Raw genomic sequence first — 87471 nt, 5'->3', positions numbered from 1 at the left:
CATCCCGGCTTCGAAGGCGGCCGGGGCCGCGGTGGCGGTGGCGGCCGCCGGCGGATGTTCGACGGGAGCGAGCTGCGGCTGCTGCTGCTCAAGCTGATCGCCGACAGCCCGCGCCACGGATACGACCTGATCCGCGAGATCGAGGCGCTGAGCGGCGGCGCCTATGCGCCCAGCCCGGGCGTGGTCTATCCGACGCTCACCATGCTGGTGGATATGGGCCTGATCGAGGAGCAGAAGGCGGAAGGCGCGAAGAAGCAGTTTGCGGTCACCGAAGCCGGCACTGCGAACCTCGCCGAGCAGGATGAACTCGTGAAGGCGCTGATCGCGCGGCTGGCCGAACTGGGTTCGGTGAGCGAGCGCACCAGCGGCGGCCCGGTGCGGCGCGCGATGGGCAATCTGCGCAGCGCGCTGCAGGACCGGCTGACCCGCGACGATATCGATCCCGATACGCTGCACCGCGTCGCCGAGATCATCGACGAGGCCGTCCAGAAGATCGAACGGCTTTAAACCGCATGCCGTCTCTCCATATCCTGCGCAAGCGGCTGGGTCTCGATCCCGTAGCCCCGCCGATCCCGCCCGTGACAATTTCGGAAGCCACCATCATGATCAACGCCACTCTCAGCAGCACCGCCCGCGTCCCGACCGCGAGCGGGAGCAAATATCTCCAGCAACTGTGCAAGCACTGGCAGCACAATCTACAGGTCGAGTTCACGCCCGAACATGGCACGGTGGTGTTCCCGAAGGACGCGCGCGGCGCGGATCATCCGGGTGACGCGCTGGTGACCTTCGACGCGGTCGAGGGCGGACTGGACGTACGGATCGACGCGACCAGCGATGCGCAGCTCGACGGGCTGAAGGGCGCGGTGGCGCGCCATCTCGACCGGTTCGCGTTCCGCGAGGCGCCACTGGCGTTCGATTGGAAGTAGTGCCTGGGGGTTACAGCCCCCGGCGTTCCATCGCTTCGAGATAGGTGTCCAGCGCGGCCTGGTTGATGCGGTCCCACTCGTAGCGCTGGCCGATTGCGTGGCCTGCGGCACCGGCGGCCTTGCGGAACGCGTGATCGGTGGCGAAGCGGGCGATCGCGTCGGTATAGGCTTCCATGTCCTTGGGATCGCACAGGATCCCGTTGACGCCGTCCTCGACCAGCCCGACCGGGCCGGTTGCGTAGGCCGCGACCACCGCGACCCCCGCGGCCATCGCCTCGAGCGTGACGTTGCCGAAGCTCTCGGTCACCGAAGGGTTGAAGAAGATATCCATCGAGGCGACGGCGCGGCCAAGATCGTCGCCCGACTGGAAGCCGGCGAACGCCGCCTGCGGCACGCGTTCGGCGAACCAGTCGCGCGCGGGACCCTGGCCGATCACCAGCACGCGATGCTTCACGCCGCGCGCTTCGAGCCGCTTGATGACCTCGGCGAAGACGTCGAGGCCCTTTTCCAGCACCAGACGGCCGAGAAAGCCGATCGCGACCTCGTCATCGGCGATGCCCAGCGAGCGGCGCCATTCGAGGCTGCGCATGTCCGGATTGAACCGGTCATGGTTCACGCCGCGCGACCAGATGCTGATCGGCGAGGTGACGCCCCAGCTCTGGATCAGTTCGGTCATCATCGGGCCGGTAGTGAGCACCGCGTCGAAGCGATTGTAGAAACGCGTCAGCGCGCGGATCATCATCGGGGTGAGGAAGCCGATCCCGTAATATTGGGGATAGGTCTCGAACCGCGTGTGGACCGAGGCCACCGAAGTGATGCCCTTCTTGCGCGCCCAGGTGACTGCGCGATGGCCGAGGATTTCGGGTGCCGAGACATGGACGAGGTTCGGGTTGAACGCCTCCAGATCGGGCAGCACCTTCTTGATGCCCGTAGCGAAGCGATATTCGTCGCGGCCGCCTGGCATGGGCAGGGCAGGCACGCTGACGAGATCGCCGGTCGGCTCGAACGCCGGGGTATCGGTGGTTGGCGAATAGACGCGGACCTTCACGCCCTTGTTGAGCAGGTGGCCGACAAGGAAGTTCAGCGCCTGATTGGCGCCGTCCCGGACATAGTTGTAGTTGCCGCTGAACAGCGCAACGCGGAGATCTTCGGTCTTCATTTGCGCCGGGCGAATAGCCCCGCGCGCGAGCGGTGTCGAGTTTCGGACGAATGCGGAAGGGCCGGCGGCGCGAGAACGGATACGCGTTCGCGCCGCCGGCCCGCCGTCACCCCTCAGTTCGACAGGCGCGTGCGCGAGTCGGTGAAGGGATTCTGTACGGGCACGCCGCCCTGCTTGGTGCAGGCATATTTGAAGAAGGTCTCGTCGATGCTGCCCGGCGTCACGGTGCGAGTCTCGTTGATCGTGAACGAGGCTTCGGTGCCGAGCGAGTTCCCGGCCTTGTCGTAATAGGTATATTCGAGCGTGCGGAACTGGTTCGCCTTGCAATTATATTCGATCTTCACCGCGGTGAACCAGATCGGGGTGTCGCCCAGCGCCTTGGCATAGCCCGAAAAGGTCGTGGCGACAGTCTTGCCGTTGCTAGGGAAGATCGAGGTTGCATCGACATAGGCCGAGAGCTGGTCGTTTCCGCCGACGCGGATCCATTCCTGCGCGGCAGCGGTGGCGGGAAACATCGGCAGCGCAAGCGCGGCGGCAGCGAGAAGCAAACGCATAACATCCTCCTGTGTCTCTGGGGCAGCAGACCGGTCCCCCCGATCCAGCGCCTCACGCGAGAGCAATGCGGCGCGGCGAGCACGCGGTCATCCCCCATTTGGGGGATGAGTCGTGCGATGCGATCATTCCGGATTGAGTCTCAAATATAAAACTATATTTATTTTGTGGAACGAGTCGTCGCCATGGCGATCGCGGGGAGAGGTTGCATGGGGTCTGTCGCAGGCAAGATACGCGGGTTGTTGGCGGGATTGCTGATGCTCGCTGCAATGGAGGCAGCGGCGCAGACGGTCGATGCCGATGGCACGGTGCACGCACCCGCGACGGCCTTTCCGGAATCCGCATTGCTCAGCCCGGATACGCGCGCGGTGCTGCGCGGCCAGCGCAACCCGTCGCCCGTGCCCCCGCCACCACCCGGTACGCCGCTGTCGTGCCCGTCGATGGCCGGCGCGGCGAAGGCGGACATTCCGGCGATCCGCACTTGCGAGGCCGAGGCTTTCTACGGCTCACCCGGCTATGCGAAGCTGCGCCAGCAGTTCGACGTGACGATCACCGAACGGACGATCGGCGGGGTACGCGTCGAGGATGTGGTGCCGAACAGCGGCATCGCACCCGCCAATCGCCGCCGCGTCCTGATCAACGTCCATGGCGGGGCATTCATGGGCGGTGCGCGGACGCTGAGCCGGATCGAGTCCTTTCCCATCGCAGCGACCGGACGGATCCGGGTGATCAGCATCGACTATCGGCAGGGCCCGGACTTTACCTTTCCTGCCGCCAGCGAGGATGTGACGGCGGTCTATCGCGAACTGCTGAAGAGCTACGACCCGCGCAACATCGGCATCTATGGCTGCTCGGCGGGCGGACTGCTGACCGCGCAGAGCGTCGCCTGGTTCCTGAAGGAGAAGCTGCCGCTGCCCGGCGCGATCGGGATGCTGTGCGAAGGCGGGGTCTATTGGACCGAAGGCGATTCCTCGCGCTTCGTCTACGATACCTCGCAGCACACCATGGCAGTGAACCCCTATTTCACCGGTGTCTCGGCCGACGATCCGCTGGCCTTTCCGGCGCGGTCGCTGGCGGTGCTGGCGAAGTTTCCGCCGACCCTGCTGGTCACCAGCACGCGCGATTTCGCGCTGAGTTCGACCGTGTATACCCATTCGCGGCTGGTGGCGCAGGGCGTGGATGCCGATCTGCATGTGTGGGAAGGGCTGCCGCACGCCTTCCACATGAACCCCGATCTGCCGGAATCGCGGGAGGTGTATGACGTGGTGGTGCGGTTCTTCGACCGTCGGCTGGGGAAATAGCGCTCAGGCCTGTCCGCCGGGGCCGATGGCGAGGTTCGCGAGCAACGCGGCGACTTCGGCCTGACGGGTGCAACCGGTCTTTTCCAGTACGCGGCGAAGCTGGGAGCGGACGGTGGACAGGGCGACATCGCCCGCCTCGGCGATCTCCTCCAGCGTCTTGCCGACCACCAGCCCGTCGGCGATGCGCGCTTCGGACGGAGTGAGATCGAACAGCGACTTGACCAGATCGGTCGAGGGGCGGCGTTCGGCCGCGACTGGGGTGAGCATCAGCAACGCATAGCTCGTGCCGAGAATGTCGTGCGCGGATCGCTTGATCGGGATCATGTGCGCGACCAGCACCGCCTTGCCGTGCTTGTCGCGGACCGGGAAGGAATTGGTGGCGATCTCCGGCGCATCGTCGATTGCGGCGAGCGCGCCGTGCAGCATGTCGTTGGCGCGCTTGTCGGCCAGCAAAAGCCGTCCGTTGGCGCCATGGATGAGCAGATCGCGCAGATCGTCGATCATCGGATTGGCCTCGATCACCGTGCCTGCGCTATCGAGCAGCAGGGCGGGAAGCTGAAGCGCGGTGAGCGCCTCGCTGGCGCCCTGGGCGCGTTGCAGGCGCAGGCGCGCGGTGACGAAAGCGCTGCGGGCGAGATGCGGGCGCAGCGAATTGAGCCAGGCGACCTGTTCGGGCTGGATCGGGCCCCCGCCATATTCGCGCTCGACGCTGAACACGATATTGTCGCCGGTGGGAACCGACAGGCCGGTGCCGGCCGACCAGCCAAGCCCGCGCGGGCGGAAGAAATCGCGATAGATCGGATTGGCCGCCAGTTCCTCCTCGGTCCAGAAATCCTGTTCGACGAAGAAGGACGGCTCGCTGCGGCTGTAGAGGCAGACCCGGCGGCTGCAACGAGTGAACCAGCCGTCGCTGACATATTCGGCGAAGACGTCGCGCACGGTTTCCGATGCTGTCCAGTAGAGCGACTTGCGCGCGGAGAAGAGCAGGCCGCCGCGGCTGTCGGTCATCTTCGCGACATCGTCGAGCACCTGCGGCCACAGTTCGGGGACGACGGCGCATTCGTAGATGCGATCGATCAGTTCGGCTTCCTGTGCGGCGGTGTGCATCGTGGCCAGATCCTGCGCTGCGCTGAAGGCTGGGTGACATAGTTTTGGGGGGAGGCCAAGGGAGGACTTGTTCCCTGATTGTTCCATCGTTACGGTGCGCGCATGGCAAAGCCCCGGAAACGTTATGTCTGTCAGGCCTGCGGGTCGGTCACCTCGCAATGGGCGGGGCAGTGCGCCGATTGCGGGGACTGGAACTCGCTGGTCGAGGATGCGGGCGGGAACGTCACGCCCTTCTCGGCCAAGCATAACCTGCAATCGGGCGGGCGGGCGATCCTGCTTTCCGGGCTGGATGCCGATGTGGCGCTGCCCGAGCGGATGTCGACGGGCATTGCCGAGCTGGACCGGGCGCTGGGGGGCGGGTTCGTGGAAGGCTCGGCGACGCTGATCGGCGGCGATCCGGGAATCGGGAAATCGACCCTGCTGCTTCAGGCGGCGGCGAAGGTGGCGATGCGCGGGCTGAAAGTCGCCTATGTCTCAGGCGAGGAAGCGGCGGATCAGGTGCGGCTGCGCGCGCGGCGGCTGGGCCTCGGGCAGGCGCCGGTGCTGCTGGCGGCGGCGACGTCGGTGCGCGATATCCTGACCACGATGGGTCAGGGCGAACCGCCCGCGCTGCTGATCATCGACTCGATCCAGACGATGCATTCCGACCTGATCGAAGGTGCTGCGGGCACGGTCAGCCAGGTGCGGGCTGCGGCGGGCGAACTGATCCGCTTTGCCAAGGAACGCGGGACGGCGGTGGTGCTGGTGGGCCATGTCACCAAGGACGGCAGCATCGCCGGGCCGCGGGTGATGGAGCATATGGTCGATACGGTGCTGGCGTTCGAGGGCGAGCGCAGCCACCTGTATCGCATCCTGCGCGCGGTGAAGAACCGCTTCGGCGGGACCGACGAGATCGGCGTGTTTGCGATGGAGAGCGAGGGGCTTTCGGAAGTCTCCAACCCTTCGTCGCTGTTCCTGACCAGTCGCGACGAGAGCGTGACGGGCACGATCGTGTTCCCCGCGCTTGAGGGGACGCGGCCGGTGCTGGTCGAGGTGCAGGCGCTGACGGTGCGGCTGGCTTCGGGTGCGACGCCGCGGCGTGCGGTGGTGGGCTGGGACAGCGCGCGCCTGTCGATGATCCTGGCGGTGCTGGAGGCGCGGTGCGGGCTCAGCTTCTCGGCCTGCGAAGTGTATCTGAACATCGCGGGCGGCTATCGCGTGCAGGACCCGGCGGCCGATCTGGCGGTGGCGGCCGCTCTGGTGTCGGCGCTGAGCGAGCGGCCACTGGCGAGCGACGCGGTGGCCTTTGGCGAGATCGCGCTGTCGGGCGAGATCCGCCCGGTGGCGCATGGATCGCTGCGGTGCCGGGAAGCGGCAAAGCTGGGCTTTGGGCGTGCGCTGGCGCCGGCGGCGATGACCAAGGAGAAGGGATCGCTGGCGCTGTCGGGGTTCAAGGATCTGGGGAGCTTCGTGGATCACCTGCTGGGGCGATGATGCCCGTAGAGGCTGCCGCAGGGGCTACCAATTCCCGCCGCGCCATCGCAAAGTAGCGCCATGAAGCAACGTACAGCCCTCAGCATCGCCGCCGGTGTCGCGGCAGCCGCAATCGGCGGCGCGCTGATCTATTCGCGCGCGACGCGGCCGCCGGTGATCAATCCCAAGGTGCCCGAGCCGGCCAAGCCGGTCGAGCTGGAACGCTATCTCGGCAAATGGTTCGAATTGGCACGGCATGAGAACCGCTACGAAAAGGGCCTCGACGCGGTTACCGCCGAATATGAGCTGCGCGAGGACGGGCGGATCGCGATCACCAATGGCGGTCGGCAGGGCGGACCGAAGGGCGAGCATAGTTTCGTCGAGGGCCGCGCGATCGTCGCCGACGAGGAGACCAACGCGAAGCTAAAGGTCTCGTTCTTCGGGCCTTTGTACACCGGCGATTACTGGATCCTCGACCATGGCGACGAGTATGAATGGTCGATCGTGGGCGAGCCGAGCGGGCGCTATCTGTGGGTGCTGGCGCGCGATGCCAAGCCCGAGCCGGCGGCGATGGAAGCGATCCTGAAGCGGGTCGAGGCGCTTGGATATGACCGCTGGGCGCTGCGGCTGACCCGCCACATCTGAGTTTCGCGAGGGCGCGTTAACCTATATCGTCGCCGTGGGGCGGAGGGATTCGACAATGGCATTCAGCGGACTCGACATCATCGTGCTGATCGCGATCGGTGCGGCAGCCATATTGGGCTTCATTCGCGGTTTCGTGACCGAGATACTGGCGCTGGCCGTGTGGCTGGTGATCGTGCTGGCGCTGAAGTTCCTGCACACGCCGCTGGCCGAGGCGCTGTCCGGCCCGGTCGGCACGGCGCAGGGTGCGGCGGTGCTGTCGTTCGCGATCCTTGCGGGCGTGACCTATTTCGGCGGGCGGATGGTCGCCAATGCGGTCGGCGGGCGGACGCGGCAGAGCTTCCTTGGGCCGGTCGACCGTGCACTCGGGCTGGGCTTCGGCGCGCTGAAGGGGCTGGTGCTGGTGAGCATCGCCTTCCTGCTACTGGTACTGGTGGTCGATACCGTGCGCGGCGGCCCGGCCAAGCGGCCGGAGTGGATCACCCAGTCCACCACCTATCCGCTGCTCGACGCGACCAGCGCGTTCGTCGCGGACTTTGTCGACAAGCGCCGCAAGGGCGAGCCGGTGTTCGGCGGCGAGCCGGAGAATGGCGTGGGCGACGTGGAGAATGTGCACGAAGGCGACTAGGCCGCCGGCACGATCTCCACGCCTTCCATAGGGTGAACCGCGCCTATCTCGGCGCGGTGCCGGGTACGAAACAGCCTTCGCGTTGGGGCATTGGCGCCGGAGGCTGGCCGTTACCGGGGCCGGGGCCACGGCGGCCGGGCCCTTCGGGACCGCGCAGTTCCTCCATCGACAGCGCGCCGTCCTTGTCGGCATCCGCTTCATCGAAATGCCTGCGCTCATAGGCGAGCAGTTCCTCGAGCGAGACCCCGATATCGAAATCGGTGTTGGCATTGGCGATCATCGTCACGCTCAGCGGTTCGACCAGCCGCGCGAGGATGAGGTCCTCCCGGTCGTCATCAAAGCGGGGCTGGATGCAGTCGGGCAGTGGCTTGTCGATGCCGGATGCCCGCGCTTCGGACAGGACACCCGAACCGAACCCGCGTTGCCAGGCGAAGAACTCGTCGGCTTCGATGCTGCCGCTTTTGTTGACATCGATCCGGTCGAACCGGGCGCGGATCAGCGTGTCGCGCCGGGCATCGAGGATCGTGCGCACTTCCTCGATCGTGACGAAGCCGTCGCGATTGGTGTCGGCGGAGCGGAACATGGCAGTCACGGCCCGGTCGAACCGGTCGCGCGCGATCGGCTTCATCGGACGCGGTGCATTCGGCCCGGCGCCCATGCCCGGTGCGCCGCCGGGCGGTCCGCCGCGGCCACCGGATCCACCGCCCCCGGGCGGTCCGCTCTGTGCCATTGCCGAGGTTGAGAGAAGCAGTCCGGCCATTGCCAGGATCGTGCCGCGCATATTCTTCCTTTCGCGTCGGGCCTTGCAAGCCGATCGGGTTCCTGAGCCGCATTCGTGTCCGGAACATGGTGCGCGAGCGATGATTCGGGCTGATTTCGGGCGCGAAACGGCCTCCTCGGCAAATCCGCGGCATCAAGCCCTCTCGCCCTTCGCGCATCGCTCGCCTACATCGGGGACAATGAGCGCGCCCCTCTACAACGCCGAAATCCTGCGCCTTGCCGCGTCGATCCCGTTTCAGGCGCGGATCGAGGGGGCCATGGCCACGGTCGAGAAGCGATCGCCGGTGTGCGGGAGCCGGGTCACCGTCGACGTGGACCTCGACGCCGAGGGTCGGGTGACGGAGATCGGGATGTTGGTGCGGGCCTGCGCATTGGGGCAGGCGTCCGCGGCGCTGATGGCGGCTGAGGCGTGCGGCAAGAATGCGGTGGATCTGGCCGAGGCGCGGGATCAATTGACCGCGTGGCTGGCGGGCGAGCGAGATACACCGCCGGACTGGCCGGGATTGCAGCTGTTCGAGCCGGCATTGCCGCATCGGGCGCGGCATCCTTCGATCCGGCTGGCGTTCGAGGCGATCAGCGAAGCAGTGGAACTGGCAGTGCGGGGGAAAGCGGCCTGATGGAAGACCATGGGGGGATCTCGCTGCTGAGGGACGGCGTGCCGCTGCTCGGCTTTGCGCTGGTGTTCGTGCTGATTTTCCGCCGGCTGGGGCTGGGCGCCACGCTGGGCTTCCTGGTCGCGGGCGCGCTGGTGGGGCCGCATGTGCTCGGGCTGGTCAGCGATGCCGAGGGCAAGATGGGCATCGCCGAACTGGGCATCGCGCTGCTGCTGTTCCTGGTCGGCCTTGAGCTGAGCCCGAGCCGCTTGTGGCGGCTGCGCAAGGATATCTTCGGCCTCGGCCTGTTGCAGGTCGTGCTGTGCGGGCTGGCGATTTCCGGCATCGTGCTGCTGGGGACAAGCTTCTCGGTCGAGGCGGCTTTCGCGCTGGGCCTGCCGCTGGCGCTGTCGTCCACCGCTCAGGTGCTGCCGATGCTGCAATCGGCAGGGCGCATGCGGACGCCGTTCGGCGAGCGCGCGTTCGCGATCCTGCTGTTCCAGGATCTGTCGCTGATCCCGCTGATCACGATCATCGCGGCGATGAGCCGCAATCCGGCAGACGCGGGCGGGACGCCGGGCTGGCTGCTGGGGCTGTACACGCTGGCGGCGGTGTTGGGACTGATCCTTGCCGGCCGATATCTGCTGCGCCCGCTGTTCCGGCTGATCGGCAATCTCGGCGAACGCGAGATGTTCGTGTTCGCGGGCCTGTTCACCGTGATCGCCGCCTCGGCGCTGATGGAGTGGCTGGGTGTATCCGCGGCTTTGGGGGCGTTCGTCGCGGGCGTGATGCTTGCCGACAGCCCCTACCGGCACGAACTGGAGGCCGATGTCGAGCCGTTCCGCTCGATCCTGCTCGGGCTGTTCTTCCTGGCAGTGGGCATGACGCTGAACCTGCAGGCGATCGCGGACCGGCCCTTTTTCGTGGCGGGCATGGCGGTCGCGCTGATCGCGGCGAAGACGGCGATCATCATGGGCATCGGCATGTTGTTCCGCATGCCGTGGCGACAGGCGTTCGCGCTGGGCCTGTTGCTGAGCCAGGGCGGCGAGTTCGGCTTCGTCCTCTTCGCTCAGGCGCAGGCGGCCTATCTCGTGACGGGCGAAGCGGCGAGCCTGTTCGGTGCCATCGTCACCCTGTCGATGGCGACCACGCCGTTCCTGATGATGCTGACCCAGAATCTGCGCGTCGATGCCGAGCCGGATGGCGGCGAGCGCGAGGGGCCGCAGCATGACGGCAGTAACGCCATCGTGGTCGGCTATGGCCGCTTCGGGCAGACGGTGGCGCAGATGCTGCTGGGTCAGGGCATTCCCGTCACGCTGATCGATACCGATGTCGAGATGATCGACGTAGCCGGCGATTTCGGATCGAAGGTCTATTATGGCGATGGCACGCGGATCGACCTGTTGCGGCAGGCGGGTGCGGGCGATGCCGAACTGATCCTGTTCTGTCAGGACGGCGACAAGCTGGATACCGATGCGATCGAGGCGATCCACCATGCCTTCCCCAAGGCCAGCATCTTCGTGCGCGCCTATGACCGGCGCAGCGTGATCAAGCTGAAGGGTGCGCCGGTGGCGGGCATCGTGCGCGAGATGCTGGAAAGCGCGATCGCGATGGCGCGCAAGGCGATGGAAGCGGTGGGCGTCGATCATATGGAGATCGAGAAGACCGAGGCGGAGTATCGCCGCCGGGATTCGGCACGGCTGAAGATCCAGCGCGATACCGGCGATCTGCGCGCCGCGCGCGAAACGATGTTCAGCCAGGAAGCGCTGGCCGCGGCGCTGATCGACGATATCGAGAAGACGGGGTGAAGAACCGCTCCTTTACCGCGCGTGTCGGCTTTGCGCTGGCGGGGTGGCGCGCGGCATGGGCGGGCGAGCGCAGTTTCCGGGCACAGGTGGCGATGGCGGGGCTGGCTTTCGCGGCATTGCTGATGCTGCAGCCTGCGCCGGTCTGGTGGGCATTGATCGCCCTTTGCTGCGCGCTGGTGCTGGCGCTGGAACTGGTCAATTCGGCAGTCGAGGCGGCGGTGGACCTGCTGCATCCGGGTATCCATCCCGCGATCGGCATCGCCAAGGACATGCTGGCGGGTGCGGTGCTGGTGATGAGCATCGCGTCGCTGGTAGTGGGGCTGGCGATGGTGGTGGATGCGGGGCCGGCATTTCTGCGGGAGATGGGCTGGTGGTGAAGCGTGCAGTGTTGGTGATGCTCGCGGCGCTGACGGGTTGCGCGGCGCCGGGGGATACGCATGGGGTCACATCGGTCTCGATGCGCTATATCCGACCGAACATGATCGAGCCCGGATCGCTGGTACCCGGTGCAACAGGGGTAACTGTTGTCGAGACGCCGGTTTGCAGGCCGGGCAAGCGGGATCGCGGCGCGCTGGTGACGGCGCTGCGGCGGGCCGTGCCACTGCCCGATCCTGCCGAAGGTGAGAGCGGACCCTTTGTCGGGTCTTCCTACGAAGACCGGCCGGTTCGGGTCGATTTGCTGATCTCGCTGAACGCGCGCGATGGCGGGTTCAGTGCCGGTATTCCGATGCGGGCGCCGGGGCGCGAGCCGGTACGGATCCAGTTCAACGGCAAGGTGTCGTGGATCGCCCCCGCTGACCTGACGATCGTGCAGGACATTGTCCGGCGCAGCGGTTGCGTGGGCAGCATAAGAAGGGTGGAGGGCACGTGATGCGCGGGCCGGCGATCCTGGCTTGCCTGACGGGCCTTATGGTCGCGCCGGGCGTCGCCGCGCAAACTGCGCCGCGCGCTTCGGTGTTCGACTATATCAAGGCCGCGGATGTGGTTTCCGGGCGGATCGAACTGGACGAGCTCATCGACGAAGATCCGGTCGAGAGCGAACCCGGCGTTTTCAAGCAACGCGAAGGCGAGGACGTCACGCTGCGCGAGGCGAAGATGTGCGATCTGAACCGCAGCCAGATCGAACGGCTGATCGCCGTGCTGAAGCGCGCGCGGGCATCCAAGGAAATGCGCGACGGGCTGGGTGCGGACATGGTGATCCGCTTCGTACGCCCTGGCCGGACCGATCTGGTGGCGGTGATCTCGTCGCCCGAGGAAGAAGGCAGGGATACCGAGATCTTTTTCGGCGGGCGGCTGGCGCTGCTCGATCCGGTGAGTTTGGCAGCGGTACATGCCGTGGCCGAGGAGGCCGGGTGCAGCACTGGCTTGGAAGGTGAGTAGCATGCGGATCGTGACGATATTGGCCTGTTTGTCTGGCGCGCTGGCGGTGATTGCGGGGGCGTTCGGCGCGCATGGCGCGAGCGGCGTCGCGCAGGAATGGCTGAAGACCGGTGCGCAGTATCAGATGGTGCATGCGGTTGCGGCGCTGGTGGCGTTGCGGATGGGCGCGCGCTGGTCGCCGGTGATGTTCGTCAGCGGCGGGCTGATCTTCGCTGGCACCTTGTACCTGATGGCGCTGGGACTGCCGCGCTGGCTGGGCGCGGTGACGCCGATCGGAGGCGTGCTGCTGATCGCGGGCTGGGTGTGCCTGGCGTTTACCGCCGCGAAATCGGCGCGCGCGGACTGATCAGCGGGGGCAGAGGTCCGACGCGACCGAGATGCGTGGCGCCTCGATCCCAGATGGCACGACATCGTGGAACAGGTGCGAGGGGAAGAGGGTAAGCCAGCCCTCGACCGGGCGGATATGGCGCGTGCCCCAGCAGGCCTGATGCCCTGCGGCCGGCTCGTCGCACACCCCCAGAACCAGCGCGCCGCGATTGCCGTCCAGGCCCGGCGGCACCCGCACATGATAGACGCTGGAGACCAGCCCGCGCGGATGGATATGCTGGCGGTTGCGGCCGTCGCGGCGCAGCACGGTGGTGGCGGTCTGCAGGATGGCGCGATCGCCGGGCAGGGGCATGACCCCGGCCAGCCCCATCTCGTCGAGCCGGGCGAGATAGGCCTGCATCGATGTCTGGGTGAAGGCGACCAGCGCTGCCATTGCGGGGCCGTCGAGCCGCGGGCGATAGTTGATCGCGGTATCCGCACCATCGAGGCCTGCGGGTGGATCGCCGAGTATCTCTTTCGCTAGAGCTTCGTTGAACGCTGCGATCCCGCCGAATGCTGCCGGCGGATCGAACGCCACGCGCATCACATGGCGATCCAGATCGACCAGCACTGCAGCTTCCTCGTGCCGCCCGAGCTTGCTGAGCGCGATGGCGCGATAAGCGCGGGTCACCGCCGTATCGCGCATGGCGGGTGGCAGGCCGTCGCAATAGGCAAGCAGGCGCGCGCCGTCCGGATCGGTCGCGAGGATGCGCATCGCCGATCGCAGCGGCATCAACGGCCAATCGCCCAGCGTCACCGCGCGGCGATATTCGCCCAGCGCCTGCTCGCGCATTCCCAAAGCCTGAAACGCGCGCCCACGGGCATGATGCAACGCTGCGCTCGGCGCGTCGCGAAGCCCGCGCTCGCAAAGTTCGATCGCTTCGCGAATCCGGCCCGATTCGATGTGCCGTTCGGCTTGCCATGCCAGTGATTCGGGCGGCTCACCGTCCAGTTCCGCCGCCGCCAGCCACTCCATCACACGTCCCTCCACGGTTCAGCATAAGCTGGCGCAAGGCGACCCGCAAACGGCGCGGGCTTGCATGGCAACGGTGACAGCGTCCATATATCCGGCAAAGCAGGCGCGCTTGCGTACTGCCCGGGAGCGATGATGACCAGCCGTCCGACGATCAAGGAAGTCTCGAAGATCGCCGGGGTCTCGTTCAAGACCGTCTCGCGCGTCCTCAACAACGAAAAGCATGTCAGCGAAGCCACCCGCCGCAAGGTGGAGGAGGCCGTCGCCACCCTCAACTTCCGGCCAAGCCACGCCGCGCGCACGCTGGCGGGGCGGCGATCGTTTCAGGTCGCGCTGATCTACGACAATCCCAGCCCCTATTATGTCTATCATGTGCAGACCGGCGCGCAGGAGCGGTGCGTGGAGCTGGGCTTCCGTCTGCTCCACCAGCCCTGCGACAGCCAGGCGAGCGACCTCACCTCGAGCGTGACCGCGCTGATCGACGAGGCGCATCTGGACGGGGTGATCATCTCGCCCCCGGTCAGCGATGCCATGGGGCTGATCGAGGAACTTGAGCGGCGCAATATCTCGCATGTCCGCATCGCGCCGGGCGTGCGCCGCGGCACCGGCCTGTCGGTGTCGATCGATGACGTGGCGGCGGGGCGTGAGATGACCGAGCATTTGCTCAGTCTGGGTCATCGCGCCATCGCCTTCATCAAGGGGCCGCCCAACCATATCTCGTCCGACGAGCGGCTGGAGGGCTATCGCGCTGCGCTGGACGCCGCGGGTGTGGCGTTTGTGCCTGAACTGGTGGTGCAGGGCGACTACAGCTTCGTGTCTGGCCGGAAGGCGGCACAAGCGCTGCTCGATCTGCCCAAGCCGCCGACAGCGATCTTCGCGGGCAATGACGACATGGCGGCGGGTGCGCTGGCGGTGGCGCATGAGCGTGACATCTCGGTGCCGGCGCAGCTTTCTATCGCCGGGTTCGACGATACCGATCTGGCGCGCGCGGTGTGGCCGCCGCTGACCACGATCCACCAGCCGGTTCGCGACCTGGCTTATGCCGCAGCGAACCTGTTGCTGGGCGGGGAGAACAAAAGCGACCAGCTGGTGCTGGAGCATACGCTGCAGAAGCGTGGCTCGACCGGACCCGCACCGGGGAAGTGAGGCCGGACGGGCGCGTTAAGCCTGTCCCGTCCCAAAGGTGAACATCGCTTAACCACAAGCAATGCTGGCGAAATTCGTAAACGAGTCGTTAACTGCTGGGCATGAAACGCCAGCAACTGCTCGCCGCCGCCTATCGCGGCCACCCGATCCGCCAGACGGTCATGCAGGCCCGCGCACTGGAGCGGAAACGGCGTGACGACAGCGACGTGAAGCTGTTCTTCCTCAGCTTCGCCGCCTTCTTCGTCTGCTTCACGACGTTCCTGCTGTAAGGCCTCGGGACCTGCCGGCTGCCGCCATCGGCGACAGCCGGTCAATCAGTCCAGGCTGACCTTGCTGTCCATCTCATGGGCCTTTTCGGCCTGATAAAGCGTCCAGCCGCACCAGGCCGAGATCACGCAGAGCAGCAGCACCACCAGGATCGCGTCCGAGACGCCGACTCCGATCTCGGTCACGCCGAGGATGCCGACCGATCCGAACACCATGAAGGCCGAGTTGACGATGTTGTTCGCCGCCACCGTGCGCGAGGTCTGGGACTTGTCGACCGTGGTGGTGAGGAACGCGTAGAGCGGCACCACGAACATGCCGCCGGTGATGGCGATCATGATCAGATCGAACAGCACGCGCCACGTACCCGGCATCGCCAGGAATTCGCGCGTGGTGGCAAGATCCTGCGGATTGCCCGACCAGCCGCTGGCGCTCAGGTAGAAATCGAACACGAAGATCGCCATCGCCAGCACCGAGACCGGGGCATAGCGCGCCGAGACATTGCCCTTGAGCAGCCGGTTGATGATCACCGATCCGATCGCGATGCCGACCGAGAAGATGCCGAGGAACACGCTGGCCACGTCCTTCTGGGCATGGAACACGTTCTTCACCAGCGGCGGGAACAGTACCGCGAGCACTGCCGCGATGGTCCAGAACACGCTGATCGCGATGATCGCCAAATACAGCCGCTTGATGTGCAGCGTGGCCGCGATCAGGCGGTAGGACGAGCGGAAGATATTCCAGTCGATCTTCAGCTTCGTCACCGGCGGTGCTGCGGGGATATGGGTGGACGAGAACCAGCCGATCACCGCGACGATGATCACCGCGGCTGCCGCCGCCTGATAATGCAGCAGGCCGCCCGCGATCGTGCCGCACAGGATGGCGATATAGGTGCCCGCCTCGACCAGACCGGTGCCGCCCAGCACCTCGTCCTCTGCCATATGCTGCGGGATGATCGCGTATTTGATCGGGCCGAAAAAGGTCGAATGGACGCCCATGCCGACCAGCGCCACCAGCATCAGCGGCAGGTTGCCCATCAGGATGCCGGCGGAACCCACCAGCATGATCAGCACCTCGGCCATCTTGATGATCCGCATGATGCGGGCCTTGTCGTAGCTGTCGGCCAGCTGGCCGGCGAGCGCCGAGAACAGGAAGAAGGGCAGGATGAAGATGCCGGTGGCGATGGCGCTGAACTGGGTCTCCGCCTCGACGCTCTTGTAGATTTCGTAGGTGGCGAAGAACACCATCGCGTTCTTGAACAGATTGTCGTTGAACGCGCCCAGGAACTGAGTGACGAACAAGGGCAGGAAGCGCCGCTGCTTGAGCAGTCCGACCGAAGTGATCATGCGGGAAATATGCCCTGTGCCGTGGCGAAGTGGGCACGGCATAGCCGAGGCGGGTGACGGGCTTCAACGAGTTAAATTCCCCTCCCGCTTGCGGGAGGGGTTAGGGGAGGGCACATTCGGCAACGTATCGAGTGAGGGATATACAGGCCCTCCCCCGACCCCTCCCGCAAGCGGGAGGGGAGTGCTAAGGCGATTCCATGCTCACCCTTCCCAATATCCTCACATTGTCGCGGATCGTGACCGTGCCGCTGCTCGTGGCGTTCCTGTGGTGGCCCCTCTGGGACGTGGGCTACGCCATCGCCTTCGCCATCTATGCGCTGATGGGCGTGACCGATTATTTCGACGGCTACCTCGCCCGCGCGCAGGGCACCGTGTCGAAACTGGGCGTGTTCCTCGATCCCATCGCGGACAAGATCATGATCGCTGCAGTGATCCTGATGTTGTGCGCAAAGGGGGTAATTCCCGAGTATCACGTCATCGCGGCGCTGATCATCCTGCTGCGCGAGATTGCGGTTTCGGGGTTGCGGGAATTCCTGGGTGGTCTTCAGGTCTCCATGCCCGTCTCCCAGCTTGCAAAGTGGAAGACGGCGTTCCAGCTCGGGTCGCTCGGTTTCCTGATCTTTGCGCAGGCAATGCCGGGCTGGGGATGGGTTCACAGCACGGGACTGGTGTTCCTGTGGGTTGCCGCGGCGCTGACCGCGATCACCGGCTGGGACTATCTGCGCGTCGGCCTGAAGCACATGGATACATGATGGATGTGCTCTACTTCGCCTGGGTGCGCGAGCGGATCGGCACCGGCCATGAGCAGGTCGATCCGCCCGAGGCAGTGGTGAACGTCGCCGATCTGGTCTGCTGGCTGGCGGATCGCAGCCCGGGTCATGCCGAGGCCTTTGCCGAGCCGGCGCGGCTGCGCGCGGCGATCGACCAGCGTTTCGTACCGCTCGACGCCGAACTGGGCGGCGCGAAGGAAGTCGCGATCTTTCCTCCGGTAACCGGCGGATGATCCGCGTCTCGGTCCAGCCTGCGCCGATCGATCTGGCGACCGAAATCGCGGGGGCCGAGGGCAGGGGGGCTGGCGGCGTCGCCAGCTTCACCGGATCGGTCCGCGGCGACGATGGCGTGACCGAACTGACGCTCGAACATTATCCCGGCATGACCGAGGCTGCGCTGATCGGCATGGCCGAGGAAGCCTGGGATCGCTGGAAGCTGCTGTCGGTGACGATCGTCCACCGCGTCGGGCCAATGGTGCCGGGCGACCATATCGTGTTCATCGCCACCGCCGCCGCGCATCGCCGCGAGGCACTGGAAAGCTGCGCCTATCTGATCGACCGGCTGAAGACCGATGCGCCCTTCTGGAAGCAGGAGAAGCGTGGCGAAGCGGCGGCGTGGATCGAGCCGCGGGCGAGCGACGAGGCGGCCGCGCAGCGCTGGACCTAGCGCGAGGCCGCCAGCACGCCCGCCAGCAGGCGGAAATCCTCCACCCGCGGACTGGCCTTGCGCCAGACAAGCGCGATCTTGCGCGAGGCGTTCTCGGCTTCGAGCGGACGCGCCGCGACGTTGGTGTGATCGAGGATTCCCGCATCGATCGCCATCGCCGGCAGCATCGTCACGCCAAGACCATTGTCGACCATCTGGACCATGGTGTGCAGCGACGTGCCCATCATCGTCGCCTCGGCACGCAGTTCGGGGCGGTTGCACGCGGCCAGCGCATGATCCTTCAGGCAATGGCCATCCTCGAGCATCAGCAGGCGGGTGGCGTCGATATCCTCGGGCCGGATCGTAGGCGGTGGCATGTCCGGCTCGCCTTTGGGGAAGGCGACGAACAGCGCATCGTCGAACAGCGGCGCGACTTCGACGTCGCCACAGGCATAGGGCATCGCGAGCAGCACACAGTCGGCGCGGCCATGGCTGAGCGCTTCGCACGCCTGACTGCTGGTTTCCTCGCGCAGGAACAGCTTGAGATCGGGATATTCCTTGCGCAGCCGCGGCAGGATGCGCGGGAGCAGAAAGGGCGCGATAGTGGGGATGACGCTCATCCGCATCTCGCCCGACAGCGGCCGTCCGGCAGCGCGCGCCATGTCGCCCAGTTCATCCGCCTCGCGCAGTACCAGCCGCGCCTTGTCGACGATCCGTTCACCCAACGGCGTGAAGCGCACGACGCGGCGGGTACGCTCGACCAGCACGACGCCGATCAGCGTCTCCAACTCGCGAATGCCCGCAGACAGGGTCGACTGGGTAACGAAACACGCCTCCGCCGCCCGGCCGAAATGGCCGGAGTCATGCAGCGCCACGAGATATTGGAGCTGCTTGAGCGTGGGGAGATAGGTCTGCGCCACTGATCGGTCCCGTCGATTGATTGGGCGCTATATAGTGGTTCGGGCGATTATTCCAAACCTCACCGTCACCCCGGCACAAGGCCGGGGTGACGGTCGTGTTTTGGTCCGGCCGCCGCCTATGCCGCCGCTTCGACCAGCACTTCGCTCGGCAGGCGGATCAGATAGTCGAACGCCGACAGTGCCGCGGTGGAGCCCGCGCCCATCGCGATCACGATCTGCTTGTAGGGCACGGTCGTGGCGTCGCCCGCGGCGAAGATGCCGGGCTGTGAGGTTTCGCCGCGTGCGTCGATCTCGATCTCGCCGCGATTCGACAGGGCGATGCTGTCCTTCAGCCATTCGGTGTTGGGCACCAGACCGATCTGGACGAAGATGCCTTCCAGCTCGACGTCATGCTCGGTGCCGCTGTTGCGGTCCTTGTAGACGAGGCCCGACACCTTCTCGCCATCGCCCTTGACCTCGGTGGTCAGTGCCGAGGTGATGACCTTGACGTTGGGCAGGGTGGCCAGCTTGCGCTGAAGCACCGCATCGGCACGCAGGTCGGCGTCATATTCGATCAGCGTGACATGGGCGACGAGGCCCGCGAGGTCGATCGCGGCTTCCACGCCGGAGTTGCCGCCACCGATCACCGCGACGCGCTTGCCCTTGAACAGCGGACCATCGCAGTGCGGGCAATAGGCCACGCCCTTGTTGCGATACTGGTCCTCGCCCGGCACGCCCATCTGGCGCCAGCGTGCGCCGGTAGAGAGGATCACGGCCTTGGCCTTGAGCGACGCGCCATTGGCCAGCACCACTTCGTGCAGGCCGCCTTCGGTCTTGGCGGGGATCAGCTTCTCGGCGCGCTGCAGGTTCATGATGTCGACGTCGTTTTCCTTGACGTGCGCTTCGAGCTGCGCGGCCAGCTTCGGCCCCTCGGTGTGGCTGACCGAGATGAAATTCTCGATCCCCATCGTGTCGAGCACCTGCCCGCCGAACCGCTCGGCCGCGACGCCCACGCGGATGCCCTTGCGCGCCGCATAGATAGCCGAGGCCGCGCCGGCCGGGCCGCCGCCGACGATCAGCACGTCGAACGGATCCTTGGCGGCGATCTTCTCCGCAGCCTTGGTTTCGGCGCCCTTGTCGAGCTTCGCGACGATCGATCCCAGCTCCATCCGGCCCTGGCCGAACGGTTCGCCGTTGAGGAAGACGGTGGGGACGGCCATCACCTTGCGGCTATCGACTTCGTCCTTGAACAGGCCGCCGTCGATCGCGGTGTGGCTGATCCGCGGGTTGAGCACCGCCATCAGGTTCAGCGCCTGCACCACGTCCGGGCAGTTTTGGCACGACAGCGAGAAATAGGTTTCGAACGCGAAGTCACCGTCGAGGTTGCGGACCTGCTCGAGCAGCTCCTGCGCCTCGCGTGAGGGGTGACCGCCGACCTGGAGCAGCGCCAGCACGAGCGAGGTGAATTCATGGCCGAGCGGAATGCCGGCGAAGCGCACGCCGATATCGGTGCTCACGCGGCGGATCATGAAGCTTGGCTTGCGCTTGTCCTCGCCGGTCACGATCGACACCTTGTCAGACAGCGCGGCAATCTCGTCCAGCAGCGTGCCCAGCTCGCGCGACTTGGCATCGTCGCCCAGCGACGCGACCAGTTCGATGGGCTCGCGGATGTTGACCAGATAGGCCTTGAGCTGCTGAGTCAGATTGGCGTCGAGCATGGGGAAACTCCTGTAATTCAGACACAAAACGGCCCGGGGCGGGGGTAAACCGCCCCGGGCCGCTCTTCACCCTAGGGGGCTGGGGTATGCTTAGATCTTGCCGACCAGGTCGAGCGAGGGAGCCAGGGTCTCTTCGCCCTCTTCCCACTTCGCCGGGCAGACTTCGCCCGGATGGCTCTGCCAATACTGCGCCGCCTTGATCTTGCGCAGCAGTTCCTGGGCGTTGCGGCCCACGCCTTCCGGCGTGATTTCGACCAGCTGGATCACGCCTTCCGGATCGAGCACGAAGGTGCCGCGGTCGGCCAGGCCGGCGCCTTCACGCAGCACGCCGAACTGGTTCGAGAGCTGGTGGTTCTGGTCGCCGAGCATGTAATAGTTGATCTTGCCGATCGCGGGCGAGGTGTCGTGCCAGGCCTTGTGGCTAAAATGCGTGTCGGTCGACACCGAATACACTTCGACGCCCATCTTCTGCAGGGTCGGGTAGATGTCGGCCAGGTCTTCCAGCTCGGTCGGGCACACGAAGGTGAAATCGGCCGGATAGAAGAAGAAGACTGCCCACTTGCCCTTCACGTCGGTGTCCGAGACATCGACGAACTTGCCCTCCTTGAAAGCGGTCGCCGTGAACGGCTTGAGGGGGGTTCCGATGAGAGCCATTGGGTCGTTCTCCATTTTGTGCCGTGCGGCACGGTTCGTATTGCAATGCCGCATATAGGTGGCCGGTGCGACGAGGTGAAACGGGAAGGTCCGCTTTTCGTGATCGATTGAATCGATCAATCGAAGTGAGTTGATCGAGTGACTTCACAAAAGCGCAGCCCCCGAGAGGCGTAGGAACAAGTACGCCGCCTGTTACGGCGGCGCACAAGTTTTCGTGATGCAGGGCAGCGGATCAGGCCAGCGCGCGGTACAGGCCGTAGATGCTGGTCAGGGTCAGCACGATGCCGACGAGCAGCATCAGCGTCTTCGCTTCGATCCGCTTCGCCAGCAGCGCGCCGAACGGAGCGGCAAGCACGCCGCCGATCAGCAGGCCGACGGTGGCGACGGTAAAGGCTTCCCAGCCGAGATGAGCGATGAAGGTCGCGGAGATCGTCACGGTGACGAAGAATTCGGCGGTGTTCACCGTGCCGATCGTCATGCGTGGGCTGCTGCCCTGGACCAGCAGGTTGCTGGTCACCACCGGACCCCAGCCGCCGCCGCCGGCCGCGTCGAGGAAGCCGCCAGCGAGGCCGAGCGGCTCGACCACCTTGGGGGTCTTTTCCTTCGGCGGATAATGGCGGCTGCGCCAGAGCAGATAGAGGCCGATCGAAATCAGATAAGCGAGGATGAACGGCTTCGCGACCGCCGCATCGATGTTCGACAGCACATAGGCGCCCAGCGCACCGCCGATCATGCCGGGGATCGCGATGCGCAGGAACAGCTTCCAGTTCACATTCTTGTGAATCGCATGGCTGATGCCCGATACGGCGGTGGTGAAGGTCTCCACGGTGTGCACGCCGGCCGACGCGACCGCGGGGGGCACGCCGAGGCTGAGCAGCAGGGTGTTCGAAATGACGCCGAAGGCCATGCCCAGCGCCCCGTCTACCATCTGCGCGGCGAAACCCACCGCGATGAATGGCAGGATCGCCGTGAGGTCAAATCCGTCCAAAACTATTCCCTTTTAACCTGCGGCCGGACGACCGGAAATGCCGTTCGCCGCAAATCCCTACAAGATACATCGTGTTTAGTCGGGACAAGCAGCGATGAGCCGTTCTGGAATTCCGGTCGTTTAGCTACTATGTGGGCACCCACAAAGGGGACCGGCCATGTTGCGTCGTCTGGTGACGTATCTCGATTCGATCAAGGCGCGCGATCCCGCGCCGCGATCCCGCATGGAAATCCTGCTCTATCCGGGCGTGTGGGCGGTCGGGTATCACCGTATCGCGCATGCGTTGTTCCGGTCGAATCTGTTCTTCCTCGCGCGCATGGTGAACCACTGGTCACGCTTCGTGACGGCGATCGACATCCATCCGGGCGCGAAGATCGGCCGCAACTTCTTCATCGACCATGGCTTTGTCGTGATCGGCGAGACTGCCGAGATCGGCGACAATGTGACCATGTACCAGTGCGTGACGCTGGGCGGCACCAGCCCCGACAATGGCGTGGCGGGCAAGCGCCATCCGACGCTGGCGGATGGCGTGATCATCGGTTCGGGCGCGCAGGTGCTGGGGCCGATCATCGTCAACAAGGGTGCGCGGATTGGCGCGAACGCCGTCGTCACCAAGGAAGTGCCCGCGGGCGCGGTGATGGTCGGCATTCCTGCGCGCCCGGTGATGCTGGATGGCGGCACGCATCAGAGCGGCTTCGTCCCCTATGGCACGCCGTGCAGCCAGATGTTCGATCCGGCGACGCAGAAGCTGGAGATCATGCGCTGCGAGTTGGAAACGCTCCGCAAGCAAATCGATGCGATGGTGGAAGAGCAGCAGGGTGGCCGCCGCGACACCGCTTGAGAGTCTTGCCTGAATGGGAACGGTAACCCCGCTCCCGATCGGCCGGCCGAGTCAGGTCGGCTATGACCGTGCGGAGTTGACCCGCATCCTCGATCTTTATGGCCGGATGGTCGCCGCCGGACACTGGCGCGACTATGCGATCTCGCTCGATGCCGATGCCGCGGTGTTCGCCGCCTTCCGCCGCGCCGCCGAACGCCCCGAATACCGGGTCGAGAAGCGCCCGGCGCTACGCAACAAGCAGGGCATGTGGGTGCTGATCGGGGAAGGCGGGGCGGTGCTGAAGCGCGGGCATGAGCTTGGCCCGGTGCTCGCCCCGATCGAGCGGCGGCTGATGAAGCTGGTGAGCGACTAGTCCGGATCAGGGCTGGGCCGGCGGCGCGGGCTGCGCAGGCGGTACGGGCGGCCGGGGCCGTTCGGGCGTGAACTGCGCCGATGCGATCTTCCATTTTCCCGACTGGCGTACGGCGAGGAAGCTCGCGCGCATCGAAACCATCCGGGCGGGCTGGCCGTCGCGGCCGGGGATCTCGAACGACAGACGGACGATGATCGACGCAGCATCGCCATAGCTGCGCACCAGCGGTTCGCTGATCGTGGTAACCGGCACCGGGCGCTTCTTGTCGGGCGCGTAGAAGCCGAGGAACGCGTCGTGCAGGTCGAGTTCGCCGACCGGTGAGACTTCCGCATAGTCGCTGGTGATGAGCGCAGCGAGGCGCGGCTGGTCGAAATTGCGCTCGGCGTCGACGAAATCGGTGACCAGTTGCACCAGCGCGGCATCGGCCGGCTGGGCCATGGCGGGCGTGGCGACGATCGCCATCGGCGCGGCGAAGGCGAGGGCAAATAAGCGAGACATCCGGTTTTCCTTGAGCGGGAGAGGAAAGGCCCGGGGGTTTCCCCCCGGGCCTTCCCGTTTTTCAGCTGGTTGCGGTTCAGGCGAAGGCCGGTTCCGCCGTCGGCGGCAGGCTTTCACGCAGGCCGCCCAGCAGGCCGACCACGCTGCGGCGCATCGGCTGCCAGAAGGCCGAGAGCATCAGCAGTGCCGAGCCGATCACGAGGGCGGTCAGCGCCGCGCTCAGTTCGACCGCGCCGGTCATCTGGAACAGGGCGTACATCGCCCACAGCACATAGACGAGACTGGAGACGAGCAGCGCGCGACGGTCCACCGCCAGTGCGATGAAGGCGAAGGCGACGTAGAGCGCCAGCACCACCGCGGCCATGCCCAGGCCGACGTCATGATCGAACACGCCGAGCATGTGGAACACCGGATGCGCGATCAGCGGCGCGGCGGCGAGGTGCAGCCAGAAGGCCACGTCGCTGCGGCGGGTGCGGCGTTCGAGGTCCGACATGTCCCAGCGCATCGCGACGGTGAACACGATCAGGCCGGCGGCGAGCAGGATGGCGTTCAGCCAGTCTTCCGAACCCGGAACGAAGGCCATGATCGCGCCGACGGCGACGGTAACCAGCGCGACTGCGCCGACCGCAACGGTGATCGGCACCATGAAGCGGCGCCAGTGGATCCAGGTCGCGATCGCGGTGACGACACCGACGATGATCGCGATGCTGCCCATCAGCTGCTTCATGCCGGTCTCGTCCTGGAAGGCGATGCCCAGCTTTTCCGCGAGCCATGGCGTGTTCGCGCCGAAAATCGCGCTGACGCCGGTGAAGATGCCGCCCGCAAAGCCCATCAGCAGCAGGATGCTGGGCAGGGCCATGCGGCGCTGGCGGGTGAAATATTCGGCCAGCAGCCAGCTGACGATCGCGACGCTGAAGCCCCCTGCAGCGATCGTCGCGCCGATCTCGACCGGACCTTCGCGCTCGACGTTGAAGACATGGCCGCCGATATAGGCGCCGATCCAGCCGACCGCGACCAGCATCAGCGCCGCCGCGATGGCGACGAAGATGTCGTTGAAGCCGGTGAGCAGCTTGAAATGCTCTTCGTCCACCGCGGGTGCCGAACGGGTTTCGGCGATATGGTTGCGGAATGCGTCGGCGGCTTCCGGCGTGAGTACGCCTGCCTCCACCGCTGCCGCGAGATCGCTTTCGCTATACATGGGCCATCCTCCTCTGTTGGGAGGATGCATACTACAGGTGTATTACCGAAGCAATACGGTACGTGGCCGTACCGATCAGCCCTGCAGCTTGCCCAGGATCATCATCGATTGCTCGGCGCCCGACTTGGGCACGATCTCGCCGCTACGGTCGGTGATTTCGGCCCAGTGCGCTGCGACGCCATCGGCGGTCAGCTCGTCACCCTGAAGGCGGACGCCGGGGGTGAGGGTGATGTACGCGCTCTGGAACACACCCGCACCCGCGCCCACGATCATGTTGGTCGGCGCGTCTTCGGAGACGAGGAATATTGCAGCGGGTGCCACGCTTTCGGGCGAGAAGGCCTTGAACGCTTCCTCGGGGAAAATGTCTTCGGTCATGCGCGTGCCCGCGGTGGGAGCCAGCGTGTTGACCTTGATGTTGTACTTGGCGCCCTCAAGATAGAGCGTCTTCGTCAGACCCGCGAGGCCGAGCTTCGCCGCGCCATAATTGGCCTGCCCGAAATTGCCGTAGAGACCGGTGGACGACGCGGTCATCAGGATGCGGCCATAGGCCTGTTCGCGCATCGTATCCCACACCGCCTTGGTGCAGTTGGCCGATCCGATCAGATGGACCTTCACGACGAAATCGAAATCGGCCGGCTCCATCTTGGCGAAGCTCTTGTCACGCAGGACGCCCGCATTGTTGATCAGGATGTCGATCCGGCCCCAGCGTTCCTTGGCCGCCTCGACCATCGCGACCATCTGGTCATATTCTGTGACGCTGCCGCCGTTCGACATCGCCTCGCCGCCCAGCGCTTCGATCTCCTTCACGACCGCGAGCGCCGCGTCCGAATGGCCGGTGCCGTCGCGCGATCCGCCGAGGTCGTTGACGACGACCTTCGCGCCGCGCCGGGCCAGTTCGAGCGCATAGGCACGGCCCAAGCCGCCGCCGGCACCGGTAACGATCGCGACACGGTCCTTGAAAGAGATGGTCATGACAGCAGTCCCCAGAATGATGGGGCGCTTCCTATACCGGCAATTCGAAAAGGGAAACGGGGTCGAAAAGGGGAACCGGGTGCATCATGGCCACCCCGGCTCCTGCGATCTGCAAATCAGCCGCCGCGCTGGCGGCAATTGTCGTACTGGTTCTTCTTGCAGATCGGATAGGTCGCCTGGGCCGGGGGCGGCGGATAGGCCTGGGTCGGCGTTTGCGTGTTGGGCACGAAGATCACCTGCGCGCCGGGCGCGGGCGGCGCGCTGAACAGCGGCGCGGCGGGCTGATAGCCGCCCTTGGGATCGTCGACCGTCTGGACCTCATCGGCGGGCGCCGGTGCGGTCTGCGCCATCGCCGGGGCGGCGAAGGCGACGAACGAGGCTGCTGCCAGAGCAATCAGCTTCATGGGGTATCTCCTGAATCCTGTGCGAGCGGGGGAGGCTCGGGCGTGGGAACGCAGGAGTTGGGGAATGGGTCCGTATTTAAAGCCCCTCCCCTGAAGAGGAGGGGCTAAGAAGATCAGTTCCCGCTGTCGAGCGCGTAGCCGGCCGAGCGCACCGTGCGGATGATGTCGGGCTTGTTGCCGACATTGATCGCCTTGCGCAGGCGTCGGATATGGACGTCCACCGTGCGGCTTTCGATATCGCTGTCATGGCCCCATACCGCGTCGAGCAGGCGCTCGCGCGAGAAGACCCAGCCCGGATGCTCGAGGAAATGCTTGAGCAGGCGGAACTCGGTGGGGCCGAGCGGCACGAACTCGCCGCCGCGGCGCACCTTGTGGCCCACCGTATCCATCTCGATATCGGCGTAGATCAGCGCTTCGCCGGCCAGCGCCGGGCGGACGCGGCGCAGTACGGCGCCGACGCGGGCGACCAACTCGCGGGGGCTGAACGGCTTGGTGACATAATCATCGGCGCCGGTTTCGAGGCCGCGGACGCGATCCTCTTCTTCGCCGCGCGCGGTCAGCATGATGATCGGGATGTTCGCGGTCTCGGGCATGCGGCGCAGGCGGCGGCAGACCTCGATCCCCGAAATACCCTCGACCATCCAGTCGAGCAGCACGATGTCCGGCGTCGCTTCCTTGGCGAGCAGCAGCGCTTCCTCGCCATCCGGGGTGTGCTTGACGTCGAAATCCTCGCGACGGAAATGATAGGTCACGAGTTCGGCGAGGGCGGCATCGTCCTCGACCAGCAGCATGCGTGCTCGCGCCATCAGGCGGCTCCCTGCTCTGCTTCGCGATCGGCGATGTAGCGGCCGGTCGCGGCGAAATAGACCATCTCGGCGACGTTGGTCGCGTGATCGCCGATCCGTTCGATATTCTTGGCGACGAACAGCAGATGCGCAACCTGGCTGATCGTCTGCGGATTCTCGATCATGAAGGTGACCAGTGTGCGGAAGATGCTGTCGTAGAAATCGTCCAGCGCATTGTCGCGGCCATGGACCTGGGCCGCCGCATCGGCATCGCGCGCGGAGAAGGCGTCGAGCACGTCATGCACCATTTCGCTGGCCATCTGGGCCATCGCGGGCAGCAGCGAGATCGCTTCGATCCGGTCCTTGCCCTCGCCATGGATCATCGGCACGCGCTTGGCGATGTTCTTGGCATAGTCGCCGATCCGCTCGACCACCGCGGCGATCTTGAGCGCGGCGACCACTTCGCGAAGATCGTCGGCCATCGGCGCGCGCAGGGCGATCACGCGCACCGCGAGGCGCTCCACCTCGGCTTCGATCGCGTCGATCTGCTTGTCGCGCTTGCGGACTTCCTTCGCCAACACGGTATCGTTGCGCGCCAATGCAGTCATCGCATCGCTGATCGCCTGTTCGGCGAGGCCGCCCATCTGGGAGATCAGCGCGCGGAGCTGACCGATATCCTGGTCGAACGCCTTGACGGTATGCTCGTGGCCCGTGGCCATTATCCGTACCTTCCGGTGATATAGTCCTTCGTACGCTCCATCCGGGGCGCGGTGAAGATGTCGTCGGTCACGCCATATTCGACGAGCTGACCGAGGTGGAAAAAGGCCGTGCGCTGGCTGACGCGGGCTGCCTGCTGCATGTTGTGGGTAACGATCACGATCGCGTACTTGCCGCGCAGCTCGTGGATCAACTCCTCGATCTTGGCGGTGGCGATCGGATCGAGCGCCGAGCAGGGCTCGTCCATCAGGATCACCTCGGGATCGACTGCGATGGCCCGGGCGATGCACAGGCGCTGCTGCTGGCCGCCCGAAAGCGCGGTGCCGCTGTCCTGAAGGCGGCTGCTGACTTCGTCCCACAGGCCTGCGCGCTTCAGCGAGCGCTCGACGATCACGTCCATCTCGGCCTTGGAACCGGCCAGGCCGTGGATGCGCGGGCCATAGGCGACGTTTTCGTAGATCGACTTGGGGAAGGGGTTCGGCTTCTGGAACACCATGCCGACGCGGGCACGCAGCTGAACCACGTCCATTGCGGCGGAATAGATATCCTCACCGTCCAGCCGGATATCGCCTTCGACGCGGGCCGAGGCGACCGTATCGTTCATCCGGTTGAGCGTGCGCAGGAAGGTCGATTTGCCGCAGCCCGACGGGCCGATGAAGGCCGTCACCTTGTCCATGTCGATATCGATCGACACGTCGCGGATCGCCTGGGTCGAGCCATAGAAGACGTTGACGTTGCGCGCCGACATCTTCGGCTGGGCCGGATTGGTTGCTTCGGTCATCACCAGCGGGTCTCGAATTTGTTACGAAGGTAGATTGCCAGCCCGTTCATGGCGAGCAGGAACACCAGCAGAACGATGATCGCGGCGCTGGTCTTCTCGACAAAGGCGCGGCTGACTTCGTCGGACCACAGGAAGATCTGCACCGGCAGCACGGTGGCGGGATCGGTGAAGCCGTTCGGCGGCTGGACGATGAAGGCGCGCATGCCGATCAGCAGCAGCGGCGCGGTCTCGCCCAGCGCGCGGGCCATGCCGATGATCGTGCCGGTCAGGATGCCGGGCAAGGCGAGCGGGATGACGTGGTGAAACACCACCTGCACGCGGCTGGCGCCGATGCCGAGCGCCGCGTCGCGGATCGAGGGCGGCACCGCCTTCATCGCGTTGCGGCTGGCGATGACGATCACGGGCATGATCATCAGCGCGAGGGTGAGACCGCCGACCAAAGCCGCCGATCGCGGGAAAAGCGGGCCGAACTGATATCCGAACAGGCTCCAGCTGCCGAGGAACACGGCGAGGCCGAGCAGGCCGAAGATGATCGAGGGCACCGCGGCCAGATTGTTGATCGAGACCTCGATCAGATCGGTCCAGCGGTTCTTCGGCGCATATTCCTCGAGATAGACGGCCGACAGCACACCAACGGGGAAGGCGATCAGGAAGGTGATGAGCATGGTCATCAGCGATCCCTTCAGCGCCCCCCAGATGCCGACCTGGGTCGGATCGATCGAGTTGCTGCCGGTCAGGAAGTCCGCGTTGAAGCCGGTGTGCAGCGCGCCGGCTGACTCCAGCTTCTGCGCCGCGGCCTTTTCCTCGGCCGTGCCACCGCTACGCAGACCGGCTTCGATCTCGGGCGAGGCGGGAAGCCAGAAGGTCTCCTTGCGGCTGAGCACCAGCGGATCGGCCTTGATCGCGTCGCGGACCTTCAGCCAGGCACTGTCGGAGATCGCGCCGTCGCCATGCTGGGCACTGGCCGCGCCGTTGACCGCATTCTCCAGCTCGGCGCCGGACAGCGCCAGATCTGCGCCCGGTGTGCTGAGCTGGGCCTTGTCGACCGGCAGCGCGAGCGCGGGGAAGTCCATCTCCAGCTTCACTTCGCTGCGCATGAAGCCGCGTGCGCCATTGGCCGCCATGGTGACGAGCAGGAAGGCGAGGAACGCCGCCGACAGCACGACCGCTGCCAGTCCGATCGCCTTGAAGCGGCGTTCGGCGGCATAGCGGCGGCGGATGCGCTTCTGCATCGCTGCGCCCTTCCAGTCGGTCGGGGTCGGATCGAGCGCGCTATTCATAGGCTTCGCGATACTTCTTCACGACGCGCAACGCGACGATGTTGAGCAGCAGGGTGATGACGAACAGCGTCAGGCCCAAAGCAAATGCAGCAAGCGTCTTGGGGCTGTCGAACTCGCTTTCACCGGTCAGCAGGTCGACGATCTGCTTGGTCACGGTGGTGGCGCTTTCGAACGGGTTGAGCGTGATGTTGGCAGCGCCGCTGGCGGCCATCACCACGATCATCGTCTCGCCGATCGCGCGGCTGACCGCGAGCAGTACGCCTGCCACCACGCCCGGAAGCGCAGCGGGGATCAGCACCTTGGTGATTGTCTCGCTGGGCGTGGCGCCCATGGCGAGGCTGCCGTCGCGCATCGAGTTGGGCACCGCGGCGATCGAGTCGTCGGCCATGGACGACACGAACGGGATGATCATCACGCCCATCACCAGACCGGCGGCCAGCGCGCTTTCGGACGAGGCGTAGGGCATGCCGAGCATCACTGCGAGATCGCGCACCGCAGGCGCGACGGTGAGCGCGGCGAAATAGCCATAGACCACGGTCGGCACGCCCGCGAGGATCTCGAGGATCGGCTTCATCCAGCGGCGTACGCGCGGCGCGGCGTACTGGGTCAGGTAGATCGCGCTCATCAGGCCGAACGGGATCGCGACGATCATCGCGATCACCGCGCCGATGAAGAAGGTACCCCAGAACAGCGGCACCGCGCCGAGCGACGCGCCGGGATCCTTGGCGTCGATCACCTGCGGGCTCCAGTGCGTGCCGAACAGGAAATCCCAGAAGGGCACCATCTGGAAGAAGCGTAGCGACTCCCACAGCAGCGACAAGAAGATGCCCAGCGTCGTCAGGATCGCGATCAGCGAAGCGACCAGCAGGATCACCATCACGCCGCGTTCGACATGGGAACGCGCGCGGAAATCGGCGCGAATGCGGGTGAATGCATAGGCTGCGCCTGCGAACGCGAGCAGGATCGCCGCCAGCGTGCCCATCCAGTTGTAGCGGCTGCGCGCATCGGCCACGACCGGGGCAAGCTGCTGCGCCAGCGGATCGAACGCCTTGGACTGGGGATGCTCGGCCACGCGCCGTGCCTCGGCGAGCAGGGCGTCGCGTTCGAAATCGAACTTGGGCAGCTGCGCGGCGACCGGATGCTGAAGCACCGCGTCCTTGACCAGCCCCGGGCTGACCGAATTCCACACCGTGATGAACAGCAGCGCAGGGAGCAAAGTCCAGATCGCGACGTACCAGCCATGCTGGGCCGGCAGCGAATGGAGCCGCTTGGCGCCGCCGCGATCGAACCGCGCGGCGCGGGCGCGCGCGGTGAGCCATGCGATCAGGCCGAGACCGGCGATCAGGAAGATAAGGGCGAAACTGCTCATCAGTGCAGCCCCGCCGGATCGAGCGGAATACCCTGCGCAATTATCTCACGCGAATGCTTGCGCAGCGCCTCGGGCGCGGCGATCAGCCCGCGCTTCATCAGCTTGCCGCCCGGCTCCCACATGGTGCTGTACAACTGCAGGAAATCGGCAAGGCCGGGCACCGCGCGCAAATGGCGCTTCTTCACATAAAGGTAGAGCGGCCGCGCGCCGGGATATTGCCCGCCGGCGATGCTGTCATAGGACGGCGCCACGCCATCGATCGGCACGCCGTGCAGCCGGTCCGCATTTTCCTCGAGATAGGAATAGCCGAACACGCCGATGGCGTTGGGGTTCTGCGACAGGCCCTGGACGATCAGATTGTCGTTCTCGCCCTTGTCGATATAGGCGCCGTCGTCGCGGATCCGCTTGCACAATTTGTCGTAAGGCGCGGTGTCCTTGGCCTTTTTCAGCACCTTGGCGTTCGGATCGGCTTCGGCGCAGCCGGGTTCGAGGATCAGCTCGACCAGCGCGTCGCGGGTGCCGCTGGTAGAGGGCGGACCCATCACCTGGATCGGGATCGCGGGCAGCGCGGGATTGACGTCGCGCCACAGCTTCGCGCTGTTCGGCCGGCCGTAGGGATTGGCGGCGAGGGCGAGATAGACGTCCTTCTTGCTCAGCTTCAGCTTCGGGCCGCGATTGCTTTCGGCCAGCGCCACGCCGTCCACGCCGATCTGGACCTCCAGGATCTCGCCGACGCCATTCTTCTCGCACAGCGCATATTCGGATTTCTTCATCCGCCGCGATGCGTTGACCGCGTCGGGATATTCCCAGCCCACGCCGTCGCAAAAGCGCTTCATGCCCGCGCCGGTGCCGATCGATTCGATCACCGGCGGGCGGCGCTCGCCGCTCTGGTTGACGAACGCTTCGGCCACGGCGGTCGTGAACGGGAACACCGTCGACGAGCCGACCACGCGGATTTCGCGCGTCGTGTTGCCGTCGCATGCCGAAAGGGCGAGCGCCGCAACCGCGAAAAGCGTGATCCGTCCGAGAATGTGAGGTCTCCCCGGGAGCACGAGAATCGGCCCTCCGTGCAAACGCCTCTCTTTCAACACGGTTACGTCTTTATGACAGTCCGGGCAGGCAGAAGGATGGTGACCGTCGTTCCCTTGCCGACGGCCGAGGTGATATCGAGGCGGCCGCGGTGCCGCTCGACCACATGCTTGACGATGGCGAGGCCGAGGCCGGTGCCGCCCAGCGTGCGGCTGCGTCCGGAATCGACGCGGTAGAAGCGCTCGGTCAGGCGCGGGATATGTTCGGGCGGAATGCCTTCGCCTTCGTCGGCCACGCTGAGCTGGACCATGCCGTCGCTGCGCGGATGGAGCTTCAGCGTGACCGGCGTGGATTCGCGGCCATATTTCATGGCGTTGCCGACGATATTGTGGAGCAGCTGCGAAAGCTGGACCCGGTCGCCGCGGATTTCAGGGACTTCGCTGGTGTCGACCACCAGATCGTCCGATCGCTTGCTGCCCCCGGCGCCGATCTCCTCCAGCACTTCCTTGAGCAGGGCGTTCAGATCGACCGTCTGTTCGGGCTTGCGATATTTGTCGGCTTCGATGCGGCTCAATGAGATCAGGTCGTCGATCAGCCGCTGCATGCGTCGTGCCTCGTCGAACATGATCCGCAGAAAGCGGTCGCGCATCGCCGGTTCGGTGTCGGGATCGTCGCGCAGCGTTTCGACATAGCCGAGCAGCGCGGCCAGCGGCGTGCGCAGCTCGTGGCTGGCATTGGCGACGAAATCGACACGCATCCGCTCGGCGGTATAGCTGCCGGTGCGGTCGATCAGATGGACGATGCGCTGGCGGCCGATATCGCGGACGCGCATTTCCCAGCGCTGGTCACGCGTGCCCAAGCCGACCAGATGGATCGGCGCGCCGGGCGTTGCCTCGATCGGATTGAGCAGGCGTTCGGCCGCGGCGGGGTGGCGGATCGCCAGGCGGACATCCTCGCCGATGATATGCTGGCCCAGCAGCGCGCGGGCGGCGTGATTGGCGGAAAGCACGCGATTGGCGGCGATCACCAGCACCGGCTCGGCAATGGCCTCCATCGCTTCGGCCAGCGGTGGTTCCTGGCTCTCGGGGCTTGCCGCGGGGGCAGGGCGAGACGAACGATCGGGTTCTTCCCCCGCGCCGGTCGCGATCAGCACTGCCGCCACGCCGGCGACCAGCACCAGCAGCGCCGCCTGCGCGTCATGATTGAGCAGATAGCTGGCCAGCGCCGCGAGCGCCGCGACGGCCAGCGCCATCAATGCGCGAAATCCGGAAGAAGCAGGCATGATGCGGCCCCTCTAGCCGGGTTAACTGCGATTTACGATTGCGAAAGAGGCTTGGGCGCAGGAAGAAGCATCATGGCCGACGATAACGAGCTTCCCCGGGCAACCAGACGTGCGCTGATGATCGGCGCCGCGTCGGCGTCCGCGATCGTTTCGATCCGTCCGGCACTGGCGCAGACCAGTGCATCGGTGATGAATTGCGAGATTCCGGTGCCCGATCCGGGCAAGGCGGGCAGCTATATCGCGCCCGACGGGACGCTGGTCGCACCCGGCACTGCAGGCGCATTCCCGCCGCCGGGCGTGAAGTACAAGGCCGAGGATGTGAAGCGCGCGCTGAACGGCGGCACGCTGCCCGGCGCTGATTATGAGCGCAGCCGCGCCTACACCAACTATATCCGCCGCCTGCAATCGGGCACGGCGGGCTTCACCTGCTTCGCCTCGCTGCAGATGCCGCGCGGCTGAGGCCGCATTTTTCACCGATTTGCTGCTGGCTTGCGCCGCCGTGCGTCGCGCGGGCATGGTGCGCGTCGGGCAGGATTTGGGGATCGACGATGCGGCGGCTTGCTATTCTGATCGCGGGGCTGGCGCTTGCGGCTGGCGGAAGCGCGATGGCCCAGACGCCTGTCGAGCCGCCAGTACATCCCCAGACCCCGCAGGAGATCGCGAAAACCTGCCGCAAGGTGGGCGATGTGGCGAGCCGCGACGGCCGCCCGCAATTCCTGAAGATCGCACCCGAAAGCGCCGCACGGCTGGCCGAGATCGGGCTGGACCGCGCGGGCATTTTCGCGCTGATGGCCGAGACCTCGATCCCCGAAACGGTCGGTTGCTGGGCGATGCCGGTGGGCAATTTCGACAGCCAGTTGATCTCGGTCGGCATGTCGCAATGGAATTTCGGGACGGGCAGCCTGCAACCGGTGCTGAAGGCTTGGCGCGCGCAGTTCCGGTCAGGGCGGGCGTATCGCAAGGCGGTACGCGAGCTGGCGCCGGTCTATGGCAAGCTGCTGTTCTCGCGCGATTGCCTGAAGGTGCCGGTGGGGGACAAATGCCGCGCAGGCGTGCTGGCGGCGCATGGCAGCGACGGCTGGCTGAACCCGGTGATCTTCGCCGAGCTGACCGCAATCTTCGAAAGCGACGAGATGCTGCAGGTGCAGGCCGATCACTATGTCGAACTGCTCGAAGCGGTGCGGATCGATCTGCTGCGCGTGTTCGCGGGCCAGCCGATCACCCGGCGCAAGGTGCGCTGGGCGGTGGATACCAAGGTGCAGCAGGGCTTCTTTCCGCTCGACGAGGATCTGGCGCGGGTGCGCGGCAAGCTGGCGGCGATGCCCGAAAGCGAGCGCTGGGACCGGTTGCGCGCGATCTTTAACTGGTATCGCAGCCTCAGCCTGACGATCGATCAGGACGGGGTGAAGCGCGACTTCGACTGGAACTACCAGCAGTGGAACTGCATGATCGACAAGGGGATGATCGATCCCGAAGCCTATGAGATGCTGCATCTGACCTTCATCCGCAGCCGCACCGCGGTCGGCAATTCGGGCCGGTGGCAGGCGCTGACCTTCTCGCGGCGGGCGAAGATCATCCTCGGCATCGGCAGCGTGAGCGGGCGCCGCGACGGGAATTGTACCGGCTGAGGCTCGACTCCCCGCCGGGGAACCTGCATCATCCTGCATGATCGCGTTCGTCGGGGGAGCGTTTCATGGCACGGTGGTTTCTTGCGCTGTTCCTGATGCTGGCGGCGGCCATGCCCGCGCATGCGGCGGAGTGCCGCAAGGTGGGCGATGTCGATGGCAAGTCGGGCAAGCCGAACTTCCTCAAGATCGATCCCGTGGACGCGGCCAAGCTGGCGGAGATCGGGATCGACCGCGCGATGATCTTCGCCGCGATGGTCGAGACGTCGATGCCGGAGACGGGCGGCTGCTGGGCAGGGCCATCGGGCAATTTCGACGGACAGGTCATCTCGGTCGGCATGTCGCAATGGAATTTCGGGACGGGCAGCCTGCAGCCGCTGCTCAAGAGCTGGCGCTCGCGCTTCGCGACCAATGCGGCGTTCGTGAATGCCCGGAACACGCTGGCGCCGGCGTTCGGCGAACTACTGTTCTCCGACGGATGCCTGGCCGCCACGATCAGCACCGCGTGCCGCAACGGATTGCTGGCCGGGCAGGACGCGGCGGGCAAGCTGGGGCCGGTGCTGAAGGCCGAACTGGTCGCCCTGTTCGAGACCGACCTGATGCTGCAGGTGCAAACCGACACGTTCGTGAAGCTGCTGCGGTCGGTGCAGGCCGATCTGGCGCGGGTGTTCCCAAGCGGGCCGATCACCGCGCGCAAGATCAAATGGGCGATCGACACCAAGGTGCAGCAGGGCGGTTTCCCGGCCGACGCGGACCTGCTGCGCGTGCGGCTGAAGATGATCAACCAGACGCCCGAGCAGCGGACCGCGCGGCTGAAGGCACTGGTGCGCTGGTATCAGGCGATCGGCGAGACGATCGATCAGGACGGCATCGTCTATGATCTGGCGTGGAATGCCCAGCGCTGGACCTGCATGATCGACAAGGGGCTGGTGGACGAGGAGCAGCACGAGTTGCTGACGCTGACCTTCCTGCGCAGCCGCACCGCGACCGGCAATGGCGGGCGGTGGCAGGCGCTGACCTTCCAGCGGCGAGCGAAGATCATTTTGGGCGTCGGATCGATCGGCGGGACGCGCACCGGGGACTGCATCGCCTGATATTCGACGATTGTATTATTGTGTTTCCAGGACCGCGGAATCGTTTCCGTGGCGTCACGGCTCTTGGAACCCGCGCGCTATCCAGTCATTGGAAGGCAAATTTCATGGAGATCGGACGATGACGGCTTTGCGGATTGCAGCAGCGGCGGCGCTGGTTCTGGCAGGCACCAGCGCGTGTGCGGCGAAGGAAGAGGTCGTGACGACTTCCGGCGGACGCTATGCGGCGGGCAGCTTCGTCGTCGAGGCGCTGCTCAAGACGCCGGAGGGCGCCGATGTCGGCAAGGCCTGGGTGAAGCAGAAGGACGGCGACCTTGTGGTGAGCATGGAGGTGAGCGGCGTCTCGCCCGGCCCGCACGGCGTGCACATCCACACGGTCGGCAAGTGCGAAGCGCCCGGCTTCACCACGGCGGGCGGTCACTGGAACCCGAGCGGCCACCAGCATGGCAGCATGAACCCGGCCGGCCCGCATGTCGGCGACATCCCCAATCTGGTGGTCGGCGCGGACGGCAAGGGCACGATGACCTTCACCCTGCCGGGCGGCGCGTTCGAGGATCTGATGGACGAGGACGGCGCGGCCTTCGTCGTGCATGCCGGTCCGGACGATCTGAAGACCGACCCCGCAGGCAACAGCGGCGCGCGGATCGCGTGCGGGGTGTTTGCTGCGAAGTGAGTTCTCTAAGCCCCTCCTTCTGAAGGGGAGGGGCTTTTTCTCAGAGCGGTTCCCCAGACTGCCGCGCACGTTCCTCACGGGTCGCTTCGGCCTTCGGCACCAGCCGATAAGCCAGAATACCCGCCAGCAGCGCAACCGGCACGGTAGCGATCAGCGACAGGATACCGGTCGACAGGCTGCCGGTCAGATCCGCCACCCGGCCCGCCAGATACGGACCCATCGCCAACCCCAGCAACGTCGTGCCGATGAAGAAGGCGGCAGTCGCGGTACCGCGCATGCGGGGCAGGACGAGGTCCTGCGTCGATGCGGCGGCGGCGCCCAGTGCACTGCTGGCGAGGAACTGCGCGACGGGCAGCATCATGTAGAAGACCGATTTCTCGCCGGTGGTGAAGGCGAGCGCGACGGCGGGGATCGGAGCGATCGCCCCGAAGATGATCACCGCGATACGGCCCGAAGGCCGCTTCAGCCGCAGCCGGTCCGCGGTCATCCCGCCCAGCGTGACGCCGAGGAAGCCGGAAAGGATCGCCGGACCGCCGACCCACAGACCGATCTCGGCCGGGGTCACGCCGAAGGTGCGGATGCCATAGATCGGCGCGACTGCCGACACGGCATAGGCCATGAACGCGTTCAGGCCATAGGCGACCACGACGCACAGGAACGCGGGGGTGCCGACGATCAGCGCGAAGGTTGGCCGGTCGCGGTGACGCAGCGCCGCTGCCCAGCTGTACACCGCATAGACGCCGATCCCGACCGCGATCCATTGCGGCTTCGGCTCGCCGGCCCAAATCAGCCCGCTGACCACCAGCACGACCGCCAGCAGCACCGCCAGATTGCCGATCAGCGCATTCACCCCGTTGCGCGCCGCACCGATCAGGGTGAGCGGCGGGACGATGGTCAGAAGGTCTTCGAAAAAGGCCTTGAACGGTGCGGGATGGGCCGGAGCGATCAGCCCCTCCGACTGGCCGCGGGTGGGCTCGCGCAGGGTGAAGACCAGCACGGCAAGCAGGATGCCGGGCAGGCCGACCGCCATGAACGCGGCCTGCCAGCCGACCAGCCCGAACGGACCGCCGCCGGGATAGGCGGCGTTCCACCACTCGACGATCTTGCCCCCGACGAACAGCGAGAAGCCGCCGCCGAAATAGATGCCGGCCGAATAGATAGCCAGCGCAGTGGCGCGCTGGCGCTTGGGGAACCAGTCCGACAGCAGCGAATAGGCGGCAGGGCTGGCAGTCGCCTCGCCGATGCCGACGCCGATCCGCGCGGCGGTAAGCTGCATCCCGCTGCGCGCGAGGCCCGAAAGCGCAGTCATCGCCGACCACAGCGCAAGGCCCGCGGTGAGCAGGCGGACGCGGTGCCAGTTATCGGCCAGCCGCCCGAGCGGAATGCCGAACAGCGCGTAGAACACGCCGAAAGCGGTGCCGTAGAGAAAGCCGATATCGGCATGGGTGAGGCCGAGATCCTTCTGGATATCGTCGGCAAGAATGGTGATGATCTGGCGATCGATGAAATTGAGCGCGTAGACGAGGAAGAGGATGACGAGAACATACCAGCTATAGGCACTGGCACGGGTTTCGGCCGGAGCCGCCTGCGTATCGCTCGCCATATCCTCTCCCTTTTCTTTGCGCCCAGCCTAGGACCATACCGAGTTTACGAAAAGGGGTTTTCGTGAGGCCGCAATCCTATCTGTTCGTCTGTCTGGGCAATATCTGCCGGTCGCCACTGGCCGAGGCCGCGATGCGCGACGCTGCCGCGCGGGCGGGCGTGGAAGCGACCGTCGACAGCGCCGGGACGGGCGACTGGCATGCTGGCTTCCCACCCGATCCACGATCGCAGGCGGTCGCGGCGCGGCACGGGATCGACATCTCAAGGTACAAGGCGCGTCAGGTGCGCGGCGAGGATTTCCGGCGCTTCGACTTCATCCTGGCGCTGGACCGGCAGAATCTGCGCGACCTTCGCGCGATTGCGCCCAATGACTCGACCGCGCAGATCGCGCTGCTGATGGATCATGTCCCCGGCCGCACGGGCGAGGATGTGCGCGATCCCTATTATGGCGACGAAGGTGATTTCGACACGGTGTGGGAAGAGGTGAAACTGGCTGCCGAGGGGCTGGTGCGGGCTCTGCGTACCGCGTGATTTTGCCCGTCGGAACGGTGCAATAACGATAGTGGCCTTGGCACGATTCAAGCTATCCGGAAGCATGCCACGGCCCGGGAGCGCGAAGCCATGACGACGCAGTACACGATCTATCTGGTCAACCAGTCCGGAACGACCTGGGATTTCGCTCTCTTCTTCGCGATGCCGCCGGAACTGGCAGGCCATCCATATGTGTACGGTAATTCAAGCGTATGGATGCCGGTAAAACCCAATTATGACGGGCTTCTCGGCTTCGGCATTGCGGAGAGCTATGTTGTGGCGCCGGACGCCGGCAACCAATCGGTCCTGGAGGGATCGACGATCGCGCCGATAGTGTTCGTGCCGACCAACCTGTCACAGGCATGGCGCGCAACCTATTTCTACCTGCGACCGCCCGTGGGGCCGGGGCTGACGGCGTTGTCCACAGCGGTGCCGCCGGGCAGCGTCTCGATTACCACCGACATTTGCGACCCGCCCGCTCGCGGGAATGAGGATCTGTGTCCCAGCATGTCGTTCGGGTTGGATTTCGAGTTGGGGTTCACCGGCGTGACGTGGCTCCCGGTTGCGGGTGAGACTGTGACGATCACGCCGAAGATGGATTTCCTTGTCGTGGCGATGGGTAGGTTCGAGTCCAATCAACTGACCCCGCTGGCCGAACTGGCGCAGTCTAGTGCGGCCGTTTCGGTGCCGGACAGCTTTGCCGAGGGAGCGTGCACTGTCACGTTGCTCCCCGACGGTACATGGAGCGTCGTTCCGGGAATAGTGCTTGGCGCGCATCCAGCCCGCGGCGAGGAACCCGGCTCTGGCGGCCCGGCGATCATGCCGGCTTCGCTGGAATAGCCACCGCGCCGGGTGATTTGCCGATCAGAACGGTTCAATAACGATAGCGGTGGCGGCGCGGTTTCGCGGTATCATGGGCCATGCCATGATCGAGGAGAGCGAAGCCATGGACCAGTACACGATCAATCTGGTGAACCAGTCCGCCGTCAATCAGGTCTTCTGGGTCTTCCTCGCGCCGCCGCAGGAGCTTGCGTACAATCCGGGCGTGTTCGCCAATTCCAGCGCGGCGATGGTGGTCGCTCCGAACGCCCCTTCGCCGACCAGCATCACGATCCCCGTGCAATATATCGTCGGGGCAGGCGCGAGCAAAGAGGCGGTCGGGCTGAATGTCGTGATCGATTCGGACATCGTCAACAACAGCGACCTGTCGCAGACTTGGCAGGTGAACTACGCGAACGTGCCGCCCCCCGAGGGGCCGAATATGGAACTGGCGGGAGCGACAGGGCCGGACAATATCGCGATCACCGCGAATGAATTCGACCAGCCGAACAACGAAGGAAACGGCTGGTTTGCCAGCATGTCGTTCGGCATTCAGACCTCGTCCGGTTTCGTCGGCATGACCTGGTCGCCGGCACCCGGCCAGACCTTGACCATGACGCCGGTCCTGAACTTCTATGTCACGACGGGCAATTTCAGCAACAACGCCCTGACCGACTGGGATACGATCCAGCAGAACAGCGCCTATGTGTCGGTGCCGACAGATTTCGCGCAGAATGCGTGCACGGTCACCCTGACGTCCAACGGTAATTGGAACGTCACGCCCGGAGCGATGATGGGCGCGCGAGCCGATGGTGTGGAGCGCGGTGCGGGCGGGCCGGCGATCATGCAGGTTCCCACCGAGTAGGTCCGCCGCGACGGGGCTTGGCGTGCGCCGCGCTTTGCGGCAGCCTCGACGGCGATGAAGCGGATGATATTCCTCTATGCCGGTGCGCTGGCCGCGGCGGCGTTTGCCGTGCAGTGGCTGGAGTATCGCTATGCGGCGCGCGCGCTGACCGGTGAAATCTATATCGCGGTGCTGGCCGTCGCCTTTGTCGGGCTGGGCATCTGGGCGGGCATGCGGCTGACGCCGCGCACCGTGCGCGGGCCGTTCGAGCGCAATCGGGCCGCGATCGACTCGCTGGGGCTGACACCACGCGAATGCGAGATTCTCGGACTGCTGGCCTCGGGACAATCGAACAAGGAACTGGCGCGGACACTGGGCATCTCGCCCAACACGGTGAAGACGCATGTCGCGCGCCTGTTCGAGAAACTGGAAGTGGGCGGGCGCATCCAGGCGATCGAAAAGGCCCGCTGGCTGGCACTGATCGAGTAGGAAATCGGGGCGACGGGCCCAAATCACCCATCCGGGTGATAGCTCCCGGCCCTGAAAACCGGCCAGACCGGCGGCGCAACAAGGGGAGTGATCGTCATGAATCCGGTTCTTCGTTACGCTTTGGTCTATGGCTGGCTGGTGGGAGCCGCCATCATCGGAACCACATTGGTGCTGCTGGTCACATCGGGCCAGGATCATGCCGACGGATCGGTGTTCCTCGGCTATCTGATCATGCTGGTGGCGATGGTGCTGATCTTCGTCGGGTTGAAGCGCTATCGCGATGTGGAGAAGGGCGGGGTGATCCGCTTCCTGCCAGCGCTTGGCGTGGGCATGGCGATCTCTCTGATGGCGGCGCTTGCCTATGTGGTGCTGTGGGAGGTCTATATGTGGGCGACCGACTATACCTTCCTCGACAAGTTCATCGCGACCCAGACCGAGATATGGCGCGCGCAGGGCATGCCCGCGGCCGAGTTGGCGAAGAAGGTGGCCGAGATGGACGCGATGCGAGTGTGGTACGCCAATCCGGTGTGGCGCATGCTGATCACCTTCATGGAGATCGCGGTGGTGACGCCAGTCGTGCCGCTGATCTCGGCGGCGCTGCTGCGCAACCCCAAGTTTCTGCCCGCGCGGGAAAAGGCGCCGGATTAACCCAACGGATAGCGTTCGACCGTCTCGTAGCTGGCGCCTTCGCTGCCCAGCCGGCTTTCGAACAGGATGAAATGGGTAAAGCCGAACGGCTCGCTCGACAGCCCGGCATGATCGGCCAGGAAACGATCGGCGATGCCGGACGGGCCGCTCATCCGGGCAAGAGTAATGTGGGGCAGATAGGCGCGGCGTTCCGGCTCGAGGCCGAGCCGGACCAGCGCCTGATCGACCTTGCGATGGAGGCTGGCAAGCGCATCGTGCGGGCGCAAGCCTGCCCACACTGCATTCGGTCGGCCGCGGCTGTCGAACTCGCCGACGCCGTCGATCGCGACCTGCATCGCGGGCCAGTGGACCTGGCCGAGCGCGATGGCGATATCCTCGGCGACCGGGCGCTCGACTTCGCCGATATAGCGAAGGGTGATATGAAGCTGGCCGTCATCCTGCCAGCGCGCGCCGGGGATGCCGCCCATCAGGTCGAGCAGGCGGGCGCGGATCGCCGCGGGCGGGCGCAGGCCGACGAACAGGCGGTGCATATGCCTGCTCTAGCGCGGCCGGGACGTGATTAACACAGGGCGCTGCACCCGGGTTTTGCTTGAAAATCGGCCCCGGAACGATGATATTCCCGAGTGAAACCGGCAGATGTGCCGGCAAAGGAGTTGAAGATGGCCAACTGGTCCGATCCCAATCCGAGCGTCGGCTACGCGCCGCAGGTGGATGCGCGCAGCGCGGCCTATGACGCGGGCCTGCGTGCGTACATGCTGTCCGTGTACAATTACATGGCATCGGGCGTGCTGCTGACCGGCATCGTCGCGATGGCGTTCTCGTGGGGCATCGAGACGTCGCTGGCCGCACAGATCTTCTCGGGCGGCGGTTTCCTGCCGCTGGCGATCATCTTCTCGCCGCTGATCATCGTGCTCGCGATGAGCTTCGGCCAGAACCGCATGTCGACCGGCACGCTCCAGGCCCTGTACTGGACCTACACGGTGCTGATGGGCCTTTCGCTCTCGACCATCTTCCTGCGCTACACCGGCACCTCGATCGCGCAGTGCTTCTTCGCGACCGCGGCGGGCTTCGCGGGCCTCAGCCTGTGGGGCTACACCACCAAGAAGGACCTGTCGGCGTTCGGCACCTTCCTGATCATGGGTGTGGTCGGCCTGATCGTGGCGAGCATCATCAACATCTTCATGCAGTCTGATTCGCTCAGCCTGGTGATCAGCGCCGCCGGCGTGCTGCTGTTCGCGGGCCTGACCGCTTACGATACGCAGAAGATCAAGAGCATGTACGCTTATGTCGCGGGCACCGACATGATGGGCAAGGTCGTGATCATGGGTGCGCTGAACCTGTATCTCGACTTCATCAACATGTTCCTGTTCCTGCTGCGCCTGTTCGGCTCCAGCCGGGATTAAGTCGCTCGAACATAATGTGGATCAACGGCCCGGCGGAGAAATTCGCCGGGCCGTTTTTCTTTGCGCCGAGCCGGGGAACGGGGTCGGGTTCCATCCGTTTCAGTAGGGCAACGCTCAATTGGAGAGTGACAATGGACGCGAACCCGATCGATCCGGCGCTGGACCGAATGTCCGTGGCGCCCGTGATGGAGGACGAAGGCAAGCCGGCCCCGACGCTGGCTGCCGATGCGGGCACGGATGAATCGATTGCCCAGCGCCTCTATCGTAACCCCGAAAGCAAGGAAGCGCGGCTGGACCGCGGTCTGGACGAGTCGATGGACGCGTCCGATCCGCCCGCGACCACCCAGCCGGTGCACAGCCACGAACCGCCCGAAAGCTCGGGCTATAACGCGAAGGCCGAGGCCAAGCTCGCCAAGGGCAAGGAACCCGGCCTGATCGGAAAGATCGCGCAGAAGCTGGGTCTCGATTGAGGCTGACGGCACAGCGTGAAAACCGCATCGCCGCCGCGACATCGATCGCGGCGGCGATTGCCGTAAGCCCTTGATTTGACTGTTTGACGCTGGGGCATACGAGGCGTAGCCTTCGCCCATGATTGCCGCATTCCGCCGCCGATATCTGGACCTGCTGGCGTCGATCTACATCTATAACGAGCATCGCGGCTATACGAGCATCGACCGGGTGCTTGAGGCTGTCCGCGCGCGCTCGCCCGACGATCTGCAACTGATCGCGGATATCGAGAAACACCGTGCCGACGAGCGCAAACATTATGTGATGTTCAAGCGCTGGTTCGAGCTGAAGGGCATGATGCCGCTGAAGGTGGATCGCACCTGCGGCCATATCGATCGCTTCGTCGAGATCATGTTCCACCGCACCATCGACAATCTCGATACGCAGCGGATCATTGCCGAGGACGATCAGTTCGAGAAATTGTGCCGGGTGATCTCGCTGACCGAGCAGCGCGGTTTCCGCCAGGTCGAGATATTGCTGCGCCATCCACTGGTGCGCGACGACAAGGCGATGATCCGCATCTTCCAGGTCGTCCATCGCGACGAGCCGAGTCATTGGGCGCCCTATGACGGCTGGCTGAAGGCCAATGGCAAGCGCGACCCGAAATGGTGGGAGTGCGCGATCGACACGTTCATCCATTCGGAATTGCTGTTCCTGAAACTGCCCCTGCTGTTCGTGAACCCCTGGCTGAAGCGGCGGAGCGATTGGGCCGACGCGAGCGATCCGGCCGAGCGGCTTGCCTCGCCGGTGAACGCGGCGGCATAGTCCGCGGCGCCGGGGAGGGCAGGGCCACGATGACGATCTTCGAATATTTCATGGTGCTGCTGTCGGTGATGCTGTCGCTGGCGCTGGCACAGCTGGTGACCGGCGCGGGCGAACTGATCCGGGCGCGCGGGCTTGTGCGCTGGTCGTTCGGCTATGCGCTGTGGCTGGTGATCGGTTTCCTGCTGGTGCTCGACTGGCGGACCAGCCTGTGGCTGGTGCGCGGCGTGGGGCAGTGGCGGCTGGTGACGCTGGTGTTCATGCTGCTCCAGGCGTCGACCATCTATCTCTATGTGCTGTGGCTGGTGCCAAAGGGCGCCGGGGACAGCGAGATCGACCTGCGCGACTATCTGGTGACCAACCGGCGACTCTTCCTGACGGCGTTCGGCATCTACTGCGTGCTGGGCTGGATCACCAACGTGATGATCCTGCCGCCCGAGGCGATGATGGATCTTGCCAACTATGCGACCCTTGGGCCTGCGCTGGCGCTCACCGTGCTGGCATGGGTAACATCGAACCGCTGGGTGCACAGGTTGGTCCCGGTGGCGGTTCTGGGGATGATGATCGCCTATTTCGCTCTTTATTTTCAAACGATTGGCTGATCGGAATGGAAAAGGCCGGGCACAGGGGTGCCCGGCCTTGAAGTCCTCAGGAACCTAATCCTCGGTACGTGGCGCCCTTTTACTCGAATCCCGACACGGGACAATTGAGTCGAACTACGATCGGCCTTTCTACCTAGTTTTGTTTTGGCCGGTAACTTTCGCCGGGTTTTGTCGTGGCGGGGTTGATTTCCGCGCGCGATCCGGGCCTTGGGGCGGCATGCGGGTACTTCTGACTGGATCGTCCGGCTGGCTGGGCCGCTTCCTCGCGCCGATGCTGCGCGAGGCGGGCCATGTCGTGACCGGACTGGACGTGGCGCCGAGCGCGGACACCGATGTGGTGGGCAGCGTCGCCGATCGCGCGCTGGTCGATCGCGTGTTCGGCGATCACGGCATCGAAGCGGTGATCCATGGCGGCGCGCTGCACAAGCCGGACATCGTCCGCTATCCCGCACAGGCATTCATCGACGTGAATGCCAGCGGCACGCAGAACCTGCTCGAGGCGGCGCGGATTGCCGGGCACGACCGGTTCGTCTTCACCTCCACCACCTCGCTGATGATCACCCAGGCGATCCGCGACGAGCGTGCCGCGGAAGCGATCTGGCTCGACGAGACCAGCGGTCCGCTGGCGCCGCGCAACATCTATGGCGTGACCAAGCTGGCGGCCGAGCATTTGTGCCGTCTCGCGCATCTCGAACATGGATTGTCCTGCGCCGTACTACGCACCGCACGCTTCTTCCCTGAGGAGGACGACACGCATCGCGACCTTTCGGGCGAGAATATGAAGGCGAACGAGTTCCTCAATCGCCGCCTGACGGTGGAAGACGCGGCACGGGCGCATCTGCTGGCACTGGAAAAGGCGCCGGCGATCGGCTTCGGCACCTATGTCCTGTCCGCGCCGACGCCGTTTTCGCGGGCGGACTGCGCCGAACTGAAGGCCGATGCCCCCGCAGTGATCGCACGCCATTTCCCTGACGCCGAGGCGCTCTATGCCCGGCGCGGGTGGAAGCTGCCGCGCAGTATCGGGCGGGTGTACGACGCATCGCTGGCCGAACGGGAATGGGGCTTCCGCTGCGAGACGGACTTCGCCGCAATACTGGCGGCGCTGCATGAGGGCAGGGACCTACCCTTCGCGCACGATGCGGACTATGTTTCGCCCAAGGAACGAATCGGCGTGGCCTGACTCGCTCATAGTCTTGCCCTGTTTGCCGAAGTGTATTATTCAAGCAATACACATAAGGATCAGGGTAGATGGTGCGTATCGCGAAAAGGGTGGGGATCGGTCTGGCGGGACTGATCGTGCTGGCGCTGGCGGTGGTCTATGGCGGTTCGCAATGGGTGCTGAGCCGCAGCCACGCCGCACCGCTCGATACTGTCGCGGTGCCGAAAGACGCTGCCTCGATCGCCGAGGGCGGGCGGATGGCGCGGGTGATGGGTTGCCGCGACTGTCATGGCGCAAGCGGTGAGGGGCTGGTGCTGCTCGACGACCCGATGCTCGGCCGCATCGCGCCGCCCGCCTTTGCCGATATCGCCAGTCGCTACAGTGATGCGGAGATCGTCCGCGCGGTGCGTCAGGGCGTGCGGCGCGACGGGACGACCCTGTGGGTCATGCCCAGCGCCTCGCATGCCTATATCGCCGATGACGATATGGGCCGGATCATCGCCTGGATCCGCAGCGTGAAGCCTGGCCCCAAGGACGAGACGCGCAACACCAGCTTCGGACCCGTCGGCCGCGCGCTGGTGCTGACCGGCATGTTCAAGGGCAGCGCGCACGATCTGAGCGCCGCGCCGAAGCAGCGTCCCGCGGACATGGGGCAATATGTGGTGCAGACGTCGTGCCTGGGCTGCCACGCGATGGACCGTGAGCGCCCGTCGGACGACGGCAAGCAGATCGTCCCGCCGCTGGCCGCCATGGCCGCCAGCTACGACACCGCGGCGTTCCGCAAGCTGCTCCACACCGGCGTCGGCATGACCAATCGAGACCTTGGCATGATGCGCACCGCGGCGCTGGGCGGCTATGCGGTGCTGACCGATCCCGAGATCGATGCGATCCACGCCTATCTGAAGAAACAGGCGGAACAACAATAACGGATGAGCAAGACCAGGGCCTATCTCGCAACGTCCTTCGGTTGCGCCGGGGCGATCGTCGTGATGCTGGTCGCGGTGGCTATAGGGGAATATTTCGATTCGAAAGGCATCGCCAAGTCGATCGCGATCATTCCACTGTCAATTATAGCGATCCTGGTTGGAACGAATATCAACAGGATTCGGCAGTATCGCCTGGTCGAGAGTGGCGCGTCCGATGCCGTGGACGAGACGCTTCCGACGGCGCTTTATCTTCGTTCTTTCGAGCATGACGCGCATATCGCCAGCAACAAGAACAGTTTGTCGCTCTTCGAGACGTCAGAACAGTCGGTCTCCCGCGCGTTGGGTGGCGCATTCAACTTCGTCGCGATTGGACGTCCTGGTGAGGAACTCCCGACGCTGGGGGCTGGTCGGCGCTATCTGCCCGATGAAGAGTGGCAACAGGAAGTCGTCCGGCTGATCGAGGCTGCGCAGCTGATCGTCGTGCACGTTGGGGCATCGAGCGGATTGCAATGGGAAGTGGCAGCGATCATCGAGCGTAAAATGCTGGGGAAGGTAATATTCTTCATTCCCTGGGTCGACGTCCCTGACTTCGATGTCAGTCAATTCTCGAAGAATATCTGGCAGTTGGGTGTGCCGATACCCTATGAAGGGTATCGATGCGCCTTCCTGTCCTTCGACAAGGGGCGTGCAACCTATTTCCCGGAATATCGTCGCTTCTACGATTATTCTCAGGGAATCCGGCACTTGAAGTCTTTCTTCGCCGCCGTCACGGGGAAAGTTCCAGGATATGGATATCTGGCGCTGGCCCGCGTCACGTGTACGATGAATCCATCGGTCCTGTTTCGCGCGGAAATAAATCGCCACCTTGCGGCGCGAGGGATTGTCCTGCCGCCGGTCGGCAGGGGTTTGATGGATTATCTTGTCTATTACCCCCTCATCTTCCTTCAGATTCTCATGCTCGCGTTGTTCGCCGCAGTGGCGATCTGGCTGCTCGCCACCAGATAGCTGGGCTTCGCGATGGAAAATTGCGGCGATGCTTGCAGGTGCGCACGATTCGACTAGACCGCGCCCATGGCGAGTCCGCGCACCCTGTATGAGAAGATCTGGGCCGATCATGTGGTCGAGCGCCGGGATGATGGCACCTGTCTGGTCTATATCGACCGGCACCTTATCCATGAGGTGACCAGCCCGCAGGCGTTCGACGGGCTTCGCGAGGCCGGTCGCAAGCTGCGCCGTCCCGATCTGACCCTGGCAGTGCCAGACCATAACCTGCCCACCACCGCGCGGCTCGATGCCGCGGGGCGCGAACTGCCGATCGCCGATCCGGAGAGCGCGAACCAGCTGGCTGCGCTGCGCCGGAACACTGCCGAGTTCGGCATCCGCTATATCGACGCGACCGCCGCCGAGCAGGGCATCGTCCATGTCGTCGGGCCGGAGCAGGGCTTTACCCTGCCGGGCACGACGCTGGTTTGCGGTGACAGCCATACCTCGGCGCACGGCGCTTTGGGTGCGCTGGCGTTCGGCATCGGCACCAGCGAAGTCGAGCATGTCTTCGCGACGCAGACCTTGCTGCTGCGTCAGTCGAAGACGCTGGAGATCCGCGTCGATGGCTCACTCGGTTTCGGGGTCAGCCCCAAGGATGTGATCCTGGCGATCATCGGCAAGATCGGCGCTGCGGGCGGCACCGGCTATGTCATCGAGTTTACCGGCGACGTGATCCGCAACATGTCGATCGAGGGCCGGTTGACCGTCTCGAACATGTCGATCGAAGGCGGCGCGCGGTCGGGCCTGATCGCGCCGGATGAGACGACCTTCGCTTACCTCAAGGGCCGCCCGATGGCGCCGCAGGGCGAGGATTGGGACAAGGCCGTCGCCTATTGGCGCACGCTGCCCAGCGATCCGGGCGCGCGCTACGACAGCGTCGTCCAGCTCCACGCGACCGATATCGCGCCGTCGCTCACCTGGGGCACCAGCCCCGAGGACGTCGTGCCGATCACCGGCGTGGTCCCCGATCCGGAGAGCTTCGCCGATCCGTCCAAGCGCGTCGCGGCACAGAAGTCGCTCGACTATATGGGCCTGACGCCCGGCACCGCGATGCAGGACGTGGCGATCGAACATGTCTTTATCGGCAGCTGCACCAACAGCCGGATCGAGGATCTGCGCGCCGCGGCTGCGGTGGTCGAGGGCCGCCATGTCGCCGATGGCGTGCGTCAGGCGCTGATTGTGCCGGGTTCGGGTCTGGTAAAGCGCCAGGCCGAGGCCGAGGGACTGGACCGGATCTTCACCGAAGCAGGCTTCCAGTGGCGCGAGCCGGGTTGCTCGATGTGTCTCGCGATGAACCCCGATAAAGTACCTAGCGGCGAACGTTGTGCTTCCACCTCGAATCGGAATTTTGTAGGAAGGCAGGGTCCGGGGGCCCGGACGCATCTGTTGTCGCCGGCAATGGCCGCGGCAGCAGCGGTAACGGGGCGGCTGACCGACGTCAGGGATCTGATGACGCGGCAGGCGTGAGTAGATGGGGATGAGCGATGAAGCGGGCGCTGATTTTGCTTGTTGCGGGTACGGTATTGTGCGGCGCGGCCGCGGCCTGGTCGGCCTCCGCGCGCGCGCCTTCGGTGCCGATCAAGGCCGAGCTGGCCGGATCGGGCAAGCACCTCTTCGCGAACTGAGATTTTCTTCGGTTTCGCGAACGCCTAGGGTCGGCAGCGCCAGCCCGAGGGAGTTCGCGCATTGAAGATCGCCACACTCGCCATCGCCAGCGCGCTTGCGCTGTTCCAGCCAACCGTCGAAGTCCCTGCTCCGGCCAGTGCCGCGGCAGAGGTTAAGCTGTGGCGCATCGATTGCGGCAGGATCGACTTCGCCGATTTCGGGCCGTTCAGCGATTCCGGCGATTACAAGGGCAAGCCGCATACGGTCGTCGCGAGCTGCTACCTGATCCGGCATGGCGACGAATATCTGCTGTGGGATACCGGGCTGAACGGCGCGCTGGTCGGCAATCCGATGACCAGCGGCGGCAACAAGGTGATGCTCGACGAGCGGATCGTGACGCAGATCGCGCGGCTGGGCGTGAAGCCCGAGCAGGTCAGATATGTCGGCATCAGCCATCATCATTTCGATCATATCGGCCAGGCACTCGATTTCCCCGGCGCGACGCTGCTGATCGGCCAGCCCGATTTCGACCGGCTCTCCAAATCGACGACGCTGAGTGAGCGCGAGGGACTGATGCCCTGGCTCACGCTCGCGTCGAAATCGCTGCCGCTGACCGGCGATCACGACGTGTTCGGCGATGGCAGCGTGACGATGATCTCGCTGCCCGGCCACACGCCAGGCCATTATGCGCTGCTGGTGCGCGTGACGGGCGGTCCGCCACTGCTGCTATCGGGCGACCAGTTCCACGCGCAGGAGAGTTTCGACAAGAATCTGGTCCCGATCTTCAACGCCGACCGCGCGCAGACGCTGGTCTCCAGCGACCGCTTCCGCGGGCTGGCGGCGAAGGAGAAGGCCGTGATCGTCATCCAGCACGAGCCGGCGGACATCGCCAAAGTCCCCGCTATTCCGAAGGCAAAATAATGGAACCTGTCCGCACCGTCCATGGCCGCGCCTATCCCTGGGGCGCCAAGAATATCGACACCGACGTCATCATCCCCGCGCACTGGCTGAAGACCACCACGCGCAAGGGGCTGGGCAAGGGCGCGTTCGAGACGGTGCGCGCAGAGCCGGGCAATCTGTTCGACGATCCGCGCTATGCCGGTTCGCCGCTCCTGATCGCGGGCGAGAATTTCGGCTGCGGATCGAGCCGCGAACATGCCGCATGGGCGCTGGCCGATATGGGCATCACCGCGGTGATCGCGCCCAGCTATTCGGACATCTTCTCGGGCAACGCATTCAAGAACGGCATCGTCGCCGTGGTGCTGCCGCAGGAAGCGATCGATCGGCTGGTCGAAGTCGCCAAGACCGACGAAGTGACCATCGATCTGGAGACGATGACCGTCACCACGCCCTTCCAGGATCGCTTCACCTTCGAGATGGACCCGTTCCGCCGCGACTGCCTGATGCAGGGACTCGACGAGATCGGCTTGACCTTGGCCCGAGATACCGCGATTTCGAAATTCGAAAGCGATGCGGTCGAGTCACGGCCGTGGATCACGGTTGGGAGCGGACATGAAGGCTTTGCTGTCGAAGGCGCCGGGCGGACCTGAAACTCTAACGCTCGAGGAAATGCCCGATCCGCAAGCGGGCAAGGGCCAGGTCGTGGTCGCGGTGAAGGCCTGCGCGATCAACTATCCCGACGTGCTGATCATCGAGGACAAGTATCAGTTCAAGCCGCCGCGCCCCTTCGCGCCGGGTGGTGAGATTTCGGGTGTGATCGAAAGCGTGGGCGAAGGCGTAACCGGCTGGTCGGTCGGCGATCGCGTGCTGGCGATGACCGGCCATGGCGGGCTGGTCGAGAAGATCGCGATCGATGCCTCGCGCCTGCTCAAGCTCCCCGAGGGCCGCAGCTTCGCCGAGGGCGCGTCGCTGGTGCTGACCTATGCTACCACGATCCACGCGCTGCTGGACCGCGGGCATCTGAAGGCAGGCCAGACCCTGCTGGTGCTGGGTGCGGCCGGCGGTGTCGGGCTGGCGGCGATCGAACTGGGCAAGGCTTATGGCGCGCGAGTGATCGCGGCGGTCTCGTCGGAGGAAAAGGCGGAGGCTGCGAAGGCGGCGGGCGCGGACGAAACGCTGATCTACGGACGCGCACCCTTCGACAAGGAGGCCAGCAAGGCGCTGGCCGATCAGTTCAAGGCTGCGGTCGGGCCCAATGGCGCCGACCTGATCTACGATCCGGTCGGCGGCGACTATGCCGAACCGGCGCTGCGTTCGATCGCGTGGGAGGGTCGGTATCTGGTCGTCGGCTTCCCCGCCGGCATCCCAAAGCTCCCGCTCAACCTGACCCTGCTCAAGAGCTGCGACGTGTGCGGTGTCTTCTGGGGTGCCTTCGCCGCGCGCTCCCCACAAGCGAACGCCGCACATCTCGATACGCTGTTCCGCCTTTGGGACGAGGGCAAGATCGGACCCAAGGTCTCGGAAACCTTCGCCTTCGCCGATGGCGGACAGGCCATCGCCAAGATGGCCGCGCGCGGTGCAATCGGGAAGCTTGTGGTGAAGGTGGGCGACTGATCGTCTGAGAGGTTGCCCAACCGGCATCGCCCACCTATCTCGGGCGAAACCAATGCTCAGGGGTAGCCATGACCAGTTTCGACGATCGCGAAAAGGCATTCGAGGCGAAGTTCGCCCGGGACGAGGATATGGCGTTCCGCGTCACCGCGCGCCGTAACCGTCTCGTCGGCCAGTGGGCCGCTGTGCAGATGGGCCTGACCGCGGAAGAGACCGATGCCTATGCCAAGGCGGTGGTGCAGGCCGATTTCGAGGAAGCCGGTGACGAGGACGTCATCCGCAAGCTGCTGGGCGATCTGCTCGCAGCGGGCGTCGAGACCGATGATGCGACCGTGCGCCGCGCGCTGGACGAGAAGACCGTCGAGGCCCGCCGCCAGCTGATGGAATCGCAGTAACATGCCGATGGCCGCAGCCGAGATCGAGGAACTGATCCGCGCGGGCATCCCCGATGCCCGCGTCGAGATCACCGATCTTGCCGGCGACGGCGATCATTATGCGGCGCGCGTGGTGGCTCCGATGTTCCGGGGCATGCCGCGCGTGCGGCAGCATCAGGCCGTTTATGCGGCGCTGGGCGGCAGGATGGGCGGCGTACTCCACGCGCTACAACTGACCACCGAAGCGCCGGTCGAGGAGTAAGAGATGAGCGACGACACGCAGGACCGCATCCAGGGACTCGTCGATTCGAACGACGTACTGCTGTTCATGAAGGGCAGCCCGCTGTTCCCGCAGTGCGGCTTCTCGAACCGCGCCATCTCGATCCTCAACCATCTCGGCGTCGAGTTCGAGAGCGTCGACGTGCTGCAGGATCAGGGCATCCGTCAGGGCATCAAGGCCTTTTCGGACTGGCCGACCATCCCCCAGCTCTATGTGAAGGGCGAGTTCGTCGGCGGCTCGGACATCATGATGGAGATGTACGAGAGCGGCGAACTGGCGCAGCTGTTCGCCGATTCGGGCGTGAAGGCGGGCTGATTTAGCTCGTGGGGCAGGCGCTTCCTGCCGGGACGTAGTTGTAGCCGAGCGACTGGGTGCCGCGGCGGGCGCGGAAGCGCTTGCTGTCGATCTTCGTTTCGGCGCAGCGCGCGCTACCTTCGTACCACAGGCCCGCATCCTTGCCCGCCGGATGGCATTGCACCCGGTGAGTGGCGGCAGCGCACAAGGTGAAGCCAACGGGCACTGCGACTGCGGCGGACCAGCCCTTCGACGGTACGCTCACGGTCCCGCCCGCCGGGATGACCGGCTTGGGCGCGGCCTGTGCCTTGGTCCAGTTCGCCACGCGCGCCTCGACATCCTTGTAGCGATCGCCGAACCAGCCGGTCAGCGTTACCCGGTCCTTCTGCGCCTGCGCGATCACCGCCAGATCGGCATCGGTCAGCGGCTCGCCACGTTCGACCTTCTGGCTGATCGCGCGGAGTTGTTGGGCCTGGGCTTCGTTGCGCTGCTTCTCGAGCATGGTTTCCAGCCGCGCCAGTTCCTCGTCCTGCGGCCGCCCGGTGCGCAGCCATGCGGGAATGCCGAGGCCGGCGAGCATCCGCTCGGGGATCAGCATGTTGCTCACCGCGATGGTCAGCGCGAGCAGGGGCAAGGCGACGAACACGAACTTTTCGACCTTGGGCGCGACCCGGCCGAACAGCCACATCGCCAGCACCACCACCGGCGCCAGCACGATGAACGGCAGCGAAGAGCCGAGCGACCGGTCCCCCGGCGCCAGTGCGAACAGCAGCAACGGGATCAGGAAGGCAAGGAAGACCCGCCCGAGGATCTTCGCATAGCCGAGCAGCGCGTTCCCTGCCGTCCCCATGTCGCGCACCACCGCGACGCCGCCGCCGACCGCGAGCATCCCCGCGACATGGACCGGCTGAAGGAACGCGTAGATCGCGCCCAGCCCGAACAGGGCGATCAGGATGTAGTTGACCCAGAGCAGCCCCCAACTGCGGAACAGCGCGCCGAGGAACAGCATCAGCAGCAAGCCCGCGACAATCAGCAGGATCCGCATGTGCAGCCGCTGGACCGATACACCGACGGCCTCGATCGCTTCGCCCGCCTCGGTCCGCACCTTGCCCAATGCCTTCAGCGCGCCTGCCTTGGCCGAAGCGGCGATGCCGCGCGGCGGTTGCGCTACAGGCACCGCGGCAGGCTGAGTCGTGGCGGGAAGTTCGGTCATGGCTGCCCCCTTTTCGCGAATCTGCGTACACCAGCAGATACGAATTTCGGAAGGGGAAGATGCAGGAAGCCCGGGTAGGGTGGGCCGACGCGAGACCGTTAAGCTGGTCGACCCACCCTGGAATGAAGCGCTGAACGCTCGGGGTGCCTTATACTTTGCAGGCGGCGTGCCAGTTGCAGAGAGCCGCGGTTTTGCGTGCGTTTCGATGGTTAACGCTACTTGCGGCTTGATGCAGGTTGTAAAGCGATCCGACATTTTCCTGCGTAGAATCCCGTAGCTGCCAACGAAGCTGACAGATTCCGTTCAGCCAGCGTTCACCCGTTTGACTACAGACGTAATCGTCGATTACAGACGTAGTCATTAAGAGGGTGAAATGACCGAACGGATCAGCGACGCAGAGCATGCCGTGATGGAAGTGCTGTGGGACAAGTCCCCGCTTACCGCGCAGGAAGTCGCCGAGCGCGTGCCTGCCGAACGCGGCTGGAGCGCGAACACGGTCAAGACGCTGCTCGGGCGTCTGCTCGCCAAGGATGTGATCGCGCATCAGGAGGAAGGGCGGCGCTATCTGTACCGCCCGCTGGTCGAGCGTGGCGATTATGTCGCGGGTGAATCGCGCAAGCTGATGGACCGGCTGTTCGGCGGCCGGCTGACCCCGCTGGTGGCGCATCTGGCCGAGCGTGACGCGATCACCGATCAGGACATCGCCGAGATCGAGGCTCTGCTGAAGGATCTCAAGTCATGATGGCCTGGGTTCTGGAAACCTTCATCGCGACCACGTTGCTGATGCTGCTGGTCCTCGTGGTGCGCGCGCCGGTGCGCAAGGCGTTCGGCCCCGGCATGGCCTATGCACTGTGGCTGTTGCCGGTGCTGCGGCTGGTGATGCCGCCGCTGCCGGGCGACTGGCAACTGACCCGCGTGCTGGCCCCGGTGACGCAGGAGGCGATCGATGGACCGGGCGTCACCATGGGCGTGCTGAACGCCGACACCATGCCCGCCGAACTGGCGCAGCATGCGGTGACACAGGGTACGGTCGAGATTGCCGGACAGGCGGCGCATTTCGCGGTCGTGCCGCCGACCACGGTCGAGGGCGGGCCCAGCATCGCGCTGTTGCTGATCGGCCTGTGGGCGATCGGAGCGCTGGCGTTCCTCGCCTATCACCTGATCGCGCACAGCCGCTTTTGCCGCAAGCTGCTCAGCCGCGCGCGGATCGACCGGACGGTGGCGCAGGGCAAGGTGCGGGTGATCGAGACCGACGCCGCGCATGGCCCGCTCGCCTTCGGCATCTGGCACAAGTACGTCGCGTTCCCGCGCGATTTCGCCGAACGCTATGACGAGCAGGAGCGCGCCCTCGCGCTGGCCCATGAGCTTGGCCACCATGTCCGCGGCGATCTGATCGCCAACTGGGTCGCACTGCTCGTGCTCGCTCTTCACTGGTTCAATCCGGTCGCCTGGAAGGCCTTCCGCGCCTTCCGCGCCGATCAGGAAATGGCTTGCGACGCGCTCGTGCTCGCCGGCCGCCACCAGGCGCTGCGCCATGCCTATGGTCGCGCAATCGTCAAGTCCGCGCATGGGGGTGCGGTCTCGGCGGCATGTCATCTGCACACGATAAATGAAGTCAAAGGGAGGTTACGCATGCTTTCGAAGACCAACAAGATTTCCCCGCTGCGGCTGATCGCCGGCACGCTGGGGCTGGGCGGCCTGTCCGCCGCCGCGCTGGCGCTGACCGCCTCGGGCACCCAGGCTGCCGAGCGGATCACCTCGAAGGTGGAAGCTGCGACCGGCATCACGCTGACCGGCCAGGATGCCCCGCCGCCGCCCAAGGCCCCGGACGCCCCCAAGCCGCCTGCCGCGAAGGATGCGCCGCCGGCACCGGGGGCCCCGCGCGTCGAGCGCCGCGTCTACACCTACACCGTCACCGAGGACGGCAAGGAAGGCGAGAAGGGCACGGACGGCAAGAAGCGCGTCGTGATGATCCGCCACGATGGCGAGCGCACCGAAGTGCCGACCGAAGCCGAGATCATGGCGATGATCCCAGATGTCCAGTCGGGCAACTGCAAGGAAGGCGAAGGCGGCGAGGCGATGGTCGTACATCCCAAGCCGGGTCCGGACGGCAAGCAGAAGATCACCGTCTGCGTCAATCGCATCCGCGTGGCCAGCGGCGAGGCGCGTGTCCGCGCCGGTGAAGCCCGGGTGATGGCGTTCCAGGCCCGTGAGACCGGGCTGCGCTCGGCACTGATCGGCCTGCGCCATGCCCGCACCACCATCGAGCGGGATACCAACCTGACCGCCGACCAGAAGCGCGACGCGCTGAAGGGCATCGACTCCGCGATTTCCGAGATCGAGCAGCAGGCCAAGGAAAAGCACAAGGATTGATCCCAAGCCCCCGGGAACAATCCCGGGGACCGGCCTTCAGGGAGGGAGGCCGGTCCCCAGACTAGGGGGAGGCATTCGGGATAATGCCCCTTTCACGAATGCCTCTAGGCGGGGCCGGCTGCTCTCCTTCGCAGCCGGCCCCGTTGCCTTTCCGGGGTCTGCTCTTGTCATCGCGGGCATGAGCGGCCACATCGAGGGCATGATCGAAGCTCTAACCGGCGTGGCGCAGGCGCTCGATCCTCTCGTGACGCGCATCATCGCGCCCAATCCCTCGCCCTATACCTATACCGGCACCGAGACCTATCTGGTCGGCACGACCGATCTGGCGGTGATCGATCCGGGTCCCGACGAGTCCGCGCATCTCGATGCGCTGATGACCGCAATCGCGGGCCGGCCGGTCGTGGCGATCCTGTGCACCCACACCCATCGCGACCACAGCCCCGCCGCGGCGCCGCTGAAGGTGCTGACCGGTGCGCCGATCATTGGCTGCGCGCCGCTGGTGCTGACCGACAATGGGCCGCGCGCTGATGCGGCGTTCGACCGCGACTACATGCCCGATCGCGTGCTGACCGATGGCGAGACGCTGTCGGGGCAGGGCTGGACGATCGAGGCGGTTGCGACGCCGGGGCATACTTCCAACCATCTCTGTTACGCCGTTCGTGAGAATGGCGCGTTGTTCACCGGCGATCATGTGATGGGCTGGTCGACCACCGTGATCGCGCCGCCCGATGGCGACATGGCGATGTTCATGGCGAGCCTCGCCAAGCTGATGGCGCGCGATCAGGACAAGATCTATTACCCCGCCCATGGCGACCCCGTGGAGCGGCCGCACCGCTTCGTCCGCGGGCTGATCGGACACCGCAAGCAACGCGAAGGGCAGATCCTGCGTTTGCTCAAGGAGGAGGTGACCGAGATTCCCGATATGGTTGCGCGCATGTATGTCGGACTCGATCCGCGGCTCACCGGAGCCGCGGCGCGTTCGGTGCAGGCGCACCTGATCGACCTCAAGGCGCGCGGACTCGTGGACGGGGAGGGCGACACATGGAAGATGGCGGCGTGACCGAGCGCGAACGCAGGCGCGGCAGTGGCCTTGGCGGCTGCGTCAACGCGGTGATCCTCGCCATCCTGATCCTCGGCGCGATCGCGGCGGGCTTCTGGTTCCTGGGCGACAGCCTGAAGAAGCGCTTCCTCGAACCCGATCCCGTGACCGTGGCGACCTCGAGCCTGCAGGGACTGCGCGAGCAGAACCGGCTCTCGACCTTTGCCGCGCGCTATGTCGCCGTGGTGACCTCGAAGCAGAGCCGGCTGGGCCTGACCGCGCAGAAGACGCTGATCATGCCCGGATCGGTCCGCTACGAAGTCGACCTGTCCAAACTGAGCGACAAGGACCTTAGCTGGGATGCGGGCAGCAACACGCTGACCATCACCCTGCCGCCGGTCGAGGTGATCGGCCCCGATGTCGATATCGACCAGATCCGCGAATATGGCGAAGGCGGTATCCTGATGGCGCTGACCGATGCCGAGGCGAAGCTGGACGCCGCCAATCGTCAGGCGGCCCGGGTGGAGCTGGTCCGGCAGGCGCGCGAGGCGACACCGATGCGGATGGCGCGTGAGGCGACGCGGCGTGCGGTGGAAAACAACTTCGCGCTGCCGCTGCGGGCGGCGGGCATCACCGCCAATGTCACGGTGCGCTTCGCCGACGAAGGCGACCGCAGCAATCGCGAGCGCTGGGACATGTCGCGGCGGCCCGAGGACGTCTACGCAAACCGGCAATAGCAGCGGCTGCGGGTTGATCCCGCGGGCGCCGAGGGCCATGTGCGGGTCCGATAATGAAGGGACCGGGAATGGACGCGCGTAACGGTATCGGTGGAAGCCTGAGCGGACTCGATCTGCGTGCCGAGATCGACCGGCTGCGCAAGGAGCGCAATGCCGTCATCCTCGCGCATTATTATCAGAAGCCCGAGATCCAGGATCTGGCAGATTTCGTCGGCGACAGCCTCGATCTGTCGCGCAAGGCGGCGGATACCGATGCCGATGTGATCGCGTTCTGCGGCGTGCGCTTCATGGCCGATACCGCCAAGATCCTGAGCCCGGAAAAGATCGTCGTGCTCCCGGACATGAACGCCGGATGCAGCCTGGAGGATAGCTGTCCGCCCGATCAGTTCGCGGCGTTCCGCGCGCAGCATCCCGATCACATCGCGCTGACCTATATCAACTGCTCGACCGAGGTGAAGGCGCTGTCCGACATCATCGTGACCAGCTCGTCGGCCGAGAAGATCCTGAGCCAGATCCCGATGGACCAGAAGATCATCTTCGGTCCGGACAAGCATCTGGGTGGATACATCAACCGCAAGATGGGCCGCGACATGCTGTTGTGGCCGGGCGTGTGCATCGTGCACGAGGCGTTCAGCGAAACCGAGTTGCTGAAGCTGAAGGCCCAGCATCCCGACGCGCCGGTCGCCGCGCATCCCGAATGTCCGCCGCACGTGATCGATCATGCCGATTATGTCGGATCGACCAGCGGCATCCTTGAGTTTGCCAAGACCTTCCCCGGCGACACGCTGATCGTCGCGACCGAGCCGCACATCATCCACCAGATGGAGAAGGCGGTTCCGGAAAAGACCTTCATCGGCGCGCCGGGCGCGGACGGGAACTGCAACTGCAACATCTGCCCGTACATGGCGCTGAACACGATGGAGAAGCTCTACCTCGCGCTGCGCGACCTCGAGCCGCGGATCGAGATCGAGGAAGGGCTGCGCCTGAAGGCGAAGAAGAGCCTCGACCGGATGCTGGCGATGGCTAGCGGCACGGTGGGGATGGGCGATCTGGGCCCGCTGAAGGTCAGCGGCGACTAGGGCCGGAGCAGGAAGCCGAGATAGGGTTCCAGCCCCGCATCCGGTTCCTGCGGCCGCAACCGAGCAGCGATGCGCTCGACCAGAGCGAGCGCCGGACCCTCGGCGCGTTCGGACAGGGCGGCGATCAGTCCATCCCGGTCATCGGGAGCGCGGTCCATCTCTGCGGCAAGCGCATCGATCAGCCATTCCCAGGCATCGAGATCCGGAAGGGCATCGGGGTGGGAAATAATACGCTGAAACATGCGGTGGCTGAGACCAGCCAATGATTTCCTTCCTGTGTCCGCGCTTGTCCCTCGCTTTTCAGGCCACTCGGTCCGTCGATTTTGCCAAGGGAGCACGATACCGGCGGGCGGACGTCGTGAAGTCCGGCCCGCGATTTCAAACGCTTCCGGGCGGCCTTTGACAAACCCGCAAAACGGCGGATTTCCGCGAGAAAATGCGGATACTCATTCTGGGCATTCGCATCTTGTGGGCATACTCATTTCGGGCATGGTCGCGCGCGATGAGCGACGTCAGGCCTCTCTCCGCATCGCAATTGCCGCGTTACAATCGCGGGCGATTGCTGGTGCGCCTGCTTGCCGAGATGCAGACCAGTGCGACCGCCTATGGCCTGCGGGTGTTCGACGGCGATCTGGATCGCGCCATCCTGTTCATGGTGATCGCGCGGCATAGCGGGACGCTGTTCCAGCTGTCCGACGGGCATGCCGGGGCAGGCGAGCGGGGGACTGCGAAGGGAATCAGCATCAACGCGCTGGCCGCATCGCTCTCCCGTCCGTTCGAGACGGTGCGGCGGCATGTGAAGGGGCTGACCGGGGCCGGGCTATGCCTGCGTACCGCAGCGGGCGTGATCGTGCCCGCGGATGTGCACGACCGGCCCGATATCGCCGCGCTGTTCCGCATGCATCACGACGTGCTGGTGCGGCTGATGGAGGACATGGTGTGGTTCGACATGCCCTTGCCCGAAACGCGGCCGCAGGTTGCCTATGACTGGCGCACCGGGCTGGTGGCGGCGCACGATATCCTGCTGACGGGCCTCGAGTTCCATGCGCCGCGCTATAGCTGCTGGCTCGACCTGCTGATCGTGACGACGATCATGTGCGCCAATGCGCGTCCCTTCACCTATGACCGCAAGGTCTCGCTCCATTATTCGGACTTCAACCGGCTGCCGTCGGAAAGCATGCGGGCGCCGGTGCCGGCGAGCGTCGTTGCGCGGGCGCTGGGGCTGCCCGCATCGACGACGCAGCGGCGGGTGAACCTGCTGCTCGAAGCCGGGGCGCTGATCCGCAAGTCCAACGGGCTGCTGGTATCCGAGCCGACGCTGAACGACGGCCGCGCGGTGGAGGACAGCCGCGCGAGCACCGACCATACCCGACAGATATTTGCGCGGCTGGCGACGGGGGGATTTCGCTTCGACCAGCCTGCACTCTGCTATGCCGACAGCCGGCCTGAGCTGACGGTGTTCGCCTAATTTGTCCGATCCGGATCGACACTGTCAAAGAGCGGTTCTGCGCAGCGATCGGAGCAGGCGAAATCCAACATTTCAAGGGATTACACCCTCCAAATCCTCCCCCGGAGGGGGAGGTGGCAGCCGTAGGCTGACGGAGGGGTATTATCCGCGAGCGATGTGGTCCGTGGAGATTACCCCTCCACCGCTTCGCGGTCCCCCTCCCCCCTCCGGGGGAGGATTAGAACTAGCGCCAGACCGGGTTCGGCTCGGCGTCGGCGGAATAGTAATAGAGATATTGCGCCAGCCGCGGCACGGCGGCGTGGTTGGGGCTGGCGCCGTGGGGCGTTTCCTCGCGCCAGATGACCAGATCGCCGGCATTGGCGGCGACGGTGATCGCGCCTTCGCTGATATCCTGTTCGCGCGGGTCGGCGTCGCCGATCGCTTCGAGCCAGGATTCGAGGCGGCGGTGGAAGCCGGGGACGACCTCAAGCGCACCCTGATCCGCCGCCGTGTCGGTGAGATAGAGGATGGCGTGCGTTTCGAACGTGACCGGCAGGGCCAGGCTGCAATCCCAGTGGAGGCGGTGCCCGACATGCGGGCTGCCGGGGCGCGAGGGCGGGCTGAAGCTCATCCGGTCGACCCGGCACCACAGGTCCGCAGTGCCGTGGAGTTGGGCAAAGGCCTTGTGGATGCGTTTCGAGGCGCGCAGCGCCGTCTGGGCGGGGTGCTGGAACTGCTCGATCATGATGCTGCCATTGCCGGTTGCGTACCAGCTGGATGGATCGTCCGGATCGGCATTGGCGATTTGCCAGACCAAAGCCGCGGCATCCGCGGCCTGTTCGGGCGTCACCGCGTTGCGCAGGACCACATAACCGTCACGATCCCAGCGCGCCATTTCGTCGGCATCCAGCGCGGGCCCGGCGTCGTCGATTTCGGCGAGCATTGCCCGGACAGGTTCCGGCGGCGGCAGGCCATCGAGCCATGCGTGGAAGCGGGCCACCGCGAGCGGATCGGGTGTGCCCGCGGTTTCGAGAATCCAGCTTTCGAAGGCGGAATAGTCCGGCCGTTGCAGCATCAGTTGCTGCATCGTCTGGCCCAGCCCGAGACCGAGGACGTCGAGCCGCACGCGATCGGCATTGGTCAGCGGCCGGGGAGCGACGCGCCCCGATGCGCTTTCCCAATAGTCGCGAAGCCCGCGGACCAGTTCGGTGCCGCTCACTCGATCGGCAGCCCGAACATCAGCGCGCGGACATATTTGGCGGGCGGCGAGCCATGGCTGAGCACCGCGTCGTTATAGGCCTTCAGGTTGAACGCGGCGCCCTGCCGCTTCTTCGCTTCCTCGCGCAGCGCGATATGTTCGGCATAGCCGGTGAAATAGCTGAGTAGCTGGGTGGAGCTGAGATTGGCGCGAACCCATTTGCCCGCGGCTTCGCGCTCCTGCTGGAAGGCGCCCTTGGTCATCAACGCCATCGCCTGTTCGCGGGTCATGCCCTCGGTCTGGATGCCGATATCGAGCAGCGTGTTGGTGACCGAGCGCAGGCGCATCTTCAGCACCGTCATCTTGAACAGCGGATCGCCGTCCAGATAATTGGCGTCGGCCATCAGGCTTTCGGCATAGACCGCCCAGCCTTCGACGAACGATCCCGATCCCAGCACCGCGCGCAACACCGACGGATTGCCGTTCGAATGCGCGATCTGGAGATAATGGCCCGGCATCGCTTCGTGGATGCTCAGGTCGTGGATCATGTAGTTGTTATATTCGCGCAGGAACGAGGTGGCCTGCTCGTCGGTCCATTCGTCGGGGATGGGCGAGATGGCGTAGAAGGTGTCGAGATTGCGCTCCAGCGCGCCGGGGCTGTCGCAATAGGCGACGGCGAAGCCCTGCTGGAACTTGGGCATGGTGATGATCTTCACCGGCGTATCCGGCACGGTCATCAGCTGTTTTTCGCGGACGAAGGCCGTAGCTTCGGCCAGCGTGGCCTTGGCCTTGTCCATCAGCTCGGTGCGCGGCGGGCGCTGGGCGTAGCTGAGCTCGAGCGCGGCCTCGATCGCCTTTTGCTGCTGATCGGCGGTGGGATTGTCGGGCAGTTCGGGCGCGCCGGGCTTGCCCGCCAGCACCTGCTTCGCGAGACCGTACATCTCGACGCGGATATCCTTCGCCGCCTGTTCGGCCTTGGCCTTCAGCTCGGTGCGGGTCATGTTCGAAAGCAGGGCGAAGCGCATCTTCTGGTCATAGCGTTCGGCACCGAGGCGGAACTCGCCCTTGGCATTCGGCACCAGCACCTCGTCGATCCATTTCTGATGCTCGGCGACGGCGACCTTCAGGCCTGCAAGCGCCTTGTCGAAGCGCGCCTGATCGGCGGCGTTCAGATCGCCCTTGTGCGGGGCAAGCATCGACTCGGCGATCTCGACGATGCCGCCATTCTGGCGCGAGACGGTCTGGGCGAAGACCAGAGGCACGCGGGTGGGCACGAGCTGCTTGCGGGTGTCGGCGAGCAAGGCGGGGAGCTTTTCCATCCGCGACGTGGCCGATTTCAGACGCTCACTCCACGGCGCGAAGTCGCGCGCGGCGAGGCCGTAGAGCGAGCCGCCGGCGATATCGTTGTAGATCTGCGCGTCCCATGCCCAATTCTGAAGCTCCTCGAGTTGCCAGAGATCATATTTCAGGGCGTTCTCAAGCAGCGCGGCATCGACCTGACTGTCCGGGCTGAGCTTCTTGCGATCGATCCGGCCGAGTTCGGCGAGCAGTGCGCGGTCGAACGCTGCGGCCTGTTTGCGCCCGGCCTCGGTGATGTCGGGCAAATTGCCGTCATAGGCGTGGTTGCCCAGTACCGTCGCATAGGTGGGCGAGAGACGGGCGAGGCCGTCGATATATTTCTTGGCCAGCGCCGCAAAGGCGGTCTCGGCTGGATTGGTCGCCGCCTGTTCCGAGCGGAGCGGCGCGGACGCGGTCGCGAACGCGGCAGTGGCGAGCAGGGCGGCGGCGATGAGGCGCATGGGGAACTCCCGATCTTTGTCTGTACTCAGCCTAGCGCGGGATTCGCGCCGGCGGGAGGGGCCAAAAACGGCGGATTTCCGCCAAAGGTCACAAATGTCGCACTGGCATCGCGTGCGTATGCGCCCGCCTGCCCGCGCGCGTCCGCGCGAGGGACTGCGAGTATAATCATTGGCGCGTGAGGAGCAGGGGAAATCCAACATTGCAAGCCGATCCATCCAAGAAGCGTTGTGGTGCTCCGGCGAAGGCCGGAGCGCCGGAAAGGGAATGCGTGGTTGCCAACGCTCCGGCCTTCGCCGGAGCACAGCTTGCTGCCGCTTTCGCGGGGACACGTCGTGGGCTAGGGCGCTGGTCATGACTTTCACGCTCGACCGGTTCGATCTCGACGCCTTCGTCGCCGCCACGCTTGCCGAGGATCTGGGCGGGGTGGGGGACATCACCTCCGCCGCGGTGATCCCGGCCGATGCGGTGTTCCGTGGGGTGATGGACAGTCGCGACGCCATCGTGGTGGCGGGGCTGCCGATCGCCGAGGCCTTTTTCCGCACGCTGGATCCGCAGGTGGAGATCGAGCGGCTGGCGGAGGATGGCGACCGGGTGGCGGCGGGGAGCGACCTGTTGCGGCTGCGCGGGCGGGCACGGGCGATGCTGACCGCGGAGCGTTCGGCGCTGAACACCGTCCAGCATCTCTCGGGCATCGCGACGATGACGCGGAGCTATGTCGACGCGATTGCGGGGAGCGGCGCGACCCTGCTGGATACGCGCAAGACGCTGCCCGGGCTGCGCGTGTTGGAGAAGTATGCGACGCGGATGGGCGGGGCGACCAATCATCGCATGGGCCTGTGGGATGCGGCGATGATCAAGGACAATCATGTCGCGGTCGCCGGATCGGTCGGCGAAGCGGTGCGCCGTGCGGTAGATGCGGGGATCGCCAGCATCATCGTGGAGGTCGACCGGATCGACCAGATCGCGCCCGCGCTGGAGGCCGGCGCGACGCATCTGCTGCTCGACAATATGGGGCCGGACACGTTGCGTGAGGCCGTCGCGCTGGTTGGCGGGCGGGTGCCGACCGAGGCTTCGGGCGGGGTGCGGCTCGATACGATCCGCGCGATTGCCGAGAGCGGCGTGACCTATGTCAGCGTCGGCCGCCTGACCCAGTCCGCCCCGGCGGCGGACGTCGGACTGGATTTCGCCGCGATATGAGAAAGCATCTGACCGCCCGTCTGGCCGCGATGCTGATCGCGCTGACCCCTGGCATCGCTTCGGCGCAGGCGCTGATGTGCCGCGCGCCGGGTACGCCACCGGTGCCGCGGCCGGACCTGCTGAGCGAGCGCGAGCCGCGGCGGGTGGTGCCGATCGCGTCCTACACGCTCGCGCTGACCTGGAGCCCCGGTTATTGCCGCGCGAACCGGCAGGATCCGGACAATCGCTTCCAATGCGCCAGCGGCAACCGGTTCGGCTTTACCCTGCATGGGCTGTGGCCCGATGGAGCGGGCCGCGAATGGCCGCAATATTGCGACAGTGCCAGCATCGTGCCGCCCAAGGTGGTGCGCGAGACGATGTGTGCGACGCCGGACGCGCAGCTGATCCAGCACGAATGGGCCAAGCACGGCACCTGCATGGACGTGACCGTGGACGGTTATTTCCGGCAGGCGCGGCAGCTGTACGGGACGCTGCGCTATCCGGACATGATGGCGCTTTCCCGACGTCCGCTGACCGTGGGACAGTTCAAGAAGCAGCTGGTCGCTGTGAATCCCGGCCTGCCCGAAAGCGCGATCCGCGTGACGGTGACACGGCAGGGCTGGCTCGACGAATTGTGGCTGTGCCTCGACACGCGCTATCGCTGGCGTACCTGCCGCACGGGCAGCGGGGGCGCGCCCGACGGGACGCAGCTGAAGATCTGGCGCGGGGGGCGCTAGCTCAAATCCTCCCCCGCAAGGGGGAGGTGGCGCCGGAGGCGACGGAGGGGGAGGACTCCCCAACCTCCGTTCTGGAATCCTCCCCCTCCGTCAGCTGCGCTGACACCTCCCCCTGGCGGGGGAGGATAATCTCACTGATTGATCGTCGCGGTTGCCGGGTGGTGCTTGTCGAGGTGGCGGCGGATGATGCGCAGGTTGCGCGAGTTCGAGCGGAAGAAGAAATCGGGGATCACGCCGACGAACGGCACGAGCCCCAGCAGCCAATCGAACCCGACATTGCCGAGCATCCGCATCACCGCGGACTTCGACATGTTCAGGTTGCGCGCTTCCCAGACCATATAGGCACCCATCACCGCGGCGAGGGTGGTGCCGCCGAACGGCAGGATGCTGAGGATCACGTCCAGCCCGACCTTCTGGTTGGTGCCTGGGATGTGGAGCATCCCCTCCATCAGCTTTTCCATCGCCTCGACCCGCTGGCGGACGGCGGACGCTTCCTTGCCCAATATCCCCTTGCCGATCGGTGCCGATGCCATTCGCGTGGTCTTGGCCATAGCCTTACTCGCTTTCGTTGCGCAGGTGGTTCAACGGGTGCCACGCCCGTGTGTTCCCCTGCCAGCCATTGAGGCGCGCCGTTACGATAGCCCAACGAAAGGGCTGGGCGATAGGGATATACGCGACGTCGGCGCTGAGGGCGATGTCGGCCTCCGCGATGCGCTGGGCGCGGCTGGCCAGATCGGGTGCTTCGCGCGCCGCCTCGATCGCCGCCATCGCCTCAGGTGAGCACAGGCGGCAGGCAGTGACGAGGAACCAGCGGCCGCTGTCATAGGGCGCCACTGCGTCGATAAGGCGGATATCGGCATCCTCGTCCAGCCCCACGCGGCGGGGGACGATGTTGATGTCGAGCATCGCCTGGGCGAGCTTTGCCCAGAGCAGGGTCGATCCCGGGCCGGGGGGGAGGGCGATGCGCAGGCGGATCTTGCCGGGATGCGCGATCCGCCACGTTTCGACCTGACGCCGCGCCGCGGCACCGCGTTCGGCCGCCGGACGGCCGACCCAGAGCGGCTGGGCAGGGGCGGCGGCGGAATCGAGCTGGAGCGGCAGCAGGGTCTCGACCGGCTGCCAGTCGGGGTGGAAGGCCTGGGTCAGCGCGGCGCGATCGATCGCCATGGCCAGCGCGCCGCGATTGGCGGGATCGGCGAGGAAGCCTTCGCGCGAGACGATGGCGAGGCCGAACAGGCCGAGCGCGGGATCGATCTTCACCCGCTCCTGTGGCGGGGCGATGACCTGCAGGATCGGCCAGTCGGCAAAGGTGCCGCCGATGATCGCATCGACCTTGCCCGCGCGGAACCGGCCGACCGCGACCGCGGCGCGCTCGCCGCGCAACACGATATGCTGGATGCGGCGCGGCGCGGCATCGGTGTCCACCGCGACATGCGCCGGATCGGTGGCGGGGCCGAGCAGCAGCGCGTCGCCCTGTCGTTCGGCGGCAAGCGGGCCGGTGCCGATGGCGGGGCCGGTACGGAAGATCGCCAGCTCGGGCTGGGCGAACAGTTTGAGCAGGTCCGGGCGTGGATTGCTGAGCCGCACCTCGATCACCTGCGGCGTCATTTCGACGATCTCGTCGATCACCACGAGGAAGGGCGCGAGCGGATTGCGGCTGCCCGGCTGGGTCGCGCGGCGCAGGATGCGGATGACCTGTTCGGCGGTGACCGGCTGGCCATTGGCCCACACCGCATCCTTCAGCCGGAAGATATAGCTGCGGCCATCATCTGCGACGGTCCAGCGCTCGGCCAGGCCCGGCTCGATCTGGCCGGCGCCATCGAACTGGACCAGTCCCTGCGCGGTTGCGGCCATCAGCAGCCGGTCGGGCATTTCCAGCGGGCCGGTATCCGGATCGGCGATCCCCGCTTCGCTGCCGATCGCACTCACCACGATCGGCGCATCCGCCACGCGCCCGCCTTCGCACGCCGCCAGCGCGAGCGCGAGGATAAGGGGGATGAAGCGGCGGATCATGCGGGATTCCGGTTGGTGGCGCAGGGCCGGTGTATGGCCCCGGCGATGCGCTGCCAACCCCGATGGACGGCGTTCATGGTTCGCGCCAGCGCCCGATGACCTTACCTTGAGCCGTTCGTTTCGAGCGAAGTCGAGAAACATGGATGAGGCACGGAGCGGTTTCTCGACTTCGCTCGAAACGAACGGGGACGGAGGTGATTCCACCTCGCACTATCTTGTTCTAAGTCCATCTCCTGTTTCGGGGAGGCGCAGTGATGGACGGCGTACGCGTATCGGTAGACGGGATATTTTCGGCGCTGGAGCGGCTGGGCAGGGGGGTCGCGACGGCGCGGCAGGATGGGGTGGCGCAGGCAAGCATCGAGCAGGCCTTTGCCGCGTTCGGCCTCGATCTGCCACCCTATCTCGCGGCGCTCTATGCCTGTTCGGACGGGCTGGAGGGGCCGGACGATGCGACGATCGACGAGGTGCTGTTCTTCCCCGGCTATTATTGGCTGAGCTTTGCGGGCGCGGCGGAGACCTATGCGTCGATCGCGGACGACGAGGAATGGCAGCGCGGCTGGTTCCCGGTGTTCGCGAGCGGCGGCGGCGATTTCTATGTCGTGATCTGTGACCGGTCATCCCCGGATTTCGGCGCGGTGCTGGGCTTCCTGGCCGGTGAACCGGACCATCTGGTCGAGTTCGAGAATCTGGCGGCGATGATGGAAGTGATCGAAGCCTCGTTCCGCGATGGCGCCTTCTTCGTCGAGGATGGCTATCTGGAGGCTGATTACGGACGGATGCGCGAACTGTCGCGCGCGCTGCAGCCAGGATTCGAGGAGCATGATCCGGCTTGAAGTCCAACGGAAAACCCGGACCCGCAGGGTCCGCAAGCGCGAGCGCGCGCCCGGGCTTATGCGAGGCCCTTCAGAACAAAAATGGTGCGGACGGCGGGACTCGAACCCGCACGCCCCGAGGGGCAGAAGATTTTAAGTCTCCGGCGTCTACCGGTTCCGCCACGTCCGCCTGCTTCCGCAAGCGCACGGAAGCATCACGCTGCGCTTAGACATTTAAGCGTGCGCGCATTTCCTTGCCGGGTTTGAAATAGGGGACGCGCTTGGCGTCGACGTCTACGGTTTCGCCGGTGCGCGGGTTGCGGCCGGTGCGGGCGTCGCGGGCGCGGGTGGAGAAAGCGCCGAAGCCGCGCAGTTCGACGCGGCCATCCTGCGACAAACGGTCGCTGATCTCGTCGAAAAAGACCGACACGATCTTTTCGACCTCACGGATCGACAGGCCGGGGTTTTCCGAGACCAGCGCCTGCACGAGTTCCGAACGGATCATCCGCACCCTCCCTTTGGCGCCGTGGGTCTGCGGAACCGCCGCGGCGCTGCAACATGAACGGGAGGACCGTAGCGCCCTTACGCAACATGCATCAACCCGAAGATGGGCAGATTCATGGAAAATTGTATGGAAAAACACGGAAAAGGGGAGCGGCGCGGCGCCGCTCCCCCAAACCGGGTCAGTTCTTCTCGCTGCGAGCCTTGAGCGCTTCGCCGAGAATGTCGCCCAGCGACGCGCCCGAATCGGACGAGCCATACTGCTGAACGGCCTGCTTCTCTTCGGCGATCTGCATCGCCTTGACCGAGAAGGTCGGCTTCTTCGAACGATCGAAGCCGGTGACCATCGCGTCGAACTTCTGGCCGACCTGGAAACGCTCCGGACGCTGCTCGTCGCGGTCGCGGCCGAGATCGGTGCGCTTGATGAAGCCGGTCGCGCCATCGTCGCCAGCCTGAACTTCGAGGCCCGCGTCGCGGACTTCGAGAACGGTCACGGTGATGATCGCGTTCTTGTTCAGCTTGTCGCCGCCAGCAGCCACGACAGCGGCCGACGGGCCACCGCGCTCAAGCTGCTTCATGCCGAGCGAGATACGCTCCTTGTCCGGCTCGATCGCCAGGACGATGGCCTTCACCATCTCGCCCTTGCGGTGCAGGTTCAGAGCGTCTTCGCCCGAAATGCCCCATGCGATGTCCGACATGTGGACCATGCCGTCCACATCGCCGTCCAGACCGATGAACAGGCCGAATTCGGTGGCGTTCTTGACTTCGCCCTCGACTTCGCTGCCGACCGGGTGCGCCTCGGCAAAGGCTTCCCACGGATTGTTCTGGGCCTGCTTGAGGCCGAGCGAGATGCGACGCTTTTCCTCGTCGACCTCGAGCACCACGACTTCGACTTCCTGCGAGGTCGAGACGATCTTGCCCGGATGGACGTTCTTCTTGGTCCAGCTCATTTCCGAGACGTGGACCAGACCTTCGATGCCGGCTTCCAGCTCGACGAACGCACCGTATTCGGTGATGTTCGTGACGCGGCCCGAAAGCTTCGCGCCGAGCGGATACTTGGTCGATGCGCCTTCCCACGGATCGCTCTCGAGCTGCTTCATGCCGAGCGAGATGCGCTGGGTGTCGCGGTTGATGCGGATGATCTGCACCTTCACCGTGTCGCCGATGTTCAGCATCTCCGACGGATGCTGGACGCGCTTGTAGCTGAGGTCGGTGACGTGCAGCAGGCCGTCGATGCCGCCCAGATCAACGAACGCACCGTAATCGGTGATGTTCTTGACGACGCCGTCGATCACCTGACCCTCGGCCAGCGACTGGATCAGGCCCGAACGCTGCTCGGCGCGGGTCTCTTCGAGAACGGCGCGGCGCGAGACGACGATGTTACCGCGCTTGCGGTCCATCTTCAGGATCTGGAAGGGCTGCTCGATGTCCATCAGCGGGGTCACGTCGCGGACCGGGCGGATATCGACCTGCGAGCCGGGCAGGAAGGCGACGGCGCCGTTCAGGTCGACGGTGAAGCCGCCCTTGACGCGGCCGAAGATCACGCCGGTGACGCGTGCGGTCTTGGCGAACTCGGTTTCCAGCGTGTCCCAGGCGGCTTCGCGGCGGGCGCGGTCGCGGCTGAGCATCGCTTCGCCATTGGCGTTCTCGACGCGGTCGACATAGACCTGCACTTCGTCGCCAACCTTCAGGTCAGCCTTCTGGCCGGGCATCGCGAATTCGCGAAGCGGCACGCGGCCTTCCGACTTCAGGCCGACGTCGATGACGGCGAGATCGTTTTCGATGCCGGTGACGGTGCCGACGACAACGCGGCCTTCAAAGCCGTCTGCGCTGCCAAGGGTCTGTTCGAGGAGAGCCGCGAAATCGTCGCGGGTCGGGTTTGCCGATGAGGCCATAAGAGGATCGTTCCTAAGTTCGTTTTTCCGGCCAACCGGTTGAATCCGGTGGTCTTTAAGGCCGAAACACCGCGGCGGCCCCATGCCGTTCGCGGTATCCATCGGGCGACAGGAAAGCGGAGGAAGCTGACGCACTGGAAAATGCGAAAAGGGCGCGATGGGCAAAGCCCCGCGCCTTCCTCCGCGAACATGACGCTCGCCGGACGGGCGCGCACATAACCTGTGAGGGGCCTTGTGGCAAGGAGAGTCGGACTTGTCATCCGTGCCGGTCCGGCCGAATATCCGCGCCTTAGCCGGAGAAGCATATGCGTATCGTTCCGATCGGTCTCGCCCTGATGTGCCTCGCCGGCTGCGGAAAGCCCGCGGAACCCACCAATCAGACTGCCCAGCCGAACGAATCGGTGGTCGAGGCCGCGTTCGAGAACGATCAGGATGCACTGGCATCGGGAATCGAGAACGAAGCGGCGGACGACGACGCCAATGCGGCCGCTGCCGACGCCGATCGCTACAAATGCGAGGACGGCACGGTCGTGCTGGCACTGTACGACGACGATGGCGGCGTGCAGATCACGGTGGGCGGCAAGACGGTGACGCTGCCGGGCGTGACTGCGGCTTCGGGCAGCAAATACAGGTCCGAAGGCGGCCTGGCGCCGGACAAGAGCCTGACCTGGTGGACCAAGGGCGATGGCGCGCTGTTGATCCAGGCGCCGCGTGGGACTGCCGAGGGATCGCCGAAGGAAAGCGTGGTCAACTGCACGCAGCAGGACTGAATTCTAGTTGCGGGTGAAGTCGCGTCCGCAGCGCGCGCAGGCTCGGCCTGGCCAGAAGCTGCTGGAGATTCTCTTCTCACTATAGACGCGCGTGAACATCGACTGGCGGCAATCGGGGCACCTTGCGCCCGGCGAGAAGGCGAAAGCGGCGGCCAGCGCGAAGAAGCCGAGGAAGAACAGCAGCGGCCGCGTTTCCGCCAGCAACGCGCCGGCGATGAGACAATAGGCCGGCATGCCGATCAGGAATGCCAGGGCATGCCATCTGGCGACCGCGTACCGGGACATGCCGCTATCGCTTCCGTTTCGGCAGTTCCCAGGGCCGGAACGAGACGGTCGGGCGGGCTACGCCGTCGAGGCGCTCGACGCGCAGGATCGTGACCGGGCGGTCGATCATCTGGCCGGTCATCGCGCCGTAACCGCCGCTCGAAGGCTTGGCGAGGATGCGCTTCACCACGTCCATGCCCGACAGCACCCGGCCGAACGCGGCATAGCCGGGATTGCCGGGCTTGGCGTCGAGGCTGGGCGAGGGGCCGGACATGATCGAGAAATTGCCGTTGGCGGAATTGGGATTCGCCCCGCGCGCCATCGAGATCACGCCATCGGTGTGGCGGATGCCGGTGATATTGGTCGGCTCGAGTGGCACCGGGCCGAGCATGCGGCGTACCTCGCTGCCGATCCCGCCCTGAATGAAGCCCTGTCCCGGCGCGCCCTTGCGGCGCGAGGCGCGGTAGAAATTGGTGCCTTCGAAGCGGCCGTCATCGACATAGGCGAGGAAATTGGCGGTGGTCTTCGGCGCGCGCTTTGCGTCGAGCGCGACCACGATCGCGCCTTCGGAGGTGACGATCCGCACCCGCATCATGCCGGGGATCGGGCGGTTCTGATCGGCGGGCATGGCCGCGGCCAGCCCGAACAACATCATCGCGGCGAGGATCAGGGTACGCATCACAGGGAAGCTCAGTCGGCGGCCGCGGATGCCTTGGCCGCCATCCGTGCCTCGACCAGCGCCACCGCGCGCTGAACCGCGGCGTCGATCGATAGGAAGCTGGTGTCGAGCATCGCCGCATCGTCGGCGGGCACCATCGGCGAGTTGGCGCGCTTGGCGTCGCGCTCGTCGCGGGCGCGGATGTCGTTCAGCACCTTGTCGAGGCTGGTGAGGATGCCCTGTTTGCGCAGCTCCATATGACGGCGCTGGGCGCGGATCATCGGGGTTGCCTTGACGTAGAGCTTCACGTCGGCGTCCGGCGCGATCACCGTGCCGATGTCGCGCCCGTCGAGCACGGCGCCGCCGGCTTGGTGCGCGAACTTCTTCTGGCGGAGCAGCAGGGCGGCGCGGACCAGCGGGTGGGCCGAGACGATCGACGCCGCCTTGCCGACCTCCTCGCTCTTCAGCCAGGGATCGTCCAGCGTGTAATCGTCGAAGCTGCAGGCCGAGACGGCATCGGTCTCGTTCGCCGGATCGAACTCGTCCTTCAGCACCGCGGCCGCGACGGCGCGATAAAGCAGCCCGGTATCGAGATGCGGCAGGCTGTAATGCCGTGAGAGTGCCCGGGCGATGGTGCCCTTGCCCGAAGCTGCCGGTCCGTCGACTGCGATGATCATGGATGCCATGAGTGGACTACTCGGTAAGCGCGTCAAGGGTTGCGAAGAAATTTGGATAGCTGGTGGCGACCGGCGCCACATCGTCGATGCTGACGGGCGCGCGGGCGACAAGTCCAGCCACGGCCATGCTCATCGCGATACGGTGATCGAGTTTCGAGGCGACTTGAGCGCCGCCGGGCAGGGGATCGCCGCCCGAACCCTGGATGGCGAGGCCGTCCTCAAACTCCTCCACGGCCACGCCGATGGCGGTCAGTGCTTCGGCCATCACCGCGATCCGGTCCGATTCCTTGACGCGCAGCTCGTGCGCGCCGCGGGCGAGGGTGCGGCCCTCGGCACAAGCAGCGGCGACGAACAGGATCGGATATTCGTCGATCATGCTGGGCGCGAGTTCGGGCGGGACCTCGATCGCGCTGAGCGGGGCGTGGCGGACGCGCAGGTCCGCGACCGATTCGCCGCCGACTTCGCGCGGGTTCAGCTCGGTAATGTCGGCGCCCATCAGTTTCAGCGCGGTGACCAGGCCAGCACGGGTGGGGTTCAGGCAGACATTGGCGATGGTCACGTCCGAGTCCGGCACGATCGACGCGGCGACCATCCAGAAGCCGGCGGACGAGGGATCGCCCGGCACCACGATATGCTGTGGCTTCAGTTCGGCCTCGCCGGTGATCGATATGATCTTGCCTGCCGGGCTGTCCTCGACCGTCAGCTCGGCGCCGAACCCGCGCAGCATGCGCTCGCTATGGTCGCGCGTGGGCACCGGTTCGATCACGCGGGTGATGCCCGGCGTGTTGAGGCCCGCGAGCAAGACCGCCGACTTCACCTGCGCCGAAGCGACAGGCAGCGTATATTCGATCGGTACTGCAGGGCAGAGACCGCGCACCATCAGCGGCAGGCGGCCACCGGGGCTGGCGGTGAACTCCGCGCCCATCTTCGACAGCGGATCGATCACCCGGTTCATCGGGCGCGAGGACAGCGAAGCATCGCCGGTGAAGGTGGCGGTGATCGCGTGGCTGGCGACCAGGCCCATCAGCAGGCGGGTGGAGGTGCCCGAATTGCCCATCTCCAGCGCCTGTGCGGGCTGGAGCAGGCCGCCGACACCGACGCCGTGGACGCGCCAGATATCGTCGGCGCCGCGCTCGACGGTGGCGCCCATCGCCCGCATCGCTGCGGCGGTGGCCAGCACGTCCTCACCTTCGAGCAGGCCTTCGATCCGGCTTTCGCCCACCGCCAGCGCCGAGAACATCAGGCTGCGATGGCTGATCGACTTGTCACCGGGAACGGTGAGGGTGCCGCGCAATGGTCCGCGCGGGGAAATGCTCATGGGGGAGGGGGCTGCATGCGACATTGCGGGCGGCTTTGACAGCCGCCTTGCGCTATGGCAAGGCGCCCCCCACTTTCCGGGTCAACACCCGAAATCCAGTCATTTTGAAAGGCAAGAGGCATCACATGGTGAAGGCCGAATGGGGTACCAAGCGTGGGTGCCCGAAGTGCGGAACGCGTTTCTACGATCTGACCAAGGACGAACCGGTCACCTGCATCAGCTGCGGCTATGCATGGGAGCCGGAGCCGATCCTGAAGTCGAAGCAGCCGCTGCCGTTCGAACAGGTCAAGGCCGATCCGGACAAGGTTGCCACCGCGGATTCGGATCTGGGCGACGAGGATCTGGACATTGTCGAGGCTGACGACGAAGAGCCGTCGCCGGACGATGACGTCGATCTGGGCGGTGACGACGACCTGGGCGTCGAGACCGGCGGCAACGACGACGACAACTAAAACGGGATGATCGGCAAGCGGGGCAAGAAACCCGCTTGCCATCCCCGCAATGGCCTTCTAATGGCCACGCCTCCCCGGGGATACCAGCCGGGGCTTGGGGCCGTAGCTCAGCTGGGAGAGCGCTGCAATGGCATTGCAGAGGTCAGGGGTTCGATCCCCCTCGGCTCCACCATTCCCCTTCGCCTCGGTTCGAGGCGACCCCCATCATCGCCGGGTATGCCTAGCTTGAGATCGGGCTGCGCTGTCGGTGTGGCATGCGTTTCTGCCCCATTCTGGATAACTTGAGAGACCCCTTTCTCTCGAGTGGATCGCGGGCAAGTATCTGAAATAATTGGATACTGATGAAGGCCTGCGGGCCCTTGGTCCCGAAATCACGCCGAATCGGAACGGGTTTCATCTGTTCGGCGACGCCGCACGCTCATTACACTTCCGCAATATCTGCCGCCCGTGAGACGGGCAGGACAGAATGGGGGAGGCGGGCCAGTGTTAGCTGCATATATTGGCGAGATTCGCCTTTTTCCTTACAGCCGGATCCCCCAGAACTGGCTGCCGTGCGACGGCCGCCTGCTGAAAGCGAACGAGAACAACGCGCTCTACACACTGCTCGGCAATTTATACGGCGGCAACTACCCCCAGTTCGCCCTTCCCGATCTGCGCAGCCGTTCGATAATGGGCCGCACCATGAACGAGGACCAGCCGACCGCCGGCGGGCAATCCTTGTCCATCGGCGCAAAAGGCGGGGTGGAGACGGTGATGCTGATGGTCGATCAGATCCCGGCGCACCGTCACAACTGGTTTTGCGAAGTCGGGGTGGCCAATGCGCCGAACCCCAGGAACAACCGGTTCTGCGAGGTGGGCACGGCTGCCGGCCCACTCTACACCAGCGATCTGTCTCCGGTGACGCTTGCCGCCGCGACCCTGGGCAATACCGGCAACGGCATGCCCCACGACAACATGCAGCCCTATCTCGCGATGAGCTACTGCATCTGCGTGCAGGGAAGTTACCCTCCAAATGAGCCAGCATCAGCTGACGGTACCAACCCCTGTCCCTGGAGCATTTCCATGAGCGATTGGTTTCTTGGCGAGATCCGTCCCTTTGCAGGCAATTTTGCGCCGGTGAGCTGGCATCTGTGCGACGGCTCGCTCATGAGCATTCGTCAATTTCCTTCGCTCTTCGCGATGCTCGGCAGGACCTATGGCGGAGACGGAAATAATAATTTCGGGCTGCCCGATCTTCGCGGCATCACGGTCGTCGGGGCGATCATCGACGGGGACCCCGCCCCGGGTCTCACGCCGCGGGCTCTGGGCGCCAGGGGTGGCGAGGAACATGTTCGCCTGACCACTGCAACGATGCCGATCCACACGCACGCGGTCCGCGCCAGCGGCTCCCCCGGCAGTTCCTCTGTCCCTCTCCAATGCTATCCGGGCGCTTCGCAGACCGGCAACACCTTCTACCTTTCCGGCGGCGCCCCCAATCCGGTCGACGCCCCGCTCGACCGGGAGACGATCATGCAGGTTGGGTTGGGCGCGCCGCACGAGAACCGGATGCCCAGCCTCGCCATCAGCTACATTATCGCGATGAACGGCAAATTCCCGAAGCTCTAAGGCCACAGGAGAGAAAGATGGACGCCTATATCGGGGAAATTCGCGCCTTCGCCTTGAACTTCATCCCTTATGACTGGCTGGCCTGCGATGGATCGCTCTATCCGGTAAGACAATATCCGGGACTCTATTCGGTCATCGAAAACATCTATGGCGGCACGGCCGGAAAGAATTTCGCGGTTCCCAACCTGCAGGGCACGACGCTGATCGGCTGCTTTGCGGCGGACACCGCGTCACTCTATCCGGCCGGTACCTTTGTCGGCACCACCAGCGTGCAACTGACGGAAGGGCAGATGCCCGTCCATGGCCATCAGGCGATGGGGAAGCTTCCCCAGTCGGGAACCAATATGCATGCCTATCCGCAAGACGGAGACTATCTGTCCGGCTGCGTCACGGCCACCGGTACGGTTGCGCCGGTATGGTTGAGGCCGCCCTTTCCCAGCAATCAGGCGGGGATCATGGCCGAGGGTATGATCGAGAATACGGGCGGATTCGGATCCCATGAGAACCGGCAGCCCTTTCTGGCGATGACGATCTGCATCTGCACCGAGGGATATATTCCGGTCCGGTCCTGAAGATTTTTGACCGGAACGCGCTTCAGGGTCTTCAAATTCCGGAAGAACAGCTTCATGTTCGATGAACTATATCGATCGTTTCGCGGACCGGGGGGCCGTACACGATGTCAGAGACATATCTCGGCGAGATTCGCGCATTTTCGGCTGGCATCGTGCCGAAGGGCTGGATGGCCGCCAACGGGCGTGTGCTCAAGATCAGCGACTACAAGGCGCTCTTCTCGCTGATCGGCACCACCTATGGCGGCGACGGACGGACCACTTTCGCGCTGCCGGACCTGCGCGCGCGCTCGCTGATCGGATCGACGATGACCCCGGCCCAGCCGACGCAGGGCGGTGGTACGATCAATCCGGGCGACAAGGGCGGCCTCGAAAGCGTGACTCTCACCAAGGGCCAGATGGGAGGGCATGCCCATGCCTGGCTTGCGACCGCAAACCCGGCTGGGTCGCCCAATCCTTCGGCCGGCCGGCTGGCGACCCCGGCGGACGCCGTGGGCAACCTGTATGCGCAGATGGACCAGGGCGCCAACAACGTCACGCTGGCGGGCGACACCGTCGGCGTGGCGGGGGGCAATGCGCCGCACGAGAATATGCAGCCCTATCTGGTGATGATCTATTGCATCGCCGTGACCGGCGTTTTCCCCACGAGGGACTGATGCAAAGCGGGGGAGAGGATCGATGAGCGCAACTTATGTCGGGGAGATCCGGCCGTTCGGCGGCAATTACGCCCCGGAGGGCTGGTTGCTGTGCGACGGATCGCTCCTGCAGATCAACGACTATGAGGTTTTGTTCAACCTGATCGGCGTCACCTATGGTGGCGACGGGATGAACAATTTCGCGCTGCCCGATCTGCGCGGACGCACGATCGTGGGCGCCAGCGCGGACCTGCCGGCGGACGGCCCATTGTCGCCGCGAGCATTGGGCGAGAATGGGGGCTTGAGCGACGTATTCCTGCGGCCCTCGCAGATGCCGAGCCACTCGCATCCGGCATTCGCGACCACGTTACCGGCGACGGACAAAACGCCAATGAGCCTTCCCGCCGCGTCCGCCAATGGCCTTTATCTTCCATCGACGGCAACCGAACCGAAGGACGCGTTGCTGGATTGGGGAACGATCGGAATGGCCGGCGGCGGCCAGGCCCATGAGAATTGCATGCCCAGCGTGGCGATCAGCTACATCATCTCGAACACGGGCCTCTATCCGGCGAGGGGAGGGTAACGGAAATGAACTATTATGTCGGGGAAATCCGCGCCTTCACCTTCGGATTCGTGCCGAAGGGCTGGCTGCCCTGCGACGGCAAGACCTATCCGTTCAACGGCACGTACAACGCGCTGGGTGCGGTGATCGGCAACCTTTATGGTGGCACGTCCGGCCAGAGTTTCGCGGTACCCAATCTTCAGGGCGCGACGCTGGCAAGCTGGGGCACATCGACGGACGGCGACGAATATGACGCCGGACAGGCGTTTGGCCAGGCGACGGTGGCATTGTCGATTGATCAGATGCCGCCGCACAACCACATGGCGAAGGCAAAGGTCGCGCAGACATTCGCGAACATGCACACCACGCCCGCCACGGGCGACTGGATTAGCGGATGCGTTCTCCCCACCGGAAACGTAGTGGGGGCGTGGAAGAAGCCGGATTATTCGGGCAATGCGATCTTTCTCCAGATGGTGGGAAGCACAGGCGACGGCCTGCCGCACGAGAACCGCCACCCCTATCTGGCGATGCCGATCGGCATCTGCTGGAGCGGTACTTTCCCGAAGAAGCCGTGAATTGATCGCGGCCCGGGTTTCCGACCGGCGGCGATCTTCTGTTCTGCGTTCAGCTTTTCACAATCGACGACAAACGCATTCGTCTTGCGGATCGGGGGCCGTACCCGACGGGATCCCGGTGGAACCGTGATCCCGCGCGGTTTCCTGCGGATCAGTTCGGATTGACGATTCGCTCGATCCCGGCGGCCGTGCCGGGATGATAGCCGGCGCGTGCCGAGGCGAAGAGTTCGCGCGCGATCGCCGTGCCCCAGTCGCCCTGCTGCATCAGCCGGGTGTAGAGCGGGCGGATCAGCAGGCCACGGCCGACGCTGTGGACGAACTGGCGCAGCGAGGGCAGCGCGGGTTCGTAGCGATTGGAGATCGCCAGATCGAGCCAGGCCGAGCGGATATAGGCGTTGCCCGACACCGACAGGCCGAGCGTCTCGTCCAACTCCTTCAGGCGCGCGGCGGGAAGCTGGCGGGGCAGGCCGTTCAGGAAACGCTGCCATTCCTGCGTGCTCCAGCCGGTCGGCTGGATCGCGCTGGCCGGGCCGCCGGCGTTGAACGCGACGAGCTTCGCATCGACTGCGGCCAGCGTGGTGCTGGTGACGCGGACGGCATTGGCGGGCAGGCCCGGCCCATAGGCCCAGCGATCGAGCTGAAGCGCATCTTCCAGCGCCTTGTCGCCCTTGATCAGATTGGCGCGGATATCGGCGAGGAAGCCCGCGGTCGTCTGCGGCTGGAAGGCGTGGCGGTCGAAATAGGAGCGCAGATACGCGTCGAACTTCGCGCGGCCGACGGTGCGCTCGATCGTGCGCAGGAACGTCGAGCCCTTGAAGTAATCGAGCTGGCCATAGGTTTCGCCGGGATTGCCGTGCAGGCGCGTGGCAGGCGCTTCGGGGCCACCGGCGAGGCCGATGTCGCGCTGCAGGCCGTCCCAGTCGAGATCGGTGTACATCGCGGCGCGCTCGGGGCCGTAGAGCGCCTCCATGATGCGGTTCTCGAAATAGGTGGTGAAGCCTTCGTTGAGCCACGAATCCGACCAGGTGGCGTTGGTGACCAGATTGCCCGACCAGCTATGCGCCAGCTCGTGCGCCACCACATCGGTGTTCGAACGGTCGCCGGTCAGCAGGGTTGGCGTCAGGAAGGTCAGCATCGGGTTTTCCATGCCGCCGTACGGGAAGGCCGGGGGCAGGACGAGCATGTCGTAGCGGCCCCAGCGATAGGGGCCGTAGAGCGCTTCGGCCGCGTCGATCATCTTCTCGATATCGGCGAATTCGGTCGCAGCGGCCTCGAGCATCGGGGCTTCGGTCCACACGCCGCTGCGGGGGCCGAGCGCCTTGTATTTGAGGTCGCCGACTGCGAGCGCGATCAGATAGGGCGGGACGGGCTTGTCCATCTTGAACGAGAAGCTGTGCTCGCCGTTCGGCGCGGCCTTGGCCTTGCCGCCGTTGACGCGCGCGGCGCTCATCACCGCGACGAGATTGCCGGGGACGGTAATCGTCGCCGACCAGGTCTGGCGGATACCGGGGCTGTCCTGCGTCGGGATCCAGCTGCGGTTGTAGATCGCCTGACCCTGGCTGAAGAGATAGGGCTGGGTCTTGCCCGCGGTCTGCTCCGGGCTGAGCCACTGGAGCGCGCCGGCGCCGGGCTTGCTGCTGTAGCGGATGGTGATGCGCTTGCGGCCGTTCAGCTGGATTGTGAGCGGTGCGCCGAGTTCGGGATCGTCTGCGCCGACGCTGTACTGGAGCGGGCGGCCGCGATCGTCGGTAATCGAGGCGATGTCGAGATCGTCGGTATCGAGCACGATCTCCTTCGCACCCTTGGCCGCAAGGATGGTGAGCGTCGCGCGGCCCGACATGGTCTTTGCAGCGAAATCGGCGCGCAGGTTCAGATCGACATGGGTGACGCGGGCGATTTCCGGCCGGGCGCGGGTCCAGACGTCCTTCGCCTCGGGCGTGGTGAGGATCGGGGCGACCTGAGCGGCGGCGGGGAGCGCGAAGAGGAGCGCGGCGAGCGAAGCAAGGAAATGACGCATGGCGCCCTGCTATGCCGAGCGGCGATGAACCGCAACTGACCTAGCGATCGAGCAACTCGCGCACGCGTGCCGCGAGATCGGCATAGGTGAAGGGCTTGGGCAACAGCTCGACGCCCGGGTCCAGCCGGCCGTGATGGACGATCGCGTTGCGGGCATAGCCGGTTGTGTAGAGGACGCGCAGGCCGGGCCGCCGTTCCTGCGCCTCTGCCGCGAGCTGGGCGCCGGTCATGCCCTGCGGGAGAACGACGTCGGTGAAGAGCAGGTCGACCTTGTCCGTGGAATCGAGTGCGGCGAGGGCATCGGGGCCGTTGGCGGCTTCGACGACGGTGTAGCCCAGTTCGCGCAGCACTTCGGCGGAGAAGGCACGGACGCTCTCGTCATCCTCGCACACCAGGATCGTCTCGCCATGGAGACCGCGTGGGGCCTCGACTTCGGGTTCAGGGGCGGGTTCTTCGCCGGCCGGTCCGTGGTGGCGGGGAAGGTAGATCTTCACCGTCGTGCCGTGGCCGGGTTCTGAATAGAGCTGCACATGGCCGCCCGATTGCTTGATGAAGCCATAGACCATCGACAGACCAAGGCCGGTACCGCGACCGACCTCCTTGGTGGTGAAGAACGGCTCGAAAGCATGCGCGAGCGTGGCTTCGTCCATGCCGCCGCCGGTGTCGGATACGCTGATCACGACATATTGGCCCGGCACGACTTCGACGTCGCGCTCGGTGTAATGCTTGTCGAGATGGGTATTGGCCGTCTCGATCGTGAGCTTGCCGCCCTTGGGCATCGCATCGCGGGCATTGACCGCCAGATTGATGATCGCATTCTCGAGCTGATTGGCATCGACCTCGATCGGCCAGACGCGCGCGGACTGGACAGTCTCGATCTCGACCGTCTCGCCCAGGGTGCGTGCGAGCAGATCGGACATGCCCGAGATCAGGCGGTTGGGATCGATCCGCGACGGCGCCAGTGGCTGACGCCGGGCGAAGGCGAGCAGGCGCTGGGTCAGGACCGCGGCGCGCTCGGCGCCTGTCAGCGCGGCGCGGGCGGCGCGGGCGAGGCGTGGCTCATCCTCGGGCAGGTTTCGCAGCAGGATATCGAGATTGCCGGTGACGACCTGAAGCAGATTGTTGAAATCATGCGCGACCCCGCCGGTAAGCTGGCCGACCGTCTCCATCTTCTGCGACTGGCGCAGCGCTTCCTCGGCGGTGCGCAGCGCTTCGGCGGCTTCACGCTCGGCGGTGATGTCTCGCGCGACGCAGTACATCAGGTCGGATTCGGGCACCGCGGTCCAGCTGAACCAGCGATAGCTGCCGTCTTTCGCGCGGAAGCGGTTCTCGAACCGGAGCGTGGTTTCGCCGCCGGCGATCTGCGCCACTTCCTCGCGTGTCCGCTCACGATCGTCGGGGTGCTCGATCCATTCGGAGGTACGCCCGGTGAGCTCGTCGATCTCCCAGCCGAGAATATTGGTCCAGGCCGGGCTGGCGTGAAGCCAGGTGCCCTTCTGGTCGGCGATCATGAAGGGATCTCGGGCCAGGTTCCACAGGCGGTTGCGGTCGGCCAGCGCTTCGCGTTCGGCGATGACGCGCGCCGTGGTTTCGCTGACGATGCACAGCACACCGCCGACCGCGCCGTCCTCTTCGAAGACCGGCGAATAGCTGATGTCGAAATAGACGGTTTCGCCGCGGTCACCGGCGCGCTCGATGTAGAAGGGGCGATCCTTGGCCCAATAGGTCTCACCGCTTTCACGGACACCCTGGAGCAGGGGGCCGAGATCGTCCCACAATTCACCCCACCAGATGCTTGCTGGCTGGCCGAGCGCGGCGGGGTGCTTGTCCCCGATCGTGGGCGCATATTGCTGATTGTAGAGAGCGCAGAATTCGGGACCCCAGAACATCACGATTTCCGCGCGCGACGGGAGCATCAGGCGCACCGCGCTGACGAGCGCCGGCGACCAGCCCGAAACCGGCCCCAAAGGCGATGTGTCGTCGAGCGCGGCCGTCAGACGGCCGAGTTCGCCCATCGACGCGAATTGTTCCGAGGCAATCCCCCTGGACGTGATCAATGCCGTTTCCCTGTTTGGATGCGACAACGCGCACGGACCCGAAGGGTTCATGCGGATGGGAAACGCTATTCAGTGCAGGGGAGATCGCGCGGATTGAACTACGGGCGAAAGGCTTCAGTCGGCCTGGGCGTCGAGGAACGCCGCTACGTCCGTGAGGTCGACCGACTTGTCGAGGAAGGTCTGACCGATGCCGCGCGCGAGGAGGAAGGGCAGGGTGCCAGCGTCCATCTTCTTGTCGTGGAGCATATGCTCGACCAGCGTGGCGCCGCTGGCAGTGATGTCGGCGGCGGCGAGGCCATCGGGCAGGCTCACCGCGCGAAGATGCGCGGCGACGCGTTCGGCATCCTGTCCGGGGCACAGCCCGAGCCGCGCCGAATAGGCGAAGGCCAGCGCCATGCCAGCCGCGACGCCCTCACCATGGAGCAGCTTGTCGGAGAAGCCGGTCTCGGCTTCGAGTGCGTGGCCGAAGGTGTGGCCCAGATTGAGCAGTGCGCGCTTGCCGGTGGTTTCGCGCTCGTCCTCCGCGACGATGCGCGCCTTGGCGGCGACCGAATGGGCGATGGCGTGGGCGCGGGCTTGCGCGTCACCTGCGAGCAAGGCGGGGCCGTTGGCTTCGCACCATTCGAAGAATGCGAAATCGTCGATCAGGCCGTATTTCACGACCTCGGCATAGCCGGCGCGCTGTTCGCGGATCGGCAGCGTGTCGAGCACCGACGGATCGATCAGCACCATCGCGGGCTGATGGAAGGCGCCGACGAGGTTCTTGCCCGCGCTGGAATTGATCGCGGTCTTGCCGCCGACCGAGCTGTCGACCTGAGCCAACAGGGTGGTGGGGATCTGGACGAAGCCGCAACCGCGCTTGAGGATCGAGGTGGCGAAGCCGACCAGATCGCCGATCACGCCGCCGCCCAGCGCGATGACGTGATCGCCGCGCTCGACACCGAGTTCGAGCAACTGGTCGGTCAGAGATTCGAGCTGCGCCCAGCTCTTGGTGCCTTCGCCCGGCGGCAGGACGATCACCTTACCCAGCACGCCGGCACGGGTCAGCGATCCCTGAAGCGTTGCTGCGTGCGGCAGGACATTCTGATCGGTGACGATCACCATTCTGCGTCCGCGCGAGAGGGGGGCGAGATAGTCGCCCGCATGGGCAAGCAGGCCCGCCTCGATATGGATATCGTAGCTGCGCGCGCCGAGCGCGACCTTCACCACGCGCGCGGCAGGCGCGACCTCAGAAAATGTCACGCTTCCATGGCCTTCAAAATGGCGTTGACGGTGGAATCGTGCGGGGCGGTGACGCTCTGCACGCGGATCGGAGCCATCGCGTAGAAAGGATTGCGGACCGCCGCCAGCTCGATCAGCGCTTCCTCGGGATCGCGGCCGCGCAGCAGCGGGCGGGTGTCGCGGCGGCGGACGCGGTCGGCCAGCACCGAAGGCTCGGCATCGAGCCAGACGGCGATGGCATGTTCGAGGATCAGCTCGCGGGTCTGTTCCTGGATGAAGGCGCCGCCGCCGGTGGCGATCACCTTGGCCGTGCCGTCGACCAGCCGGCCGATCACGCGGCGCTCACCGTCGCGGAAATAGGCTTCGCCATAGCGATCGAAGATGTCGGAGATGGTCATGCCGGCCGCGGACTCGATCTCCGCATCGGCATCGACGAAGGGCAGATTGAGCCGTTGCGCCAGCCGCCGGCCGACCGTCGTCTTGCCCGCGCCCATCAGCCCGACGAGCACGATCGGCTTGCCGCACCAATGGGGCTGGTTGTGACGCATTTGTAACATCTCCTGGGGGGCTATACAGCGAGGGTCCCGCTCGGGCAAAAGGCCACGCGCATAGTCTTCATTGTGGCCACAAGAGTTTTCCCATGCCCCGTTCGATAGTCGTGCTGATCGTGGTGCTGGTCGTGCTGATCGCAGGCCTGTTCCTGCTTGCGGGCCGCGATTCGACCAAGGAACCCACGCGCGTCGAGAAGGTGGTCCCGCTTGAAAACCTCGCCAACTAGGATCGCGATTCTCTCCGGGCTGCTGGGCTGCGCGGCGATCACCGCGCTGATGCCGGCGGTTGCGCAGGACACGCCCGAATCGCTGCTGCCGCCGGGATTCGACAATCCTGCGCCTGCACCCGCGCCGCCGCCGACCCGTCCGGCGGACAGCGCGCCGCGTCCGGCTGCGACGACGACCACGACCGAATCGGTTCCCGGCGATGCGCCCGCGGGTAACAGCACCGCCGCCGAGGGGCCGGCCGCGCCGGTCGATCTCTCGCGTTACGAAATGCCCGATTATGCCAAGCGCACGCTCGACCGGGTGGGCGTGGTCGCGTCGGGCAACCAGCCGTTTCCCGCGAACGCGTTCGGCCGGACCGACGGCAAGGCGCTGATGATCCTGATGCACCGGCTGGACGCGCCGGTCGCGTCGCGCTGGATCTCGATCGCGCTGCGCCGTGCGCTGCAATCGCCGATCGATACGCCGCAGGGTGTGAACGGCGCGGACTATGCTGCCGAGCGTGCTTGGCTGTTGCTGCGCATGGGCGAATCGAACGCTGCGCGTGCGGTGATCCAGGAAGTCGACACCGAGAATTACACGCCGATGCTGTACCGCATCGCACTGCAATCCTCGCTGGCCTCGGCCGATCCGGGCATGGTGTGCCCGATTGCCGATACGGCGGCGGAGATGCTGCCCGAGCGCGGATGGAAGATGGCGCAGGCATGGTGCGCAGGGCTGGGCGGTCAGCCGAGCAAGGCGCAGCAGCTTTTGTCGCGGGCGCGTGGCGGCACCGATCAGGGCAGCATCGACAATCTGCTGGGCGAGAAGGTGGCCGGTGCGGGCGGCCGCAGCGCGGTGACGATCGAATGGGATGCGGTGACGCAGCTCAATTCGTGGCGCTGGGGACTGGCGACGGCGACCGGCGAGGCGGTGCCAGACCGGCTCTATGCCACGGTCGGTCCGCAGGTCCGTTACTGGCAGGCATTGGCGCCGACCCTGTCGGCTCAGGCGCGGCTGCGCTCGGCCGAGCTGGCGGCGGCGCAGGGCGTCTTCTCCAATGCCGGGCTGGTCTCGCTCTATTCCGAGATCGAAGCCGAGGAAGAAGCGTCGAGCGCTTCGGTCGCGGCGGCACGCGATCTGCGCACGGCCTATACCGGTGCTGACGCGGCGGCACGCATCGCGGCGCTGAAGACGCTGTGGAACGGCCCTGAATCGCAGCGCGAACGCTATGCGCGGCTGATCCTGACCGCGCGCGCTGCAACCAAGATTCCGGCCAACGCCGAACTGGCGGAAGATGCCGACCAGCTGGTCGCATCGATGCTGAGCGCGGGGCTCGTCGAGCCGTCGCTCAACTGGCGCGGCGTGGTGGCGAAGGGCGGCTATGGCTGGATGCTGCTCGAACTGGCCGATCCGGCGGCGGCGGTGATGCGTTCGGCCGATTTCGATTCCTATCGCGGATCGGCAAGCCGGCGGCACTCGCAGCTTGCGCTGGCGGCGCTGGCCGGCCTCGGCAAGATGTCCGAAAGCGATGTGCGTCGTTATGCGCAGGCGCTGGAGGTTCAGGTGGGCGGCGTGAACAGCTGGACGCGCGCGATCGATCGTGCGGCGCAGGCTGGCGATCCGGGCACGGTGGCATTGCTGGCGGCGGTCGGCATGCAGTCGCGCAGCTGGGCGGCGGTGACGCCCGAAGCCCTGTTCCATGTCGTCGCGGCGTTCCGCGCGGCGGGGATGCCCGATTATGCGCGGATGATCGCCATCGAGGCGATCACGCGGGCTTGAGTTCGATTGAAGACAAAGCGCTGATCGAGCGCTTTCTGGAGATGATGACGGCTGAGGCGGGCGCGGCGGCGAACACCGTCGCGGCCTATGGCACCGATCTGCGGCTGGCGTCCGAAGCGCTGGGCGGGCGGCTGGGCGAG

At 65.5% G+C, this 87471-nt stretch carries 100 protein-coding genes, 2 tRNA genes and 1 pseudogene; 63 read left to right on the top strand and 40 right to left on the bottom strand.

Features of this window, described 5'->3' with window-relative positions; translation table 11 throughout:
- The coding region (locus P1X14_RS08470; protein ID WP_346770446.1) for a PadR family transcriptional regulator at positions 1–507 on the top strand (507 nt) is incomplete at its 5' end.
- 95 nt (positions 508–602) lie between these two features.
- Positions 603–926 (top strand): DUF2218 domain-containing protein, encoded by a 324-nt coding sequence (locus tag P1X14_RS08465; protein WP_277314900.1) that lies wholly within the window; start codon positions 603–605, stop codon positions 924–926.
- 10 nt (positions 927–936) lie between these two features.
- Here the strand turns inward: P1X14_RS08465 and P1X14_RS08460 are convergent, their stop codons facing one another.
- The gene (locus P1X14_RS08460) at positions 937–2085 is read right to left on the bottom strand and encodes a glycosyltransferase family 1 protein (protein WP_277314898.1); all 1149 of its coding nucleotides are present in this window, start codon (positions 2083–2085) and stop codon (positions 937–939) included.
- A 113-nt stretch (positions 2086–2198) separates the two neighbouring features.
- Positions 2199–2639 (bottom strand): surface-adhesin E family protein, encoded by a 441-nt coding sequence (locus P1X14_RS08455; RefSeq protein WP_277314896.1) that lies wholly within the window; start codon positions 2637–2639, stop codon positions 2199–2201.
- Positions 2640–2846: 207 nt separating this feature from the next.
- Here P1X14_RS08455 and P1X14_RS08450 point away from each other — a divergent pair, with 207 nt between their 5' ends.
- The gene (locus P1X14_RS08450; RefSeq protein ID WP_277314895.1) at positions 2847–3938 is read left to right on the top strand and encodes an alpha/beta hydrolase; all 1092 of its coding nucleotides are present in this window, start codon (positions 2847–2849) and stop codon (positions 3936–3938) included.
- A gap of 3 nt (positions 3939–3941) precedes the next feature.
- Here P1X14_RS08450 and P1X14_RS08445 read toward each other — a convergent pair whose 3' ends face one another.
- Entirely contained in the window at positions 3942–5045 is a 1104-nt protein-coding gene (locus tag P1X14_RS08445; RefSeq protein ID WP_277314894.1) for a helix-turn-helix transcriptional regulator, read from the bottom strand.
- 102 nt (positions 5046–5147) lie between these two features.
- On the opposite strand from P1X14_RS08445, the gene radA reads away from it, so the two are divergent.
- From radA to P1X14_RS08430, 3 genes are read left to right on the top strand one after another with little or no spacing between them, the layout of a single operon-like run.
- On the top strand, positions 5148–6518 hold the full coding sequence (radA, locus tag P1X14_RS08440) for a DNA repair protein RadA (protein ID WP_277314893.1): 1371 nt from the start codon (positions 5148–5150) through the stop codon (positions 6516–6518).
- A gap of 60 nt (positions 6519–6578) precedes the next feature.
- Positions 6579–7142: a lipocalin family protein gene (locus P1X14_RS08435; RefSeq protein WP_277314892.1), complete on the top strand. Its 564-nt coding sequence runs from the start codon at positions 6579–6581 to the stop codon at positions 7140–7142.
- Between the two features lie 55 nt (positions 7143–7197).
- Positions 7198–7767 carry a CvpA family protein gene (locus P1X14_RS08430; RefSeq protein ID WP_277314891.1) on the top strand — a complete coding sequence of 190 codons (570 nt, stop codon included), beginning with the start codon at positions 7198–7200 and terminating at the stop codon, positions 7765–7767.
- 43 nt (positions 7768–7810) lie between these two features.
- Here the strand turns inward: P1X14_RS08430 and P1X14_RS08425 are convergent, their stop codons facing one another.
- Entirely contained in the window at positions 7811–8395 is a 585-nt protein-coding gene (locus P1X14_RS08425) for an EF-hand domain-containing protein (protein WP_277314890.1), read from the bottom strand.
- Between the two features lie 331 nt (positions 8396–8726).
- On the opposite strand from P1X14_RS08425, the gene P1X14_RS08420 reads away from it, so the two are divergent.
- Genes P1X14_RS08420 through P1X14_RS08395 form a run of 6 tightly spaced genes read left to right on the top strand, consistent with a single transcriptional unit; the run spans position 8727 to position 12674 of the window.
- The gene (locus P1X14_RS08420) at positions 8727–9164 is read left to right on the top strand and encodes an iron-sulfur cluster assembly scaffold protein (RefSeq protein ID WP_277314889.1); all 438 of its coding nucleotides are present in this window, start codon (positions 8727–8729) and stop codon (positions 9162–9164) included.
- Positions 9164–10948 carry a cation:proton antiporter gene (locus tag P1X14_RS08415; RefSeq protein ID WP_277314888.1) on the top strand — a complete coding sequence of 595 codons (1785 nt, stop codon included), beginning with the start codon at positions 9164–9166 and terminating at the stop codon, positions 10946–10948. Before P1X14_RS08420 ends, P1X14_RS08415 begins: the two co-directional genes overlap by 1 nt.
- Positions 10945–11325 (top strand): diacylglycerol kinase, encoded by a 381-nt coding sequence (locus P1X14_RS08410; RefSeq protein ID WP_277314887.1) that lies wholly within the window; start codon positions 10945–10947, stop codon positions 11323–11325. The genes P1X14_RS08415 and P1X14_RS08410 overlap by 4 nt, the downstream gene beginning before the upstream one ends.
- The gene (locus P1X14_RS08405) at positions 11319–11819 is read left to right on the top strand and encodes a hypothetical protein (protein ID WP_277314886.1); all 501 of its coding nucleotides are present in this window, start codon (positions 11319–11321) and stop codon (positions 11817–11819) included. The genes P1X14_RS08410 and P1X14_RS08405 overlap by 7 nt, the downstream gene beginning before the upstream one ends.
- On the top strand, positions 11819–12328 hold the full coding sequence (locus P1X14_RS08400) for a hypothetical protein (RefSeq protein ID WP_277314885.1): 510 nt from the start codon (positions 11819–11821) through the stop codon (positions 12326–12328). The genes P1X14_RS08405 and P1X14_RS08400 overlap by 1 nt, the downstream gene beginning before the upstream one ends.
- Position 12329: 1 nt before the next feature.
- Entirely contained in the window at positions 12330–12674 is a 345-nt protein-coding gene (locus P1X14_RS08395; protein WP_277314884.1) for a DUF423 domain-containing protein, read from the top strand.
- Here the strand turns inward: P1X14_RS08395 and P1X14_RS08390 are convergent, their stop codons facing one another.
- The gene (locus P1X14_RS08390; protein WP_277314883.1) at positions 12675–13670 is read right to left on the bottom strand and encodes a putative 2OG-Fe(II) oxygenase; all 996 of its coding nucleotides are present in this window, start codon (positions 13668–13670) and stop codon (positions 12675–12677) included.
- A gap of 132 nt (positions 13671–13802) precedes the next feature.
- Here P1X14_RS08390 and P1X14_RS08385 point away from each other — a divergent pair, with 132 nt between their 5' ends.
- Both P1X14_RS08385 and P1X14_RS08380 read left to right on the top strand, forming a co-directional pair.
- Entirely contained in the window at positions 13803–14813 is a 1011-nt protein-coding gene (locus P1X14_RS08385; protein WP_277314882.1) for a LacI family DNA-binding transcriptional regulator, read from the top strand.
- 101 nt (positions 14814–14914) lie between these two features.
- Positions 14915–15082, top strand: coding sequence for a hypothetical protein (locus tag P1X14_RS08380; RefSeq protein ID WP_277314881.1), 168 nt, complete (start codon positions 14915–14917; stop codon positions 15080–15082).
- A 45-nt stretch (positions 15083–15127) separates the two neighbouring features.
- Here P1X14_RS08380 and P1X14_RS08375 read toward each other — a convergent pair whose 3' ends face one another.
- Positions 15128–16423, bottom strand: a complete 1296-nt coding sequence (locus tag P1X14_RS08375) for an MFS transporter (RefSeq protein WP_277314880.1) — start codon at positions 16421–16423, stop codon at positions 15128–15130.
- A gap of 197 nt (positions 16424–16620) precedes the next feature.
- Between P1X14_RS08375 and pgsA the strand changes: the two genes are divergently transcribed.
- From pgsA to P1X14_RS08360, 3 genes are read left to right on the top strand one after another with little or no spacing between them, the layout of a single operon-like run.
- Positions 16621–17175: a CDP-diacylglycerol--glycerol-3-phosphate 3-phosphatidyltransferase gene (gene pgsA / locus P1X14_RS08370; RefSeq protein ID WP_277314879.1), complete on the top strand. Its 555-nt coding sequence runs from the start codon at positions 16621–16623 to the stop codon at positions 17173–17175.
- Positions 17172–17426, top strand: coding sequence for a molybdopterin converting factor subunit 1 (gene moaD, locus P1X14_RS08365; RefSeq protein WP_277314878.1), 255 nt, complete (start codon positions 17172–17174; stop codon positions 17424–17426). The genes pgsA and moaD overlap by 4 nt, the downstream gene beginning before the upstream one ends.
- Positions 17423–17860 (top strand): molybdenum cofactor biosynthesis protein MoaE, encoded by a 438-nt coding sequence (locus tag P1X14_RS08360; RefSeq protein ID WP_277314877.1) that lies wholly within the window; start codon positions 17423–17425, stop codon positions 17858–17860. Before moaD ends, P1X14_RS08360 begins: the two co-directional genes overlap by 4 nt.
- Here the strand turns inward: P1X14_RS08360 and P1X14_RS08355 are convergent.
- The 4 genes from P1X14_RS08355 to P1X14_RS08340 form a co-directional block, all read right to left on the bottom strand.
- Positions 17857–18759: a hydrogen peroxide-inducible genes activator gene (locus P1X14_RS08355; RefSeq protein WP_277314876.1), complete on the bottom strand. Its 903-nt coding sequence runs from the start codon at positions 18757–18759 to the stop codon at positions 17857–17859. The genes P1X14_RS08360 and P1X14_RS08355 overlap by 4 nt on opposite strands.
- 116 nt (positions 18760–18875) lie before the next feature.
- Complete coding sequence (ahpF, locus tag P1X14_RS08350) at positions 18876–20456, bottom strand: alkyl hydroperoxide reductase subunit F (RefSeq protein WP_277314875.1); 1581 nt, start codon at positions 20454–20456, stop codon at positions 18876–18878.
- Positions 20457–20546: 90 nt separating this feature from the next.
- On the bottom strand, positions 20547–21110 hold the full coding sequence (gene ahpC, locus P1X14_RS08345) for an alkyl hydroperoxide reductase subunit C (RefSeq protein WP_277314874.1): 564 nt from the start codon (positions 21108–21110) through the stop codon (positions 20547–20549).
- A gap of 232 nt (positions 21111–21342) precedes the next feature.
- Positions 21343–22104, bottom strand: a complete 762-nt coding sequence (locus tag P1X14_RS08340; protein ID WP_277314899.1) for a sulfite exporter TauE/SafE family protein — start codon at positions 22102–22104, stop codon at positions 21343–21345.
- Between the two features lie 151 nt (positions 22105–22255).
- Here P1X14_RS08340 and epsC point away from each other — a divergent pair, with 151 nt between their 5' ends.
- Positions 22256–22939, top strand: coding sequence for a serine O-acetyltransferase EpsC (gene epsC, locus P1X14_RS08335; RefSeq protein WP_277314873.1), 684 nt, complete (start codon positions 22256–22258; stop codon positions 22937–22939).
- A 13-nt stretch (positions 22940–22952) separates the two neighbouring features.
- The gene (locus tag P1X14_RS08330; RefSeq protein ID WP_277314872.1) at positions 22953–23291 is read left to right on the top strand and encodes a DUF2794 domain-containing protein; all 339 of its coding nucleotides are present in this window, start codon (positions 22953–22955) and stop codon (positions 23289–23291) included.
- A 6-nt stretch (positions 23292–23297) separates the two neighbouring features.
- On the opposite strand, the gene P1X14_RS08325 is transcribed toward P1X14_RS08330, so the two are convergent.
- The 11 genes from P1X14_RS08325 to P1X14_RS08275 all read right to left on the bottom strand — a co-directional run bounded on the left by P1X14_RS08325 (position 23298) and on the right by P1X14_RS08275 (position 33606).
- A complete protein-coding gene (locus P1X14_RS08325) occupies positions 23298–23789 on the bottom strand; it encodes a nuclear transport factor 2 family protein (RefSeq protein ID WP_277314871.1) in 492 nt (163 codons plus the stop codon).
- A gap of 76 nt (positions 23790–23865) precedes the next feature.
- On the bottom strand, positions 23866–24987 hold the full coding sequence (locus P1X14_RS08320) for a hypothetical protein (protein WP_277314870.1): 1122 nt from the start codon (positions 24985–24987) through the stop codon (positions 23866–23868).
- Positions 24988–25062: 75 nt separating this feature from the next.
- Positions 25063–25959 (bottom strand): SDR family NAD(P)-dependent oxidoreductase, encoded by an 897-nt coding sequence (locus tag P1X14_RS08315; RefSeq protein WP_277314869.1) that lies wholly within the window; start codon positions 25957–25959, stop codon positions 25063–25065.
- 116 nt (positions 25960–26075) lie between these two features.
- Positions 26076–26363 carry a hypothetical protein gene (locus P1X14_RS08310; RefSeq protein WP_277314868.1) on the bottom strand — a complete coding sequence of 96 codons (288 nt, stop codon included), beginning with the start codon at positions 26361–26363 and terminating at the stop codon, positions 26076–26078.
- Between the two features lie 113 nt (positions 26364–26476).
- Positions 26477–27169, bottom strand: a complete 693-nt coding sequence (gene phoB, locus P1X14_RS08305) for a phosphate regulon transcriptional regulator PhoB (protein WP_277314867.1) — start codon at positions 27167–27169, stop codon at positions 26477–26479.
- Positions 27169–27867 (bottom strand): phosphate signaling complex protein PhoU, encoded by a 699-nt coding sequence (gene phoU / locus P1X14_RS08300; protein WP_277314866.1) that lies wholly within the window; start codon positions 27865–27867, stop codon positions 27169–27171. Before phoU ends, phoB begins: the two co-directional genes overlap by 1 nt.
- Positions 27867–28646: a phosphate ABC transporter ATP-binding protein PstB gene (gene pstB, locus P1X14_RS08295; RefSeq protein WP_277314865.1), complete on the bottom strand. Its 780-nt coding sequence runs from the start codon at positions 28644–28646 to the stop codon at positions 27867–27869. The genes phoU and pstB overlap by 1 nt, the downstream gene beginning before the upstream one ends.
- Positions 28646–29926: a phosphate ABC transporter permease PstA gene (gene pstA / locus P1X14_RS08290; RefSeq protein WP_277314864.1), complete on the bottom strand. Its 1281-nt coding sequence runs from the start codon at positions 29924–29926 to the stop codon at positions 28646–28648. The genes pstB and pstA overlap by 1 nt, the downstream gene beginning before the upstream one ends.
- Positions 29919–31295, bottom strand: a complete 1377-nt coding sequence (pstC, locus tag P1X14_RS08285) for a phosphate ABC transporter permease subunit PstC (protein ID WP_277314863.1) — start codon at positions 31293–31295, stop codon at positions 29919–29921. The genes pstA and pstC overlap by 8 nt, the downstream gene beginning before the upstream one ends.
- Positions 31295–32347 carry a substrate-binding domain-containing protein gene (locus tag P1X14_RS08280; protein ID WP_277314862.1) on the bottom strand — a complete coding sequence of 351 codons (1053 nt, stop codon included), beginning with the start codon at positions 32345–32347 and terminating at the stop codon, positions 31295–31297. The genes pstC and P1X14_RS08280 overlap by 1 nt, the downstream gene beginning before the upstream one ends.
- A gap of 41 nt (positions 32348–32388) precedes the next feature.
- Positions 32389–33606 carry an ATP-binding protein gene (locus tag P1X14_RS08275; RefSeq protein WP_277314861.1) on the bottom strand — a complete coding sequence of 406 codons (1218 nt, stop codon included), beginning with the start codon at positions 33604–33606 and terminating at the stop codon, positions 32389–32391.
- Between the two features lie 72 nt (positions 33607–33678).
- Between P1X14_RS08275 and P1X14_RS08270 the strand changes: the two genes are divergently transcribed.
- The 4 genes from P1X14_RS08270 to P1X14_RS08255 all read left to right on the top strand — a co-directional run bounded on the left by P1X14_RS08270 (position 33679) and on the right by P1X14_RS08255 (position 36995).
- Complete coding sequence (locus tag P1X14_RS08270; protein ID WP_277314860.1) at positions 33679–34065, top strand: hypothetical protein; 387 nt, start codon at positions 33679–33681, stop codon at positions 34063–34065.
- Between the two features lie 89 nt (positions 34066–34154).
- A complete protein-coding gene (locus P1X14_RS08265; RefSeq protein WP_277314859.1) occupies positions 34155–35234 on the top strand; it encodes a hypothetical protein in 1080 nt (359 codons plus the stop codon).
- A gap of 65 nt (positions 35235–35299) precedes the next feature.
- Complete coding sequence (locus P1X14_RS08260) at positions 35300–36325, top strand: hypothetical protein (RefSeq protein WP_277314858.1); 1026 nt, start codon at positions 35300–35302, stop codon at positions 36323–36325.
- 118 nt (positions 36326–36443) lie between these two features.
- Complete coding sequence (locus P1X14_RS08255; RefSeq protein WP_277314857.1) at positions 36444–36995, top strand: superoxide dismutase family protein; 552 nt, start codon at positions 36444–36446, stop codon at positions 36993–36995.
- 40 nt (positions 36996–37035) lie between these two features.
- Here P1X14_RS08255 and P1X14_RS08250 read toward each other — a convergent pair whose 3' ends face one another.
- Positions 37036–38598 carry an MFS transporter gene (locus tag P1X14_RS08250; RefSeq protein ID WP_277314856.1) on the bottom strand — a complete coding sequence of 521 codons (1563 nt, stop codon included), beginning with the start codon at positions 38596–38598 and terminating at the stop codon, positions 37036–37038.
- Positions 38599–38660: 62 nt separating this feature from the next.
- On the opposite strand from P1X14_RS08250, the gene P1X14_RS08245 reads away from it, so the two are divergent.
- From P1X14_RS08245 to P1X14_RS08225, 5 genes are all read left to right on the top strand, one after another.
- Complete coding sequence (locus P1X14_RS08245; protein ID WP_277314855.1) at positions 38661–39128, top strand: low molecular weight protein-tyrosine-phosphatase; 468 nt, start codon at positions 38661–38663, stop codon at positions 39126–39128.
- Between the two features lie 90 nt (positions 39129–39218).
- Positions 39219–39968: a hypothetical protein gene (locus P1X14_RS08240; protein WP_277314854.1), complete on the top strand. Its 750-nt coding sequence runs from the start codon at positions 39219–39221 to the stop codon at positions 39966–39968.
- A 73-nt stretch (positions 39969–40041) separates the two neighbouring features.
- Entirely contained in the window at positions 40042–40812 is a 771-nt protein-coding gene (locus P1X14_RS08235; RefSeq protein ID WP_277314853.1) for a hypothetical protein, read from the top strand.
- Positions 40813–40866: 54 nt separating this feature from the next.
- Entirely contained in the window at positions 40867–41280 is a 414-nt protein-coding gene (locus tag P1X14_RS08230) for a response regulator transcription factor (RefSeq protein WP_277314852.1), read from the top strand.
- A gap of 96 nt (positions 41281–41376) precedes the next feature.
- Positions 41377–41928: a DUF4199 domain-containing protein gene (locus tag P1X14_RS08225; protein ID WP_277314851.1), complete on the top strand. Its 552-nt coding sequence runs from the start codon at positions 41377–41379 to the stop codon at positions 41926–41928.
- On the opposite strand, the gene thpR is transcribed toward P1X14_RS08225, so the two are convergent.
- Complete coding sequence (gene thpR, locus P1X14_RS08220; protein WP_277314850.1) at positions 41925–42458, bottom strand: RNA 2',3'-cyclic phosphodiesterase; 534 nt, start codon at positions 42456–42458, stop codon at positions 41925–41927. The genes P1X14_RS08225 and thpR overlap by 4 nt on opposite strands.
- 129 nt (positions 42459–42587) lie before the next feature.
- Between thpR and P1X14_RS08215 the strand changes: the two genes are divergently transcribed.
- The 15 genes from P1X14_RS08215 (at position 42588) to grxD (ending at position 53416) form a co-directional block, all read left to right on the top strand.
- Entirely contained in the window at positions 42588–43331 is a 744-nt protein-coding gene (locus P1X14_RS08215) for a Bax inhibitor-1/YccA family protein (protein WP_277314849.1), read from the top strand.
- Between the two features lie 167 nt (positions 43332–43498).
- On the top strand, positions 43499–43801 hold the full coding sequence (locus P1X14_RS08210) for a hypothetical protein (RefSeq protein WP_277314848.1): 303 nt from the start codon (positions 43499–43501) through the stop codon (positions 43799–43801).
- Positions 43802–43919: 118 nt separating this feature from the next.
- Positions 43920–44603, top strand: coding sequence for a ferritin-like domain-containing protein (locus tag P1X14_RS08205; protein WP_277314847.1), 684 nt, complete (start codon positions 43920–43922; stop codon positions 44601–44603).
- Between the two features lie 29 nt (positions 44604–44632).
- A complete protein-coding gene (locus P1X14_RS08200; protein ID WP_277314846.1) occupies positions 44633–45202 on the top strand; it encodes a hypothetical protein in 570 nt (189 codons plus the stop codon).
- Positions 45203–45419: 217 nt separating this feature from the next.
- On the top strand, positions 45420–46382 hold the full coding sequence (locus tag P1X14_RS08195) for an NAD(P)-dependent oxidoreductase (RefSeq protein ID WP_277314845.1): 963 nt from the start codon (positions 45420–45422) through the stop codon (positions 46380–46382).
- Between the two features lie 68 nt (positions 46383–46450).
- Positions 46451–47287 carry a c-type cytochrome gene (locus tag P1X14_RS08190; protein WP_277314844.1) on the top strand — a complete coding sequence of 279 codons (837 nt, stop codon included), beginning with the start codon at positions 46451–46453 and terminating at the stop codon, positions 47285–47287.
- 3 nt (positions 47288–47290) lie between these two features.
- Positions 47291–48292, top strand: coding sequence for a hypothetical protein (locus P1X14_RS08185; RefSeq protein WP_277314843.1), 1002 nt, complete (start codon positions 47291–47293; stop codon positions 48290–48292).
- Between the two features lie 66 nt (positions 48293–48358).
- Positions 48359–49798 carry a 3-isopropylmalate dehydratase large subunit gene (gene leuC / locus P1X14_RS08180; RefSeq protein WP_277314842.1) on the top strand — a complete coding sequence of 480 codons (1440 nt, stop codon included), beginning with the start codon at positions 48359–48361 and terminating at the stop codon, positions 49796–49798.
- 17 nt (positions 49799–49815) lie between these two features.
- Positions 49816–49956 carry a hypothetical protein gene (locus P1X14_RS08175; RefSeq protein WP_277314841.1) on the top strand — a complete coding sequence of 47 codons (141 nt, stop codon included), beginning with the start codon at positions 49816–49818 and terminating at the stop codon, positions 49954–49956.
- A 61-nt stretch (positions 49957–50017) separates the two neighbouring features.
- On the top strand, positions 50018–50857 hold the full coding sequence (locus P1X14_RS08170; RefSeq protein ID WP_277314840.1) for an N-acyl homoserine lactonase family protein: 840 nt from the start codon (positions 50018–50020) through the stop codon (positions 50855–50857).
- Positions 50857–51486: a 3-isopropylmalate dehydratase small subunit gene (leuD, locus tag P1X14_RS08165; RefSeq protein WP_277314839.1), complete on the top strand. Its 630-nt coding sequence runs from the start codon at positions 50857–50859 to the stop codon at positions 51484–51486. Before P1X14_RS08170 ends, leuD begins: the two co-directional genes overlap by 1 nt.
- Positions 51449–52450: an NADPH:quinone oxidoreductase family protein gene (locus tag P1X14_RS08160; protein WP_277314838.1), complete on the top strand. Its 1002-nt coding sequence runs from the start codon at positions 51449–51451 to the stop codon at positions 52448–52450. The genes leuD and P1X14_RS08160 overlap by 38 nt, the downstream gene beginning before the upstream one ends.
- A gap of 68 nt (positions 52451–52518) precedes the next feature.
- Positions 52519–52842, top strand: a complete 324-nt coding sequence (locus P1X14_RS08155) for a DUF1476 domain-containing protein (protein ID WP_277314837.1) — start codon at positions 52519–52521, stop codon at positions 52840–52842.
- Position 52843: 1 nt separating this feature from the next.
- Complete coding sequence (locus P1X14_RS08150; protein ID WP_277314836.1) at positions 52844–53083, top strand: BolA family transcriptional regulator; 240 nt, start codon at positions 52844–52846, stop codon at positions 53081–53083.
- Positions 53084–53086: 3 nt separating this feature from the next.
- Positions 53087–53416 (top strand): Grx4 family monothiol glutaredoxin, encoded by a 330-nt coding sequence (gene grxD, locus P1X14_RS08145; RefSeq protein WP_277314835.1) that lies wholly within the window; start codon positions 53087–53089, stop codon positions 53414–53416.
- 1 nt (position 53417) lies between these two features.
- On the opposite strand, the gene P1X14_RS08140 is transcribed toward grxD, so the two are convergent.
- Positions 53418–54608, bottom strand: coding sequence for a hypothetical protein (locus P1X14_RS08140; RefSeq protein WP_277314834.1), 1191 nt, complete (start codon positions 54606–54608; stop codon positions 53418–53420).
- Between the two features lie 373 nt (positions 54609–54981).
- Between P1X14_RS08140 and P1X14_RS08135 the strand changes: the two genes are divergently transcribed.
- From P1X14_RS08135 to nadA, 5 genes are all read left to right on the top strand, one after another.
- On the top strand, positions 54982–55350 hold the full coding sequence (locus tag P1X14_RS08135; RefSeq protein ID WP_277314833.1) for a BlaI/MecI/CopY family transcriptional regulator: 369 nt from the start codon (positions 54982–54984) through the stop codon (positions 55348–55350).
- Complete coding sequence (locus P1X14_RS08130) at positions 55347–56981, top strand: M56 family metallopeptidase (RefSeq protein ID WP_277314832.1); 1635 nt, start codon at positions 55347–55349, stop codon at positions 56979–56981. The genes P1X14_RS08135 and P1X14_RS08130 overlap by 4 nt, the downstream gene beginning before the upstream one ends.
- A gap of 178 nt (positions 56982–57159) precedes the next feature.
- Positions 57160–58041 carry an MBL fold metallo-hydrolase gene (locus tag P1X14_RS08125; RefSeq protein ID WP_277314831.1) on the top strand — a complete coding sequence of 294 codons (882 nt, stop codon included), beginning with the start codon at positions 57160–57162 and terminating at the stop codon, positions 58039–58041.
- A complete protein-coding gene (locus P1X14_RS08120; protein ID WP_277314830.1) occupies positions 58023–58757 on the top strand; it encodes a DUF4230 domain-containing protein in 735 nt (244 codons plus the stop codon). The genes P1X14_RS08125 and P1X14_RS08120 overlap by 19 nt, the downstream gene beginning before the upstream one ends.
- Before the next feature lie 68 nt (positions 58758–58825).
- Positions 58826–59836: a quinolinate synthase NadA gene (gene nadA, locus P1X14_RS08115; protein ID WP_277314829.1), complete on the top strand. Its 1011-nt coding sequence runs from the start codon at positions 58826–58828 to the stop codon at positions 59834–59836.
- Here nadA and P1X14_RS08110 read toward each other — a convergent pair.
- Positions 59833–60078: a hypothetical protein gene (locus P1X14_RS08110; RefSeq protein WP_277314828.1), complete on the bottom strand. Its 246-nt coding sequence runs from the start codon at positions 60076–60078 to the stop codon at positions 59833–59835. The two genes, nadA and P1X14_RS08110, sit on opposite strands and share 4 nt — an antisense overlap.
- Before the next feature lie 260 nt (positions 60079–60338).
- On the opposite strand from P1X14_RS08110, the gene P1X14_RS08105 reads away from it, so the two are divergent.
- Positions 60339–61304: an ArsR family transcriptional regulator gene (locus P1X14_RS08105; RefSeq protein WP_277314827.1), complete on the top strand. Its 966-nt coding sequence runs from the start codon at positions 60339–60341 to the stop codon at positions 61302–61304.
- A gap of 223 nt (positions 61305–61527) precedes the next feature.
- Here the strand turns inward: P1X14_RS08105 and P1X14_RS08100 are convergent, their stop codons facing one another.
- Positions 61528–62502, bottom strand: coding sequence for a phytanoyl-CoA dioxygenase family protein (locus P1X14_RS08100; protein WP_277314826.1), 975 nt, complete (start codon positions 62500–62502; stop codon positions 61528–61530).
- The gene (locus P1X14_RS08095) at positions 62499–64280 is read right to left on the bottom strand and encodes a DUF885 domain-containing protein (RefSeq protein WP_277314825.1); all 1782 of its coding nucleotides are present in this window, start codon (positions 64278–64280) and stop codon (positions 62499–62501) included. The genes P1X14_RS08100 and P1X14_RS08095 overlap by 4 nt, the downstream gene beginning before the upstream one ends.
- A gap of 352 nt (positions 64281–64632) precedes the next feature.
- Here P1X14_RS08095 and nadC point away from each other — a divergent pair, with 352 nt between their 5' ends.
- Together nadC and P1X14_RS08085 are read left to right on the top strand one after the other, a co-directional pair.
- Positions 64633–65478 carry a carboxylating nicotinate-nucleotide diphosphorylase gene (nadC, locus tag P1X14_RS08090; RefSeq protein WP_277314824.1) on the top strand — a complete coding sequence of 282 codons (846 nt, stop codon included), beginning with the start codon at positions 64633–64635 and terminating at the stop codon, positions 65476–65478.
- Positions 65475–66194, top strand: a complete 720-nt coding sequence (locus P1X14_RS08085; RefSeq protein WP_277314823.1) for a ribonuclease T — start codon at positions 65475–65477, stop codon at positions 66192–66194. The genes nadC and P1X14_RS08085 overlap by 4 nt, the downstream gene beginning before the upstream one ends.
- Before the next feature lie 131 nt (positions 66195–66325).
- On the opposite strand, the gene P1X14_RS08080 is transcribed toward P1X14_RS08085, so the two are convergent.
- Both P1X14_RS08080 and P1X14_RS08075 read right to left on the bottom strand, forming a co-directional pair.
- On the bottom strand, positions 66326–66727 hold the full coding sequence (locus P1X14_RS08080) for a DUF4112 domain-containing protein (protein ID WP_277314822.1): 402 nt from the start codon (positions 66725–66727) through the stop codon (positions 66326–66328).
- Positions 66728–66749: 22 nt separating this feature from the next.
- Entirely contained in the window at positions 66750–68207 is a 1458-nt protein-coding gene (locus P1X14_RS08075; protein ID WP_277314821.1) for an ABC transporter substrate-binding protein, read from the bottom strand.
- Positions 68208–68461: 254 nt separating this feature from the next.
- On the opposite strand from P1X14_RS08075, the gene P1X14_RS08070 reads away from it, so the two are divergent.
- Positions 68462–69040: an SMI1/KNR4 family protein gene (locus tag P1X14_RS08070; protein ID WP_277314820.1), complete on the top strand. Its 579-nt coding sequence runs from the start codon at positions 68462–68464 to the stop codon at positions 69038–69040.
- Positions 69041–69122: 82 nt separating this feature from the next.
- Here P1X14_RS08070 and P1X14_RS08065 read toward each other — a convergent pair.
- From P1X14_RS08065 to rpsA, 3 genes are all read right to left on the bottom strand, one after another.
- Positions 69123–69209: transfer RNA gene (locus tag P1X14_RS08065), tRNA-Leu, on the bottom strand.
- 36 nt (positions 69210–69245) lie between these two features.
- Positions 69246–69524 (bottom strand): integration host factor subunit beta, encoded by a 279-nt coding sequence (locus P1X14_RS08060; protein WP_277314819.1) that lies wholly within the window; start codon positions 69522–69524, stop codon positions 69246–69248.
- Between the two features lie 178 nt (positions 69525–69702).
- Positions 69703–71415 (bottom strand): 30S ribosomal protein S1, encoded by a 1713-nt coding sequence (gene rpsA / locus P1X14_RS08055; protein WP_277314818.1) that lies wholly within the window; start codon positions 71413–71415, stop codon positions 69703–69705.
- 305 nt (positions 71416–71720) lie between these two features.
- Between rpsA and P1X14_RS08050 the strand changes: the two genes are divergently transcribed.
- Positions 71721–72185 (top strand): MliC family protein, encoded by a 465-nt coding sequence (locus tag P1X14_RS08050; RefSeq protein ID WP_277314817.1) that lies wholly within the window; start codon positions 71721–71723, stop codon positions 72183–72185.
- 3 nt (positions 72186–72188) lie between these two features.
- Here the strand turns inward: P1X14_RS08050 and P1X14_RS08045 are convergent, their stop codons facing one another.
- The 4 genes from P1X14_RS08045 to aroA are packed head-to-tail and all read right to left on the bottom strand — an operon-like array spanning position 72189 to position 75126.
- Positions 72189–72470, bottom strand: a complete 282-nt coding sequence (locus P1X14_RS08045) for a hypothetical protein (protein WP_277314816.1) — start codon at positions 72468–72470, stop codon at positions 72189–72191.
- Between the two features lie 4 nt (positions 72471–72474).
- Complete coding sequence (locus P1X14_RS08040) at positions 72475–73128, bottom strand: peptidylprolyl isomerase (RefSeq protein ID WP_277314815.1); 654 nt, start codon at positions 73126–73128, stop codon at positions 72475–72477.
- A gap of 11 nt (positions 73129–73139) precedes the next feature.
- Positions 73140–73784, bottom strand: a complete 645-nt coding sequence (locus P1X14_RS08035; protein WP_277314814.1) for a d(CMP) kinase — start codon at positions 73782–73784, stop codon at positions 73140–73142.
- Between the two features lie 16 nt (positions 73785–73800).
- Positions 73801–75126 (bottom strand): 3-phosphoshikimate 1-carboxyvinyltransferase, encoded by a 1326-nt coding sequence (aroA, locus tag P1X14_RS08030; protein ID WP_277314813.1) that lies wholly within the window; start codon positions 75124–75126, stop codon positions 73801–73803.
- Positions 75127–75227: 101 nt separating this feature from the next.
- Between aroA and P1X14_RS08025 the strand changes: the two genes are divergently transcribed.
- The 7 genes from P1X14_RS08025 to P1X14_RS07995 all read left to right on the top strand — a co-directional run bounded on the left by P1X14_RS08025 (position 75228) and on the right by P1X14_RS07995 (position 79500).
- Complete coding sequence (locus P1X14_RS08025; RefSeq protein WP_277314812.1) at positions 75228–75554, top strand: TIGR02300 family protein; 327 nt, start codon at positions 75228–75230, stop codon at positions 75552–75554.
- Between the two features lie 96 nt (positions 75555–75650).
- Positions 75651–75726, top strand: a tRNA-Ala gene (locus tag P1X14_RS08020).
- A 311-nt stretch (positions 75727–76037) separates the two neighbouring features.
- A complete protein-coding gene (locus P1X14_RS08015; protein ID WP_277314811.1) occupies positions 76038–77159 on the top strand; it encodes a tail fiber protein in 1122 nt (373 codons plus the stop codon).
- A 17-nt stretch (positions 77160–77176) separates the two neighbouring features.
- The gene (locus tag P1X14_RS08010; RefSeq protein WP_277314810.1) at positions 77177–77731 is read left to right on the top strand and encodes a tail fiber protein; all 555 of its coding nucleotides are present in this window, start codon (positions 77177–77179) and stop codon (positions 77729–77731) included.
- 104 nt (positions 77732–77835) lie between these two features.
- Complete coding sequence (locus tag P1X14_RS08005) at positions 77836–78384, top strand: tail fiber protein (protein WP_277314809.1); 549 nt, start codon at positions 77836–77838, stop codon at positions 78382–78384.
- A gap of 22 nt (positions 78385–78406) precedes the next feature.
- Positions 78407–78946 (top strand): tail fiber protein, encoded by a 540-nt coding sequence (locus tag P1X14_RS08000; protein WP_277314808.1) that lies wholly within the window; start codon positions 78407–78409, stop codon positions 78944–78946.
- 5 nt (positions 78947–78951) lie between these two features.
- Positions 78952–79500 (top strand): tail fiber protein, encoded by a 549-nt coding sequence (locus P1X14_RS07995; protein ID WP_277314807.1) that lies wholly within the window; start codon positions 78952–78954, stop codon positions 79498–79500.
- Between the two features lie 151 nt (positions 79501–79651).
- Here the strand turns inward: P1X14_RS07995 and P1X14_RS07990 are convergent, their stop codons facing one another.
- The 4 genes from P1X14_RS07990 to P1X14_RS07975 all read right to left on the bottom strand — a co-directional run bounded on the left by P1X14_RS07990 (position 79652) and on the right by P1X14_RS07975 (position 85342).
- Positions 79652–81517, bottom strand: coding sequence for a M1 family metallopeptidase (locus P1X14_RS07990; RefSeq protein ID WP_277314806.1), 1866 nt, complete (start codon positions 81515–81517; stop codon positions 79652–79654).
- Between the two features lie 40 nt (positions 81518–81557).
- Entirely contained in the window at positions 81558–83531 is a 1974-nt protein-coding gene (locus P1X14_RS07985; protein ID WP_277314805.1) for a PAS domain-containing sensor histidine kinase, read from the bottom strand.
- 156 nt (positions 83532–83687) lie between these two features.
- Positions 83688–84815 (bottom strand): 3-dehydroquinate synthase, encoded by a 1128-nt coding sequence (gene aroB, locus P1X14_RS07980; protein ID WP_277314804.1) that lies wholly within the window; start codon positions 84813–84815, stop codon positions 83688–83690.
- A complete protein-coding gene (locus P1X14_RS07975; protein ID WP_277314803.1) occupies positions 84812–85342 on the bottom strand; it encodes a shikimate kinase in 531 nt (176 codons plus the stop codon). Before P1X14_RS07975 ends, aroB begins: the two co-directional genes overlap by 4 nt.
- A 92-nt stretch (positions 85343–85434) precedes the next feature.
- Here P1X14_RS07975 and P1X14_RS07970 point away from each other — a divergent pair, with 92 nt between their 5' ends.
- From P1X14_RS07970 to P1X14_RS07960, 3 genes and pseudogenes are all read left to right on the top strand, one after another.
- Positions 85435–85572 carry a hypothetical protein gene (locus P1X14_RS07970; protein WP_277314802.1) on the top strand — a complete coding sequence of 46 codons (138 nt, stop codon included), beginning with the start codon at positions 85435–85437 and terminating at the stop codon, positions 85570–85572.
- Positions 85553–87331 carry a hypothetical protein gene (locus tag P1X14_RS07965; RefSeq protein ID WP_277314801.1) on the top strand — a complete coding sequence of 593 codons (1779 nt, stop codon included), beginning with the start codon at positions 85553–85555 and terminating at the stop codon, positions 87329–87331. Before P1X14_RS07970 ends, P1X14_RS07965 begins: the two co-directional genes overlap by 20 nt.
- A gap of 41 nt (positions 87332–87372) precedes the next feature.
- Positions 87373–87471, top strand: a pseudogene (locus tag P1X14_RS07960) (recombinase XerD); the annotation flags it as partial.

The sequence above is a fragment of the Sphingomonas sp. AOB5 genome, from assembly GCF_029433115.1.
Classification (GTDB): Bacteria; Pseudomonadota; Alphaproteobacteria; order Sphingomonadales; family Sphingomonadaceae; genus Sphingomonas.
The sequence above is the reverse complement of the archived record's forward strand: the minus strand, read 5'-3'. Positions and strand labels throughout refer to the sequence as shown.

What these genes read in the sequence shown, in the direction of transcription:
- P1X14_RS08265 (WP_277314859.1), top strand. Translation starts at nt 34,155, where the DNA reads ATGCGGCGGCTTGCTATTCTGATCGCGGGGCTGGCGCTTGCGGCTGGC.
- thpR (WP_277314850.1), bottom strand. Translation starts at nt 42,458, where the DNA reads ATGCACCGCCTGTTCGTCGGCCTGCGCCCGCCCGCGGCGATCCGCGCC.
- P1X14_RS08275 (WP_277314861.1), bottom strand. Translation starts at nt 33,606, where the DNA reads ATGCCTGCTTCTTCCGGATTTCGCGCATTGATGGCGCTGGCCGTCGCG.
- P1X14_RS08190 (WP_277314844.1), top strand. Translation starts at nt 46,451, where the DNA reads ATGGTGCGTATCGCGAAAAGGGTGGGGATCGGTCTGGCGGGACTGATC.
- P1X14_RS08455 (WP_277314896.1), bottom strand. Translation starts at nt 2,639, where the DNA reads ATGCGTTTGCTTCTCGCTGCCGCCGCGCTTGCGCTGCCGATGTTTCCC.
- P1X14_RS08250 (WP_277314856.1), bottom strand. Translation starts at nt 38,598, where the DNA reads ATGGCGAGCGATACGCAGGCGGCTCCGGCCGAAACCCGTGCCAGTGCC.
- P1X14_RS08435 (WP_277314892.1), top strand. Translation starts at nt 6,579, where the DNA reads ATGAAGCAACGTACAGCCCTCAGCATCGCCGCCGGTGTCGCGGCAGCC.
- P1X14_RS08310 (WP_277314868.1), bottom strand. Translation starts at nt 26,363, where the DNA reads ATGAAGCTGATTGCTCTGGCAGCAGCCTCGTTCGTCGCCTTCGCCGCC.
- P1X14_RS08450 (WP_277314895.1), top strand. Translation starts at nt 2,847, where the DNA reads ATGGGGTCTGTCGCAGGCAAGATACGCGGGTTGTTGGCGGGATTGCTG.
- P1X14_RS08330 (WP_277314872.1), top strand. Translation starts at nt 22,953, where the DNA reads ATGGGAACGGTAACCCCGCTCCCGATCGGCCGGCCGAGTCAGGTCGGC.
- P1X14_RS08415 (WP_277314888.1), top strand. Translation starts at nt 9,164, where the DNA reads ATGGAAGACCATGGGGGGATCTCGCTGCTGAGGGACGGCGTGCCGCTG.
- phoB (WP_277314867.1), bottom strand. Translation starts at nt 27,169, where the DNA reads ATGGCGCGAGCACGCATGCTGCTGGTCGAGGACGATGCCGCCCTCGCC.
- P1X14_RS07990 (WP_277314806.1), bottom strand. Translation starts at nt 81,517, where the DNA reads ATGCGTCATTTCCTTGCTTCGCTCGCCGCGCTCCTCTTCGCGCTCCCC.
- P1X14_RS08045 (WP_277314816.1), bottom strand. Translation starts at nt 72,470, where the DNA reads ATGTCCCGGTACGCGGTCGCCAGATGGCATGCCCTGGCATTCCTGATC.
- P1X14_RS08210 (WP_277314848.1), top strand. Translation starts at nt 43,499, where the DNA reads ATGTCCGTGGCGCCCGTGATGGAGGACGAAGGCAAGCCGGCCCCGACG.
- P1X14_RS08105 (WP_277314827.1), top strand. Translation starts at nt 60,339, where the DNA reads ATGAGCGACGTCAGGCCTCTCTCCGCATCGCAATTGCCGCGTTACAAT.
- P1X14_RS08070 (WP_277314820.1), top strand. Translation starts at nt 68,462, where the DNA reads ATGGACGGCGTACGCGTATCGGTAGACGGGATATTTTCGGCGCTGGAG.
- P1X14_RS08215 (WP_277314849.1), top strand. Translation starts at nt 42,588, where the DNA reads ATGGCCAACTGGTCCGATCCCAATCCGAGCGTCGGCTACGCGCCGCAG.
- P1X14_RS08420 (WP_277314889.1), top strand. Translation starts at nt 8,727, where the DNA reads ATGAGCGCGCCCCTCTACAACGCCGAAATCCTGCGCCTTGCCGCGTCG.
- phoU (WP_277314866.1), bottom strand. Translation starts at nt 27,867, where the DNA reads ATGGCCACGGGCCACGAGCATACCGTCAAGGCGTTCGACCAGGATATC.
- P1X14_RS08005 (WP_277314809.1), top strand. Translation starts at nt 77,836, where the DNA reads ATGTCAGAGACATATCTCGGCGAGATTCGCGCATTTTCGGCTGGCATC.
- ahpC (WP_277314874.1), bottom strand. Translation starts at nt 21,110, where the DNA reads ATGGCTCTCATCGGAACCCCCCTCAAGCCGTTCACGGCGACCGCTTTC.
- P1X14_RS08390 (WP_277314883.1), bottom strand. Translation starts at nt 13,670, where the DNA reads ATGGAGTGGCTGGCGGCGGCGGAACTGGACGGTGAGCCGCCCGAATCA.
- P1X14_RS08060 (WP_277314819.1), bottom strand. Translation starts at nt 69,524, where the DNA reads ATGATCCGTTCGGAACTCGTGCAGGCGCTGGTCTCGGAAAACCCCGGC.
- P1X14_RS08075 (WP_277314821.1), bottom strand. Translation starts at nt 68,207, where the DNA reads ATGATCCGCCGCTTCATCCCCCTTATCCTCGCGCTCGCGCTGGCGGCG.
- P1X14_RS08375 (WP_277314880.1), bottom strand. Translation starts at nt 16,423, where the DNA reads ATGATCACTTCGGTCGGACTGCTCAAGCAGCGGCGCTTCCTGCCCTTG.
- P1X14_RS08140 (WP_277314834.1), bottom strand. Translation starts at nt 54,608, where the DNA reads ATGACCGAACTTCCCGCCACGACTCAGCCTGCCGCGGTGCCTGTAGCG.
- P1X14_RS08185 (WP_277314843.1), top strand. Translation starts at nt 47,291, where the DNA reads ATGAGCAAGACCAGGGCCTATCTCGCAACGTCCTTCGGTTGCGCCGGG.
- P1X14_RS08325 (WP_277314871.1), bottom strand. Translation starts at nt 23,789, where the DNA reads ATGTCTCGCTTATTTGCCCTCGCCTTCGCCGCGCCGATGGCGATCGTC.
- nadA (WP_277314829.1), top strand. Translation starts at nt 58,826, where the DNA reads ATGGACGCGCGTAACGGTATCGGTGGAAGCCTGAGCGGACTCGATCTG.
- P1X14_RS08380 (WP_277314881.1), top strand. Translation starts at nt 14,915, where the DNA reads ATGAAACGCCAGCAACTGCTCGCCGCCGCCTATCGCGGCCACCCGATC.
- P1X14_RS07985 (WP_277314805.1), bottom strand. Translation starts at nt 83,531, where the DNA reads ATGGGCGAACTCGGCCGTCTGACGGCCGCGCTCGACGACACATCGCCT.
- nadC (WP_277314824.1), top strand. Translation starts at nt 64,633, where the DNA reads ATGACTTTCACGCTCGACCGGTTCGATCTCGACGCCTTCGTCGCCGCC.
- radA (WP_277314893.1), top strand. Translation starts at nt 5,148, where the DNA reads ATGGCAAAGCCCCGGAAACGTTATGTCTGTCAGGCCTGCGGGTCGGTC.
- P1X14_RS08320 (WP_277314870.1), bottom strand. Translation starts at nt 24,987, where the DNA reads ATGTATAGCGAAAGCGATCTCGCGGCAGCGGTGGAGGCAGGCGTACTC.
- P1X14_RS08095 (WP_277314825.1), bottom strand. Translation starts at nt 64,280, where the DNA reads ATGCGCCTCATCGCCGCCGCCCTGCTCGCCACTGCCGCGTTCGCGACC.
- P1X14_RS08230 (WP_277314852.1), top strand. Translation starts at nt 40,867, where the DNA reads ATGAAGCGGATGATATTCCTCTATGCCGGTGCGCTGGCCGCGGCGGCG.
- leuD (WP_277314839.1), top strand. Translation starts at nt 50,857, where the DNA reads ATGGAACCTGTCCGCACCGTCCATGGCCGCGCCTATCCCTGGGGCGCC.
- P1X14_RS08225 (WP_277314851.1), top strand. Translation starts at nt 41,377, where the DNA reads ATGAATCCGGTTCTTCGTTACGCTTTGGTCTATGGCTGGCTGGTGGGA.
- ahpF (WP_277314875.1), bottom strand. Translation starts at nt 20,456, where the DNA reads ATGCTCGACGCCAATCTGACTCAGCAGCTCAAGGCCTATCTGGTCAAC.
- P1X14_RS08240 (WP_277314854.1), top strand. Translation starts at nt 39,219, where the DNA reads ATGACGACGCAGTACACGATCTATCTGGTCAACCAGTCCGGAACGACC.
- P1X14_RS08010 (WP_277314810.1), top strand. Translation starts at nt 77,177, where the DNA reads ATGGACGCCTATATCGGGGAAATTCGCGCCTTCGCCTTGAACTTCATC.
- P1X14_RS08385 (WP_277314882.1), top strand. Translation starts at nt 13,803, where the DNA reads ATGACCAGCCGTCCGACGATCAAGGAAGTCTCGAAGATCGCCGGGGTC.
- P1X14_RS08125 (WP_277314831.1), top strand. Translation starts at nt 57,160, where the DNA reads ATGAGCGGCCACATCGAGGGCATGATCGAAGCTCTAACCGGCGTGGCG.
- P1X14_RS08255 (WP_277314857.1), top strand. Translation starts at nt 36,444, where the DNA reads ATGACGGCTTTGCGGATTGCAGCAGCGGCGGCGCTGGTTCTGGCAGGC.
- P1X14_RS08400 (WP_277314885.1), top strand. Translation starts at nt 11,819, where the DNA reads ATGCGCGGGCCGGCGATCCTGGCTTGCCTGACGGGCCTTATGGTCGCG.
- P1X14_RS08050 (WP_277314817.1), top strand. Translation starts at nt 71,721, where the DNA reads ATGCGTATCGTTCCGATCGGTCTCGCCCTGATGTGCCTCGCCGGCTGC.
- P1X14_RS08085 (WP_277314823.1), top strand. Translation starts at nt 65,475, where the DNA reads ATGAGAAAGCATCTGACCGCCCGTCTGGCCGCGATGCTGATCGCGCTG.
- P1X14_RS08120 (WP_277314830.1), top strand. Translation starts at nt 58,023, where the DNA reads ATGGAAGATGGCGGCGTGACCGAGCGCGAACGCAGGCGCGGCAGTGGC.
- pstA (WP_277314864.1), bottom strand. Translation starts at nt 29,926, where the DNA reads ATGAATAGCGCGCTCGATCCGACCCCGACCGACTGGAAGGGCGCAGCG.
- pstB (WP_277314865.1), bottom strand. Translation starts at nt 28,646, where the DNA reads ATGACCGAAGCAACCAATCCGGCCCAGCCGAAGATGTCGGCGCGCAAC.
- P1X14_RS08040 (WP_277314815.1), bottom strand. Translation starts at nt 73,128, where the DNA reads ATGCGTACCCTGATCCTCGCCGCGATGATGTTGTTCGGGCTGGCCGCG.
- P1X14_RS08395 (WP_277314884.1), top strand. Translation starts at nt 12,330, where the DNA reads ATGCGGATCGTGACGATATTGGCCTGTTTGTCTGGCGCGCTGGCGGTG.
- P1X14_RS08175 (WP_277314841.1), top strand. Translation starts at nt 49,816, where the DNA reads ATGAAGCGGGCGCTGATTTTGCTTGTTGCGGGTACGGTATTGTGCGGC.
- P1X14_RS08150 (WP_277314836.1), top strand. Translation starts at nt 52,844, where the DNA reads ATGCCGATGGCCGCAGCCGAGATCGAGGAACTGATCCGCGCGGGCATC.
- P1X14_RS07970 (WP_277314802.1), top strand. Translation starts at nt 85,435, where the DNA reads ATGCCCCGTTCGATAGTCGTGCTGATCGTGGTGCTGGTCGTGCTGATC.
- P1X14_RS08160 (WP_277314838.1), top strand. Translation starts at nt 51,449, where the DNA reads ATGAAGGCTTTGCTGTCGAAGGCGCCGGGCGGACCTGAAACTCTAACG.
- P1X14_RS07995 (WP_277314807.1), top strand. Translation starts at nt 78,952, where the DNA reads ATGAACTATTATGTCGGGGAAATCCGCGCCTTCACCTTCGGATTCGTG.
- P1X14_RS08155 (WP_277314837.1), top strand. Translation starts at nt 52,519, where the DNA reads ATGACCAGTTTCGACGATCGCGAAAAGGCATTCGAGGCGAAGTTCGCC.
- P1X14_RS08200 (WP_277314846.1), top strand. Translation starts at nt 44,633, where the DNA reads ATGACGATCTTCGAATATTTCATGGTGCTGCTGTCGGTGATGCTGTCG.
- pgsA (WP_277314879.1), top strand. Translation starts at nt 16,621, where the DNA reads ATGCTCACCCTTCCCAATATCCTCACATTGTCGCGGATCGTGACCGTG.
- P1X14_RS08460 (WP_277314898.1), bottom strand. Translation starts at nt 2,085, where the DNA reads ATGAAGACCGAAGATCTCCGCGTTGCGCTGTTCAGCGGCAACTACAAC.
- epsC (WP_277314873.1), top strand. Translation starts at nt 22,256, where the DNA reads ATGTTGCGTCGTCTGGTGACGTATCTCGATTCGATCAAGGCGCGCGAT.
- aroA (WP_277314813.1), bottom strand. Translation starts at nt 75,126, where the DNA reads ATGTCGCATGCAGCCCCCTCCCCCATGAGCATTTCCCCGCGCGGACCA.
- P1X14_RS08000 (WP_277314808.1), top strand. Translation starts at nt 78,407, where the DNA reads ATGAGCGCAACTTATGTCGGGGAGATCCGGCCGTTCGGCGGCAATTAC.
- P1X14_RS08110 (WP_277314828.1), bottom strand. Translation starts at nt 60,078, where the DNA reads ATGTTTCAGCGTATTATTTCCCACCCCGATGCCCTTCCGGATCTCGAT.
- P1X14_RS08260 (WP_277314858.1), top strand. Translation starts at nt 35,300, where the DNA reads ATGGCACGGTGGTTTCTTGCGCTGTTCCTGATGCTGGCGGCGGCCATG.
- P1X14_RS08430 (WP_277314891.1), top strand. Translation starts at nt 7,198, where the DNA reads ATGGCATTCAGCGGACTCGACATCATCGTGCTGATCGCGATCGGTGCG.
- P1X14_RS07975 (WP_277314803.1), bottom strand. Translation starts at nt 85,342, where the DNA reads ATGCGTCACAACCAGCCCCATTGGTGCGGCAAGCCGATCGTGCTCGTC.
- P1X14_RS08080 (WP_277314822.1), bottom strand. Translation starts at nt 66,727, where the DNA reads ATGGCATCGGCACCGATCGGCAAGGGGATATTGGGCAAGGAAGCGTCC.
- rpsA (WP_277314818.1), bottom strand. Translation starts at nt 71,415, where the DNA reads ATGGCCTCATCGGCAAACCCGACCCGCGACGATTTCGCGGCTCTCCTC.
- P1X14_RS08315 (WP_277314869.1), bottom strand. Translation starts at nt 25,959, where the DNA reads ATGACCATCTCTTTCAAGGACCGTGTCGCGATCGTTACCGGTGCCGGC.
- P1X14_RS08135 (WP_277314833.1), top strand. Translation starts at nt 54,982, where the DNA reads ATGACCGAACGGATCAGCGACGCAGAGCATGCCGTGATGGAAGTGCTG.
- P1X14_RS08360 (WP_277314877.1), top strand. Translation starts at nt 17,423, where the DNA reads ATGATCCGCGTCTCGGTCCAGCCTGCGCCGATCGATCTGGCGACCGAA.
- grxD (WP_277314835.1), top strand. Translation starts at nt 53,087, where the DNA reads ATGAGCGACGACACGCAGGACCGCATCCAGGGACTCGTCGATTCGAAC.
- P1X14_RS08025 (WP_277314812.1), top strand. Translation starts at nt 75,228, where the DNA reads ATGGTGAAGGCCGAATGGGGTACCAAGCGTGGGTGCCCGAAGTGCGGA.
- pstC (WP_277314863.1), bottom strand. Translation starts at nt 31,295, where the DNA reads ATGAGCAGTTTCGCCCTTATCTTCCTGATCGCCGGTCTCGGCCTGATC.
- P1X14_RS08195 (WP_277314845.1), top strand. Translation starts at nt 45,420, where the DNA reads ATGCGGGTACTTCTGACTGGATCGTCCGGCTGGCTGGGCCGCTTCCTC.
- P1X14_RS08205 (WP_277314847.1), top strand. Translation starts at nt 43,920, where the DNA reads ATGATTGCCGCATTCCGCCGCCGATATCTGGACCTGCTGGCGTCGATC.
- leuC (WP_277314842.1), top strand. Translation starts at nt 48,359, where the DNA reads ATGGCGAGTCCGCGCACCCTGTATGAGAAGATCTGGGCCGATCATGTG.
- P1X14_RS08035 (WP_277314814.1), bottom strand. Translation starts at nt 73,784, where the DNA reads ATGATCATCGCAGTCGACGGACCGGCAGCTTCGGGCAAGGGCACCATC.
- P1X14_RS08130 (WP_277314832.1), top strand. Translation starts at nt 55,347, where the DNA reads ATGATGGCCTGGGTTCTGGAAACCTTCATCGCGACCACGTTGCTGATG.
- moaD (WP_277314878.1), top strand. Translation starts at nt 17,172, where the DNA reads ATGATGGATGTGCTCTACTTCGCCTGGGTGCGCGAGCGGATCGGCACC.
- P1X14_RS08445 (WP_277314894.1), bottom strand. Translation starts at nt 5,045, where the DNA reads ATGCACACCGCCGCACAGGAAGCCGAACTGATCGATCGCATCTACGAA.
- P1X14_RS08465 (WP_277314900.1), top strand. Translation starts at nt 603, where the DNA reads ATGATCAACGCCACTCTCAGCAGCACCGCCCGCGTCCCGACCGCGAGC.
- P1X14_RS08270 (WP_277314860.1), top strand. Translation starts at nt 33,679, where the DNA reads ATGGCCGACGATAACGAGCTTCCCCGGGCAACCAGACGTGCGCTGATG.
- P1X14_RS08425 (WP_277314890.1), bottom strand. Translation starts at nt 8,395, where the DNA reads ATGAAGCCGATCGCGCGCGACCGGTTCGACCGGGCCGTGACTGCCATG.
- P1X14_RS08235 (WP_277314853.1), top strand. Translation starts at nt 40,042, where the DNA reads ATGGGCCATGCCATGATCGAGGAGAGCGAAGCCATGGACCAGTACACG.